The sequence below is a fragment of the Arthrobacter sp. NPDC056727 genome, assembly GCF_042790555.1.
Taxonomy (GTDB): domain Bacteria; phylum Actinomycetota; class Actinomycetes; order Actinomycetales; family Micrococcaceae; genus Arthrobacter.
Genome location: NZ_JBHTZA010000020.1, coordinates 1 through 92,430 on the forward strand (window position 1 = coordinate 1; position 92,430 = coordinate 92,430).

The window sequence follows — 92,430 nt, forward strand, 5'->3', positions numbered from 1 at the left end:
CTGACAGATCCGGGGCGGTCTCGCCCGCGAGGAACCGTTGGACCAAAGCGAGTTTGAACTCGAACGAATACGACGTTGGCGGCTGCGGCATCAAATCTCCTCGACCATGAATCCTCCACCGCAGATAGAGACCCCGAACCGGCGGCAAAGCCACACCCAGCAGCCCGGCCGTCGCCCTGGCTGCGATGCCTTTCTCAAACCACGCTACAGCGGCCTTGCGCTGGACCTCTGACAACGAACTAGACGCACGCATAAAACTGCTCCCCACAAGTCGGAACTGAATATCTAAGTCCAACTTCCGGGGAGCAGTTCAGGAGGTGAGGAAGGGTTTCGATTGGGGCGACGGGAGGTGAGGAAGGGTTTCGATTGGGGCGACGGGAGGTGAGGAAGGGTTTCGATTGGGGCGACGGGAGGTGAGGAAGGGTTTGGAGGGAGGCGACGGGAGGTGAGGAAGGGTTTAGAAGAGGCCTAGGGGGTTGCCGTCCTTGTCGACGTCCATCCGCATGGCTGCCGGCACGGCGGGGAGGCCGGGCATGGTCATCACCGCTCCGGTCAGGGCCACGATGAAGCCGGCGCCGGTCTTGGGGATGAGGTCGCGGACGTGGATGGTGAAACCCTTGGGCGCCCCCAGCTTCGAGGCGTCGTCCGTGAACGAGTACTGCGTCTTCGCCATGCAGACCGGCAGCCCGGACCAGCCGTTCTTCTCGATGTCCGCCAGCCGGCGCAGGGCGGGCACCGAGAAGTCCACGCCGTCGGCGCCGTAGATTTCCTGCACGATGGTGCGGATCTTGTCCTCCACCGGCATGTCCAGCGGATAGAGATGCCGGAACGCTGACGGCCCGTTCACCGCAGCGGCGACCTTGGCAGCCAGGTCGTCGCCGCCGTCGCCGCCCCCGCCCCGTCCCCAGATGTCGGCCACCGCGGCCTGAATGCCCTCGCCGGCGCACCAGCCGAGCAGCCAGTCGAGCTCCTCCCGGGTGTCGGCGGGAAACCTGTTGATGGCCACCACCGGTGTCACCCCGAACCGCTCCACGTTCCGGACGTGCCGGCGCAGGTTGGCCACGCCCGCCGCCAGGGCCTCCACGTTCGGCTCCTTCAGCCGGTCCTTGGCCACCCCGCCCTGCATCTTGAGCGCGCGCACCGTGGCCACCACCACGACGGCGGCAGGCGCCACATCCGCGATCCGCGCCTTGATGTCCATGAACTTTTCCGCACCGAGATCAGCCCCGAACCCCGCCTCCGTGACCACGATGTCGGCCAGCCGGCGCGCTGTCTGGGTGGCGATCAGCGAGTTGCACCCGTGGGCGATGTTCGCGAACGGCCCGCCGTGGACGAGCGCCGGGGTGCCGGCGATGGTCTGGACGAGGTTCGGCTTGATCGCGTCCTTGAGCAGCAGCGTCAGCGCGCCCTGCACGCCCAGGTCCGCCACGGTGACAGGGGCCCGGTCGTAGGAGTAGCCGAACGTGATCCGGCCCAGCCGGTCCCGCAGGTCGGCCACGTCCGTGGCAAGGCAAAACACGGCCATGATTTCGGAAGCGACGGTGATGTCGAAGCCGTCCTGGCGGGGGACGCCCTGGGCTGGTCCGCCGAGACCGATGACGATTTCCCGAAGCGAGCGGTCATTCATGTCCAGGACCCGCTTGAACGTCATCCGGCGGGGGTCGATGTTCAGCTCGTTGCCCTGGTAGATGTGGTTGTCCACGAGGGCCATGAGGGCATTGTTCGCGGACGTCACGGCATGGAAGTCGCCGGTGAAATGCAGGTTGATCTCGTCCATGGGCAGCACCTGGGACAGGCCGCCGCCCGTGGCCCCGCCCTTCATGCCGAGGATGGGGCCGAGTGACGGCTCCCGCAGCGCGACCATGACCTTGTGACCGGCCCTGGCCAGGGAGTCCGCCAGCCCCACGGTCGTGGTCGATTTTCCTTCCCCGGCGGGAGTGGGCGACATCGCCGACACCAGCACCACCTTCCCCGCGGGCGCCGGGGCGGACAGCTTGGCGGGGTCGATCTTGGCTTTGTACCGGCCATAGAGCTCCACTGCCCCGGGATCGATGCCGGCGGCCGCGGCGATATCCTCGATCGGCTGCAGCACTGCCCGGCGGGCAATGTCCAGGTCGCTCAGGGGAGTCACGCTCGGGCCGGTACCGCTCAGGGGAGTGCTGTCAGACATCGTTGTCCTTTCAGTTTGGGCTCAACCGGTGAGCCGTGTTCCGTAGACGGCGGCCATGGGGTGGCTGGAGGCATGTTCGTCGACGGCGGCATGGTAGCTGTCGAGCGTGATGGCGGCTGTGCGCTGCCAGCCGGAGTTCGCGGCATGGATGGCGGCGGCGGTGCCCATGCTCTGGCGGGTTGCGGGGTCGTCGTGCAGGGCTTCGAGGGCGTCGGCCCAGTCGGCGGCGTGGTGTCCGTTGACGAGCAGGCCGGTGCGGCCGTGGCTGACGGCGCGGGTGAGGCCGCCGACCCGGGTGGCGATCACGGGCGTGCCGCAGGCCTGGGCTTCGAGGGCGACGAGGCCGAAGGATTCGCTGAAGGAGGGCATGGCGACGACGTCGGCCGAGCGGAACCAGCCAGCTAGTTCCGGTGCGCTGACAGGCGGGTGGTGGGTCACGACGTCGTCCATTCCTGCCTCGCTGACAAGGGACGTCAGGTTGAAGTCCTTGGCGCCGCTGAGGGCGCCGAGGACCGTCAGTTTCAGGTCGATGTCGGGGCGGCGCTGGCGCAGCAGGGCGGCGGCCTTGATCAGGATCTGCGGACCCTTCAGCCGCTGTATCCGGCCGGCGAACACCAGATGGAAGGTGTCCGGGCTGATGCCGCGGGCGGTGCGGGAGGCGGCGCGGAACGCCGGGGTGAAGACAGACAGGTCGACGCCGGGCGGTGCGACGTCAATGTGGTCGAAATCGGCGCCGTAGTGGGAGACCAGTTCGGCGGCCTCTGCGGTGGTGTTGGCAATCAGGCGGGTGGCGCCGTCGACGATGCGGTGCTCGCCGTCCTCCCGGCGCCGGGGTTCGGGCTGTTCGCCGGAATGCAGGAGGAGGTTTTTGACCTTGGCCATGGTGTGCATGGTGTGCACGAGCGGAACGTTCCAGAGGGCCGAGAGTTCAAGGCCGGCGACACCTGAGACCCAGTAGTGGGAGTGGATGAGGTCGTAGCGGCCGTGGGGCTGCTGCCCGCGGATGCGTTCGACCTCGGCGACCATGCTGTGCAGCAGTTCCGGGAGTTCTTCCTTGGGGAGTTTGCGGGGCGGGCCGGCCATGACGTTGTGGACGCAGACGCCGGGGTCGGGGTGTTCGACGGCGGGCTGGCCGGCAAAGGTGGAGCGGGTGAAGATCTCCACTTCAATGCCGGTTTCGGCCAGGGCGGAGGCGAGGCCCCGGATGTAGACGTTCATCCCGCCGGCGTCCCCGGAACCGGGCTGCTCCATGGGGGAGGTATGCAGGGACAGGAAAGCCACTCGCTTGATCACAGACATGGCCTCCCTCCTCTCCGTGCTGCTGGGACTGCATCGACTAAAACACTACTCCTGAACCGTCCGCGGGACGGCGGGGGGCGGCTGCTGCTCACATGGCGGCTGGCGTGCCAATCAGGAAGCGGTCCGCCCAGGTCCGGCGCTGGATGTAGCACGGGCACGTTAAAACGCGCCGACCGACCGGACGCATCAGCGGCGCCACAGCCCGGCCAGCCCCGGAAACGCGCCTTCGTAGCCCGTGAGCAACGAATCCGCCAACTCAGCGGAGCCGACCAGAGGATGCCCGGCGAAGGCTTCCAGCGCGGCACCGCGGTCGCCGGTTCTTGCCGCACGGACGGTGAGGAGTTCCACATTCTTGATCTTCCGTAAAAGGTCCAGCTGCGGTTCGGCGGGCTGGTCCTGCGGCATCGGGACTGCCCCCTGCGGCGTGACGGTACAGGGAACTTCGACGACGGCGTCCGCCGGCAGTCCGGGAATCGCGGCTTGGGTGCCGCCCGGGCTGAGCGGCGAACGTCCGGTGGAGTTTGGCGTATTGAGGATCAGCTGCGTGCCGGCGCCCGGACCTGCATCGGAGGAGGACCCGCCGGCCACCGCCCGCATTACCGCCAGCGCCACCTGCTCGTAGCCGCCGCCGGCAAGATCCTCGGGGTGCCGCGCCTCGCCGCCGGCCCTGGCTTCGGCCAGGTACCCCTCCTCGCGCGACCGCCGCGCCGCTTCCCACAGGGCGTAGGCTCCACCCCCGGCCGCCGCAAGCCGCGGATACAGCTCCGCCTGCTGGCCGTGGATCGATTCCCCGCGCGTCTGGGCCATGGCCTGCATGCCCGCCGCCGCGCGCGCCGCCTCGTAGTAGTAGAACAGGTACTCATTCGGCAGCAGTCCGAGGTCGCGCAGGAAAGGCTGCGGAAACAGCCTGCCCTCCTCGAAGCCCGCCAGGGCGTCCGCATCCGCCAGCAGGCCCGGAAGGACATCCCGGCCGTCGCTCTCCAGCCGGTAGAGCCAGCCGAGATGGTTCAGCCCAAAGTAGCCCACGCCGTCGAGCCTTCCCGGCGGCAGCGGCACGCCGGCTGCCCGGGCGGCGCGGTGCACCAGGGCGCTCGCGGAATCACAGATGCCGATCACTTTCCGGCCCAGCACCGGAACCAGCGCCTCGGTGACCATACCGGCCGGGTTTGTGAAATTGACCAGCCAGGCATCGGGACAGTGTGTCCGCATGCCGGCGGCCAGCTCCAGCATGGCCGGGATGGAGCGCAGCGCGTAGGAGATGCCGCCGGCGCCGGTGGTTTCCTGCCCCAGCAGCCCGAGGTCCCGGGCCACGCGTTCATCGGCGACGCGGCCGGCCGTTCCGCCCGGGCGGATCGCGGCGAACACCATGTCCGTCCCGCTCAGGGCCTGGGGGAGGGAGGTCGTGGACGTCACGGCGGGCGGACGTCCGGGGAAATGTCCGACGGCGGGACGTCCGTCAGGGGCGCCGCCCACCTCTGAAGACACGGACCTGAGCACGGCCTCGATGGCGGCCAGGCGGCCGCCGTCGACGTCGAACAGGACCACCTCGCTGACCAGGCCGGCATAGGGCCCCGAACACAGGGCACGGTAAACGAGAGGAACCCGGAATCCGCCGCCGCCGGCGATCATGAGCCGCATGGCAGGAGTCTATGCGCCTCAGCCACGAACGGGGCCGGAGTTGCCGCGCGCCAAGCCATGGGCTCCATCGGACCCCCAGATCGCGGGGTGTCAACACAAGGTGGGTGGCGTAATGTGCCGAACATGGAGGCGAATCCCGCACGCCGTTTCGATCCGCTCTCGGCCGTCCGCACCCAGGCGGCCGGAGAGTTCGACCTGCTGCTGGCCGGGACCGTTTTTCAGGACATCATCTTCACCGGCCTGCCGCACGCGCCCGAACCCGGAACCGAAATCTGGAGCGAAGGGATGGGCAGCTGCCCCGGCGGCGTCGCGAACCAGGCGATTGCCGCGGCCCGGCTGGGCCTGCGCACCGGGCTGGCAGCGGCCTTCGGCGATGACGGCTACGGGGACTTCAACTGGAAGATCCTGGCCGGGCAGGAACACGTGGACCTGTCCCTGTCCCGCCGGGTCCCGGGCTGGCACTCGCCGGTGACAGTCTCGCTCAGCGTGGACCACGACCGCTCCATGGTCACGCACGGGCACCCGGCGCCGGTCAGTTCCTCCGAACTGATCGGGGATCCGCCCCGCGCGCTGGCTGCCGTGGCGGATCTGGGCCATGAACTGGAACCGTGGGCGCTCAGGGCGCACAAGGAGGGAGTCAAACTGTTCGGCGACGTCGGCTGGGACCCCACCGGCGAGTGGGCCGACGCGCGGCTTGAAAACCTGCAGTACTTCCACGCGTTCATGCCCAACCAGCGCGAGGCAATGGCCTTCACCGGCAAGGCCGATCCCTGGGCGGCGCTCTACTCCCTGGCGGACCGGGTGCCGGTGGCCGTGGTGACCCTCGGGGCACAGGGTGCCGTGGCCGTGGACTCGGAAACCGGCGAGGAGGAGTGGGTGCCCTCGCTGCCGGTGGCCGCCTTCGACCCGACCGGTGCCGGGGACTGCTTCGGGGCCGCGTTCATCGTCGGGAGCCTGGCGGGGTGGCCCCTCAGCGACCGGTTGCGGTTCGCCAACCTCTGCGCCGCGCTCGCCGTGCAGGAGGTGGGCGGTTCCCTCGCGGCGCCGGGGTGGGGAGACATCGCCGACTGGTGGAAGCGCGCCAACGCCCGGCCGGAGCGCCGCGGCAGCCAGTGGCTGCGCCGCTATTCCTTCCTCGCAGACATCGTCCGGGACGTTCCGCAGGAGGCCCAGCGGCGCGCGTCCGCCACCATCGCGCACCTGTCCGACGCCTGAACCCCGGTCCGCCAGGCACAGCGTTTCCCGGGCAATTATTCGGCCGCAAGCGCCAGCACTAGAATCAGTAGAGTGATTTATCCAGCAGCAACAGGAGACCGCCCCGCAGCCACGGGCCCGCGCGGGACGTTCGAAGGTTCCGCCCGTCCGGCCCATGAACGCTCCGCGGTGATCGACCTCGAGGCCATCCGGCACAACGTACGGCGGCTCGCCGCGGCAGCCGAACCGGCCAAGGTGATGGCGGTGGTGAAGGCAGACGCCTACGGGCACGGCGCCGTGCAGGTGGCCCGCGCCGCCCTTGAGGCTGGCGCCAGTTGGCTGGGCGTGGCACATATCTCCGAGGCGCTGGCGCTGCGCGCCGCAGGCATCGAAGCGCCGCTGCTCGCGTGGCTGCACACCCCGGAAAGCAACTTCGGCGCGGCGGTGGCCGCCGGCGTCGACATCGGGTGTTCCGGCTGGGAGCTGGAGCAGATCGTTGCCGCTGCCCGCGAGCAGGAACGGCCGGCCCGCGTCCACCTCAAGGTGGACACGGGACTTGGCCGCAACGGCGCAACTGTCGAGGTGTGGGACCGGCTGGTGGGCGAAGCCGTGGAGTACCAGGACCAGGGGCTGCTGCGCGTGGTGGGCATCTTCTCCCACCTGGCCGTCGCGGACGAGCCCGAGCGCCCCGAGACCGATGACCAGCTCGCCGCGTTCCGCGAGGTGCTGGCCATCGCCGAGGACGCTGGCGTGGACCCAGAGGTCCGCCACCTGGCCAACACCCCGGCCACGCTGTCCCGGCCGGACACGCACTTCGACCTGGTCCGCACGGGGCTGGGGATCTACGGTCTCTCGCCGTTCGAAGGGCAGACTTCCGCAGAATTGGGCCTCCGCCCCGCGATGACCCTGCGCACCGTGGTCTCCCACTGCAAGGACGTGCACTCCGGCCAGGGCGTTTCCTATGGCTTCAATTACCACACCTCCGGTGAGAGCACGCTGGGCCTCATCCCGCTGGGTTATGCAGACGGCGTGCCCCGCGTGGCCACCGGCGGTCCCGTCCGGGTGGAGGGCGTTACCTACCCCGTGGTGGGGCGGATTGCGATGGACCAGATGGTGATCGACCTCGGCCCGCTGCACGTGAGCCGGGGCGGCCACAGCCTGCTCGGGGCAGAGGCGGTCCTCTTCGGCGACGCCTCCGACGGCGGCCCCACCGCCGATGACTGGGCCCGCGCGGCCGGCACCAACAACTACGAGATCGTCACACGCATCAGCCCCCGCGTTCCCCGGACGTACATCAACGAATCGCCCGTCGGCGAAGCACGGCACGGCGAGGCGCGCGCCACCGGGACGCCGGCGCCATGAGTGTTCCGGAAAACGGCGGCGTTCCCGAAGCCGGCGTCCCGGAGGCCCGGAATGCCCCGCTGTGGGTCCAGACGCTGACGGTTACGACGGCGGACCAGACTCACGCGCTCGGCGCGGCTCTGGCGGAGGTGCTCCGGGCGGGGGACCTCCTGGTGCTCACGGGCGAACTGGGCGCCGGCAAGACAACCTTCACCCAGGGCCTCGGTGAGGGCCTGGGTGTCCGCGAGGGCATCATTTCCCCCACCTTCGTACTGGTGCGGATCCACCCGAACCTGCCCGAGGGGCCGCGCCCGGGCGGGCCGGACCTGGTGCACGTGGACGCCTACCGTCTTGGATCGGCGTCGGAAATTGACGACATCGACCTGGAGAACACACTCGACTCCGCCGTGACCGTGGTGGAGTGGGGCCGGGACCGCGTGGAGCACCTGGCCGAGAGCCGGCTCGAGGTGGAGCTGCACCGCCAGCTGGGCGGAGCCGCTGCTGCCCACCACACCCGGAACGGGGCCCTGGACTTCGAGTCGGAGGACGACGACGAGCCACGCACCATCATCATCCGCGGCTTCGGGCCGCGCTGGGCCGAACAGCCGGTTCTGGCCGCGGAAGGAATCTCCTGATGCTCATTCTCGCTATTGACACCTCGGCCGTGGCCAGCGCGGCACTGGTGTCCGACGACGCGCTGGAAGGCGTGGTGGGCAGCTTCTCCACCGAAGACACGAGAAGCCACGCCGAAGTCCTGGCGCCGGGAATCGAGCGGCTGCTCGCGGACGCCGGGGTGACCGGGGCGGACATCGACGCGATCGTCGTGGGCGTGGGCCCCGGCCCCTTCACCGGCCTCCGGTCCGGCATTGCGACGGCGCGCACGCTGGCGTTTGTCTGGAAGACCCCGCTGCACGGCATGATGAGCCTCGACGCCGTCGCCCTGGAAGTGGCGGAGTCCACCGAGGCGCCGGCCGAGTTCCTCGTGGCCACCGACGCCCGGCGCAAAGAGGTCTACTGGGCGCGCTACACTCTGGCCCCCGGCCAGCTGCCCAAGCTCACGGACGGGCCGCACGTTGGCTTTGCCGCGGACCTTCCCGACCTGCCCGCCTTTGGCGCAGGCGCCGGTCTGTACCCCGAAGTCGTCCGCGCAGACCCGGACTTCAGCACCGAACAGCCGGACGCGCTGTACCTGGGCCAGTTCGCGCTGGCCAGGCTTGAGGCGGACGAGCAGCTCCTGGATTCCACACCGCTCTACCTCCGTGAATCGGACGCCCAGGTCCCCGGCCCCCGGAAGCGTGCCCTGTGAACGTGCTGCCCCGCCAACTGGCCTCGGGCGTGACCATCAGGGACATGCTTCCCGGCGACATCCCCGCCGTCCATGAGCTGGAGGTGCGGCTGTTCCCGGTGGACGCGTGGCCGCTGCAGATGTTCTGGGACGAACTGGTGCAGCCGGAGACCCGCAGGTACCTCGTGGCGGAGGTCCCGGACGGCATCGTCGGCTATGCGGGACTCATGTGCGTCGAGCCGATCGCCGACGTCCAGACCATCGCCGTCGTCCCCGAATATGAGGGCAGGGGCATCGGCACTGCGCTGCTTACCGACCTGATCGCCGAGGGGCGGCGCCGCGGGGCAGCGGACATCCTGCTCGAGGTCCGGGCCGACAATCCGCGCGCCCAGCAGCTGTACGTCCGCTTCGGCTTTGAGCAGATCCACGTGCGGAAGCGGTACTACCGCGACGGCGTCGATGCCCTGATCATGCGGCTCCAGCTGGAAGACGTGCTCACGGTGCACCGGGACATAGTGCACGCCGACACAGTGCACCCAGACACAGAACAGCGGGACACCCCGCACGGCTCCGGTCCCCGGACCGTGCAGGCTGACGAAGCCGGCCGCGCCGGCGAAACCGCTCCGACGGAGGCAGACCAGAAATGAACCGCTCACAGCCGCTGGTACTCGGCATCGAGTCCTCGTGCGACGAAACGGGCGTCGGCATCGTCCGCGGCACCGACCTGCTGACCAACACGGTGTCCTCGTCCATGGAGGAACACGTCCGGTTCGGCGGCGTCATCCCGGAAATCGCCTCGCGCGCGCACCTGGACGCTTTTGTTCCAGCCCTGCAGGCGGCCCTGGCCGAGGCTGACGTGACGCTGGACGAGATCGACGCCATCGCGGTGACATCCGGTCCGGGGCTTGCCGGTGCACTGATGGTCGGCGTGTGTGCGGCCAAGGCGCTCGCCGTCGCCACCGGCAAGCCGCTGTACGCCATCAACCATCTGGTGGCCCACGTGGGAGTCGGCCTGCTGAACCCGCGGCCCGGCGTCGAAAAGGCCGGAGCCGGCGCCGCAAAACCGGCAAAGCCAATCCTCCCCGAAAACCTGGGCGCCCTCCTCGTTTCCGGCGGCCACACCGAGATCCTGCGCATCCGCAGCATCACCGACGACGTCGAGCTGCTCGGTTCCACCATCGACGACGCCGCCGGCGAAGCGTACGACAAGGTGGCAAGGATCTTGGGCCTGGGCTATCCCGGCGGGCCCGCCATCGACCGGCTGGCGCGCGAAGGAAACGCCAAAGCCATCCGGTTCCCGCGGGGACTCACGCAGCCCAAGTACATGGGCACCGCCGAGGAACCGGGACGGCACCGGTACGACTGGTCCTTCAGCGGCCTGAAGACCGCTGTGGCACGGTGCGTGGAGCAGTTCGAAGCCGCGGGCGAACCCGTGCCGGTGGCGGACATCGCCGCCGCATTCCAGGAAGCCGTGGTGGACGTCATCACCTCGAAGGCTGTCCTGGCCTGCCGCGAGCGTGGCATCACGGACGTTCTGCTGGGCGGGGGAGTGGCCGCCAATTCGCGGCTGCGGCAGCTGACCGAACAGCGCTGCTCAGCCGCCGGCATCACGCTGCACGTTCCGCCGCTGGACCTGTGCACGGACAACGGCGCGATGGTGGCGGCGCTCGGCGCGCAGCTGGTGATGGCGGGCATTGAACCCAGCGGGATCAACTTCGCGCCGGACTCGTCCATGCCGGTCACGACGGTGTCGGCACCCGCAACGGACACGGCCCGAGCCAGCGCAAGCGCCTAAGCCCGGCCGGCGCGCGCTCTGAACGCCGGAGCGGATGAGGGGGCCCGGGAGTGGCATCGGGCCTGCCGGAGCGTGACGGCTTGGGTCCAAAGGACCCAAGCCGTCACGCGTAGGGGCGGGGCCCCCTCATCCGCGGAGGCGGGGCAAAGGCGGTGCTCAGGCAGTAGGGCCGTTCCGCATCTGCTTGACGAGATCGAGGACCACGGCCTGGAGGTTGCCGCCGCTTTCGGCGGCCACCCGCCGCTGGCGCTGGTAGCCCGCGCCGCGGCTGATGATCTTTTCGACGTCGGCCAGCTCATCGGAGCAGCGCAGCTTCGCGGCGATCGGCTCGAGCCGGTTCAGCGTCTCCAGAAGGTGGTCGGTGACGAGCTGCTCGTTGCCCTCGGCGTCGAGGATGATGATCGCATCCATGCCGTAGCGTGCGGCCCGCCACTTGTTCTCCTGGACGTGCCACGGCGGCATGGTGGGAATGCTGCCGCCGGCGTCGAGGATGGTGGAGAACTCATCCACCAGGCACTGCGTCAGGGCTGCGACGGCGCCCACTTCCTCGAGCGTGGCCAGGCCGTCGCAGATGCGCATCTCGATGGTTCCCAGGGCGGGCACCGGCCGGATGTCCCAGCGGATTTCGGAGATGGCGTCGATCACGCCGGTGGTGAACATGTCCTGAACGTAGGACTCGTACTCTTCCCAGCTGGGGAACTGGAAGGGGAGTCCCGCCGTCGGCAGCTGCTGGAACATAAGCGCCCGCTGGGAGGCGTAGCCGGTGTCTTCGCCGCCCCAGAACGGGCTTGAGGCGGAGAGCGCCTGGAAATGCGGGAAGTAGTTGACCAGGCCGTCCAGCACGGGGAGGACTTTGCTGCGACGGTCCAGGCCGACGTGGACGTGGACCCCGTAGATCACCATCTGCCGGCCCCACCACTGCGTGCGGTCGATCAGCTTGGCGTAGCGTTCCTTGTCCGTGACCGGCTGCAGCTGCGGCGGGCTGAACGGATGGCTCCCTGCGCAGAACACTTCCACGCCCATCGGGTCCGTGACTTCACGGACGGCAGCCAGGGAGCGGGCGAGGTCTTCCTTCGCTTCAGCGGCGGTCTCACAGATGCCGGTGACCAGCTCCACGGTGTTAAGGAGCAGCTCCTGCTTGATGTGCGGGTGCTCGTCATCCTCGTTCAGTTCGGGATGCCGTGCCACGACCCCGCGCAGGACCTCGTTGGCCACCGACGAAAGTTCCCCGGTCTGCGCGTCCACCAGCGCGAGCTCCCATTCCACACCAAGAGTTGATTGCCTGGATGAAGCGAAATCAATCTTCATGTGTTCCTCACTGTCTGCTGGCCTGGTGACCTCTGGTCCGGGTGCCGTCCGTTCCTGGCGAACGGCTGGCAGGGGAACGGTCACTCAAGTCTAGTGCAGGGGTAGCATCGAAGAGATGGCTTGGCTATACAGGGCGCGTGAGAGTCTTCACAAAACCGGCCGCCCCCAAACCCCCGGAAAAAATTCCCGTACTGCGTCTGCGGCAGCGCTCGCGGCGCTGTTCGCCGTCGCGTCCTGCACGGCCCCGGCGCCCCAGCCGGAACAAAGTACGACGACGGCGCCCGCGGCTTCCGCTTCCGGCTCACCCAGGGCACCGCAGACGGCTTCACCGCAGACAGGCACGCGCAACCCGTCCGCGGCTGCGCCCGCGACGAAGGCGCTGGGCTGGGGCCCGCAGCAACGGGACGCCGACGCCGCCGCAGCGGCGGTGGCAAAAATGACCCTGCAGGAAAAGGCAGGGCAGGTGATCCTGCCCTTCTACACCGGCCTGGACTACGAGGCCCAGGCCGCCACGGTGGAACGCCTTCACCTTGCCGGATCCATGATCATGGCCGACAACGTGCCCGGAACCGCCACCGGACTGGTGGATGTCCCGGCACTGGCCGGCGTAACGCGCCGGATGGACAAGGCGTCCCGGGCCGGCGGACGGACCTGGCCCGGCCTGGTCGGCGTCGACCAGGAAGGCGGGGCGGTGAGCCGCGTGGGCGCCCCGCTCACCCGCTGGCCCACGCCCATGAGCTACGGTGCGGCCGGCAGCGTTCCCCTGGCCGCCGAAGCCGGCGCCGGGCTGGCCGCCGAACTCGCGCCGCTGGGCTTCACCGTGGACTTCGCGCCGGCGGCCGACGTCACGATGGGCCCCGCCGATCCCACCATCGGCGCACGGTCCATGTCCGGCGACCCCCGTGCGGCGGCATCGCTGAGTGCAGGCTTCGCCAAGGGCATGCTGGCCGGCGGCGTGCTGCCCACCGTCAAGCACTTTCCCGGACACGGCTCGGTGACCACCGATTCGCACAAGGGCCTCCCGGTCCAGAACGCCACCCTCGCGCAGCTGAAGGCCCGGGACTGGAAGCCGTTCCAGTCCGCGATCCAGGCGGGGGCTCCCATGGTCATGACCGGGCACATCGCGGCCCGGGCGCTGGAGCCGGGCGTGCCCGCGTCCCTCTCGAAGGCGACCTACTCGGCGCTCCGCGGCCTGGGCTTCAAAGGCGTGGCCGTCACGGACGGACTGAACATGGGGGCGGTGGCCGGCCGCTATCCCCGCGGTGCCGCAGCGCCTGCCGCGCTGGCGGCCGGGGCGGACCTGCTGCTGATGCCCGCGGATGCCGCCGCTGCGCACGCCGCCGTCGTCGGGGCCGTCACCGGGGGAAAGCTCCCGCTGCAGCGACTGGAGGACGCGGCCCGCCGGGTAGTCACCATGATGATCTGGCGCGGACGGACGGCGCAGCCCAAGCCGCCGGCGGCGCCGGGAAGCGGCGAGGCGCTGTCCGCGAAAATTTCGGCCCGGGCCATCACGGTGGTGGCCGGCAAGTGCAAGGGCGCAGCTGTTGCAGGACACGTCCGGGTGGCCGGCGGCACGCCGGTGGACCAGGCCCGTTTCGCCGCTGCGGCGAAGGACGCGGGGATCTCGCTGGGGACGGGGCCGCTGGTCACCCTGATCGGCTACGGCGGCGCGCCCGCGAAAAGCGACATCGCGGTGTCCCTGGATGCGCCGTGGCCATTGGCCCAGTCCGCGGCCCCGACCAGGATCGCGCTCTACGGCCGCAGCCCCGGGGCGTACAAGGCGCTGCTTGCCGTCCTGGCGGGCAAGGCCGCCGCCCCCGGAAAGCTGCCGGCCGCCGTCGGACCTTACCGGGCCGGCACCGGCTGCAGGTAATGACACCGGCTGCAGGTAATAAAGGCGGTACGGCCGTTTAATGGAGGGGTGCCGATTCTGAACAAAGACATGACCCTGTGCATCTCCCTCTCGGCCCGGCCGAGCAACAACGGGACCCGCTTCCACAACCACCTATACGACCAGCTGGGCCTGAACTGGATCTACAAAGCCTTCGCGCCCACCGACCTGGCGCAGGCGATCGCGGGCGTCCGCGGCCTGGGGATCCGGGGCTGCGCCGTCTCCATGCCCTACAAGGAGGACGTGATCGCCCTGGTGGATGCCATGGACCCGTCCGCCAAAGCGATCGATTCCGTCAACACCATCGTCAACGACGGCGGCCGGCTGACTGCCTACAACACCGATTACACGGCAATCGAACAGCTGCTGCAGAGCAACGCCGTGCCCGCCGGGTCATCGGTGCTGCTCAAGGGTGCCGGGGGCATGGCCAAGGCCACGGCCGCGGCGCTGCGCGACGCCGGGTTCAAGGACGTCACCATCATCGCCCGCAATGAGGAAGCCGGCCGGGCGCTCGCCGATCTGTACGGGTTCGCCTGGCGCGGGGAGCTTGGCACCGGCGCAGATGCGGCGGCGGACATGATCATCAACGTCACGCCCGTGGGAATGGCCGGGGGACCGGAAGCGGACGCGCTGTCCTTCCCCGCCGAAACCATCGAGGCCGCCAGGATCGTCTTCGACGTCGTGGCGCTCCCGGCGGAGACGCCGCTCATCAAGGCGGGCCGCGCGGCCGGAAAGCAGGTCATCACCGGCGCGGAGGTGGCCACCATCCAGGCGCTGGAGCAGTTTGTGCTGTACACAGGCATCCGGCCCACCGAGGAGCAGGTCCGGGACGCCGAGGCGTTCGTCCGCGCCCAGTAGTAGCTACACCGGCCCAGTTACACGGGCTCGACGGAGACAGCCACTCTTTCCTCACCGATCCGGGTGAGGACCAGGGTGGCTGTCTTTTTGCCTGCAGCCTTGCCGCCACCTTTGCCGGCGCCTTTGCCCCCGGGCAGCAGCTGCTTGCGCAGCTCCTCCGGGGTGACGGACGTGCCGCGCTTCTTGATGTCGAGCACGCCGATGCCGTTGTCCCGTACCCAGGCCTTGAGGGCCTTGACGTTGAACGGCATGACCTCCAGGACCCGGTAGGCACGCGCAAACGGGGTGTCCACACGCTGCGGGGCACAGATGTAGGCGATGTGCTCATCCACGAGGTGCCCGCCCAGCTCCAGGGCGAGGTCGGCCACGAGCCCGGCACGGATAACGGCGCCGTCCGGCTCGTACAGGAAACCCTCCACCGGGCCCACGGGGGCGGCGGGTCCGGCGTCGAACCCCTCCCCGCTGGTCATTTCCGCGGCACCCTCGGGCCCGATGACCAGGGCGGCCCGGCGGATGCCCGGACGGGCCACGGCGTTGAACCACAGCGTGACTTCCGTGACGTCCCCGCCCACCGAGACCCACTGCGCCTCGCAGCCGGCAGGCACCGACTCGTGCGGCATGCCGGGCCCCATCTTGACGCCGACGGCACGTCCCGCAGCGGCCAGCGATTCCACGAAGGACAGCGGGGGAGAGAAGGCCTCCGGGTCCCAGATCCGTTTGGTGCCCGACGTGGTGGTGGTGCGCCGGGCGGGGTCCAGCCACACGCCGGCCCCATCCTCCAGCGCCACCGACGTCGCGTCCGAATGAACCACCGTGGCGTGCGGAAAGGGGATGAGGTTGATCGTGGCGCAGGCGGCCGTGGTCTCATCGACCTCCACGGCGGTCACGGCGATATCCAGGGACGCCAGGGCCATGGCATCGGCGCCGAGGCCGCAGCCCAGATCGGCAACGTGCCGGACGCCCGCCTGGGCAAAGCGCTGGGCGTGCCGGGCCGCGACGTTGAGCCGGGTAGCCTGCTCCAGCCCGGCCTGTGTGAACAGCATCTGCCGGGCGAACTCGCCGAACTTGGCTTCCGCCTTGGTCCGGAGCCGGGACTGCGTCAGGACGGCGGAGACGAGTTCGGGGGAGTGGCCGGCCTTGCGGAGGCTTGAGCTGAGGGTGAAGGAGTCGTCCTCCCGGTAGGGTCCGAGCGAGGCCAGCAGCTCCCATCCTTCTTCAGTGAGGAGCGGGGCGATCTGGTCCTGCGGTGCTTCAGACATGGGATCAAGCCTAGTGGAGCGGCCGGCCCAGGCTCTTCCCGATAGGGTGGTCTGAATGGAATCAAGCGAAACGCCCACCCCAGGTCAGCCCGACTCAGGTCAGCCCGAAGGCAACAACCCTGCTCCGGTGCAGCACAGCCGCCTGGTCCGGTACGCACGCCCGGCGCTGATCACCGGCGCCGTGGTCGCCGTCGTCTGCCTTGTCCTGCTGGTGATCATCTTCCTGCTGGACTCCTTCAACGCCACCGTCTACTCGGTGGGCGGCAAGAACATCAGCGACGCCACCGAGGAAGCGCGCCAGATCCGTGACCTGTACCTGGGCGCGCGCATTGGCGGCATCGTGGTGCTGATTGTGTCGGTGCTGGCGGCTGCGGCGGCCGCCGTCGTGCTTGTCCGCGACCAGCGGAAAACGGGGGACTCCGACGGCGGCGAGGACCTTGGGTTCGACGACCTCGCCGGGAGCTGAGCGCCGGGGCCGTGCGCTAACCGGCGGGGCCGCGCGGGTTACGGCGGATGAAATTCTGGCACTCGCCTTGACCGAGTGCTAACCCCTTACATAGAGTCATCATTAGCACTCTCCCTAGGAGGGTGCTAACACACGAAGAGCTGCCAGCCTGGCTGCTGCCGGCACCGCGACGACGGTCTGCCGCCACGGCGCAACAGTTTTTACTGTCCATGAATTTTGACGAAAAGGAGAGGTCCGAGTGTCGGTCTCTATTAAGCCTCTTGAGGATCGCATTGTTGTCCGCCCGCTCGAAGCCGAGCAGACCACGGCTTCCGGCCTGGTCATCCCGGACTCCGCCCAGGAGAAGCCGCAGGAAGGCGAAGTTGTTGCAGTAGGCCCCGGCCGCTTCGAAGACGGCAGCCGCGTTCCGGTCGACGTAGCCGTTGGCGACGTCGTCATCTACTCCAAGTACGGCGGAACCGAAGTCAAGACCGGCGGCACCGAGTACCTCGTGCTCTCCGCCCGCGACGTTCTGGCGATCGTCGTTAAGTAACTCTTTGGATCCCCGTGCCGCTGCCCGCGTCTGACATTTGTCCGGCCGGGCGGCTGCACGGGGTTCTGTCTTGAAAGGACAAACCATGGCAAAGCAGCTTGCGTTCAACGACGCTGCCCGCCGGTCGCTTGAAGCCGGCATCGACAAGCTCGCCAACACGGTTAAGGTGACGCTTGGTCCCCGCGGCCGCAATGTCGTGCTGGACAAGAAGTGGGGCGCCCCCACCATCACCAACGACGGCGTGACCATCGCCCGGGAAGTCGAGCTGGACGACCCGTACGAGAACCTTGGCGCCCAGCTGGCCAAGGAAGTCGCCACCAAGACGAACGACGTCGCCGGTGACGGCACCACCACCGCCACCGTGCTCGCCCAGGCACTGGTCAAGGAAGGCCTGCGCAACGTTGCCGCCGGCGCCGCTCCGGGCCAGATCAAGCGCGGCATCGAGGTCTCCGTCGAGGCCGTCGCAGCACGCCTGCTGGAGAACGCCCGTCCGGTCGAGGGCACCCAGGTGGCCAACGTTGCCGCCATCTCCGCCCAGAGCGACGAGGTGGGCGAACTGCTCGCCGAGGCTTTCGGCAAGGTGGGCAAGGATGGTGTGATCACCATCGAGGAATCCTCCACCACGCAGACCGAGCTGGCCCTCACCGAAGGCATGCAGTTCGACAAGGGCTACCTGTCCCCGTACTTCATCACCGACACTGAGCGCCAGGAAGCCGTCCTCGAGGACGCCCTCATCCTGATCAACCAGGGCAAGATCTCCTCGGTGCAGGAATTCCTGCCCCTGCTGGAGAAGGCGCTGCAGAGCTCCAAGCCGCTGTTCATCATCGCCGAGGACGTCGACGGCGAGGCACTGTCCACGCTGATCGTCAACCGTATCCGCGGCACCCTGAACGTGGTTGCCGTCAAGGCTCCGGGCTTCGGCGACCGCCGCAAGGCGATGCTGCAGGACATCGCGACGCTGACCGGCGCCCAGGTTGTGTCCCCCGAGCTGGGCCTGAGCCTGGACACGGTGGGCCTCGAGGTGCTGGGTACCGCCCGCCGCATCACGGTGACCAAGGACAACACCACCATCGTCGACGGTGCAGGTTCGGCCGAGGACGTTTCAGCACGCGTTGCCCAGCTGCGCGCCGAGCTGACCCGCACCGACTCCGACTGGGACCGGGAAAAGCTGCAGGAGCGCCTGGCCAAGCTGGCCGGCGGCATCGGCGTGATCAAGGTCGGCGCAGCCACCGAGGTTGAGCTGAAGGAAAAGAAGCACCGCATCGAAGACGCAGTGTCCTCCACCCGCGCTGCCCTCGAAGAAGGCATCGTGGCCGGTGGCGGTTCCGCCCTGATCCACGCGCTGAAGGCACTCGACGAGGACCCGGCCGTCACGGCACTCGAAGGTGACGCGGCTGCAGCCGTCGGCATCGTCCGCCGTGCACTGGTCCAGCCGCTGCGCTGGATCGCCCAGAACGCCGGCCACGACGGCTACGTCATTACGGCCCGGGTTGCTGAGCAGGACAACAACCACGGCTTCAACGCCAAGTCCGGCGAGTACGAGGACCTGATCGCAGCGGGCGTCATCGACCCCGTCAAGGTCACCCGCGCAGCCCTGCGCAACGCAGCCTCCATCGCTGCGCTGGTGCTCACCACCGAGACCCTGGTGGCTGAAAAGCCCGCCGAGGAAGACGAGCACGCAGGCCACAGCCACTAGGCTGCTGCCCGCGCCCGCGGTATCCCAAGGAGGCCCGGCCCAGCTGACGCTGGCCGGGCCTCCTTGCGCTTTAAAGCACGTTTTCCCAGCCGAGACCCCGGCCACACGCCGCGCGTTTGATTCGTCTGGAATGTCACGAATCGGTAACATGGATACTTTGTGCTGCCGTTTGAGGGGTTATCTGTGCCAGAAGCGAGATCGACGGACCCGAAGAAAAGCATGCCGCGCGAGGAGCCGGCGCCAAACCAAACCCATGGGCCGCGGGCTGCCCGGCTGAAGGCAAAGCCTGGCTACCGGCCCGAGGTGCAGGGCCTCCGCGCCCTGGCCGTGCTCATGGTGGTCACCTACCACGTGTGGCTTGGCCGGGTTTCCGGTGGCGTGGACATCTTCCTGCTGATTTCGGCGTTCCTGCTGACCCTCTCCTTCGTCCGCAAGGTGGAGAAGGGCACGCCGCTGCGGCTGGTGAGCCACTGGCTGCACCTCTTCAAGCGGCTGATTCCGGCCGCCGTCGTCGTTATTCTCGGTGTGCTGGCCGGAACGTGGCTGGTCCTGCCGCAGAGCCGCTGGCCGGACGTGCTCAATGAGGCGTGGGCGTCCCTGCTCTACGGGCAGAACTGGCTGCTGGCCAACACGGCGGTGGACTACTACGCGCAGGACCACTCCGGCGCGAGCCCGCTCCAGCACTTCTGGTCGCTGTCTATCCAGGGCCAGGTCTTCATTCTCTGGCCCCTGATCTTCGCTGGCTCTGCCTTGGTGTGGCGGCTCCTTCAGCGCCGCCGGGACGTCAGCTACCGGACGGTCCTGATGGTGGCCTTCGGCGGTATTTTCGTCTCTTCCCTGGTGTTCTCGATCGACCAGACATCCAGCAACCAGGCCTACGCCTACTTCGACACCCGGACCCGGCTCTGGGAGTTCGCGCTGGGATCGCTGCTGGCACTGGCGCTGCCGTACCTGAAGCCGGGCAAGGCGCTGCGCGTTGTGCTGGGCTGGGCCGGACTGGCCGCCATGATCTCCTGCGGCCTGGTGCTCACCGTGGACCGGTCCTTCCCGGGCTTCATCGCGCTGTGGCCCACGCTGGCTGCCGCTGCCATCATCGTGGCGGGGCAAAGCGGGAGCCGGTTCGGCGTGGACCGGATCCTGTGCTCAAGGCCGCTGGTGGCCCTGGGGGACAACTCCTATGCCCTGTACCTGTGGCACTGGCCTGTCCTGGTCCTGTCATTGGCCGCCACCGGGATCGCCAAGCCCAACCTGGTCCAGGGCCTCGCCATCGTGGGCGGTTCAGTGGTCCTGGCTGTGCTGACCACCCGCTTCGTCGAGAAGCCCCTGCGCGAATGGCACTGGCCGCAACTTCGGGCCTGGCGCACCGCCGTCGTCATTGTTGCCTGCGGCGCGCTGCTGGCCGGACCGGTGGCGCTGTGGCAGACCAAGCTGACCGCCGACGAGGCGGCAGCGGCGGCGCAGCCGCGCGAGCTGACCCCCGGTGCTGCCGCGCTGGCGCCGGAGAACGCCGGCAAGCCGACGCCGGAGGCCACCGTTATTCCCGCCCCGGCCGCCATGAAGAATGAGTGGGCGGACATCGACGGGCTGTGCACCGGCGACAACGTTCCCGGTGACCCGCTGCTCAACGGCTGCCTGCAGAACAGCAAACCGGACAAGGTCACCAAGCGGATCGTGGTGCTCGGCGATTCCCACGCCCAGCAGTACATGGCCGCGCTTGGGCCGATCGCCCGGGACCACGGGTGGGAGGTGGTCACCCTGCTGAAGGGCAACTGCCGGTTCGGTGCCGAATCCCCGGACCGCGACGCCGACTGCAACGCCTTCAACAAGGCCAGCGCGGCGTACGTCATGGAGCACAAGCCTGACGCGGTGTTCACCGTGGCGTCCCTCACGCACAAGGAAGCCCCGTTCGAAACCGAGGTGCCCGGCTACCTGCAGGGCATCAAGCAGTTCACCGACGCCGGGATCGACGTGGTGGGCGTCCGGGACAACCCGCGCTTCGCCATCAACATGCCTGAATGCGTCCAGAAGTACGGCACCGACGCCCCGGAGTGCAACCCGCCGCTGGGCGAGTCCCTTGCCGCCAAGTCGCCGCTGGACGCGTACCGCGGCAAGGTGGCCGGGCTGCACCTGATGGACATGAGTGACTTCATCTGCGCCGGCGGCATCTGCCCGGCCGTGGTGGGCAACGTCTACGTCTACAAGGACGACAACCACCTGACCAAGACCTACGTGCAGTCCATGATTCCGATGTTCGGGAAGCGGCTCCTGGCGGCCACCGGCTGGAAGTAGCTGGCCGGTGATGGGCCCACGCCCGCGAGGGTTCCCTGGCCGAGCTTGCGAGGTTAGGGAGCGGGTGGGGCGTGCCCTTGCTCACAATGCCGGCGTGGAATATGGGGATGGCCGCCAAGGTTCTAGTATTAATTCAATTCCTCCAGAACCACCTCCTGGCTCCGCTTTAACCAGCACAGGGCCAACCCTGCACAGGCCAGTCCCGTAATGACGGGCTGGTCATCGGCTGCAACCCCTACCCGTGAACCTGCAAAACAAGGTAAGAGGCGCACTCATGACCCAGCCCGAGCACGACCCCTTCGGCTTCATCGGCCTGACGTACGACGACGTCCTGCTGCTTCCCGGCCACACCGACGTGATCCCCTCCGAGGCCGACACGTCTTCCCGGATCTCCAAGCGCATCACGGTCCAGACCCCGTTGCTGTCCGCGGCCATGGACACTGTCACCGAATCCCGGATGGCCATCGCCATGGCACGCCAGGGCGGCCTCGGCGTCGTCCACCGCAACCTCGCGATCGACGACCAGGCCGACCAGGTGGACCGCGTCAAGCGCAGCGAGTCGGGCATGATCACCAACCCGCTCACGATCGGTCCCGAGGCCACGCTGCAGGAACTCGACGAGCTCTGCGCCCGCTACCGCGTCTCCGGCCTCCCCGTGGTCGACGACGGCAACCGCCTCCTCGGCATCGTCACCAACCGCGACACCCGCTTCGTTCCGGAATCCGACTTCCCGATCCGGCTGGTCAGCGACGTCATGACCAAGATGCCGCTGGTCACCGGCCACGTCGGCATCAGCCGCGAGGAAGCCTCGCACAAGCTGGCCACGAACAAGATCGAGAAGCTCCCGCTGGTGGACGAGCAGGGGCGCCTGAAGGGCCTCATCACCACCAAGGACTTCACCAAGGCGGAGCAGTACCCGCTGGCCACCAAGGACGACGAGGGCCGGCTGCGTGTCGGTGCCGCCATCGGCTTCTTCGGTGACGGCTGGGAGCGTGCCATGAAGCTGGTGGACGCCGGCGTGGACGCCCTCTTCGTTGACACCGCCAACGGCCACTCGCAGGGTGTGCTGGACATGATCCGCCGCCTCAAGTCCGATCCTGTCGCGGCGCACGTGGACATCATCGGCGGCCAGGCCGCCACCCGCGAAGGCGCCCAGGCGCTGATCGACGCCGGTGCCGACGGCATCAAGGTGGGCGTGGGGCCGGGCTCCATCTGCACCACCCGCGTGGTGGCCGGTGTGGGCGTTCCGCAGATCACCGCCATCTACGAATCGGCCAAGGCCGCCATTCCGGCCGGCGTTCCGCTGATCGCCGACGGCGGCCTCCAGTACTCCGGCGACATCGGCAAGGCGCTGGTTGCCGGTGCCGACACCGTGATGCTCGGTTCCCTGCTGGCCGGCTGTGACGAATCACCGGGTGAGCTCATCTTCGTCAACGGCAAGCAGTTCAAGAGCTACCGTGGCATGGGCTCCCTCGGCGCCATGCAGTCCCGCGGCAAGAACACGTCCTACTCCAAGGACCGCTACTTCCAGGCCGACGTCTCCGGCGATGACAAGCTCATCCCCGAGGGCATCGAAGGCCGCGTGGCCTACCGCGGACCGCTGGCCTCGGTGGCGTACCAGCTGGTGGGCGGCCTCCGCCAGACCATGTTCTACGTCGGGTCCCCAACCATCCCCGAACTGAAGTCCCGCGGCAAGTTTGTCCGGATCACCCCGGCCGGCCTGAAGGAATCGCACCCGCACGACATCCAGATGACCGTCGAGGCGCCGAACTACGGTTCCCGCTAAAAGCAGGTCGCACCGACGGGGCGCCGGGCTTTCTCCCGGTGCCCCGTCGTCGTCTGCGGCGGAGGCGCGCCCAGGGTGCGGGGCTAGGCTGGAGCCATGTCCCAACCACGCCATCCCGCCGAACTGAACCCGAAACGGGAATCCCAGCGGCGGCTGGCACTGAAGCCCTACGCCCGTGCCGTGGCCCAGGTGCTCCGCGTCAGTTTCCGCGCATCGCCCGGTGCCGTGCTCATGAAGGTGGCGGGCTCGCTGATCTCGGCGGTGCTGCCGCTGGTCACCACGTACTTCGCCGGCCTGACCACCACGGCGCTGGCGGCCGCCTACAGCGGGGACGCCGGCGCCGGGCAGCAAGCCATCGTTTACGTCATCATCACCGCCGCGCTGGGCCTCTTCTGGGGAGCGTTCGGCAGCCTGGACCGCTACATCCAGCAGGTCATGAGCTTCCGGGTCGGGGCCATCGTGGGCGATCTGATGTACGAGCGGTTCCTTGCGCTGGATTTCTGGCGGTACGACGACAAGGAGACGGTAGACCTCTACGACCGCGCCAAGCGGTTCTCCGACTCCTACGCCAGGGTTCTGGACCGGATCGCGGCCATCTTCACGCAGCTGGTGTCGGTGCTGCTGGCCATCGGCGCGCTGCTGCTGGTGAGCTGGTGGATCGCCGTGATCGTGCTGGTCGCGATCGTCCCCAGCGTCTACCTGCAGTTCAAGCTCTCCCGCGAGCAGATCGCGCACTGGAACACCCAGGTGGACTCGCGGCGCCAGCGGCGGATGATCGAGACCAACCTGCTCCGCCCGCAGCACATCGCCGAGATGCGCCTGTACGGGATCGTCGGATACCTCATGGATTTCCGGTCCCGGCTCCGGGACGCCGACGAGAAGCGCCGGCTGGATTTCCAGAAACGGTACATCCCCAAGCAGCTGGCCGCCGACGCCCTGCAGTACGCGGCAGAGGTCGTCTCGCTCATCTGGGTGGTCGGCCAGATCATCGCCCGCGCCCAGCCGGTGGGGCAGTTCCTCTACGTCCAGCAGATCGTCAGCCGGGCGCTGTCCACGGCGAACAACCTGGTCTCCTCGCTCAGCTCCATCGACGAGGACCTGGCCAACCTCAAGGACTACGAGCTGTTCATGGCGCTGCCCGTGCATGCCAGCCATGCGCCGCCGCTTCTGGAGGCGCCAAAGACCGTTGAGCTTCGCGATATCCGCTTCACGTACACCGGCAGCGATCTCGAGGTCATCAAGGGCATCTCCCTGACCATCCGCGAGGGCCAGCACATCGCCATCGTGGGGGAGAACGGCGCCGGCAAGTCCACCCTGATCCGGATCCTGGCCGGGCTCTACCGGCCGGATTCCGGCCAGGTGATGCTCGACGGCGTGGACCTCGCCGCCGTCGACGTCACCTCCTGGCACCGCCACCTGGCGGTGCTGAGCCAGGAGTTCCTCAAGTACGAGTTTGCTACCGCAGCCGAAAACATCCTGTTCGGCGACGTCGATTCCCCGCGCGACGACGGACGGATCCGCACTGCCGCCGCCGACGCCGAGGCCCTGGACTTCATCAACAGGCTGCCCAACGGCCTGGACAACCACGTCAGCAACTGGATGGAGGATCCACGCGGCCGCAAGGGGAGCGGACTGAGCGGCGGGCAGTGGCAGCGCCTCGCCATGGCCCGGAACTTCTACCGGAACGCATCGTTCATGGTCATGGATGAGCCCACCTCCGCCATCGACGCGCTGGCCGAGCACCGGATCTTCACCCGGCTGTTCGCGGAGCGCAGCAGCACCATCATCGCCATCAGCCACCGGCTCGCCACGATCGAGAAGGCGGACATCGTGTACATGCTGGAGGACGGCCGGATCGTGGAGCAGGGCACGCACCGGGAACTGGTGGCCCTTCGCGGCCGGTATTTCCGCATGTTCGAATCCCAGCTCAGCGTCGAGGAGGCTGGCGGCATCTGACCGCGGTGCCCTGTCGTCGTGGGCGTGCGTCCCGGTGTCCCGGTCCTGAGGCAGGCGGCCGGCTGGGATAACCTAGAGCAGTGACTTACGAGATTGAGATTGGCCGTGGCAAGCGTGGGCGTCGTGCCTACTCCCTGGATGACATTGCGATCGTCCCCAACCGTCGCACCCGTGACCCCAAGGACGTCTCCGTCTCGTGGCAGATCGATGCCTACAAGTTCGACATGCCCGTCATCGCCGCACCCATGGACTCGGCCATGTCCCCGGCGACCGCCATTGCCCTCGGCAAGCTCGGCGGCCTCGGCGTCCTGGACCTCGAGGGCCTTTGGACCCGGTATGAGGACCCGCAGCCCGTGCTGGACGAGATCGGCGCGCTGGCAGACGAAACCAACAGCCCGGCCGTCACGCGCAGGATGCAGGAGCTGTACCAGGCACCCATCCAGCCCGAACTGATCACCTCGCGCCTGGCCGAAATCCGCGCCGCAGGCATCACCGTGGCCGGGTCCCTGACCCCGCAGCGCACCCAGGAGCACTACAAGACTGTGGTGGCGGCCGGCGTCGACATCTTCGTGATCCGCGGAACCACGGTTTCCGCCGAGCACGTCTCAAAGGATCACGAACCGCTGAACCTCAAGCAGTTCATCTACGAACTCGACGTCCCCGTCATCGTGGGCGGCGCCGCGGGCTACACCCCGGCCCTGCACCTGATGCGCACCGGCGCGGCCGGCGTCCTGGTCGGGTTCGGCGGCGGTGCCACCACCACCACGCGCCGGGCACTGGGCATCCACTCGCCCATGGCCTCCGCCATTTCCGACGTCGCCGCCGCCCGCCGCGACTACATGGACGAGTCCGGCGGACGCTACGTCCACGTGATCGCCGACGGCGGCATGGGCACCTCGGGTGACATCGTCAAGGCCATCGCCATGGGCGCCGACGCCGTCATGCTCGGCACAGCCCTCGCCCGGGCGGAGGAGGCCCCCGGAAAGGGCTGGCACTGGGGCCAGGAGGCACACCACCTGGAATTGCCCCGCGGCGACAGGGTCAACATCGGAACCGTCGGACCGCTGGAAGAGGTGCTCTTCGGGCCGGGCCACCACACCAACGGGACCTCCAACCTGATCGGCGCGCTCCGCCGCTCCATGGCCACCACCGGCTACTCGGACCTCAAGGAGTTCCAGCGGGTCGACGTCGTGGTTTCCCCCTACGAAGGGAACTGATCCACAGCCTTCACCGGCACCCTGCCCATCGGCAGACGCACGAAGTACTCTGGTGAACTACAACGTTCGATGAGGATGGAGGCCTGTCATGACCGGTTACCGTGAACGTCCGGCGGCTGCCCGGGGTGCCCTGGGACCCGAAGCGCGGGAGGCCGCGCTGGCCGCGCTGAAGGCCTCGGCGGAGCCGGGCAAGGAACTGGACATCCTCATCGTCGGCGGCGGCATCGTCGGCACCGGCGTCGCCCTCGACGCCGTGACCCGAGGCCTGAACGTGGGCATCGTGGAAGCCAGCGACTGGGCCGCCGGAACGTCCTCGCGGTCCTCCAAGCTCATCCACGGCGGCCTCCGTTACCTGGAGATGCTCGACTTCGCACTCGTGAAGGAGGCGCTCCAGGAACGGGGGCTGCTGCTTTCGGAGCTGGCGCCGCACCTGGCCCGGCCGGTGCCGTTCCTGTACCCGCTGACCAAACACTTCGTTGAGCGGCCCTACATCGGGGCCGGCATCGCGTTGTACGACGTCATGTCCATCTCCGGCGGCCACAAGCGGGGCGTGCCGTTCCACAAGCACCTGTCGCGCCGGGGCACCCTGCGCGCCGCCCCGAGCCTGAAGGACGACGCCTTCGTCGGTTCGATCCGCTACTACGACGGCCAGGTGGACGACGCCAAGTACGTGGCCAACCTGGTGCGGACCGCCGCCTACTACGGCGCGCACGCCGTCAACCAGACCGCCGTCGTCGACTTCCTGCGCGAAGGGGAGCGCGTGGTGGGCGCCAAAGTGGTCAACCGCGAGGACGGGTCCGGCTTCAACATCCGGGCCAAACAGGTCATCAACGCCACCGGCGTCTGGACCGACGAAACCCAGGCCATGGTCACCGAGCGCGGCCAGCTGAAGGTGCGCGCCTCCAAGGGCATCCACCTGGTGGTGCCGCGGGACCGCTTCCAGTCGACGGTGGGCCTGATCCTGCGGACCGAGAAGTCCGTGCTGTTCGTCATCCCGTGGGGGCGGCACTGGATCATCGGCACCACGGATACCGACTGGCACCTGGACAAGGCCCACCCCGCGGCGTCCAGCAAGGACATCGATTACCTTCTGGAGCACGTCAACAAGGTCCTGAAAAGGCCACTCACCCGGGAGGACGTGGAGGGTGTCTATGCCGGGCTGCGGCCGTTGCTGGCCGGCGAAAGCGACTCCACGGCGAAGCTCTCCCGCGAGCATGTGGTGGCCCACCCCGTGCCCGGCCTGGTAGTGGTGGCAGGGGGCAAATGGACCACGTACCGCGTCATGGCCAAGGACGCCGTGGACGAGGCCGTCCGCAGCATGGACGAACGCGTGGCCCCGAGCTGCACCGAGACCATCCCGCTGCTGGGCGCCAGCGGATTCAAGGCCGCCTGGAACCGCCGCAACCGGACGGCGGAGGAATTCGGGGTGCACGTGGCACGGGTGGAGCACCTGCTGAACCGCTACGGCTCCATGGCGTCTGAGGTGCTGGCCCTCATCCAGGACCGGCCCGAACTGGCCGATCCGCTGCCCGGTGCGGACGACTACCTGCAGGCCGAGGCGGTCTACGCGGCGACCCATGAGGGTGCCCGGCACGTGCACGACGTCCTGACCCGCCGCACCCGGATCTCCATCGAGGCATGGGACCGCGGTGTGTCTGCCGTCCCGGTAGTCGCTAAGCTTATGGGAGAAATTCTTGGCTGGAGCGACGCGCAGCGGGAAAGCGAAATCAAGCATTACCTGGCGCGGGTAGAGGCCGAACGGCTGAGCCAGCAGCAGCCCGACGACGAGTCGGCGGATGCTGCCCGGCTGGGCGCGGAGGACATCGTCCCGCTGCGTTGAGACCGCAACCCGCCCGACAGGCCCCGGCCCCACTGAAGGGACACCACTTGGCGGAACCACTGGACCGTTACGACGCGGAACTCACCACACCGGACCTGGTGATCCTGGAAATGGATGCCGAGGACAAGGTGGATGCTGCCAGCCAGCTGGCGCGCAAACTGTTCGACGCGGGCCGAGTCTCCGACCTCGAGGGCTTCCTGAAGCACGTCAACGCCCGGGAGCACCAGCTGGCCACCGGCCTGCCCGGGGGAGTGGGCCTGCCGCACGCCCGCAGCGAGTTCGTCTCCGAAACCTCCATCGCCGTCGGGATCACCAAGTACGGCAAGGCCCTCGACTTCGGCGCCTCTGACGGCCCGGCCACGGTGGTCCTGCTCATCGCGACGCCGGCGAGTTCTTTCTCCGACCACCTTGAGGTCCTGGCCACCCTGGCCCGTTCCCTGTCCAAGGAATCGTTCCGGGAATCCCTGCGCCGGGCCTACGACGCCGAGGTCATCGCCGAGCTCATCAACTCAAGCCTGGTCTTCTTCGACCACTAGAGATTGGGGCAGGCCCTTTCGTGTCGACTTCGTCGCCACGCAGGGACCCGGCTGCCCCACTCTGGGGGCAGGCCCTTTCGTGTCGACTTCGTCGCCACGCAGGGACCCGGCTGCCCCGCTCTGGGCAGGCGTTTCGTTGTTCTACACGGGGACGAAGTAACGTTAAGGGGTGTGGAAAACAGCCCTCCAGCCCCGGTGGATCGCAGGCCTGGTCTTTGCGATCGCCGTTTCGGGTGTCTTTGTGCTCCTGAGCCAGTGGCAGTTCGGCCGTTCCACGCAGCCGGAAGTGCCGGTCAACCCCACAACGGAGCAGGTCAAGGCACTGACGGAAACCCTGCGGCCCGGTGACTTCTTCCGGGGCTCGGCGGCCGACCAGATGGTGTCCGCATCCGGCAGCTATGATCCGGCCAAGCAGGTCCTCGTGCCGGGCCGCCTCAAAGACGGCAAAACCGGATACTGGGTGGTCACGGGTTTCGCGGTGGCGGACGCCCCCGTGCTCAAAGGCGCGGCAGCCTCGCCGAAAACCTACATACCGGTGGCCCGCGGCTGGATCGCCGCCCCGGCGGACGCCGGCGCCCCGCCGTCGGGCATCATCCAGCTGACCGGACGGCTGCTGCCGTCCGAGGCGCCGGTGCCCAACACCGCCCCTGAGCCCGGCCGGGCGACCGCCGTTTCCGTCGCCGAACTGATCAACGCCTGGAACGTCAGCAGCTACCCTGCCTTCGTTTCCGCCACGGCGGAGAAATCGGGAACGGCCGACGTCGGTGCTGCCGCCGGCAGCGGCCTGGAGCCGCTCAATATCGCCGCACAGCCACCGGCCGCGAAGGTCAACTGGCTGAACCTGTTCTACTCCGTGGAGTGGATCGTTTTCGCCGGCTTCGCCCTGTTCATCTGGTGGCGGCTGGTCAAGGACGACTACCGCAGAAGCCTCGAGGACGCCGAGGACCACGACGGACCAGAACCCACCCAAACCAACGAGATCCAACAAAAGGTACAGCCATGATCGAACCCAAGCCGGCCATCCAGCCCTCCAACCCTGCCGGGGCGGCGAAGAAGCGACGCTTTGGCGGCACGGAGGCGCAGATCCGCTCCGCCCTGAAGTTCTACAAGGTCATGGCATACCTCACGGGTGCCATGCTGCTCCTGCTGTGCGCGGAGCTCGTGGCCCGCTACGGTTTCGGCCAGTACCTCTTTGCGGGCGGAACGGACGCCCTGACCGGCCAGCCGTTCGGCTTCGGCTTCGCCGAGGCGGAACCGAAGGGCGTTCTCGGCGGATTCAACGTGTCGGTCACCGTGCTCATTGTCCACGGCTGGATGTACGTGGTGTACCTGATGTCCAACTTCCGTCTGTGGACGCTGATGCGCTGGCCGTTCGCCAAAATGATCCTGCTGGCACTGGGCGGCGTGGTCCCGTTCCTGTCCTTTATCGTGGAGAAGAAGTTCCACGCCGAGGTGGAGGCCGAACTTGCCGCCAACCCGCAGGCGGCCAGCCGCTACTGATCGGCGTTCCGTACGTCACAGCGGGCCCGCTCAAGGTGCGTCGGGGCAAGGACGCAAAGTAGGCTAGTACGGTGACTACTCCCACTCCATCCCAGACTTCCCAGAAGCCGGTGCTGGTAGTTGACTACGGTGCCCAGTACGCGCAGCTGATTGCCCGCCGCGTCCGGGAAGCAAATGTGTATTCGGAAGTGGTTCCGCATACCTACAGCACTGAGCAGCTCCTGGCCAAGAACCCCGCCGCCATCATCCTCTCCGGCGGCCCCGCCAGCGTTTACGCCGACGGCGCCCCGAGCGTTGGTGCCGACCTCTTCGAGGCCGGCGTCCCCGTCTTCGGCATCTGCTACGGCTTCCAGGCCATGGCCAATGCCCTCGGCGGCAAGGTGGACAAGACCGGCCTGCGGGAGTACGGCTCCACCCAGACCACCATTCTCGGCGAAGGCCGTTCCGTCCTCGAAGGAATGCCGCAGCACCAGAACACCTGGATGAGCCACGGCGACTCCGTCCACGAGGCCCCCGAGGGCTTCGAGGTGCTGGCCACCACGGCGGGCGCTGAGGTTGCCGCGTTCGCCAACGAGGAGAAGTGCCTGTACGGCGTGCAGTGGCACCCCGAGGTGAAGCACTCGGCCTACGGCCAGCAGGTGCTGGAGAACTTCCTGTTCAAGGGCGCCAGGCTGGAACAGAACTGGACCACCGGCAACATCCTCGAGGAGCAGGTGGAGCGCATCCGCCAGCAGATCGGCGATGCCCGGGTCATCTGCGGCCTTTCCGGCGGCGTGGATTCCGCCGTGGCTGCAGCCCTCGTCCAGCGTGCCGTGGGCGACCAGCTGACCTGTGTCTTCGTTGACCACGGGCTGCTGCGCGAAGGCGAGGCCGAGCAGGTGGAGCGCGACTTCGTTGCCGCCACCGGCGTGAACCTCTACGTGGCCAACGAGCAGGAGCGCTTCCAGTCGGCGCTGGCGGGTGTCAGCGACCCCGAGACCAAGCGCAAGATCATTGGCCGCGAATTCATCCGGGCCTTCGAAGAGGCCGAGCGCGCCATCATCGCCGACGCCGCAGCGCACGGCGAAAAGATCAAGTTCCTCGTGCAGGGCACCCTGTACCCGGACGTCGTCGAATCCGGCGGCGGCGAGGGCGCGGCAAACATCAAGAGCCACCACAACGTGGGCGGCCTGCCGGAGGACCTGCAGTTCGAGCTTGTCGAGCCGCTGCGTGCACTGTTCAAGGACGAGGTGCGTGCCGTGGGCGCCCAGCTCGGCCTGCCCCAGGAGATCGTCGGCCGCCAGCCGTTCCCCGGCCCCGGCCTCGGAATCCGCATCGTCGGCGAAGTCACGAAGGAGCGCCTGGACCTGCTGCGCAAGGCCGACGCTATCGCACGTGCGGAACTGACCGCTGCCGGACTCGACAATGACGTCTGGCAGATGCCCGTGGTGCTCCTCGCGGACGTCCGCAGCGTGGGCGTCCAGGGCGACGGCCGCACCTACGGCCACCCGATCGTGCTGCGCCCCGTCTCCTCCGAGGATGCAATGACGGCCGACTGGTCGCGGCTTCCCTACGACCTGCTGGCCCGGATCTCCAACCGGATCACCAACGAGGTCGACGGCGTCAACCGCGTGGTGCTCGACGTCACCAGCAAGCCGCCGGGAACCATCGAGTGGGAATAGCGTTGTAAGAATGGCCGGCCTCCGCAAGGGAGGCCGGCCATTTTGCGTTCCGGCTGCCGCAGGGGGCTTCCGGCTGCGAAATGCGCCGCAACTTAGGCCGCCCAGTGTTGCGGTCTCTCAACCCGCGGCGGTTTCCGGCTACGCTCGAAACTATGCCCGTATGGTCCAAGGCGTCACGTGCAAGCGCAGAAAAGAAGGCAGTAGTGTCAGTAGGTCAGGTCGACTCCGAGGGTTCGGAGGAGCTCAGGAAGTGGCTGTCCGGGCTCAAACCCGTCACAGGGGCAGACACCATGCTGCGCTTCACCAAGACGCCCGAGGGTTCCATCGACCTCACCCACGCGCATCCATCCGGCCTGGCGCAGCTCATGGCGGGACGCCGCACGCGGCTCTCCACGCTGATCCGTGACCAGCAGCAGTACGTGGTGGCCGCCCGGGCCTGCCGGAACCTGCGCTCCAAGATCTTTGAATTGGCCAATGACCGCGGCATCGAGGCGGGGTACTTCTCGGCCGGCACCGTGGTGTGGACCTCCGCCGTCGGGGGCAAGCCGCAGCGTGTTTCGGCGCCGGTGATGCTGACTGCCATGTCGCTGACCATCCGTCCCGGGGAAGACGACTACGAACTGCAGCTCACGGAGCAAGCGCAGATCAATCCGGCACTGATCCGTCACCTGAAGACCATCCACGGGATCGTGTTCGACGTCAACGCCGTAACCAGGATGGCGTACAGCACCGCGCGGTTCGACCCCCTGCCCGTGCTGGACCGGATCAGCACCCTGGTCAAGCCCATCCACGGCGCCGACGTGGAGCACAACCTGCTCGTCTCGACCTTCGCGGACCTGTCCGGAAACCTCGATGATCCGTGGATCAACGGGCAGAACACGCTGGTGTCCTCCCTGGCCAAGGCCGCGTCCGGCGAGGTCGTCGACGTTCCGGCGCTTCAGCCAGGGCGTTTTCCCGGCGTGGATGAGCGGGACCCCGCCGAGGAACTGCTCCTGCTCGACGCCGACACCGACCAGCAGTATGTGATCGACGCCGTGCGCGCAGGGGACTCGCTGGTGGTGAGCAGCCCGCCCGGCACCGGCCAGACGCAGACGGCCATCAACACGATCGGTGCGCTGGTGGACGAAGGCAAGACCGTCCTGGTGGTGGGGGACCGGCGTGCCAGCCTCAACGAGGTGGCCGGACGCCTCGAAAGCCTGGGCCTGGAGTCCATCCTTTTCCAGCTGTCCGGAAACGCCACACCCCAGCAGCTCAAGGGCCAGCTGGTGCGCGCCATCGTTCGCAACGAGAAGGCCCAGGAGCCGCAGCTTGGCAACCTGCACAAGACCCTCACCGAGCACCGCCATGCCCTCCTGGACCACGTGGCGTCTCTGCACAACGTGCGGCAGCGGTGGGGCTGCTCGCCGTACCAGGCGATGCAGTCGCTCGCCGAACTGACCTCCATCCAGCCCGCACCGGCCACCACCGTCCGCCTGAAGCGCAGCGTCCTGGACAATATCCGGGACCGCGAGGAGCTGGCCGGCCGGCTGAAGCGGGCCGCCGAGCTCGGTGCGTTCAGCAGGGCGTCGACCACCAGCCCCTGGCATGGTGCCCGGCTGGTGACGCGCAAGGAAACCGAGGAAGCCCAGGAGCTGGCGCGTTCGGTGGCCAAGAAGCTGCCGCTGCTGCAGGAACGGATGAAGGACGTGGCCAGCCACGCTGAAATCCGCCTGGGCAGCACCTTCGCCGAATGGGGCTCCCAGCTCAAGCTCCTGGTGGCCGTCCGCGAAAGCCTGGACAAGTTCACGCCGGATATTTTTGACCGGCCCGTGACTGACCTGATCTCTGCGACGGCGTCTTCGTCCTGGCGCCGGGAACGCGGCATCGAGATGGCTTCCATGCAGCGATCGCGCCTGCGCCGGGTGGCCAAGGAGTACGTCCGTCCGGGTGTGCACATCGCCGACCTTCACAGTTCGCTGGTGCTGGTGCAGGAACAGCGCGCCCAGTGGGCCGGCTACGCCACCACGCAGCGGCACCCGGCCGTGCCTTCCGGCCTCGCGGAGATCAGCATCATGCACCGCGGCCTGACCCGCGAGATGAAGATGCTGGGCGAGGCACTGCGGCACACGGCGGCCGGCGGGTCGCTCGAAGGCATTCCGTACCCGGAGCTCATGGAGCGCCTGGAACGGCTGGTGGCGGACACCCAGACGCTGCAGACCCTGCCCGAGCGTACCCTGCTCATCGAGAACATGCGCGAGCACGGGCTGGGGGAGCTGCTCGCAGACCTCTCGGAGCGCGAGGTGGGCGCCGGGTCCGTCGCCGCCGAACTGGACCTGGCCTGGTGGCAGTCGGCGCTCGAGGCGATGATCAGCGGTGATGACTATCTGGCCATGTCCGACGGCGACGCGCTGCGGCAGCTTGAGGCCGAGTATCGCCTCGCGGACAACGCCCACATCGCCAGCGGCGCCGGCCGGCTGCGCTGGAAGCTGGCCGGGCGCTGGCGGGCGGGCATCGAGGAACATGCCCGCCAGGCGGACCTGCTCCGGAGCCTGCTCAAGGACGGGCGGGTCACGCTTGCTGCGCTGACCGCGCAGGCGCCCGGGCTGGTTCCCATGCTGGCGCCGGTCTGGTCGGTCAGTCCCTACCTCATGACCGGGCTCCTTCCTGCAGAACAGAAGTTTGACGCCGTGGTGATCCTCGACGCCGAGGCGACGTCGCTGCAGGCCGTCCTCCCGGCCGTTGCCCGCGCCAGGCAGGTGATCGCCTTTGGCGACGACAGGATCGCCAGCCCCCGCACCTTCACGGTTGCGGTGGAGCGGCTCGCCGCCGGTGAGCAGTCGCACCAGAGCGTCGAAAGCGCCTTCACCGCACTTTCTGCGGTCCTGCCGACGGCCCCGTTGCGCTCCGTCTACCGCGCGGTGGACGAGGACCTGGTGCTGCAGCTGAGCAAGAACTTCTACGACGGCGGCCTCCGCCGCCTGCCCGAGGGCCAGTCGGCCACGGGGCTGGACCGTGCCCTGACGGTGGAGTACCTGCCCGACGGCACGGGCCTGCCCAGCGCAGACCACGAGGGCGTCGAATCGGTGGTGGCCGAGGTCAACCGCGTGGTGGACCTCGTGTTCGAACACGCCCGGCTCCGGCCCCGGACGTCGCTGGCAGTGGTGACCGCCAGCCTCAGGCACGCGGCACGCATCGGTGAGTCCATCCGGCTGCAGCTGCCCAACCATCCATCGCTCTCCGGGTTCTTCACGGCAGGCGAAGAATCCTTCAGGGTTGTTGACCTGGAACGGGCCCAGGGGCTGGTCCGGGACCGGGTGATCTTCTCCCCGGGCTACGGGCGGACGCCGCACGGCCGGGCCCTGCACAGCTTCGGTCCGCTGTCCGCTGAGGGCGGCCGGGCCAAGTTCGCCCTGGCCATGACCCGGGCACGGCAGTCGCTGCACGTCCTGACCTGCTTCAAGCCGGAGGACCTTGACCGGACGCGGCTGGCCCACGGCGCGGTCGACCTCTATGAACTTCTGGACCGTGAGATCTCTGGCAACACCAATCTGGGGACCCCCGCGTCCAGGGCGGCGGCCAGTGAACAGGCGCTGGGGGCAGATCCGCTGGTGGCCGACCTCGGCGACCGGCTGCGTGCCCGCGGCGCCCGTGTGTGGCATCAGTACGACGGCGCCATCGATGTGGTGGCCGCCGCCGATCCGCTGAGCACCATGGGCCAGGACGACGCCGACATTCCGCGGCCGGTAGCCATCGAATCGGACGGCACCGAGCAGTACCGGCAGATGACTGTCCGGGAACGCAGCCGGCTGCGCCCGCAGCTGCTGGAGCGGCTTGGCTGGCGGTACATGCCGCTGTGGACCATCGAGGTCTTTACCGATCCCTCGGCCTGCGCCGACAGGATCGGTGGCTATCTTGGACTGGAGAAGCCTGCCCCTTCGCTGCGTTCGCTTGGGACGCCGGGGTTCTTCCTGGATGATGACGTCAGCACGCTGGCTGTGGACGACTTCGAGCAGGAGGCCCAGTCCGGACGCGGTGACCAGTACGGCCAAACCCAGGACGACCGTTTCGCGGACGAACCGGACCGGGACAGAGCGCCGGAGGACCGCGAACCAGGGGAACCGGAACGGGAAATGGAGCCGCGGGATGAGGCCGCGGCCGCCGGTGGCCATGACGCGGCTCACGCCGACCCTGCCGATAGTGGCGCGACTGATGGTGGCGTGGCTGACATTGAATCAGCCAACCGCGCTGCAGGCGGGCGGGAGACAGCCGGCTCCGTCACAGCCGAGGCCGACTCTGCCGAAAGGGCCGCGGAGCGGAAGGAGGGCCTGCGATGACATCCGGCAACACGACGGAGCCGAATGACGAGCAGGCTCCGCCCACAGAAGAGAAACTTGCCAGCGCGGCGGAGAAAAGCGTCGGCGGCAAACCTGCCAAGGCAAAACCGGCAAAACCCGCGAAGCAGCAGCAGGCCGGCGTCGTTCCCAAGAAAGCGGCCGAAGACGATCCCCGCAGTTGGGGCGACTCGGACGCCGACAACGACCACGACGCCTGGCTGAGGGAGCAGAAGCCCCCGCACTGGGGCTGATTGCACCGGGGACTGATTGGGCGGCCGCTGGTTGAACCGGGGCTGCTTGAACTGTGTTTGATGGAATTCGGGCCGTTTGATAGTTTCCGGGCCGGACAGAGTGCGGGCCGTTTCATGGAATTCGGGCCGGACTGGCAGGCTCTGAGCCGGGTCAGCGTGCATGGGGACCTACGAGCACAAAGAACAGCTTTCCCTGGGTTGACGCGCCCGCCAGGGCACCGGCCTGGTCCGGCGTGGCTGCCACTACCAGCAGCCCGTCCGAATCGCCGGCGGCAAGCCACTGGCCGGTCTGGCTCTCCTGGCCCGAAGTCCAGAGCACGGGCACTGACCGGGCGAGCACCTTTGAGGCGGATGCCTGCTCATAGCCGTTGCCGCTGGTCAGAACCACGTTGACGAGCTGTCCCGGGGCGACCAGCTGGATGGAGGAAGGGTCCGCCATCCGCAGCGGAACGGCAGCCGACCCGGGTGGTGCTCCCGTCAGCAGGCCCGGCCCCACCAGCTGCGCATCGGTGAGGAGCTGGCCTTTGCGCAGCGGCGCGGCCAGCTGCTTGCCGTTGATCCCGGAGGTGTCAGCGAAGGCTCCGTCCGGCACCATGGCCGGCGGCACGCTGACGGCGAGGAGGTCGCTGCCGGCCAGGTTGGCGCCGGCCGGAAGGTCACGGGCAGCGGCCAGGACGCTCACGGTCTGGGCAGGGGCGGGAGTCAGCTGGTGGACGGCGATCCCCGCGGCTGCGCACAGCAGGAGCGCCACAGCAAGGCGCCGGTTACGGTTCAGCCAGCCGGCAAGCCGCCGTCCGCGCGGGCGCTGGCGGGCCGCCGAACCGGGCAGGGCGTTGCGGCGCCCCGGACGAACGGCTGGGCGGGACGCCCTTGCGGGGAAGATTCCGGTAGCTGGCATGCCGCCACGCTACGGGCCATCCGCAAGCCCGCGACAGGTCCGGGCGCCCTTATGTGGAAAACAAAAGAGCCCGGCCAGGGAAACCCCGGCCGGGCTATTAAAGTTTGAAGGCGGCTGCAGTTAACGGCGGACGCGCCGCGGGAACGAGGCCTAGCTCGCGGCTGCAGCTGCCGGGGCAGCGGATGAAGCAGAGGGCGAGGAAGCAGCCGGGGCCGCCGGCGCTGACGCGGCGGGGGAGGGCGTGACGGTGCTTCCCTTGGAATCGCGCGAATCAGTCCGGTAGAAGCCGGAGCCCTTGAAGACAACGCCGACGCTGTTGAACTTCTTGCGCAGCGTGCCTTGGCACTCGGGGCAGGACGTCAGAGTGCTGTCGGTGAAAGACTGCACGATGTCGAAGGCTTGGCTGCAATCCTTGCAGGCATAGGCATACGTGGGCACTGTAGATCCTCCTCTTGGACAAACGACAGGTCCCGTGCTGCCTGGCTTCACTTCCCGGTTTCTCCTTGTCGGATCACCGCGGCGGAAATGACTCCATTAGCAGTCGCAGGGCCTGAGTGCCAATTCTAGCACCCCCGCCCCGGTGAGGTCACGCGAAGGCTACCAGCCCGGAGGGCATGAGCACTGCTTCGACCGGGCGATCGAAGTCCTCGGCCGGAATAGTCTCAGCCGGCAGGAGTTCGGAGTCGTAAATGATGGCTGCCTTCGGCAGGTGCAGGCCGCCGGCGTTGGCCGCAGCCAGGAACTTGTCGTAGTAGCCGCCGCCCTGCCCGATTCTGTTTCCGCTGCGGTCCACCGCCGTCGCCGGCATGAACATCCCGGCCGCCGTCCGCACAGTGTCCAGGCCGTGCCGCTCACCGGCCGGTTCCTGGATGGGCGCGTACCTGCTGCGGATGAATTCGCTGTCCGGGGTCCAGAAGACCCAGCTGAGTTCCCGGTCCGGTTCGCAGACCGGGAGCAGGATGCTGTGGCCGGCCTCATGCAGCGCGTGCAGCAGGGGAAGGGTCGGCGGTTCGAAATCGACGCCGAGGTAAGCGGTGAACGTGGCCGGCTTGCCCGCAGCGATGGCTTCGGCCCACGGCAGGCCATGGGAGGCGATGCCTTCCCCGGCGTTTGAGAGGTCCGTTGCTGTCAGTGTGGCCCGGATTTGCCGGTGCCGCGAACGGATCCCGTCCTTCGACTGCGTTGTGCCTGTTGGCATGGGTGCCTTCCTTTGTGGCTGCGGCAGGCGGGCGGGCCGCTGCCGGAAGCATTTACCGTATGAATGTTCCCTCGGATAGATTAGAGCAGTGACTTCCACTAATTGTTCAGTCCGCAAGGCCGTCATCCCCGCTGCGGGGCTCGGCACCAGGTTCCTGCCGGCCACCAAGGCCATGCCCAAGGAGATGCTGCCGGTGGTCGACAAGCCGGCCATCCAGTACGTCGTCGAGGAGGCCGTCAAAGTCGGCCTGAGCGACGTCCTGATGATCACCGGACGCAACAAGCGCGCGCTGGAGGACCACTTCGACCGCGTCCCGGCCCTGGAAGCGACGCTGGAGGCCAAGGGCGATACCGCCAAGCTGGAATCGATCCAGGCCGCAAGCAACCTCGGCGACATCCACTATGTCCGCCAGGGCGACCCCAAGGGCCTTGGCCACGCGGTGCTGCGTGCCCGCCAGCACGTGGGCTACGAACCGTTCGCTGTCCTTCTCGGTGACGACCTCATCGACGCCCGCGACGAACTCCTCAGCACCATGATCGACGTTCAGGCCAAGACCGGCGGTTCCGTGGTGGCCCTCATCGAGGTGGAGCCGTCCCAGATCAGCGCCTACGGCTGCGCGGACATCTCCGAGATTGCTGGTGAAGGCTTCGTCAAGATCAACAAGCTGGTGGAGAAGCCGGACGTCGACGAGGCACCCTCGAACCTGGCCGTCATCGGCCGGTACGTTCTCCACCCCGATGTTTTTGATGTGCTGGAAAAGACCGAGCCCGGCCGGGGCGGCGAAATCCAGCTGACGGACGCCCTGCAGGAGCTGGCCAGCAGGGACGGCGAAGGCGGCGGCGTGTACGGCGTGGTCTTCCGCGGCCGCCGTTACGACACCGGTGACAAGCTCAGCTACCTCAAGGCCTGCGTGGAGCTCGCCATCGACAGCGACGACCTCGGACCCGGGCTGCGTGAGTGGCTTCCGCAGGTTGCCGCCCGCTTGTCCGAATAACCCTCCATGAGGGTCAGCCACATCTGGCCGGTCACGCTGGAGTGCGGGGACATTGTCCTGCGGCCCATCAGGTACCGGGACCGGAAGGAATGGACCGAGGTCCGTTCGCGCAACAGCGACTGGCTGGCGCCCTGGGAAGCCTCCAACCCGATCCCGGGCGGGGCGCTGCCCGATTACCGGCAGATGGTCAGGTCCCTGAACACCCAGGCGGCCCAGGCCACGGCGCTGCCCTTCGTGATCGCGGAGTGGACGCCTGGATACCGTGACCCCGTCATCGTGGGGCAGCTGACCGTCTCCTCCATCGTGTGGGGATCCGCCATGATGGCCACGCTCGGGTACTGGGTTGACCAGGCCCGGGCGGGCCGCGGGATTGCCCCCACAGCGGTTGCCATGGCGACCGACCACTGTTTCCGGACCCTTGGCCTGCACCGGATGGAAATCAACATCCGTCCCGAAAACGGTCCAAGCCTGCGCGTCGTGGAAAAGCTTGGCTTCAGGGACGAGGGTTACCGGCCGCGCTTCCTGCACATCAACGGGGAATGGGCGGACCACCGCTCCTTCGCGCTGACGGCGGAGGAGATTCCCGAAGGCCTCCTCAGCCGCTGGCTGAGGGTCAGGCCCGTCTAACCGCTCAGCAACAGAGCCGCTGGTCAGGGCAGGGTTCTTCGCATAAGTCCACTGATTTGAACCTCGGTCGCGACACACCGAGACGAATGCCACAAGAGCCCGAACATTCCTCATACGGTTTTGTGTGTGGACTTCCCCCTTAGCAGCTCAGTCATCCTTGTGGCTGCTGTTGCGCTCTGGATTGTTTGGGTAGCCCCATACGTGCTCCGCAACGGCCGGCATCAGTTCCAGGCTGCCGGTGACCTGACGCTGGAGGGCGTCGACGCCGAAACTGCAAACCCGCAAGCCGGGACGGTTGTGTATATGGCCGCCCAGCAGGAGAAACGCATGGACACCAGGAAGAGCAGCGAACCAGCAACAGGCCCCACCCCGGCTCCGTCCGGCAGCAGGCCTGCCGGCAATGGGACCGGTGCCTTTCGGATCCGCTACGGACGGACGGCCATCGCGTTCGTTGGACTGCTGTCCTTCGTCACGGCGATTGTGGCCGGGGTCCTGCGGCTCTTCGGGCTCGGCAACCCCTGGGTTCCGGCCGTCGCGTTCCTGACCGGTATTGCCGCCGTCGTGGTTTTGCGGCGTCTCGCCGTTCGTGACCGGCGCAGGAAAGTCAGCGCGGCGTTTAGGGCCGCCATGGGTTCGCCTGCCGGCCGGGAGGCTGTGTCCGAAAGCCCCGCCGAAGCGGTGCACGCTCCGGAGCCCGTGAAACTCCGGGAAAGTGCGCTCTTCGATGCCGAGGCCGAAGCGCCGAAGCCCAAGCCCCTCACGGCGACCGAACTTCGCGAGGCGGCGCTGGCAGTTGCCGTTGCTGCCGGCGACGAAAGCGCCGCAGCCCCTGTCCAGGGCCCGGCGGCCCCGGCTGAATCCAGTTGGGAGCCGGTGGAGGTTCCCAAGCCGACGTACGTCGAAGCGGCCAAGGCCGAGCGTCCGGCACCTGAGCCGCTGGCCCTCCCCGATGCACCGAAGTCCGTGGGCAAGCCTTCACTCAAGCAGGGCCCGGCCGCCGCGCCCCCCGCAGCATCCCCGAATGCGGCGCCCGCCAAACCGCTGACCAAGGCACAGAGCGCGCTGAGCAATCTTGATGATGTCCTGCAGCGCCGCCGCGCCTAACCGGGTCCGGGCAACGTTACGGCGACACGACATGTGGGGCCTGGTTGGCAAACCGGCAAGAAAATTTGTAGCCTAGGGAAACCGGCGCTGGAGTTCCTCCGGGATACGGCGCCACGGGGTTATAGCTCAGTTGGTAGAGCGCTTCGTTCGCATCGAAGAGGTCAGGGGTTCAAATCCCCTTAACTCCACAGTTACACCCCGGTCCTTGGACCGGGGTGTTCCCTTTTGTTGAAGGCCGGTCACGGGTTTGACGGCCCGTGTGATTTGGGCGGCAGATGGCCGCGCCGGGACGCTTCACGGACTACCTGCCGGATGTTGGCGAACAGCACCGCCTTGACTGCGGTCATGTCCGGATTGTGGCCGTGCTTCAGTGCGCTTTCAAGGCTGCCGCAGTAGAACTCCAGCCGCTGCGCGCCGGCCATTCCGGAGCTGACCCGCAGGCTGATGATCGCCTCCAGGGTGGTCTCCGCATCGCCGCGGGTGAGGCCCTTAAAGATCCTGGCCGCCCGCACGGGAAGCATTACGAGATACTCCTCCATGAACTGCTGCGCCACGGCCTCTCCGGCTTCATCCCTGAGGTCCTGCAGCGCACCGTCATCCAGTACCGGAAGGTCCTGGCCCGCGTCCGGGTCCTCCGCCATGCAGTCACCTCATCCAGTTGTCCACGCCGTTCTGCGCTTCTTCGTGCAATGTTCCGGGACACAGCTCAAGAACCTGACACCGTCGTCGCAGGTTCGGATCAAGAGTTGGCTAGCATTTTCGGTGGCCCGGCTGTCCCATGCGTTGCCGGTATTGTCCGCCGGGTCCGGGCTACATGGGGGGAATGCGTTCCGGACCCGGCAGTTCTGAAGCGACGGTTCGCGGCTACCTTTTGCTTCAGGGACAGGAACAGTCTGGGGCCTGCACATTGGAAAACGCCGGAGCTACCTGAGAGCCGGGGTTCGTTTTTACCCCCTGTCTGAGGGGGTGCATGTGCCGTTCCCAAGGTTTCCTCAACCTTGGGAACGGCGCTCCTGTTTATAGACGCGAACGGCGGCCGCGGGCAGGGGCGTTGCCCTGCCCGTGACCGCCGGACGTGTGAAGATGCGGACTACTGGCCGCCGCAGAACCTGCTGTAGGTGCTGCCTGCCTGCTCGTAGCCGGCCTTCAGGTCGGTGAGCTTCGCCTGGTCCGGGCTTTCCTTGGCGGATTCGTCCGTATATTCCAGGATGGCCTGCAGCGCGGGGCGGAGGTCGTCCGAGGACACGGCCTCGATGGGGCGGATCTGGTTGGCAAGGCGGGTCATGCCGGTCTTGCCCACGGAATTCGTGGGGTTCGAGACAACCGTCCGGATCCGGTCGCAGGTCTGCGCTGTGGTGAGCTGCGGCGACGCGCAGGCGGAAGCGGAGAGGACGAACCCGGCGGCAAGCAGGGCGGTGGTGAGTTTCTTCATGATTCCCTCAGTAGTTGATGTCAATCGATTGTAAGCAGACGCTGCCGCTTCAGGACGGCCGGGTTACGGCTGTTGCTAGCAGCCGCCGGACTGCTCATACGCCAACTGCTCGTCCGACTCGATCCGCCGAAGCACGGAAAGCCGCTCTCCGATGCGCGACAGGGTGGCGGCCAGTTCCCCAGGAACGCTGCCCGGCCCAGCCAAAAGACTGCCCAGCGGTTCCGGCGCAATGAGGAACAGAGTGATGTCCCGTTCGTGGAGGACGTCCAGGAGGGCCAGGAACCGCTGCCAGGCAGCCGGGCCGGCGGCGGACCCTGCGGACGGTGAAGGGACGCCGTCCACCACCCAGGCGGGGAACGTCCTGGCGAGGGGCACATAGTCCGCCGCTGAACTGTCCCCGCCGCAGAGCTCGGCAAAACTGGCCCACAGCAGGTCCGGGTCGGCGCCCTTGACCGCCAAAGACCCGGTGGGCAGGGCCAGGACATCCCGCTGGGAGGGGGAGGGCCTGAACAGCCCGTAGGAGCCCAGTTGCCTCTCCGTGCCGGGCGTGATGACCAGGCCCTGCCGAAAACCGGCCACTAGAGCCAGCCCTTCCGCTTGAAGATCAGATACATCAGGGCGGCAGTGGCGCCCATCAGGAGTATCGCCATGGGATAGCCGTAGGCCCAGTGCAGCTCCGGCATGTGGTCAAAGTTCATTCCGTACACGCCGGCCACAAAGGACGGGGCGAAGAAGATGGCAGCCCAGGAGGAGATCTTCTTCACCTGCTCGTTCTGCTGGGCGCTCGCCTCGTTCTGCCGGTTGGCCGTCAGTGTGCCGTCCAGTGTCAGTGCATTCTGCAGGAGGTCGCGGAAGGAGTCTGCCCGCGAGATCACCCGCTTCACATGGTCCTCCACGTCGCGGAGATTGTGCTGCAGTTCGGCGTCGGCGGCGAAGTCGTCGAACCCCTGGTTGAGCTGCTGCATCATTTCCGGCAGCGGATGGATGGCCCGCTGGAACTGGATGACTTCGCGGGCCAGCTCGTAGATGCGGCGGGATACCGCAGGGTCCCCGGAGAACAGCTGGTCCTCGATTTCGTCGATGTCATTTTCCAGCCCGGCCACCACCGGGGCGTAATCGTCCACCACCTGGTCAAGCAGCGCGTACAGCACCGCCGGCGGTCCGTGGCGGAGAAGGTCCGGCCTGGACTCGAGGCGCCGCCGTACCTCTCCGACGCCGGACATCTCCGCGTGCCGGACGGTCACCACGAAGTTCTTGCCCACGAAAATATGGAGCTCGCCGAATTCCACGGTTTCGGTGTCATCGCGGTAGCGGGCCGGCCGGAGAACAGTAAAGAGGCTGTCGCCGTAGCGCTCCTGCTTGGGTCTCTGGTGGGCCGATACAGCGTCTTCGACGGCCAGCTCGTGCAGGCCAAACTCCTCGGCGACGGCGGCCATCTCGGCTTTTGAGGGACGGTACAGCCCGATCCAGGCCATTCCGCCGTGGCTGCCGAGCGTTTCAAACGTCTGTTCCAGGTTCTCGGGCTCCGCAGTGCGGATCCCGTCGACGTAGACGGCGTTATCGATGATGGTCACGGTCTGAAGGTCTCTCCGTCTGTTGGGTCAGGACATTGCATGGCTCAGGACATGGCGGGTCAGGACATCGCGCCGATGATGGCTCCGGCAGCCGTCACCGCAAGGAGATCGTGCCCGGAATCGATGAGCGTCACGGCTGCAGGACGTCCGGCGAAACCGTTGTGGATGACGTGGCCGCCCACCCGGAACACCAGTGCCAGGACGAATGCGAACCATCCGCCGGCCAGCGCGGTTTGGAGTTCGAGTTTGTTGATCAGTATTGCGAGGACGATGGCCGTCAGGGCTGCCGCGGCCATCATCGGACCCCAGATTCCGGCTCCGCCCTCGGAGCTCCTGAGATCCTCCTCAGTCTTGCCTACGGCCTCCATCCAGCGCCTGCCGAGCACGGCGGGCAGATACCAGACGAAGCCGATGGCCATGCTGGCAAGGAAGGCAAGGAGCACCGCAAGCCAGTTGATCCCAAGGAAGTACGAGAGCCAATCCATCCTCGAATCCTATTCCGGCCGGAGCGGCCCTTGGCCGGCGGATGCCTGGCCGGCCGACGGCTGAACGGCCGACGACTGAACCAGCCGGCTGATCAGGGGCTCGGTCCGGTACGGGATGTGCGTGTGGAGGGCCAGCACGGTTTCGGTCCGGATTACGCCCTTGATCCGCAGGATCGAACGCAGCGCACCCTGGAGGTTGTGCGTGTCCGTCGCCACCACCCTGCACCAGACGTCGCCCCTGCCGGAGATTTCGTGCACTTCGAGGACCTGGGGGATCAGCCGCAAAGCGGCGATGACGCCGTCGAGCTCGCGGTGGGTGACTTCAATCGTCACGAAGGCGACGACGTCGTACCCCACCGACTCCAGGTCGATCTCGCGGCCGCCGTCGTGCAGGATGCCCGAACGCAGCATCCTGCGCACGCGCGACTGGGCAGTGTTCCGGGCGATGCCCAGTTTTTCGCTGAGTTCGCCGATCTGGACGCGGGGGTCGCGGATCAGCTCGAGCAGGATCTTCAGATCCGTGGGGTCCAACGTGTTCAAATCGTCACTCCGGTTCATGAATCCGGCCAAAGATTGATGGTTTTGCTCAATTTTCCCACAGAATGCCGCCCTTGGTACGCACTCCTGCCGCATTCTTTAGATACAAGGATTCCATCCGCGGGAACTGCCCCCACAAGGGGCCGGCTCCCCGGACACACAGGCAGGGCACGGGCATGACCGTCTTTAGCGAACTTCGAATGCGTCCGGCTGCGGCCACCCGCTGGGGCTGGGACGCGTCCACCACCGCACGGCTGGCCATGGCCGGCGTCGTCATTTTCACGCTCCTGGTGGGAGCGAACCTGGCGACCCCGCTGTATCCGCTGCTGCAGGCGCGGCTGGGCATCGGTTCCCTGGGCATCACCGTGGCCTTCGCCGCCTACGTCCTGGCGCTCGTGGCCACGCTCATGCTCGCGGGGCACTGGTCCGACCACATCGGGCGGCGAGCGGCACTCCTGCTCGCCGTGCTGACGGGGCTTGCGGGCGGACTCGTCTTTGCCAACGCGGACAGCCTCGCGGGGTTGTGCGGCGGCCGCGCGCTGCAGGGCGTTGCCGTCGCCCTCGCCACGGGCGCCAGCTCTGCGGCGCTGCGCGAACTGCTGCCGGAGCGCCCGGAATGGGCGAGCCGCTTCACCCTTCTGGCGTCGGCCGGGGGAGTGGCGGCAGGCCCGGCGATCGGCGGGATCCTCTCCCTCCTGCCCGGTTCCACCACGACGCCGTACCTCATTCATTCGCTCGTCCTGGCCGCCCTGCTGGTCCCGCTGTACCTGCTTCGCGCCCGCCCCGCCATCAAACCCGCCGCAGGTCCCCGCCCGCTGATGGCGCTGGCACCGCGCCGGCCGACTGTGTCCCGGGAGGCCCGCGGGGCCTTCTGGCTGGCGGCCGCCGTCGGTTTCCTGAGCTTCGCCGTTTTTGGCTTCTGCCTGTCCCTCGCACCGGCTTACTTCGCGAAGATCCTGGGCACCGACTCCCGGCCCCTGATCGGAGTCCTCGCCGGACTTACGCTGGGGGCGTCCGCCCTGAGCCAGCTGATCGGTGTCCGGAGCCGGTTCGCCGTCCCGGCCGGGCTGGCCGTGCTGGGTGGCGCCGTGGCGCTCATCGCGGCCGCCGCCGCTGCCGGCAACCCGTGGCTGCTCGCTGCGGCGAGCGTGGCCGCAGGCGCCGGCCAGGGGGTGGCCTTCCGGACCGTCTTCAACGACGTCGCGGGCAGGGTGGAGGCGTCCCGGCATGCCCAGATCATCAGCACCGTCTACGTGATCACCTACCTGGGGAGCGCCGTCCCGGTAATTGGACTGGGGCTTGCGACGGCGGCCTACGGGCTTGAGGCGGCCGTGGCCGGATTCGTAACAGCCTGTGCTGCCGCGGCGGGGCTGCTGGCGGTGATCACCTGGCGCCGCAGCCTGCGGCGTTAACACCAAAGCTGCAAAGAAAGCGTTGCAAAGGTTTGATTGCAAAATAATCGTTGCAAAGAAATCTTTGCAAGAGTAGCCTTGCGGTATGGCAACCAAGCCGAACACCGAAGCCGCCGCCGAGCAGGAACTTCCCTTTCCCGTCCGGAAAATGGACCCCACATCCCTTAAGGCGCTGGCGCACCCGCTGCGCGTCCAAATCCTGGAAATGCTGTCCCGGTACGGCGCCCAGACGGCGTGCAGCCTGGGTGAGCTGCTGGGTGAGTCCAGCGGTTCCACGAGCTACCACCTGCGCCAGCTGGCCAAGCATGACTTCGTCCGGGAAGTGGAGGGCAAAGGCACTGCGAGGGAGCGGTGGTGGGAACGGCCGCGCGGCGCCATCGAGGTTTCATCACCGGAACTTGCCAGTTCTCCCGCCACGCAGGAAGCGTCCCGGCTGGTCAACCGCGAGTTCGAGCAGCGCCGGCAGGCCGTGCTTGCCGATTTCATGGCCCACGGAGCGGACACGCTGGACCGCGGCTGGCTGGAGGCCGCCACTGTGAGCACCGCCAACGTGCGGATGAACGAGGAGCAGCTGGGCGCCTACACGCGGGCCATGGAGGCCTACTCCTACCGGCTGCTGGAGGAAATCCGGAGCGGGGGCGACCACGAAGGTGCCCGGCCGGTCCAGATCCACTTCAACGCCTTCCCCATCCTCGGCGTCCCTGCATCAGCCGGCGCCCGGGGGCAGCGCAAGACCCAGAGCACCGCGAACGCGGAATCCCGCAACACAAATCCGTCAAAGAGTCCCGAAAGGAAAGAGCCATGAGCGCTCTATCGGTCAACCAGTCCGTCCCCGGCTACCGCCGTGCCTCCCTGCTGGAAGCCATGGCCGTCCACGTCGGCGCCGGCCTGGTGGAATGGGCGGAGCGGCGCCGGGTTGTTCCGGAGGAAGCTGTCCGGCAGCACAGGGATGCCGCGCGGCGCCGGGACGAACTGGACCTGCTTCGCGGGGACATCCTCGGCGCAGCCCACTCGGGCCTGCTGCTTCCCCGCCGCTAGGCAGCCCAGTCGCCAGGCAGCACCCTACTCGGGATCAGTCCTGGTCGGGCAGGGGCCCGTGGTTGCCGGGCATGTGTTCGAACACAAGTGTCGTTTCGGTGTGGCCCACCACGGGATCGGTGGCCAGGTTGTCCAGAACCCAGTCCCGAAGGTCCTCGGTGGTGGCGACAGCGATGTGCAGCAGATAGTCCACAGAGCCCGACGTGTGGAACGTCGACAGCACGGCCGGCAGCTTGGGGACACGGGAGGTAAACCGGTCGATCTGCTCCCGGTCATGGGCCCGGAGCCGGACGGCGATCAGGGCCTGTACCGACCGGCCGATCGCGGAAAGGCTCAGCTTCGCCTCGAACCCCTGGATGATGCCCCGGTCCGAGAGTGCGCGGGTGCGCATGAGCGCGGTGGAGGGGGCGATGCCCACCAGCTCGGCCAACTGCTTGTTGGAGATCCGCGCATCGTCCACCAGGGCTGCCAGCAGCCGCTCATCGATGGCGTCCAGCGGCTCATGCCCCGCCGCCGGGCGAATATTCTTCGCGTTGCTGCTCACGGATCCTCCTGAAGTGTTCTCCGTTCATCTTAGCGGCGGCTAACCTGCCAAGACATTCACGGCGAAGCGGCACTTCCGAACATCTGCCGGCTTTAGCCCGGTTCAGCGGCTAATTATTCAGGGAAGCTGCAGGCTCGCCCTGCTGGCGCCGGCTCCGCTGGTGCGCGGCAGCAGGGTGCACGACGGCGGTGATCACCGCCGTCGTGCATCCGAGGATGATGACGGCGGCCGCCAGCGCCTGCCAGCCGAGGGACTGGAACAGCAGTCCTCCGGCCCAGCCCAGAATGCTGGAACCCAGGTAGTACGCGAGGTTGTACAGTGACGCCGCCTGGGCCCGCCCTGACTCGGCGATGGCGCCGGTCCAGCCCGCGCCGATGCTGTGGGCCGCGAAGAAGCCGCCGGTAAAGACGACGAGACCTGCAAGGATCAGCGCCAGTATCTGGGTGAGGGTGAGGGCCAGGCCGGCCGCCATCACGGCAATGCCGGCCAGCAGGACAGTGCGCCGTCCGAAGCGCTGCGTCAGGGCTCCGGCCCAGCGTGACGTCGCGGTGCCCGACAGGTAGGCCAGGAAGATGAAGCTGATGAGCGTGGCGGGAAGGCTGAAGGGCTCGCCGGAGAGCCGGAAGCCGAGGTAGTTGTAGACGGCCACGAATCCGCCCATCAGCAGGAAGGCCTGCACGTAGAGAGCCAGCAGCCTGGGGTTGGCCACGTGGCCGGACAGGGTCCTGGCCGCGCCGCGGAAGCCAATGCCGGGGGACGGCCTGAAGCCGCGGGCCTTGGGGATAAGGACCAGGAAGAGCACGGCGGCCACGGTGGCGAGAACGGACACTGACAGGGCCGCGGCGCGCCATCCCCACAGTTCCCCCGCCGGCCCGGCCACGAGCCTGCCGGCCAGCCCGCCCAGCGTGGTGCCGGCGACGTAGCTGCCGGCGGCCACGGCGGCGTGTGCCCTGTCGATCTCCTCATTGAGGTAGGCGATGGCGATGGCTGGGATTCCGCCCAACGCCATGCCCTCCAGCATCCGCAGGCCCAGCAGGACGGGGAACGACGGGGCCAGCGGCACCAGCAGTCCCAGCGCCGTGGCCAGGCAGATTCCCCACGTCATGGCCTTCACCCTTCCGATCCGGTCCGCGAGGAAGGACCACGGGATGACGGTGACGGCGAGGCCCACGGTGGCCAGCGAAATGGTCAGCGCCGCCTCCGCGGCAGTGACGCGGAGCTCGGCGGCCATGACCGGCAGGACGGCCTGGGTGGAGTAAAGCTGGGCGAAGGTGGCCACGCCGGCGAACGCCAGTCCGGCCAGGATCCTGCCGTAGGCCCGGGAACCCTTCCGGTGCCCGTTCCACTCGGCGCTCGGCCGGCTTCCGGGGGCATGTTTGTGGGGCGTTGGCATGTTTTCAGCGTAGATCTATGCTGATCTAGTATCCAATGCATGATTCATCAGTTATTCATGCTGAAACGGATGGATTGACGGAGGAAAGCCGTGGATATCGAGCACAGGCAACTGGTGCAGCTGCTGCCGATCCTGCCGCTGCTCGCGGAACTGGGGCGGACGCAGCACATCACCGAAACCGCCGAGCTGCTGGGTGTTCCGCAGTCGACCGTCAGCCGCGCGCTGGCGCGGGCCAGCGCCGTGGTGGGGACCGACCTGCTGGTCCGGGACGGCAGGGGAGTGCGGCTCACACCTGCTGCGACGACGCTGCTCCCGTATGTGGAATCAGCGCTCGCTGAGTTCCGTGCCGGCCTGGACCTTGTCCGGCACGAATCGGAGGTGGTGCGTGGCAGGATCGGCGTCACCTTCCAGCACACGTTCGGTGAGGCGACGCTGCCCCTGCTCATCAGTGCGTTCCGGAGCCGCCATCCGCAGACGGAGTTCGACCTCAGCCAGGGCTCGCGCGACAGCTGCCTGGCGGAACTCTCCTCCGGCGACGCGGACCTCGCCCTGACCGCACCCGTGGCACCCGCCGGCAGGACCATCGCCTCCGCCGCGCTGTACCGGGAACCGCTGCGGCTCGTGGTGCACCACCGGCATCCGCTGGCCGGCCGGAAGTCTGTGGCCATGGCCGAGGTCCGGAAAGACCCTTTTGTCGCGCTCGGATCCGGCTACGGGCTGCGCTCGCTGACGGATGCGCTGTTCCGGGAGGCCGGCTTCAGACCGCGGATAGCCTTCGAAAGCCAGGATTCACACACCGCGCGTGGCCTGGTGTCCGCCGGGTTGGGCGTCAGCATCCTTCCGCCGGAGAGCGGCAGCAGCCCTGACCGCAACGTCACGGCAGACACCGGTGACCTGGGCTGGGTGGAAGTGGCGCTGGAATCGGAACTGGCGTACCGCGAGATCGGCCTGGCCTGGCGGGAGCGCCGCAGCACACGGGACAGTGACCCGGACGCCGTCCGCCTCTTCCGGGAGCTGGTGCTGGAGGAAGGGCCCGCGCTGCTGGCGGGGCTGGTCCGGGCCCGGTCGGGCGCCTAGGCAGGCCTCCTAATCGTCCAGGAGCGCGCCCACCGCGTCGGCCACCGGTCCGGTCCTGGCCGAGCGCCAGCCCATGCCTGCCCAGAGGTTCAGCCGTTCCGGATCACCGGCGGCGGCCGCTGCCGCCCGGATGGGGGCGGTCAGATGGTGGACGGCAGGGTAGCCCTCGGGGGCGTCCCCGTGGTCGCGGACAAAGTCATTGACGAGTGCCCGGGCATAGCGGCCGGTGAAGGCCCGCGTGGGCACGGTGTCGGTGAAGCGGTCATCGCCCAGGGCGTCCTTGTGCAGCTGCCGCGCACCGCTTTCGTCCGTCCGCAGCAGCGCCGTTCCCACCTGCGCGGCAACCGCCCCCGCCGCAATCACCGCCCGGACGGCGGCGGCGTCGGACACCGCTCCGGCGGCGATCAGCGGGAGATCGACGGCGGCCGTCACCTCCCGGATCAGGTCGGCGGTCGACGGGGGCATGCCGCCCTGTTTCGCCGCAGGCAAGAAAGCGCCGGAGTGGGCGCCGGCGCTGCTGTGCTGGACGACGAGCGCATCGACCCCGCGGTCCGCTGCCAGCTCAGCCTCGGCGCGGCTGGTGACCGTGGCCAGGACGGCCGACCCCGCCTTCCGGAGCGCCTGCACGGTGTGGGAATCCGGCAGGCCGAACGCGAAGCTGACCAGTTCAACGGGATCCTGCAGCAGGAGGTCGATCTTCGCCTGCCAGGCATCGTCGTCGTCCAGCACCAGCGGCGGCACGCCCACACCGTAGCGCGCTGCGTCGTGGCCGAGGCTGCTCCGGTACTCCTCCAGCCTGGCCACGGCGTCGGGCGAGGGGTTCAGCTGCGCGGGATCGGGCACGAAAACGTTGACGCCGAACCGGATGCCGGCCTCCCGGCAGGCGCGGATCTCGGCGCCGACCGCGTCCGCACGCTTGTAGCCGGCGGCGAGAAAGCCCAGGCTTCCGGCGCGGTGGACGGCCGTGACGAAGCCCGGCGTCGACGTGCCGCCCGCCATGGGCGCTGCAATGATGCGGGTATCAATCTCGGCGAAGGGCATGGCCGGCTCCTTGGGGCTAATCAGTAATCTGTTCTGGTGACTAACTCTGACAACCTATCCGGTGCGGCCCCACTCGAGTCCACTACTGACCAGCCCGGTTCTGCTCCGGCCGGCACCGACGACGTCGTGATCGGCCTCGACATCGGAGGCACCAAGACCAGGGGCGTCCGCTTCGAAGGCGGGAAGCCGGTGGCTGACGAGAGCGTGGGAAGCGCCAACGTCCAGAATGTCAGCCGGGAGCAGGCTGCCGCGCATCTGGCGGAGCTGTTCGCCAAAATCGGCCGCGGGCCCGTGGCCCGTGTCTACGCCGGCGCCGGCGGGATCGACACCGAGGAGGACGCCGCCGCCCTGGCCGCCCTCATCGAGCCCAACGCCCCCGGGGCCCGGATCACCGTGGTTCACGATTCCCGGCTCCTGCTCGCCGCCGGCGGCGCCAGCACCGGCGTCGCCGTCATCGCGGGCACCGGCTCGGCGGCCTGGGGCACCAACGGCCGCGGCGAAGAGGCGCGGGCCGGCGGCTGGGGCTACCTCCTGGGCGACGAGGGCAGCGGATACTGGCTGGGCCGGGAGGCAGTGCGGCACAGCCTTCGGCGCATGAACCAGGGACAGGAGCCGGACGAGCTGACCCGGGCGCTGCTGGACTCCTGCCACACCGATGACCCCAACAAGCTGATCGCGCTGTTCCACTCTCCGGACACCGGACGCCGCTTCTGGGCGCAGCAGGCCCGCCTGGTGGTGGAGGCGGCCGACGCCGGCCACAGCGTCAGCCGCGGCCTGGTCGACCAGGCAGGCAAGGACCTGGCGGACATGGCCGCCCAGGTTCTCCGGCAGCTCCGGCTGGACGGGCCGGTCATTCTGGGCAGCGGCCTGGGCATGAATGTGGTGCGGCTCCAGGACTCGTTCCGGAAGCACCTGGCCGCGGCAGGGGTCAGCGACGTGCGGATCCTGCAGCAGGACCCCGTCTTCGGTGTCCCGCTGCTGGTCCGCGGGCAGGCCTAGGAGCGGGTCCGCGGCCTGAGCTTCACGCCGGGCAGGGGCGGCGCCGGGATCCTGCCCGCCTCGCGGCCGGCATCCGGCCCGTGGCCGCGGACCCGCCCGAAGCGGGCAGCTTCCGCGGCGGCGTCGGGCAGTTCGGCCTGGGCTTCCCAGTCCGCCCGGGCCTGGGCGACCTCCTCGTGGGTCCTGCCCACGAAGTTCCACCACATCAGCAGCTCCTCCTGGAGCGGCTCGCCGCCGATCAGCACGAACCGGGTCTCCGGCAGCGCTTCCACGGCGAGGACCTCGCGCCCGGCCCCCAGGTAGCCCAGCGGGCCCGGTCCGACCTCTTGCCCGTCCACCGTCAGGCCGCCGTCGAGCACCAAAACGGCGTGCTCGAACGCGGGGTCGAGCGGGAACGCCGCGGCACCCTCGCAGCGGACGTCCGCCCCGACGATCGGGGTGTACATGGTGGCTGGCGAGGACGCGCCGGCGAAGGTTCCCACCATCACCGTGGCGGTGAAGCCTGGACCGTTAACTGTTGGCAGGTCGCGGTGCTGTTCGAAGGCCGGCGGCCTGTTCCGCTCGTCGTCCGGCAACGCGACCCACAGCTGCAGCCCGCGCTGCAGCGGAAGGTGAGTGCCGCCGTCGTCCGCGTTGGAGTCAGTGCCGCCGCCGTCCGTTGCCGGCATCACGGCAAACTCGGAATGCGAAACGCCGTAGCCCGCGGTCATGATGTTCAGCTCACCCGGACGGACGACGACGTCGCTGCCCACGCTGTCCCGGTGCCTGATGTTCCCGGCCAGCGGCCACGTGACGGTCTGCAGGCCGGTGTGCGGGTGCGGCAGCACGGACATCGCCGTCCGGTCGGGGCCGAAGCTGTCCAGGAAGCACCAGGCGCCCACCGTCGGCAGGCCGCGCTGGGGCAGGGTGCGGAGCACCGACATGGCACGGACCCCGCCGAGAGGCACTTCACGTGCCGGCCACAGTTGCAGGCACGGGCCGGTGCCCGTCCCACTGTCCGGGCTGGCGGGCGGGCAGGTTTCCTCCTGCGGGAGAAGCTCCAGATTCGTCACTGTCCCACTTTAGGGCGGCCGCCTGCGCACGGACAGCGCGGGGCTACGCTGGAGCCATGACGGTTCTCTTCGACACCCGGCCCGCCGCCTACGCGGTGATCATCCGCGACAGCGCCATCCTTCTGGCGTATTGGAAGCAGGACGGCAAGGAAGGCTGGACGCTGCCGGGCGGCGGCCTCGACCTGGCCGAGCACCCCGTGGACGGCTGCATCCGCGAGGTCTTCGAGGAGACGGGCTACCACGCCGAGATCGGCCGGATGCTGGGGATCGACGTCGGGCACTGGCCGGCCGGTGCGCGGCAGGACGGGGCGGAGCGCGACTTCCAGGCGCTCCGCCTGGTGTACGAGGCGAGGGTCACGGGCGGGGAGCTCACCCACGAAGAGAACGGCACCACCACGCACGCGGCATGGATCCCGCTGGACGACGTCGGCTCGCTCAACAGGGTGTCCCTGGTGGACGCCGCGCTGCGGCTGTTCCGGGAGCGGCCGGTCAACGGCAAGTTGGACTGAATTTCCCGTTTCCCTAGCCAGCCGGCGCACCGCTGGCTATTCTGGGGGAGTCCGCGGGCATTCTGTTCCCCGGCGGCCGGTATGGCATGAACTTCGTGAGGGGGAGGTGGACTTGATGATTGCAGAATCCGTGCGCGCTCCGCGCCCTGCCGAACACACCCTCATTACTTCCGCCCCCACCGCTGCCCACTCCTAGCCGGCACAGCTCTTAGCACAGTGCCTGCCAGCCGGCGGCGCTTCGGGGCCAACCCGAGGTTCAACAGTGAAAAATTCCTCCGGCACGCGTGCCAACCAGCTTCAAAACCAAATCCCCTCAATAAAACCTGACCACATGCCAGGCCCCCTCGCCTACGGTTTTACGTCGGCGACGGCCCGGCACTTCACAGCCCATCCTGCCGACGGCGGCGAGGCCGCGGCGCGTGTGGTCCGGGTGGACCGCAACCGGATTGTCGCCGCGACGGACGGCGGCCTCGTGCACCTGCCCTATCCGGCCGGTGCCGTTCCGGCCACAGGCGACTGGGTCTGGCTCGGCCGCAACCGGGCCGCGGAACCTGCCGTCGTCGGGGTCCTTCCGCGCACGTCCGAGCTGAGCCGCAAGCGCGCCTTCGACCCGTCCACGCAGGCGCAGGTCCTCGCCGCCAACATCGACATGGTGGGCGTGGTGGTTCCCGTAGACCGCCCGCTGAGCCACTACAGGCTCGAGCGGACCCTGGTGGCGGTCTGGGATTCCGGTGCCACGCCGCTGGTGATCATCACGAAGGCGGACTTGGCGGACATCGCCGATGACGTCGTCGGGAAGGTCATCCTGCAGGCCGCCGGCGTCGACGTGGTGACCACCTCGGCAGAACAGGGGGACGGTATCGATGAACTGCTTTCCCGGGTGCAGCCGGGGTGGACGCTCGCCCTGCTCGGGCCCTCCGGCGCCGGGAAGTCCACGCTGATCAATGCCCTGGCGGGGCACCACGTCCAGTCGACAGGTGGCGTGCGGGCCGCCGACGGCCGGGGGCGCCACACCACCACGTCCCGGGAGCTGGTGCCGCTGCCCAATGGCGCCGTGCTGATGGACACCCCAGGTGTCCGCGGGTTCGGACTGTTCGACGCCGAGGACGGCATGGAGGAGATGTTCGGCGACCTGCAGGTGCTCTTCGAACAGTGCCGCTTCTCCGACTGCGCCCACGACCGGGAACCCGGGTGCGCCGTGCGGGCGGCGCTCGACGACGGGTCCCTGGAGGAGAGGCGATGGGCCAGCTACCTGAAGCTGCAGCGTGAGCTTGCCGCCCTTGAGCGCCGCCACGACGCCGCCGCGCGAAGGGCGTACCAGCGGGAGTGGCACCAGAAGGTGGTGGTGGCCGGCCGGAGCCAGCGGGCCGCCGAACGCTACCGGGGCAGCTGACCGGCACTTCTGGAACGGTGGAGTTTTTGTCCAGATAATGGCCGCTCCGGGCGCTTTTCGAGCCATTATCTGGACAAAAACTCCTCCACCCATCCGGGGAAGGGGGCGGCGCCGAATCAACAGTGTTTGTCTCCGAATGATTACGGTATGTGCGCCTGCGGAGGTTTTGCATCGGGCAGTGGTTACGCTGTGTCAAGACTCGCTTTACAGCCAAAAAACAGCGTGCTTATGATCAATTCGCTTTACCGTCCGATGTTGCCGCCCAACAGTTAGGTAAGCCGGGTATGGCCGAAGCCATGATCGAGTTCCAGAGCGTCACCAAGCAGTACCAGAGTGGCCAACCGGCGGTGGACGAGCTGAGCATGTCCATTGACCGGGGCTCCGTCACGGTGTTCGTTGGACCATCAGGCTGCGGCAAGACCACCTCCCTGCGCATGATCAACCGGATGGTCGAGCCCACCTCCGGGACCATCACCGTGGGCGGACAGGACGTAACCTCGGTGCCGGCGGCCGAGCTCAGGCGCTCCATGGGCTACGTGATGCAGTCGTCCGGGCTCATGCCGCACCGCTCCGTGGTGGACAATATCGCCACCGTGCCCCGGCTGAACGGCGTGCCGAAAGCTGATGCCCGCAAGCGTGCGGAAGAACTGCTCGACGTCGTGGGGCTGGCTCCGTCGCTGGGCAAGCGGTACCCGTCCCAGCTCTCAGGCGGCCAGCAGCAGCGCGTCGGCGTGGCCCGCGCGCTCGCGGCCGATCCGCCTGTCCTGCTGATGGACGAGCCATTCAGCGCGGTGGATCCCGTTGTGCGCGACGAACTGCAGCAGGAGCTTTTGCGACTGCAGCGCGACCTTGCCAAGACCATCGTCTTTGTCACCCATGACATCGACGAGGCCACCGTGCTGGGGGACAAGGTGGCGGTCTTCGCCGTCGGCGGCAAGCTGGCGCAGTACGCCACGCCGGAGGAGATCCTCCGGGCCCCGGCCAACGAGTTCGTGGCTTCCTTTGTGGGCCGGGACCGCGGGTTCCGGCACCTCGCCTTTACCACGGCCGACGGCGTCGCGGTCCATCCCGTGGAAACGGTCACCCTGGGCGGGGCCTCCAGTGCCAACGTGGACGGCTGGCGCCTCGTGGTGGATGAACAGCAGCGCCCGCTGGGCTGGGAAGGCCCCGGCCTGGACTCCCAGCTCGTGCCCGGCGGGTCCCTGTTCCGGCCGGGTGACACCCTCCGGCGCGCGCTGGACGCCGCACTGTCCTCGCCGTCGGGTCTCGGCGTGGCGGTCGACGGCGACGGCAGGGTTGCCGGCGCGGTCAAGGCCGCGGAGGTACTTTCCGTCATCGAGTCCGCCCGCCGGGCCCGGCAGGGCGCATTCTGATGGAGTGGTTCCTGGCGAACAGCCCCACGGTCTTCGAAAGGGCCGGCCAGCACCTGGTTCTGGCCCTGGTCCCGATGATCCTGGGCCTGCTGATCTCCATTCCGCTGGCACAGGTGTCGCGGCGGCACAGCGCACTCCGGCAGCTCGTGGCCACCGTGAGTTCCCTGCTCTACACCATCCCTTCACTGGCGCTGTTCATCATCCTGCCGCCGCTGCTGGGAACCCGGATCCTTGACCCGCTGAATGTGATTGTCGCGCTGACCATCTATGCGGTGGCACTGCTGGTGCGGGCGGCCATGGATGCCTTTGACTCCGTGGACGATGACCTCCGGCAGGCCGCCGTGGCCATGGGGTACAAGCCGGCCGCGCGGTTCCTGCAGATCGACCTGCCGCTGTCCCTGCCCGTGATGTTCGCCGGCCTGCGCGTGGTGTCGGTGAGCAACATTTCGCTGGTGAGCGTCGCCGCCCTGCTGGGCGTGGGAAACCTGGGGATGCTGTTCACTGACGGGCTGCAGCGGAACTTCGTCACCGAAGTGGTGGTGGGGATTGTCGCCATCCTGCTGCTGGCCCTGGTGATGGACGCGCTGCTGGTCATCCTGGAACGGGTCCTCACGCCGTGGACCCGGGCCGGAGCCGTGCGGACCGATGCGCACGCCAGGTCCGGCGCTGAGTTCATCGCCGACGCCAAAGTGCACGCGGGGGCCGGCCCATGAACATCTTCACCGACACCTTCGCGTGGATCGCCGATCCTGCCCACTGGTCCGGACCGGGCGGGATCCTTGTCCGCCTGCTCGAACACCTCCAGTACAGCGCCCTGGTCCTGGTCATCGCCGCTGCCATTGCGGTCCCCGTGGGCCTCTACATTGGGCACACGGGCAGGGGCCGCGTGGTGGCCGTGGCCGTAGCCGGCGCCCTCCGCGCACTGCCTACGCTCGGGCTGCTGGTGCTGTTCGCGCTGGTTGCCGGAAGCGGCCTGATGCCGCCGGTCTGGGCCCTGGTCATCCTCACGGTGCCGCCGCTGCTGGCCGGCACCTACGCCGGCATTTCCAGCGTGGACACCAACGTGGTGGATGCCGCCCGCGCCATGGGCATGAAGGAGTTGCAGGTCCTGTTCGGCGTGGAGGTGCCCAACGGGCTCCTGGTGATGTTCGGCGGGATCCGCACCGCCGTGCTGCAGGTGATCGCCACCGTGTCGGTGGTGGCCTACCTTCCGCTCGGCGGCCTGGGGCGCTACCTGTTCGACGGGCTGGTGCTCCAGGATTTCCCGCGAATGCTCGCAGGCTCGCTGCTCATCGCCGCGCTGGCGATCGTCGTCGACCTTGTCCTGGCGGCCGTGCAGCGGCTGGTCGTCTCACCGGGGCTTTCCGCACGTTCCAAGGGCGGCCGCAAGGCCGCCACCGATCTCTCGGCTGCCGCGCCCGCGGCGGCCGCTGTTCAAGGAGGCACCGCATGAAGTACCCCGTCCGCACGACTCTTACCCGCCGTGGCCTGGGCGGCCTCGCCGCCGGTGTCGGCGTCGCCCTTGCCCTGTCCGCCTGCAGCGGCGGCAATCCGCTGTCTTCCCCCAGCACGAGTGCAACCGGCGGTGGCACCGCCGGCGGTTCCCTCGTCGTCGGCTCCGCAGATTTCCCGGAAAGCCAGATCATCGCCGAGATCTACGCAGGCGCCCTGAACGCGGCCGGGGTCACCGCCACCACCAAGCCGAACATCGGCTCCCGCGAGATTTACTTCAAGGCTGTCCAGGACGGGTCGGTGGACGTTGTTCCGGACTACTCGGGCAACCTCCTGTCCCACGTCGACGCGCAGGCTGCCGAGGTCACGCCGGAGGATGTCTACAAGGCCCTGCCGGGCAAGCTGCCGAAGGGACTCGCCGTGCTTGACCCGTCCAAGGCCGAGGACAAGGACGCCATGGTGGTCACCAAGGCCACCGCCGAAAAGTACCAGCTGAAGTCCATCGAGGACCTGGCTAAGGTCTGCAAGGACCTGACCATGGCCGCGCCCGCCACGTTCGAAACCCGGTCCTACGGGTTTCCGGGGCTGAAGAAGAACTACAACTGCGAACTCAAGGCGCTCAAACCCTTCAGCGACGGCGGCGGCAACCTCACGCTGCAGGCGCTCCTGAGCGACGAGGTCCAGGTGGCAGACATCTTCACCACCACGCCGTCCATCGCGGACAACGACCTTGTTGTGCTGGAGGACCCGAAGAGCAACTTCAAAGCGCAGCAGGTGCTCCCGCTCTACAACGACGCCAAGGTGACGGACAAGGCCAAGGAGGCGCTCAACAACGTCTCCAAGACCCTTACCACCGATGACCTGATCAACCTGAACCGCGCGGTGAGCGGAAGCCAGAAACAGAACGCCAAAGACGCCGCCGCCGCCTGGCTCAAGGACAAGGGCATCGTCAAGTAGCAAGAACCCGACTAGTTCGCAGTTGTTGTCGTTTTGGGGGTTCCCAACGACAACAACTGCGAGTTACTTGGGATGCGCGTGTGAGGCACGTCTCCCCGGAAGTACATCCCGCTTGTGGCATATTTGATGAATGGCAGAATTCAAGCAGTCCACCAAGCTTCATAATGTCCTTTACGACATCCGTGGACCGATTCTTCAGGCCGCCCAGCAGATGGAGGCAGAGGGTCACCGGATCCTCAAACTGAACATCGGCAACCCCGCACCTTTCGGTTTTGAAGCCCCGGACGCGATCCTGGTGGACATGATCCGCCACCTGCCCCACGCCCAGGGATACAGCGATTCCCGCGGCATCTTCTCGGCCCGCACCGCCGTTTCGCAGTACTACCAGACCCGCGGCATCCAGAGCATCCATGTGGACGACATCTACCTGGGCAACGGCGTCAGCGAGCTCATCACGATGTCGCTGATGGCCCTGCTCGAAGAGGGCGACGAGATCCTGATCCCCACCCCGGACTATCCGCTGTGGACCGCCTCCGTGGCACTGGCCGGCGGCCGCCCTGTCCACTACCTCTGTGATGAGGAGTCCGGCTGGCAGCCTGACCTGGAGGACCTCGAGGCCAAGATCACGCCCCGCACCAAGGGGATCGTGGTCATCAACCCCAACAATCCCACCGGCGCCGTGTACCCGGAAAGCACGCTGCGGAAGATCGTGGCCCTGGCCGAAAAGCACGGGCTGGTGATCTTCGCCGATGAGATCTACGAGAAGATCCTCTACGAGGACGCCGTGCACGTGAACCTGGCAGGCCTCACCGGCGATGACGTGCTGTGCCTGACGTTCAGCGGGCTGTCCAAGGCCTACCGCGTCTGCGGTTACCGGGCGGGATGGATGGCCATCTCCGGGCCCAAAAAGGAAGCCGCCGACTACCTCGAAGGCATCAACCTGCTGGCCAACATGAGGCTTTGCGCCAATGTCCCGGCCCAGCACGCCATCCAGACTGCCCTGGGCGGATACCAGAGCATCAACGACCTCATCCTGCCCGGCGGCCGGCTGCTGGAACAGCGGAACAAGGCATACGACATGCTCAACGCCATCCCCGGCGTCAGCACCCAGCAGGCGCGCGGAGCCCTGTACCTGTTCCCCAAGCTGGATCCCGAGGTCTACAACATCCGGGACGACGAAAAGTTTGTGCTGGACCTGCTCAAGGAACAGAAGATCCTGGTTTCCCACGGCCGGGCGTTCAACTGGGTCCGGCCGGACCATTTCCGGATGGTGACCCTGCCGAACGTCAAAGACATCGAAGAGGCAATTGGCCGGATGGGAGACTTCCTCAGCAGGTATCAGGGGAACTAGCCTTTACCCACAGACAACCGTGGAAAGAGGACCCGATGGCCGGCGTTGTGGAATTCACGAAGCTCCCCTCCGAAACCTTGAAGGTTGGCAAGGGATTCCAGCTGGCCGACGTCGACCCTGATGCCACCGTGGGCTATCCGGGGAACAAGGCCGACGGCGAGCTGCTCCTCGAGGAGCTGGACGTGAAGCTCGCGCAGCTCCAGGAGAAGCTGTTCGCCGAGTCCAGGTTTGGCGGCACGAAGCGCGTCCTCCTGATCCTGCAGGGAATGGACACGGCCGGCAAGGGCGGAATCGTGAAGCACGTGCTGGGCGCCATGGATCCGCAGGGCGTCCAGTTCAAGTCCTTCAAGGCCCCCACGCCCGAGGAAAAGGCCTACGACTTTCTGTGGCGCATCGAAAGGGCAGTCCCGGCCGCCGGCATGCTGGGGGTGTTCGACAGGTCCCACTACGAGGATGTCCTGATCCACCGGGTACACCGCTGGGCCGACCCCAAGGAGCTTGAGCGCCGCTACGGGGCGATCAATGAGTTCGAGGCCAGGCAGGCGGCCGTGGGCACCAAGGTGGTGAAGGTCATGCTGCACATCAGCAATGACGAGCAGAAGAAGCGGCTGCTGGCCCGGCTGGACAATCCCGCCAAGCACTGGAAGTACAACGTCGAGGACCTGAAGCAGCGCGCCTTCTGGGACGACTACATGGCCGCGTACCAGGCCGCGTTCGATGCTACCAACACCGAGCACGGGCCCTGGTACGTGGTGCCGGCGAGCAAGAAATGGTACGCGCGCATCGCCGTGCAGCAGCTGCTGCTGGAGGGGCTCGGCGAGCTCGACCTGGAATGGCCCAAGGCCGAGTTCGATGTTGAAGCCGAGCGGCGCCTCGTGGACAGGTCCTGAGCCGGGGCCTGGTGTCCGGCTGAGGCTCCGCTCGCGCTAGCCGTCCTTGCGGGCTGCGGCGAGCCTCTTCCTGGCGCCTTCCAGCCATTCCTCGCAGCGGCGGGCCAGCGCCTCGCCCCGTTCCCACAGGGCCAGGGAGTCCTCGAGGCTGGTCCCGCCGGCCTCAAGCTTTGAAACGACGGCCACCAGTTGTTCCCGGGCTTCCTCATAGCTGAGGGCATCGATGTCCGGAGGCAGTGCGGGGCCGGGCTGGGCTGCGTCGTTCGGCTGGTCTGCGTTGTCTGCGTTTGTGCTCGGGTCTGTCATGTTTCCTGACCTGTCGTGTCGGTGGTGATGTCATCTGGTGCCGGCGCCGTGTTGGCGCGCCCGCGTTATGGTGCGCCGGTGGATTCCGCGCCGAAACGCCCGCCGGCGACGCGGACCGAGAGCGCGGTTCCCGCCGGCGCCTGGGACGGCTGGCGGACGACTGTCCCGCCTGACCCGGAAAGCTGTACGACGGCGTAACCGCGGTCAAGGGTCTGCTGCGGCGACAATGCCCGGACCTGCGCCTGGAGATGGACCAGCTGGTCCGAAGCACGCATCACCGCAGCGCTGATGGCCGCAGTGGACCGGCGGGCCAAACGCTCCACATCGTCCGCACGCGCCGTGATCATGCTCTCCGGAGCGGCGAGGGCCGGGCGGGACCTGATTGCCGCCAGGCGGTCCGTCTCCCGGGCCACCAGCAGCGTGACGGAGCGGCGCAGCTGGGCTTCGGCCTGCCGCACCCGGGCAAGTTCCTCGGAGACTTCCGGCACGATCCGCTTGGCTGCGTCCGTGGGTGTGGAAGCCCGGAGGTCGGCGATGTCGTCCAGGATGGGCCGGTCCGCCTCGTGCCCGATCGCGCTGACCACCGGGGTCTGCGCGGCAGCGACGGCGCGGATGAGTTCCTCGCTGCTGAACGGCAACAGGTCCTCCAGCGCGCCGCCGCCGCGGGCGATGACAATCACGTCGACCTCGGGGCGGGCATCGAGTTCGCGCAGCGCCTTGACCATCTGCGATACGGCGGTGTTGCCCTGCACGGCGACCTCGCGGATCTCGAACTCAACGGCCGGCCAGCGCAGGGCCGCGTTGCGCAGGACGTCCTTCTTGGCATCGGAGTCGCGGCCGGTGATGAGCCCGATCCGGTGGGGGAGCAGCGGCAGGCGCTTTTTCCGGGACTCGGCAAACAGGCCTTCCGCGGCCAGGGCGTGGCGCAGGCGTTCTATCCGGGCCAGAAGATCGCCCAGCCCAACAGGGCGGATGTCCTTCACGGACATGTTCAGGCGCCCGGTCTTCAGCCAGAACTCGGCCTTGAGCAGGGCCACCACGCGGCTTCCGCGCTCCAGGGGCGTCTCCTGCCGGTCGAGCAGTTTGGACCAGATGGAGGCCGGCAGGGAGATCTCTGCGTCCACATCGCGGAGGGTGAGGAACGCACTGCCTCCGCGCCGGTTCAGTTCAATGACCTGGCCTTCAACCCAGGCGGCCGGCGCACGCTCAATGTGGGTCTTGAGCTTCTGGGAGAGCAACTGCAGCGGCCAGGGATTGTCCGGGCTCGTCTCGGCTGCGGTGGCCGGCACCGTGGTGGGGCCGGCCGCAGGGGCGGTGCCGGGTACAGGGACGGTGGCGTTTTCAGCCATGTGCCGCCCCGGTGGCGGCGGATGCCAGGTGCATGGTCGCGGTCCTTGCCTGTGGATGGTGGGCGGGGTTAGATACTGGTGGTGGGTGAGATGCAGTGGATTAGATACTGCAGTGGGTCAATCAACTCTATCCATAGCTGTATCACCGGCCCCCGACATTTCTGATCGCACCCTGGCGCGCCTAGGATGGCAGTGTCCTGCTGACCAGCCAGGCACCCCACCAGCCAGGCACCCCACCAGCCGGGAAACCCGACCAGCTAGGAATCCCTTGCGTTCATTTCTTGCGGCCTTGGCCGTCATCCTTGGTCTTCTCCTCTCCGCCGCCGCCGTTCCGGCCATCTGGGTGGACCGCAACATCGTGCAGGAGGACGGTTTCGTTGCCCTGGCGGCGCCGCTGGGCAAGAATCCGGACTTCCAGAAGCGCCTGGCGACCGCCGCGGTCAACAGCATTGACACCGGCGGCACCCTTCCTGCCCAGGTGGCGGAACTCGTCCGGCCGGTGCTGGAATCGGCGGCAGCCTCACTGACCGGCCTGCCCGAGTACCCGGCAGCCTGGGAACAGACGCTGCGGAAGAGCCACCGCCTTAACTTTGCCGGCCCGGCGTCGCGTCCGCCCGAAGCCGGTTCCAGTACCTCGCTGAGGCTGGATGTAGCCCCGCTCGTCGCACTCGCTGCCAAGCAAATTTCCCGCCAGGTGGGTGTTCCGCTGGAGGCCCCGGGCCAGACCCTGGTGAACATCGGACAGACGAACCAGCGCCAGCTGATTGAACGCGTCTCGGCTTACTCTCCGCTGGGCTACAGCCTGGCCATCGGTGCGGGGGTGGCATTCCTGTTGGCCCTTGTGACCGCCCGCCGGCGCTGGAAAGTCCTGGCCGGCGCAGGGGTGGGCGCGCTCGCGCTGTCCGGCCTGTGGACGCTGGCGTCCCGTTGGGCCGCCGACGCCGTCGTGGGCACCGCGAGCGGCAACGAAATGGCAGATCTCTTCAAGCGCGAGTTCGTTGCGGCTTCCGCTGCCGGGTTTGCGTCCTGGACGCTGGCGGCGGCGATCACCGGTGGCGCCCTGGTGGCGGCAGGCCTGCTGCTGCGGGTGGTTGGCGGCCCGGCCCGCGGGCGTTGAGCTGCATGCAGGCCAGTTGAACTGCCCGCGGGCGGCAGGCCAGCCTGTGGCCTGCCGCCCAGCCGGTAGCATGGAGCAATGACTTCCTCAGCAGTTTCCCTTTCGATGCCAACTGTCCCGCGCCGGCGGCGTTCGCCGGAGGAAGTCCTCGCGGCGGCACCGGTCCCCGGCCCGAAGAAGGTCCTGCTGGCAGCCCCGCGCGGATACTGTGCGGGCGTGGACCGCGCGGTCATCGCCGTCGAAAAGGCACTGCAGCACTACGGGCCGCCCGTGTATGTCCGGAAGCAGATTGTCCACAACGTGCACGTGGTCAGCTCCCTGGAGGAACAGGGCGCCATCTTCGTGGACGAGACGGACGAAGTGCCCGAAGGCGCCCTGGTCATCTTCTCCGCCCACGGCGTATCCCCGGCCGTGGTCCAGTCCGCGGAGGACCGCGGGCTGCGCACGATCGATGCGACCTGCCCCCTGGTGACCAAGGTCCACAAGGAGGCCGTGCGCTTCGCCAAGGATGACTTCGACATCCTCCTGATCGGCCACGACGGCCACGAAGAGGTTGAAGGAACCTCGGGTGAGGCTCCCGAGCACATCCAGATCATCAACGGCCCCCACGAGGTGGACAAGGTGACGGTACGGGATCCGGAAAAGGTCATCTGGCTTTCCCAGACCACGCTCAGCGTGGACGAAACCATGGAGACCGTGCGGCTGCTCAAGGAGCGGTTCCCCACGCTCCAGGATCCGCCAAGCGACGACATCTGCTACGCCACGACCAACCGCCAGGTGGCCATCAAAAAGATCGCACCCCAGGCGGACCTGGTGATCGTGGTCGGTTCGGCAAACTCCTCCAACTCCGTCCGCCTCGTCGAGGTGGCGCTCGAGTACGGCGCCAAGGCGTCCTACCGTGTGGACTTCGCCAACGAGGTGGACGAGTCCTGGTTTGAGGGTGTTGCCACTGTCGGCGTCACCTCGGGCGCCTCTGTTCCCGAGGTTCTGGTCAAGGACGTGCTCCGACTCCTGGCCGACTACGGCTATGACGCCGTCGAGGAGATCGTGACTGCCGAGGAAGACTTGCTCTTCTCCCTGCCCAAGGAGCTCCGCGCCACCCTCAAGGAAGCCGGGGACGTGTCCCGCGCCCTCGGCGGACGCCGCACGCGCTAGCAGCAGCTGGCGAGCCGGCGTCCGCCCGGCGGATGCCTTAGGCGGCGTCCTCTTCTTCCTCCCCGGCCGCCCGCAATTCAGTGCCCGGCAGGTCTGTGCCCTGAAGTTCCGGGGCTGCCAGGGACCGCGGCGTGACCTGCACAGCCGGAGGGGTGACCAGGCTGCTGGTGTCCAGGGAATTGAGTTTCCGTGCGGTGGGAAGGACCCGTGCCTCCAGTGTGCCGAGCATTGCGTTGTAGCGGTCCACCGAGCTTTTCAGCGAGGACCCCAGCTTGCCGATGTTGTCCCCGAGCGTGCCCATCCGTTCGTACAGCTGCCGGGCAAGTTCGAAGAGCTCCCGGGCGCTGTCCGTGAGGACGTCCTGGCGCCACGTGAACGCCACCGACTTGAGGACCGCGAGCAGCGTGCCGGGGGAGGCCAGCACCACGTTCCTGGAGAGCGCGTGGTCCAGGAGCGCGGGGTCGGCGGAGAGCGCGGCGGCGAGGATGGATTCGGCCGGGACGAAACAGATCACCAGTTCCGGCGAGTTCCCCGGGATGTCCCAGTATTTCTTGGTGCTGAGCGCGTCCACGTGGGATTTCAGCGCCTTGGCATGCGCCGCCAGCAGGTTCTGCAGCGCGGCCTGGCTGAGCCCCGGCTTGTCACCGGCTGACTGTCCCAGCTCCTGCGCCTCAAGGTAGGCGGACAGCGGCACCTTGGCGTCGACCACGAGCTGCTTGTCACCCGGCAGCTGGACCACAAGGTCCGGGCGGACGGCGGCCTCGGCACCCGACGTGCCGTGGTGCTGTTCGTGGAAGTCGACGTGCCGCATCATGCCGGCCGCCTCCACGACCCGGCGCAGCTGCACCTCACCCCACTGGCCGCGCGCGCTGTTTGAGCGGAGGGCGGACTCAAGGGCGTGCGTGGACCGCATCAGCTGCTCATCCGTGAGGCGGGCTTCCTGCAGCTGCTGGGCCAGCTGGCCGTACTGTTCAAGCCGGTCCCGTTCCAGCAGGGACACCTGCTGCTGCACAGCGGTCAGCTTTTCAGCCACCGGGGCCAGGGCCCGCAGGACGCTCGCGTCCTGCTCGCGCGACATGCCCAGGTCACGGTTCTGGGCGGAGAGGAGCTTTCGCTCGGCATCAGCGGCAGCAAACTGGGCGGTCACTTCGGAAAGCCGCGCCGAAACGCCGTCGAAATCCGCCTCCAGGGCGGTGCCCCGGCGGCGCAACACCACGTACACCGCGCCCGCGCCGGACACGGCGCCCAGCAACAGCATCAAAAGGGCCAGAATCACTGCAAAAGGTTCCATGCCTTCACTGTTGCACGCGGCTCTGACATTTATTGTGAGGGCAACACCGGGCGGCACCCACGGGCAGCGGCAGGGATGCCATGCTGCCGGCGGGGGACAGCGGCGCGGGACGCGGTGGCCGAACAGGTAGAATCAATGTCCGTGGCTCTTACTATTGGCATCGTCGGACTGCCCAACGTCGGCAAATCAACACTTTTCAACGCACTGACCCGCAACCAGGTCCTGGCCGCGAACTATCCGTTCGCCACCATCGAACCCAATGTCGGCGTCGTGAACCTGCCCGACCCCAGGCTTCAGCAGCTCGCCGGGATCTTCGGCTCGCAGCGCGTGCTGCCCGCGGCTGTCTCCTTCGTCGACATCGCCGGCATCGTCAAGGGCGCCTCCGAAGGGGAAGGCCTGGGCAACCAGTTCCTCGCCAACATCCGTGAAGCGGAAGCCATCGCCGAGGTGGTGCGCGTCTTCGACGACCCCGACGTGATCCACGTTGACGGCAAGGTGGACCCCCGCTCGGACATGGAGACCATTAACACCGAGCTGATCCTCGCCGATCTGCAGACCATCGAGAAGGCCATCCCCCGGATCGAAAAAGAGGTCAAGACCAAGAAGCGGGAGGCCGCGGAGCTCGCTGCCATCAAGGCCGCGCAGGTGGTGCTTGAGCGTGGCGACACCATCTACTCCTCCGTCAAGAGCGACAAGCTGGAAATGGAGCACCTCAAGGAGCTCAGCCTCCTGACGGCCAAGCCTTTCATCTACGTCTTCAACGCGGATGAGGGAATCCTCGGCAGCGAGGAGAAGCAGGCCGAGCTGCGCGCCATGGTTGCGCCGGCTGACTGCATCTTCCTTGACGCCAAGCTCGAGTCCGACCTCGTGGAATTGGACGAGGCCGAGGCACGCGAAATGCTCGAAATGAACGGGCAGGACGAATCCGGACTGGACCAGCTGGCCCGCGTCGGCTTCCACACGCTGGGCCTGCAAACGTACCTGACGGCCGGTCCCAAGGAAGCCCGCGCGTGGACCATCCACCAGGGCGACACCGCCCCGCAGGCGGCCGGCGTGATCCACACGGACTTCCAGCGCGGCTTTATCAAGGCGGAGGTTGTCTCCTTCGAGGACCTCATCGACGCCGGTTCCATGGCCGAGGCAAAATCGCGCGGCAAGGTCCGCATCGAAGGCAAGGAATACGTGATGGCCGACGGCGACGTGGTCGAGTTCCGCTTCAACGTGTAATCGAGTTCGGGTTTAACGTCTGCGGGCAATCACCGCCACCAGGAAACGTCTGAACAGGGCCGGATGTCCGGCAAAAGAGATCAGCCCGTCGCCTCCCGGCGATGGGCTGATCTTTTTTCAATGGGCGGCCGCGCCACTGTCCGACGAGCGCTGCTTCGGGATCCCGGCACCGTTGGACAGGGTGTAGGTCTCGTTCAGAATCGTCATGCGTTCTCTTCTTTCGTCGTAAGGGTGTGCGCGGCCCAGCTCGCGAGCAGTTGCATGGCCTGGGAGGTGGGAGAGTCGGGCTCTACGGTGAAGACGAGCATGACCAGGCCGGGGTCGGCGGAGAGCTCGAAGGACTCGTAGCCGAACTCGAGGTCGCCGACGTCGGGATGGGTCAGCAGCTTGGCCCCGGACCGGTGGCGGAGCACGTCGTGGGAGGCCCACAGGGTACTGAACTCCTCGCTCTGGGTCGTGAGGGTGCCCACGATCTCGATGAGTTCCCGGTCATAGGGGTCCTGCGCCGATGCCGCGCGGAGCAGCGCGACGACGTCGTGCTTAGCAGTGTCGAAGTCCCTATGGAACCCTGGTGCACGGGCGTCCAGGAACAGCCACTTCGCGTAGTTGTACTGGTCCCGCGACCCGTCTGCTGGCAGGGAATGCAACACGCGTCCGATCCGGTTAAAGGCAAGGCGGTCCAGGCGGGCGTTCTGCACCAGCGCCGGAGTGTCGATGGAGTCGAGCACCTTCTGGATCCCGGGCCGGACTGTTGTGCGGTTCGAGCCCTTCTTCCGCGGCGAACGGCGCTGGGTGATCCGCACGAGGTCGAACAGGTGCCGGCGCTCGTCCTCGTCGAGTTGCAAAGCGCGCGCGACGGCTTCGAGGACTTCGCGGGATGCCCCGGCGAGCTTGCCGCGCTCGAGTCGGGCGTAGTAGTCCGCGCTGACACCGGCGAGGTGGGCAACCTCTTCTCGGCGCAGGCCGGGGACCCGGCGCGCCCCGCCGTAGAGGGGCACGCCAGCTTCCTCCGGAGTGAGCTTGGCTCGCCGGGAAGTGAGGAAGCTGCTGATCTCTGACCGGGAATCCATCTCCATCAGGCTACGTCTACAGGCCTCAGTGGGTGGTGTAACCGCCATCGACGGGCAGCGCAGTGCCGAGCACGAAGCTCGCGGCCGGGCTGCACAGCCACAGGACCGCAGCGGCTACCTCATCTGCGCGGCCGAGGCGGCCGATTGGCTGCTGTTGGATAATTTCGGCCATCGCCTCGGGCTGGCCCTCGAGCATGCCGGCGACCATCGGAGTCTCCACGACGCCGGGGCAGACGGCATTGATGCGGATGCCCCGGGGCGCGTATTCGACCGCTGCGCTCTTCGTGAGGCCGATTACCCCGTGCTTTGACGCGTGGTAGGCGGCGCGCTCCGGCAAGCCCACGAGGCCTCCGAGGGAGGAACAGTTCACGATTGCGCCCGAGCCCTGGGCACGCATGTACCGCAGTTCATGTTTCTGCGCAGCCCACACGCCTCGCAGGTTGACCCCGTTGACCCGGTCGAAGTCCGCGGCATCTTCGTCGGCGGCGTCCGACGGTGGGGCCTGCACACCGGCGCAGTTGAAGGCCATGTCGAGTCGTCCGTAGGTCTCCACGGCGCGGTCGACCGCGGCGGCGACCTGCTCCTCGTCGGAGACGTCGCAAACGATGCCGATCGATTGGTGTCCGGCATCCACAAGCGACTGCGCGGCCTGCTCGACGGCGTCGGCGTTGCTGTCGAGGAGCGCAACTGCGGCTCCGTTTTGGGCGAAGCCGCGGGCGGCGGCCAGGCCCATGCCGGAGGCCCCTCCGGTAACGAGTGCAACGTGTCCGGTGAAGTGGTACTGCGGGTTCGTCATTAGGGTTTCCCATCCTTGTCTCGTTCTCTATGTCGTGAAGGACCCGTCTCGTTCCGGCCGAGCCTCTCGTCTTCAACGCTATGCCGGGCACTCGAGTCGAAACAGGACCTGTTGGACCACGGTTCCTCCGGCCCACTCGGGCAAGTTCCGGATCATCGTTGGCGGGGTCAATGAGCATGTCCAGTGGATCAGGGAGGCCAGGGACATGATCATGACGGCGCGTTCGGTGCGCCCGTGCGAACGCCAAGACGTTTTTTCGGCGACGGAACGTGGTCGAATTCCGCTTCAACGTGGGAGTTTCCGCTGAGCTACTCAGTGATTGAGTATTAACGGCAAAAAGCCACGATCCTCTGGATCGGCGCTTTTTCTGTGATTGGTGCCCCTACCCTCCGAGCAACACGGCGTCAAGGAAAAGCAGCGCTGACTTTTCGCCCGGCAACAGCTTGGTTGCATCTCGATAACAACCTTTACTGAGGGACAACTTTCGGACCGCGCATGCGTGGTTCGGGTCTAGGCTACTTGTCATGTGAGACTCGCCACATCTCACTGGGGGGATGTAGCGGGTCTGGCCGGCGCCCACAGCGAAGGTCTATTCCACACTCAAAGAAACATAGGAGGCGGAATGCGATTCAGTCGTATTTCCAAAGCAGTAGGCGTTGCAGCCGCGGCTGCACTGGCGCTCAGCGCCTGCGCGAGCACGAACGGCGGGACAACCCCGTCAAGCAATGCGGCCGGAAAACAGGGGGGAACTGCCACTGTCGTCGAGGTCAACGCGTTCAACACCTTCAACCCCAACACGGCAGACGGCAACACTGACATCAACTCGAAGGTCAGCTACGCCACGCACTCCGGGTTCTACTACATCGACAACCAGCTGAACGTCGTCCACAACGACAAGTTCGGCAAGATGGAAAAGACGTCCGACGATCCGCTGACCGTCAAGTACACCATCAACGAAGGTGTGAAGTGGTCCGACGGCACGCCCGTCACCGCAGCTGACCTGCTCCTCCAATGGGCAGCCTTCTCCGGGTACTACAACGACGCCGACGCCGAGGGTAAAGCGGGAACGTCGTACTTCTCCTACGCGGGCGACCCCACGGGCCTTGCCCTCACCGATTTCCCCGAAATCGGCGACAACAACCGCTCCATGACCATCAAATACTCCAAGCCGTTCGCTGACTGGGAGATCGCGCTGGGCGGACCGGGCATTGACATCCCGGCCCACGTCCTGGCCAAGAAGGCCGGCCTGGCCGATACCCAGGCTTTCATTGACCACCTCAAGGGCCTGCCCCGCGGCGACGCCAAGGCGCCCAAGCCCGCCGATGCCAAGCTCAAGGCCATGTCCGACATGTGGAACACCGGCTTTGACTCCAAGACCCTGCCGAGCGATCCGAGCCTGTTCCTTTCCAACGGCCCGTTCGTGGTCCAGAGCATCAACCAGGACCAGTCCCTGACCATGGTGCGCAACAAGGACTACAACTGGGGCCCGGAGGCCAAGCTGGACGAGATCACCGTCCGCTACATCGGCTCCTCCCCGGCGCAGGTCCAGGCGCTGAAGAACGGCGAAGCTGACATCATCGCTCCGCAGGCGTCCGCGGACACCCTCGACCAGCTCAAGGCACTCCAGAGCCAGGGCGTCACGGTGGACCAGGGCAACCAGCTCTCCTACGACCACATCGACCTGAACTACTCGGGACCCTTCGCCGACAAGAATGTCCGCGAGGCATTCATGAAGACGGTTCCGCGCAAGGACATCGTGGACAAGATCATCAAGAAGCTCGACCCGCAGGCAAAGCCCCTGGACTCGCAGCTGTTCGTTCCCGCGCAGCCGGCCTACCAGGCCTCCTCGGAGGGCAACGGCTCCTCCAACTACCAGGATGCCGATGTTGACGGTGCCAAGAAGCTCCTGAACGGGGCGACGCCCGAGGTCCGCATCATGTACAACAAGGACAACCCGAACCGTGTGGACGCGTTCTCGCTCATCCGCGAGTCCGCAACCAAGGCCGGGTTCAAGATCGTCGACGGCGGCCTTGGCGCCTCTGACTGGGGCAAGGCCCTCGGCAAGGGCGGCTACGACGCCACGATCTTCGGCTGGATCAACCCGGGCGTCGGCGTCTCCGGCGTTCCGCAGATCTTCCGCTCCAACAACGGTTCCAACTTCAACAAGTTCAGCGATCCTGAGGCCGACAAGCTCATGGACGAACTCATAGTGACGACCGACCGCAGCAAGCAGGATGACCTGATCAAGCAGATCGACAAGAAGATCTGGGACTCGGCATACGGCCTGCCGCTCTTCCAGTCCGTTGGTGTTGACGCCTACAGCGACCGCATCACCGGCGTGAAGTTCATGCCGAACCAGACGGGTGTCTGGTGGAACTTCTGGGAGTGGGCCGAGAAGTAAGCCCGTGCCACGAAGTGCAGCACGCTAGTTGAGGCGCCGGGACCATGCACCACGGTCCCGGCGCCTTGCAGCGCCATCTCCTGGCAGCGCCTGTGTTGGCAGCACAAGCAGTAAGGCGCCGCCAAACCTGCGACCGGTCCGGGCAATCCCCGGGCCCGAATCCTGAGGTTCTATCACAATGGTGACCTACATAGTCCGGCGGCTAGTCACCGCCGCACTCATCCTTCTTGGCGCTTCGTTCCTGGTGTATCTGCTGACCGCAGCATCAGGCGACCCGCTCGCCGAGTTCCGCGCCAGCAGTGCGCCGAACAAGCAGCAGCTCATGGACTCGAGATCCGCGCTGCTGGATCTCGGTACGCCCGCTCCCGTGCGGTATTTCAAATGGCTCGGCGGCGCAGCGCAGTGCCTGGTGCCCTTCACCGGTTCCTGCAACCTCGGCAAGAACATTGCCGGCCAGCCCATCACGGACGCTCTCGGCCACGCGCTCATCCAGACACTGACACTTGTCACCGGGGCCACCGTTCTGGCCATTCTTGTTGGCATCACCCTGGGAATCATCACCGCCCTGCGCCAGTACAGCACACTGGACTACGGCGTGACCTTCATGGCCTTCCTGTTCTTCTCCCTGCCGATCTTCTGGGTTGCCGTCCTGCTCAAGGAATTCGGCGCCATCGGCTTCAACAACTTCCTCCGAAACCCGGAGATACCCCTGCCGGTCTCGCTCGGCGTCGGCGTGGTCCTCGGCGGCGTGGCCGTGATCGTGGCCGGCGGCGACGCCAGGCGCAGAGTGATGACCGGCGGCATCGTCTTCGCCGTCGTCGCTGCCGTCCTTATCTACTTCTCCGTGACCCAGTGGTTCAAGACGCCCGGACTGGGACCGGTGGTCATCGCCATCGCCGGCGTGGGCATCGCCTTCGCCGTGACCCTGCTGACCGCCGGCCTGCGGAACCGCAAAGCGCTGCAATCCGCCCTGATTGCCGTGGGCGTGGGAGTGGTCCTCTACTTCGTCATCCAGCCGCTGCTGAGCCAGGCAACGTTCCTGATGATCGTGCTGCTGGCCATCGCGGCGGTCCTGGCCGGCATGGCCATCGGCTACCTGATGGGCGGCTACGACCGCGGACAGTCCATGCGCGCGGCCGCCATCACCTCCTTCCTCGTGGGATTCCTCATCTTCCTGGACCGCTTCATGCAGGCTTGGCCCGCGTACTTCAACAACAGCCGGGTCCGCGGGCGGCCGATTGCCACGATCGGCGCCGGCACACCGAACATCGAGGGCGACTTCTGGATCCTGGGCATCGACTCCTTCACCCACCTCATCCTCCCCACCACCGCTCTCATCCTCATCTCCCTGGCCGGCTACACGAGGTTCACCCGCGCCTCCATGCTGGAGATCATGAACATGGACTACATCCGCACGGCGCGGGCCAAGGGCCTGTCCGAGCGGACCGTGGTCATGCGCCACGCGTTCCGCAACGCCCTGATTCCGGTGGCCACCATCGTTGCGTTCGACATCGGCGGCCTGATCGGCGGCGCGGTCATCACCGAGACGGTCTTCTCCGTCCGGGGCATGGGGTTCCTGTTCCTCGACGGCATCCAGCACGTTGACCCGAACCCCGTCATGGGCGTCTTCATTTGCGTCGCCATCACGGCCATGGCGTTCAACCTCATCGCGGACCTCGCCTACTCCGCACTGGATCCACGAGTAAGGGTGAAAGCATGAGCCAGCCCAGTCAGCAGGATGAAATCATGGCGGAGCAGGCCGCCGTGCGGCAGGAGGCTGCCGGCATCGAGCCTGTCTCCGAAGCCCGGGGCCTGAGCCAGGGCCAGATTGTCCGCAAGCGTTTCCTTGGCCACTCCGGCGCCATCGTGGGCCTCGCCGTGTTCGCCATCATCTTCGTCATGGCCTTCACGTCCGTGGGCTATGCCGGGATCCCCGGCTGGTGGAAGTACACCCACGAAGCCGTCGCGCCGCTGATCAACGACGGCACGCCCACAGCTTCACTGTGGCCCCTCGCCTGGGGTGAGCATCCCTTCGGCCAGGACCGGATCGGGCGGGACCTGTTCGCCATGACCATGCGCGGCGCCCAGCAGTCCATCACGATCATGGTGGTCATCGGCCTGATCGCCGGCCTGATCGGCGTGGTGGTCGGGGCGCTGTCCGGCTACTTCCGGGGCTGGATGGAGGCCGTCCTGATGAGGCTCACCGACGTCATCATCATTGTCCCGGCACTGCTCCTCGCCGCCGTCATGGCCCAGCTGGCAGGTCGGCGCGACGAAGGCAGCTGGTTCGCCGCCTTCGCGAGCAGCAACGGTGTCCTCGCCCTCGGCATCTTCCTGGGGCTGATCAGCTGGGTGGGCCTGGCCCGGCTCATGCGCGGTGAGTTCCTCACCCTGCGGGAGCGCGAGTTCGTCGACGCGGCACGGATTTCCGGGGCAAGCAACGCCCGGATCATCTTCAAGCACATCCTGCCCAACGCGGTGGGCGTGCTGATCGTCAACGTCACCCTGACCATGTCCGCGGCAATCCTCACCGAAACGGCCCTCAGCTACCTGGGCGTCGGCGTCAAGTCCCCGGACACCTCGCTGGGACTGCTGATCTCCCAGAACCAGGAAGCCTTCGCCACCCGGCCCTGGCTGTTCTGGTTCCCCGGCCTGTTCATCGTGCTCATCTGCCTTAGCATCAACTTCATCGGTGACGGCCTGCGGGACGCCTTTGACCCGCGGCAAAAGAAGTTCAACGCCAAGAAGGCAAAAGACACCGGGACAACTGTTCCGGAAGCCACGCCGGTCACAGCCTTGGACAGCAGGGCGGAGGACGGCAGGGCAGATGACGGCCGGACCGCCGGCGGGGACAGGGGAGCCTGACGTGCTGCTGCGACGCCGCGGGCGGACGCAGCGCGCGTCCCGCCTACAGGACCGCCACGCTCCAGTAGCTCAGTCCGAGAAGGAGCAGGGCCGCCGCTGCCTCAAGCCAGCGGAACCTCACGGTGACCGGAGTGGTGTCAGCTGCTCCGGCATCGAGGAGCCCGGATTCGACCAGCTGCTGCCAGCGTCCGCGGACCAGCTGCGCGGCCTGTCCCGAGTCGGTGCTCTTCAGGTCACCGGGGCGCACGGAGTTCCCCGGCCCGTACGTGCTGTCCGGCAGTCCCCGCAGGTCCTCCGGGCGGGCGTTGCGCCCGCCCCAGATGCCGGGAGCGGGAGCCGCCCAGGCACCGTAGCTTCGGCCGGGCGTGACAAGTGTCAGGGCATACCGCGTGTCCACGTGCACCAGCGCTGCCCACGGCACCGTGATGGCGCGGAACGGATTTTCTATGGTGACGCCGGCATCGGTGACCACCACCGCAGGGCGCCAAAACAGCAGCCAGCCCAGGTAGGCGATGAACAGCAACGGCCAGGCGCCGGCCAGGGCGGGGAGACCGCCCGCCGCCACCAGGCCGGCCAGCCCGGCGGCCGCCACGAACCACGAGAATCCCGCAAACCATTTGTTGGTGCGCGCTTTGAAAATTGCGGTTGCGGCATGCGGCACAGTGCTCATGCCCCCAATAATTCAGTATTCCCGGCCGCAGCACTAATCTCAGCTGCTCCGCTGGCCCGGGTGGAAGGAAAACCCCAACATGTCTGACTACATCAGCCCTGACCGCCCGGCTTCGGACCCGCTGGAACCAGGCTCCATCCAGCCCGGCCCCGGACGGCGGAGGGCAGACGGAAAGGGCTCAGTTGTCCTCGAGGTACGCGACCTCAGCGTCGACTTCGGCGTGGAAAAGAAGTGGGTGCCGGCCGCCGTCGGGCTTAACTACGAGGTCCGCGCCGGTGAGGTTCTGGCCATCGTGGGGGAGTCCGGCTCGGGCAAGAGCGCGAGCTCCATGGCGCTGCTCGGCCTGCTGCCCAGCAACAGCAGGGTGTCCGGGAGCGTCAGGCTCTCCGGCAAGGAGCTGCTGGGCGCGGATGCCGCCAACATCCGCAGTGTCCGGGGCAAGGACGTGGCCGTCATCTTCCAGGAGCCCATGACGGCGCTGAACCCGGTCTACACGGTTGGTGCCCAGATCGTCGAGACGGTGCGCCTGCACAACGAAGTCTCTCCTGACCAGGCCAAGGAGCGTGCGCTGCGCATGCTCGAGCTGGTGGAACTGCCGGACCCGGTGAAGGCGTTCAGGTCCTATCCGCACCAGCTCTCCGGCGGCCAGCGCCAACGTGCCATGATCGCCCAATCGCTCTCCTGCGATCCCAAGCTGCTGATTGCCGACGAGCCCACCACGGCCCTGGATGTGACGGTGCAGGCGGAGATCCTGGACCTGATGAGGAACCTGCGCAACAAGCTGGACAGCGCCATCGTCCTGATCACCCACGACATGGGCGTCGTGGCGGACCTCGCCGACCGGATCGCCGTCATGCGCAAGGGCCTGATCGTGGAGACCGGTACCGCCGAACAGATCTTCCACAATCCGCAGCACCCCTACACGCAGGCACTGCTCGCGGCTGTGCCGCACCTCGGGCAGGGCGGAACGGACGCGGCTCCCGACGTCGACGTGACCGCAGCGCTGGCAGCGGCCACCCACGCCGAGCTCGAGTCCGTGGACCATGACGAACTGGTCCGCCGCGAGCGGGAGAACGCGGCCGCACTGGCGGCCGCCGAATCCGCCGGGCCCATGGGGGAGCCCGTCCTGGAGCTGACCGACGTCGCCATCGAGTATCCGAAGCAGGGCCGCGTTCCCGCCTTCCGCGCCGTGGAGGGCGCCAACCTGACCATTCACCCGGGGCAGGTGGTGGGCCTGGTGGGGGAGTCGGGCTCCGGTAAGACCACCATCGGGCGTGCCGCCGTCGGGCTGCTGCCGGTGGCAGCCGGAACGATGCGCGTGGTGGGGCAGGACATCTCCGCCGCGAAGAAGAACGGCAGGCAGCTGCACCATGTGCGGCGCCACATCGGCATGGTCTTCCAGGACCCGTCCTCGTCCCTGAACCCGCGCCTGCCCATCGGCGAAAGCATCGGCGAGCCGATGTACCTCGCCGGCGTGGCGAAGGGCGCCGACCTGCAGAAGCGCATTGAGGCCCTGCTGGACCAGGTGGAACTGCCCCGGAACTACCGGAACAGGTACCCGCACGAGCTCTCCGGCGGGCAGAAGCAGCGCGTCGGCATCGCCCGGGCACTGTCACTGAAGCCGAAGCTGATGGTGGCGGACGAGCCGACGTCAGCGCTGGACGTGTCCGTGCAGGCCAAGGTGCTGGAGCTGTTCCAGAACCTGCAGCGCGAACTCGGGTTCGCCTGCCTCTTCGTCACCCACGACCTCGCCGTCGTGGACGTGCTGGCCGACCGCATCTGCGTCATGCAGCGCGGCCGCATCGTGGAGCAGGGCACCCGCGACCAGATCCTGCGGAACCCGCAGGAGGCGTACACGCAGCGGCTGCTGGCGGCCGTTCCGCTGCCTGATCCGGAAAAGCAGCGCGAACGCCGCGAACTCCGCGCCCAGCTGCTGGCCACCGGAGCGGAATAACCGGCGGAGTTGTGGGAGAGCCCGGGCACCGCCCGGGCGTGAGCGGCATCACAAGCGGGCATGATACCAGCGGGTAACTTATGCCGCGAAATCGTCCGGCGTGCCTCACGCATGTCGGTCACGGTTTAGCAACGGCGTATCACTATCTGGACGTTTGCCGTTAGAGTTCATGCTTGTGTTGCCCACGTCACAGACCACCTCTGTGTCCTGGGCATCGGGGACATACCTGAATCCCCACCAATCTCTCCCACAACTCCTAGGAGGCGGAATGCGTTTTGCGCGCACTTCCAAAGCATTGGGCATGGTGGCCATCGCCGCCCTCGCCCTGTCCGCTTGCGGTGCCGGAGGCGGCACCAGCAACGGTTCCGGCAGCGCTGCCGGAGATCCCAACAAAGTCATCACGGCCTACAGCAACGAGCCGCAGAACGCGCTGCTGCCGGCCAACACCAACGAGGTCTACGGCGGCCGCGTCGTGGAACTCCTCTTCGAAGGCCTTCGGGCCTACGACGCCAACGGCAAGCCGGTCAACGCCCTGGCTGAATCCATCGAGTCCCCGGACGGCCAGAACTACACGATCAAGGTCAAGTCCGGCACCAAGTTCACCAACGGCGAGGAAGTCACCGCCAAGAGCTTCGTCGACGCCTGGAACTTCGCGGCACTGAGCACCAACCTGCAGAACAACGGCACGTTCTTCGAGTCGGTCGAAGGGTACAACGACGTCAGTGCCGTCAAGACCGAAAAGGGTGCTGACGGCCAGGAAAAGGACGTTCCGGCCCCCACCGCCAAGACCATGTCCGGCCTTGTCCTGAAGGACAACTCCACCATCCAGGTCAAGCTCAGCCAGCCCGAGGCCGACTGGCCGCTTCGCCTCGGCTACTCGGCGTTCTACCCGCTGCCGTCAGAGGCGATGAAGGACCCCAAGAAGTTCGGTGAAAACCCCGTCGGCAACGGCCCGTACAAGCTGGCCAAGGAAGGCGCCTGGGTTCACGACCAGTCCATCTCGCTGGTCAAGAACGCTGACTACAGCGGTCCCCGCGCGGCCAAGAACGGCGGCGTGACCTTCAAGTTCTACACCGATCCGGGCCCCGCCTACACGGACATCCAGGCCAACAACCTCGATGTGACGGACGTGCTTCCCACCAACGCGCTGCGGACGTACGAGACCGACTTCCCGGAGAACCACCTGAACAAGGCCTACGCCGGCAACGCCACGCTGAACATCCCGGGCTACAACGCCAACTTCCAGGGTGAGGCAGGCAAGCTGCGCCGCCAGGCACTTTCCATGGCCATCAACCGCGAAGAGATCACGAAGGTGATCTTCAACGGCACGCGCATCCCGGCCAAGGACTTCACCGCCCCGGTCATCGACGGCTACAACGAAAACGTTGCCGGCTCGGAGTTCCTCAAGTTCGACGCCGCCAAGGCCAAGGAGCTGTGGGCCAAGGCCGAAGCCATCAAGGCCTACGACGCCTCCAAGCCGCTCCGGCTCGCCTACAACACCGACGGCGGCAACAAGGAATGGATCGACGCCGTAGCCAACAACATCAAGAACAACCTCGGCATCCAGGCCGAAGGCCAGCCGTTCGCGAAGTTCGCCGAAATCCTGAACCTGCGCAAGGCCAAGACCCTTCCGGGCCTCACCCGCGCAGGCTGGCAGGCAGACTACCCGTCGCTGTACAACTTCCTCGGCCCGCTCCTGAAGACCGGCTCCAGCTCGAACTACGAGGGCTACTCGAACCCTGAGTTCGACAAGCTGCTCACCGAAGGCCTGGGTGCGAAGTCCACGGACGACGCCAACAAGAAGTTCACCCAGGCGCAGGAAGTGCTCTTCAAGGACCTGCCCAACCTGCCCCTCTGGTACCAGGCCCGCCAGGCCGTGTGGAGCCAGAACGTCACCAACGTGGACAGCGGCTGGAACGGCGTGCTCCAGTACTACAACATCACCGCCAAGTAGTCCCTGGAACCACCCCAATCAGTCAGCACATGGGGGTCCGGTCGAAGCTGCCGGGCCCCCATGGCCATGAACCAGCATGAAAGCTGTCCCATGAATCCCCAATTTCCATTCGCCGGGGAGGCATCGCTGTGATCCAGTATGTCCTCCGCCGGCTGCTGCAGGTGATTCCCGTCTTTGTCGGCACCACCCTGCTCGTTTACTACATGGTGTTCGCCCTTCCCGGCGACCCGATCGCCGCCCTCTTCGGCGACAGGCAGCCCAACCCTGCCGTCATCGCTGCCCTGCGGCAGCAGTACCACCTCGACGAACCGTTCTGGGTCCAATACGGACTGTTCCTGAAAAACCTGTTCACCTTCAACCTCGGCAACGACTTCACCGGGCAGCCCATCGCCGCCACCCTGGGGCGGGTGTTCCCCGTGACGGCAATGCTGGCCATCGAGGCCCTCGTGATCCAGGGCGTCTTCGGCGTTGCCGCCGGCCTCTTCGCGGGCCTGCGCAAGGGCAAGCTTTTTGATTCCACCGTGCTCATCGCCTCCCTGGTGGTGATCGCCATCCCGACGTTCGTGCTCGGCTTTGTCCTGCAGCTGGTGGTCGGCGTGCAGCTGGGATGGGCCAAACCCACCGTGGGATCCGACGTCTCCTGGGGCACGCTGCTGCTGCCGGCCTTCGTCCTGGGCCTGGTGTCCTTCGCCTACGTCCTCCGGCTCACCCGGGCGTCCGTGATCGAGAACATGAACGCCGACTACGTCCGCACCGCCACCGCCAAGGGCCTCTCGAGGCCGCGGGTGGTCCTGGCGCACATCCTGCGCAACTCGATGATTCCCGTGGCAACCTACCTCGGCGCCAACCTGGGCGCGCTGATGGGAGGGGCCATCGTCACCGAGGGCATCTTCAATGTTCCGGGCGTCGGGCAGAAGCTGTACCAGGCCATCCTGCGCAGCGAGGGTCCCACGATCGTCGCGATCGTCAGCGTGTTCGTGCTCATCTTCGTGGTGGCGAACCTGCTGGTGGATCTGCTCTACGCCTGGCTCGATCCAAGGATTCGCTATGACAAGTAACTTCCAGGCGGAGCATTTCGTCGCACCCATCGACGAAACCCCGCTGCTCGCCACCGACTCCGTCAAGACGGACCAGGCCCCGTTGAGCCTGTGGTCCGAGGCCTGGCGAAAGCTGCGCCGCCGGCCGCTGTTCATCGTGTCATCGCTGCTGATCGTGCTGCTTTTGGTCATTGCCCTCTTCCCGGGACTCTTCACGCAGGTAGCGCCCAACGACAACTGTGATCTTCAGTTCTCCGACGGCGCGCCGCAGCCCGGCCATCCGTTCGGCTACACGTTCCAGGGCTGTGACGTCTTCTCACGCGTCATCCACGGCACGCAGGCGTCGCTGTCGGTAGGCGTGCTGTCAGTCATTTTCGTGCTGATCATCGGCGTGACGCTCGGCGCGCTGGCCGGCTTCTTTGGCGGCTGGCTCGACGCCGTCATCGCCCGGCTCGGCGATATCTTCTTCGCCCTTCCGCTCGTCCTGGGCGCACTGGTGATCACGCAGCTTCCCTTCTTCAAGGACAACAAGAGCGTCTGGACCGTTGTCATGGTGATCGTGCTGCTGGCCTGGCCGCAGATGGCCCGCATCACCCGCGGCGCCGTCATTGAGGTGCGGAACGCGGACTTCGTGACCGCCGCACGCTCCCTCGGCGTGTCCAGGATGGGATCCCTGCTCCGGCACGTCCTGCCGAACGCCCTCGCCCCCATCATCGTGCTCGCCACTATGGAACTGGGTGTGTTCATCGTGGCCGAGGCCACCCTGTCCTTCCTGGGCATCGGCCTGCCCGGCAGCGTCATGTCCTGGGGCAATGACATCGCCGCTGCCCAGTCCTCGCTGCGGACCAACCCCGCCGTCCTGCTGTATCCCGCAACGGCGCTGTCCATCACCGTGTTGAGCTTCATCATGCTGGGCGACGCCCTCCGCGATGCCCTCGACCCGAAGAGCCGTCAACGATGAAGGAGGCCAACATGTCAACTTCCAGCGTCAGCATCAGCGAAGCGGGTGCCCCGGATGTGAAGCCCCTGCTGGAAATCAGGGACCTCGCCATTTCCTTCGCCACCAGCGGCGGCGAAGTCCAGGCAGTGCGCAACGCGCACCTGACCATCATGCCGGGCGAGACGGTCGCCATCGTGGGCGAGTCGGGTTCCGGAAAATCGACGACGGCGCTCGCCGCCATCGGTCTGCTGCCCGCCAATGGGCGGGTCTCCGGCGGGCAGATCCTGCTCGACGGCGAGGACATCGCCGGGGCGCCGGAGAAGCGCATGATCGAGCTCCGGGGCAACACCATCGGCATGGTTCCACAAGACCCGATGTCCAACCTCAACCCGGTTTGGAAAATCGGCTACCAGGTCCGCGAAACACTGCGGGCGAACGGGCGCCCCGACAGTCCCGACGACGTCGCCAAGGTCCTTGCCGAGGCGGGACTTCCGGATGCGCACCGGCGGGCGAAGCAGTACCCGCACGAGTTCTCCGGCGGGATGCGCCAGCGCGCGCTCATCGCCATCGGCCTGTCCTGCCAGCCGCGGCTGCTCATCGCCGATGAACCGACCTCAGCGCTGGACGTCACCGTCCAGCGGCAGATCCTGGACCACCTGGACAAAATGACCACCGAGCTTGGCACCTCCGTGCTGCTCATCACCCACGATCTGGGCCTGGCCGCCGAGCGTGCCGACAAGGTGGTGGTGATGTACCGCGGCAACGTGGTGGAGGCGGGTCCTTCCCTGGAACTGCTGCGCAACCCGCGCCACCCGTACACGCAACGGCTGGTCGCCTCGGCACCATCCCTCGCGTCGCGCCGGATCCAGGCGGCCAAGGAACTCGGTGTGGAGTCCGAAGACCTCCTTGCCCCGGCCGAGGCGGCATCCGAAGGCACCTTCACCGGGGCTGCGGTGCAGCACAGGGACGGGCCGGAGGACGTGCTGCGGGTCGAGAACCTCAGCAAGGTCTTCAAGCTGCGGTCCGGCCTCGGCCGGTCCACGGACTTTACGGCGGTGGACTCGGTGTCCTTCGGCGTCAAGCGCGGCACCACGACGGCGATCGTGGGCGAGTCCGGTTCCGGAAAATCCACGGTGGCCCAGATGGTGCTGAATCTGCTGGCTCCGACGTCCGGAAGGATCGTGTTCGACGGCGTGGATACCGCCACGCTGAACAGCCGGGAGATCTTCGCCTTCCGCCGGCGGGTGCAGCCGATCTTCCAGGACCCGTACGGTTCCCTCGACCCGATGTACAACATCTTCCGGACCATCGAGGAACCGCTGCGGACCCACAAGGTGGGCACCAGGGCGAGCCGCGAAAAGAAGGTCAGGGAACTGCTGGACCAGGTGGCACTGCCGCAGTCCACCATGCAGCGGTACCCGAACGAGCTCTCCGGTGGACAGCGCCAGCGCGTGGCGATTGCCCGTGCGCTGGCACTCGATCCGGAGGTGATCATTTGCGACGAGGCGGTGTCCGCGCTGGACGTGCTGGTGCAGGCCCAGGTACTGAACCTGCTCGCGGACCTGCAGGCCAACCTGGGGCTGACATACCTCTTCATCACCCACGACCTCGCCGTGGTCCGGCAAATCGCCGACCACGTCTGCGTGATGGAAAAGGGCAGGCTCGTGGAGACCGGCGCGACGGACGATGTTTTTGACGCCCCGCAGCAGGACTACACGAAGGCCCTGCTCAATGCCATTCCCGGGGCCAGCCTTATGCTTCCCCCGGAAGTCGCCACGGCGTAGCCCAGGCCAACAAAGAGCAGGAGCCGGTATTCACCCCGGGTGGATACCGGCTCCTGCTCTTAACGGCAAAGTCCCCAGTGATGGCTAGGACAGGGCCAGCCCAAGCTGCGCCAGCCTGTCACCCAGCAGCGCGCCCAGTGCGCGGTGGCCGTCGCTGTTCATGTGGACGCTGTCCTTGAGCTGCCCCGCCAGCCCGTAGCGGGTGAGCCAGTCGCCGACGCCGACGAACGGAATGCTGTGGTCCGCGGCGACGGTCCCCAGGAGGGCGTCCACCTCGGCACGCCGGGCGCCGCCATGCTCCCGGCCCTTGCCCAGCGTTCCCACCATCGCCAGCTTCGCGCCCGGGTACCGCTGCTTGATCGTCGTAATGAGCCGGTCAGCGTTGGCTTTGATCTGTTCGTTGCTGGCGCCCTGCTTGGCATCGTTTCCGCCGCCCTCGATGAGCACCAGCGGCGGGAAGCCGTAGGGGAGATGCCAGTCGCCGCGCTGCAGGGCATCGACGTAGTTGCCGGTGGTGCCGTTGGAGGCGACGAAGCCGGTGCCGCCCTTGCCGCAGAAGAAGACGTCGTAACCCAGTACGGCGAGGGCCCGCCGCGGCCAGCTTGCCTGCGGCTCCGACTGCGAGTCGCCGATCAGCAGCGCGGTGTGGGCGATGTTGCCCACGATCACCTCGTCCCGCCCGTTGGCCGGGTTGCGGTACAGCGCGCCGGCCGGAAGGCGGGAGGGGTCGACGGCGGCCCCCAGGTCGCTAACGACGGCGGAGCCGGCGGCCACGGCTTCACCCGGGGCGGCCACCGGGGCGGCGGCACGCGGGGCTGCCGGCGCCGCCGATCCGGCACCGGGCGCCGGTTCCATCGCGGCGCCGCAGCCCGTCAAAAATACGCTGGCGGCAATGACCGGACCAATCAGGAGGGCCCGCGTCGAGGCTTGTAACATCCGTGGACTCCTGGCCTGTTCGTAAGTGGTCTAGCAATAGTGGTGGATCACTTACGGAAAATCCAGTGATTTTGCTCACGTGACACCCTGTTGGACTCACGATTTGGTAACGGGGCGGGGGCGGAGGAAGATGCCCGATTTAGGCCAATAAATGGCACAGCGTTTAGACTGGCAGTAGGTGCCCTGTGTTAAGGGTCTGATCCGTCGTGCGTTCCGGTTGGAAATGTCGCGATACAACAGCTGACTTCACCACTGAATCGAGCAATAACGCATGTCTGAAACCACCACCAACACCGCGGTAGCAACTGCAGTTCGCAGTGACCTGCGCAACGTCGCGATTGTGGCCCACGTTGACCACGGCAAGACCACCCTTGTGGACGCCATGCTCAAGCAGACCAACTCCTTTGCCGAGCACAACCACCTCGAAGACCGCGTCATGGACTCCGGTGACCTGGAGCGCGAAAAGGGCATCACCATCCTGGCCAAGAACACCACGGTGGCATACAATGGACCGTCCTCCAACGGCGAAACCATCACCATCAACGTCATCGACACCCCCGGCCACGCCGACTTCGGCGGCGAAGTGGAGCGCGGGCTGTCCATGGTGGACGGCGTCGTTCTCCTCGTGGACGCCTCTGAGGGCCCGCTGCCCCAGACCCGCTTCGTCCTCCGCAAGGCCCTCGCCGCGCACCTGCCGGTGATTCTCCTGGTCAACAAGACCGACCGCCCCGACGCCCGCATCGAAGAGGTTGTCCACGAGTCCATGGACCTGCTCCTGGGCCTGGCCTCCGACCTTGCCGATGAGGTTCCGGACCTTGACCTGGACAAGATCCTCAACGTCCCGGTCGTTTACGCCGCCGCAAAGGTAGGCCGCGCGTCCCTCGAGCAGCCGGCCGACGGCGCCGCCCCGGAGAACGAGGACCTCGAGCCGCTCTTCAGCGCGATCATCGAGCACATCCCCGCTCCGACCTACAACCCCGAAGGTGTCCTGCAGGCCCACGTCACCAACCTGGACGCCTCCCCGTTCCTGGGCCGCCTCGCCCTGCTGCGCATCTACAACGGCACCCTGCGCAAGGGCCAGCAGGTTGCCTGGGCCCGCGCCAACGGTGAGCTCAAGACCGTCAAGATCACCGAACTCCTCGCCACCAAGGCACTCGAGCGCGTTCCGGCCGAATCCGCCGGTCCGGGCGAGATCGTCGCCGTCGCCGGCATCGAGGAAATCACCATCGGTGAGACGCTGACCGACGTCGAGAACCCGCAGCCGCTGCCCCTGATCACCGTTGACGATCCCGCGATCTCGATGACCATCGGTATCAACACCTCGCCGCTGGCCGGCAAGGTCAAGGGCGCCAAGGTCACCGCCCGCCAGGTGAAGGACCGCCTGGACAAGGAACTGATCGGTAACGTCTCCATCAAGGTTCTCCCCACCGAGCGTCCGGATGCCTGGGAAGTCCAGGGCCGCGGCGAGCTCGCGCTGGCCATCCTCGTGGAGCAGATGCGGCGTGAAGGCTTCGAGCTCACCGTCGGCAAGCCCCAGGTGGTCACCAAGACCATCGACGGCAAGGTCAACGAGCCGATGGAGCACATGACCATCGACGTGCCCGAAGAGTACCTGGGCGCCGTCACCCAGCTCATGGCTGCCCGCAAGGGCCGCATGACCAACATGGCCAACCACGGCACCGGCTGGTGCCGCATGGAATTCATCGTTCCCGCCCGTGGCCTGATCGGTTTCCGCACCAAGTTCCTCACGGACACCCGCGGCGCCGGCATCGCAGCTTCCATCGCCGAGGGCTACGAGCCCTGGGCCGGCCCGATCGAATACCGCACCAACGGTTCCATGGTGGCCGACCGCGCCGGTGTGGTGACCCCGTTCGCCATGATCAACCTGCAGGAACGCGGTTCCTTCTTCGTCAAGCCGACCTCCGAGGTCTACGAAGGCATGATCGTGGGCGAAAACTCCCGCGCGGACGACATGGACGTGAACATCACGAAGGAAAAGAAGCTCACCAACATGCGTGCGGCTTCCTCCGACAGCTTCGAGAACCTCACGCCGCCGCGCGAGCTGACCCTCGAAGAGTCCCTCGAATTCGCCCGCGAAGACGAGTGCGTCGAGGTCACGCCGGAGGACATCCGCATCCGCAAGGTCATCCTCGACTCCAACGAGCGTGCCAAGGCCAACCGCGCCCGCGCGAAGGCGTAACGGCACCTCCCGCAGGTAACTGCACATGAACAGAAAAGCTGCCGGCATGGCAGGCGGCCTGGCCGCCGCCGTGCCGGCAGCTCTTTTTGCAGCCCTGGCCGGAACCGCACTGCACCGCCAGGAGCTGGGAGCCGCCGGCCTCGCGGCTACCGGTGCCGCGCTGCCGCTGGGCGCCGTCGCGGCATTGCTGCTCCTGGCGTCGCTCCAGTTGTTCCTCGGGGCGGCGTTCCGGACGCTGGTTCCGACGGCGGTGTGCGGCGGGCTCTGTTACGCCCTGGCCGGCTGGTGGTCCGGGATGGAACCCGGCAAACGGCTGATCGCAGGCGACCTGGCCGGGGGTATCTGGGTCTACGGGATCGTGGTGGTGACCGTCGTGATGCTGGCCTGGTGCCGGCGGTACCGTGCTTAGTCGACGGCGCTGCCGCGCCAGCCGGCGGCGCTCCCGCCGCTAATCCGCCGTCGGGTCCCGGTGGTGGGCGATCATCAGCGAGGTGGCCTCGCCGTCGTCGTCCGGGGGGAGCGCCATATATTCCTCAACGACGGCGCGCAGCTTGCCCAGCATTTCGTCCCGCCGGGCGGCGTTGAACTTGACCCCAAGCCGCCACACCTCAATGTCTTCCGGCGGCAGGTCCCGGGTCTCCTGGAGGAATGTCTCAATGAGGACGGGCGCCACATTGTCCACGGGAGTGCTCAAGGACTTGCGGCTGGCGATGTAGGGCACTTCCGTGGCCCCGCGGCGGCCCTTCCGCCGCTCCTCCGGAAGCAGGAATCCGGTCCGTACCAGCGTCCGGACGTGATGCAGGCTGGACGCGGGATTCAGGCCGAGCAGTTCGGCAATCTCCTTGTTGGTCCGTGACTGGTGCAGGCAAAGCCGCAGAATCCTCAGCCGCAGCGGCGAACTCAGGGCGCGGCCCTTGGCCACGAGGTCTGCATCGCCGCTGCCCTGCGGGAGTTCCATAGACGCAAGTGTAACGAGCAATAAGTGATTGACATATGTCAATCGCCCACCGAAACTAAAGCCGTGACTGCCGAATCGACAGCCGCGGACCCGGCAAAAACGTCGCTGTGGCGGGACCGTAACTTCACCACCTTCTGGGCCGGCCAGGCCCTGGGGCAGTTCGGCGCGCAGCTGGGGCAGCTGGCGTTGCCCGTCCTGGCCGTCACCCTGCTCCACGCCTCCGAGTTCGAGGTGGGCGTGCTGAACGCGGCGGGCCTGGCGGCGTTCCTGGCCGTCGGGCTGCCGGCCGGGGCCTGGGTGGACCGCTGGCTGAAGCGCAGGACCATGACCACCGCCGATCTGCTCCGGATGGCCGCCATGGCCGCAGTGCCGCTCCTGTGGTGGAGCGGCAGCCTGGAAATCTGGCACCTCTATGCCGTTGCGGCGATCGTGGGGACGGCCACGGTGTTCTTCGATGTCGCGTACCAGAGCTACGTTCCGGTGCTGGTGCCGTCCGAGCACGTGCGGGAGGCCAACTCCAAACTTGAGGCCACGGCGCAGATAGCCCGCATCGGGGGACCCGCTGCCGGTGGCGCGCTGCTGGCGGTTGTGTCGGCACCCGTGCTGTTCGTGGGGGAGGCGGCAGGTTACCTGCTCTCCGCGGTGTTCCTCAACCGCACCCGCGACACCGAGGTAAGCGCGCCGGCGGCCGCCCGGCGCCCTCTTCGTGTCGAAATCCGGGAAGGGCTCTCCTTTGTTGTCCGGCACCCGCTCATCAGCCGCATCGCGGCCTGCACCGGCGGAATGAACTTTTCCGGCATGCTGATCTACACAATGATGCCGGTGCTGGTGCTGCGCAACCTCGCTCTGGGGCCGCAGGGCATGGGCCTGATCATGACCTTAGGCGCCGTGGGCGGGCTGCTGGGCGCTGTCCTGGCCCCGCGCGTCGCCGCCCGGATTGGCGAGGGCACGGTGATTCCCGTCTGCGCCGTGGCCAGCTCGGGCTTTGTGCTGCTGGTTCCGCTCGCCGGGGTCGTTTCCGAGCCCGCAGCCTCGCTGGTGCTGCTGGTGGTCTCCGAAATCGGTTTTGGCTTCAGCGTCCTGGTTTACAACATCCTGCAGCTCACCATGCGCCAGCGGGTTTGCCCGCCGCGGCTGCTTGGCCGCATGAACGCGTCCATCAGGTTCGCCGTGTGGGGAGTGATGCCGCTTGCGGCTTTGGCCTCGGGTTACCTGGGGGAGCACATTGGCCTGGTGCCCACCATGCTGATCGGAGCCGCAGGAAGCTTCCTTGCCACCGCGCCGGTTCTGTTTTCGCCCCTGCGGACGATGCGCACGCTTCCGGACCAGGTGCAGGAGGACGGGGTGCCGGAAAGCGAAGTGCTGGATGACGGCCCTGCCGGCGGCAGGGGATAGGTCCGCTCCGGCTCAGCCGGCCGGCGGCGGCGTTCGCCGCTGGCCCCGCCGGGGAGGTGCCGGGGGCACCTGCTTGGCGGCCACCACCCGGTCAAGGGCAATGCCGACGTCGGAGCTCCGGGTCCGCACGGTGCATCCAGTTTCGGTGCACTCCAGGAGGTCTCCCAGCGCGTCCGTAAACCCGCCGTCGATCCTGTAGCGCACCACCACGCGCGTTCCGGCAGGGGCCGTGGCCAGGAACTGCCGGGGCGTCGGTGTTGTCAGACTCACCGGTCCATCGTATGACCTGTCCGGAGTATGACGCGCCCGCTTCGTTGGCGGGACAGGCCTGGGAGATAATAGGCTCTGAAATGGACAGCCCGGCATGCACGCCGGATGCAGCAACCGGCCAGCGGCCGGGAATCAACGTGGAGAGGCAAGGGACGTGACGTACGTAATCGCGCAGCCGTGTGTGGATGTTAAGGACAAGGCATGCATTGAGGAGTGCCCCGTCGATTGCATCTACGAAGGCGAACGCTCCCTCTATATCCATCCCGATGAGTGCGTCGACTGCGGCGCATGCGAGCCCGTCTGCCCGGTGGAAGCCATCTACTACGAGGACGACACCCCCGAGGAATGGGCCGACTACTACAAGGCCAACGTCGAGTTCTTTGATGACCTCGGCTCGCCGGGCGGAGCCGCCAAGGTGGGCAACACCGGCAAGGACCACCCGATGATTGCAGCTCTGCCGCCGCAGAACCAGGACCACTGAGGACCGTTCGTGACTACAGCTGTGCGCGGTTTCGGCCTAAGCCTGCCCGACTACCCGTGGGAAGCGATGGCGCCGTACCTCGCCAAAGCGGCTGAGCACCCCGGCGGTGCGGTCAACCTGTCCATCGGCACGCCCGTGGACCCCACCCCTCCGGTCATCCAGGACGCATTGAAGGCTGCCGCGGACGCGCCGGGTTACCCCACTGTCCACGGCACCCCCGCGCTCCGGGAGGCGATCGCCGGGTGGTTCGCCCGCCGCCGCGGTGTGGAAGGCCTGGATCCCCGCGCCGTCATGCCGACCGTGGGCTCCAAGGAACTCGTTGCGTGGCTGCCGTTCCTGCTGGGCCTCAAGCCCGGCGACGTCGTGGTGCGGCCCACGGTGGCCTACCCCACCTACGACATCGGGGCCACGTTCGCCGGTGCCACCGCCGTGGCCGCTGACGACCTGGACCAACTCGACGCGGCCACCCGGGCCAGGGTCCGGCTGGTGTGGGTCAACTCCCCGGGCAACCCCACCGGCAGCGTCCGGGACGCCGCGTCACTGAAGAAGATCGTGGACCAGGCCCGCGAAATCGGCGCGCTGGTGGCATCGGACGAGTGCTACGCCGAGCTGGGCTGGGGGGAGTGGGACCTGCAGCGCGGAGGGCAGGCTGTTCCGAGCATCCTCGACCCCCGCGTGGCCGGACCGTCCCACGACGGGCTCCTCGCCGTGTACTCGCTGAGCAAGCAGTCCAACCTGGCCGGCTACCGGGCCGCCTTCGTGGCCGGGGACGCCGCCCTCATGGCCAACCTCGTCAACAGCCGCAAGCACGCCGGCATGATCGTGCCGTACCCGGTGCAGGAAGCAATGCGCGTGGCCCTGGGTGACGACGCGCACGTGCTGGCGCAGAAGGACCTGTACCGCGGCCGCCGGGAGCGGCTCCTGCCCGCACTTGAGGCGTTCGGACTGACCCTGCACGAATCAGCGGCCGGCCTGTACCTGTGGTGCACGGCGGGCGAAGCCACCTGGGACACGGTTGCACGCCTCGCGGAGCGGGGGATCGTAGTGGGTCCGGGTGTGTTCTACGGCGACGCGGGGCACGGCTATGTGCGCGTGGCCCTCACCGGAACCGACGAACGGATCGATGCTGCGGTGGCCCGTCTGGCTTAGGCGGGCTTCCGGGCGTCATCTTATGGGCGCAGGACCCCCGAAGCGGCGACTTCTGGCCCTGCGGATGCCGTAACAATGGTGTGACTCGCGCCACAATAGGCCTGTTTTGGGGATAATCCGGCGGCCCCGGATTTAGTGGCAACCTGCAAGTGGCGGTAGTTTTTAACTGACTATCAATGGTGGCTTTCTACAAGAAGGCGGCAAGGCCGTTGGATTTCCCGTCTGTGCGGGACCCCGCGCGGCTCACCCTGATGTTGGATCAAGCTTTCTAGAGAGGCCAGACGCCTCATGAAGGGGACTCCATGACTGAGACCACCAGCGCACCTGAGACCACCAGTGCGATCTTGCGCCACGCAGGCGGCGAGCTCGAGCTCCCGCGCATCAAGGTTGTTGAGGGAAACGAAGGCTACGACGTTTCCAAGCTACTGAAGCAGACCGGCGCCGTTACCTTTGACCCCGGCTTCATGAACACGGCCGCAACAACGTCGGCCATCACCTACATCGACGGCGACGCAGGCATCCTGCGCTACCGCGGTTACCCGATCGAGCAGCTTGCCCAGCACTCCAGCTTCCTGGAGGTCTCGTACCTGCTGATCTACGGCAACCTCCCGACCCCGGCAGAGCTGGACGAATTCGACCAGAAGATCCGCCGCCACACGCTGCTGCACGAGGAGCTCAAGGGCTTCTTCGGTGGCTTCCCCCGCGATGCGCACCCGATGCCCGTGCTGTCCTCGGCCGTATCCGCGCTCTCCACGTTCTACCAGGACTCGCTGGACCCGTTCAACGACGAGCAGGTGGAGGTTTCCACCATCCGCCTGATGGCGAAGCTGCCGGTTATCGCGGCCTACGCGCACAAGAAGTCGATCGGTCAGCCCATGCTGTACCCGGACAACTCCATGAACCTCGTGGAGAACTTCCTGCGCCTGAGCTTCGGCCTGCCGGCCGAGCAGTACGAGGTGGACCCGGTGGTCGCCAAGGCGCTGGACCTGCTCCTCATCCTGCACGCGGACCACGAGCAGAACTGCTCCACCTCCACGGTGCGCCTCGTGGGCTCCTCCAACGCCAACCTCTTCGCCTCCGTGTCCGCGGGCATCAACGCCCTCTTTGGCCCCGCCCACGGCGGCGCCAACGAGGCGGTGCTGAAGATGCTCCGCCAGATCCAGGCCGACGGCACCAAGCCCGAGGACTACATGGAGAAGGTCAAGAACAAGGAAGACGGCGTCCGCCTCATGGGCTTCGGCCACCGGGTCTACAAGAACTACGACCCGCGCGCCAAGATCGTCAAGGCAACTGCGCACGAGATCCTCAGCAAGCTCGGTGGCCATGACGAACTCCTCGAGATTGCTTTGCGGCTCGAAGAGAAAGCCCTGAATGACGACTACTTCATCCAGCGCAAGCTGTACCCGAACGTGGACTTCTATACCGGCCTGATCTACAAGGCCATGGGCTTCCCCGAAAAGATGTTCACGGTACTGTTCGCCATCGGCCGCCTCCCGGGCTGGATTGCCCAGTGGCGCGAAATGATCAACGATCCCAACACCAAGATCGGCCGTCCGCGCCAGCTCTACACAGGAGAGCCCGAGCGGCAGTACCCCGCCCGCTAGTCCCCACCGGCTCCCAAACCTCGCACGCTCGGTTCGGGACCCTCGCCGGTGTGGGCCCACCACCGGCTCAAGGCAGTCAAATGCACGACGGCGGCCGCCCACCTTTTCGG

81 protein-coding genes, 1 tRNA gene and 1 pseudogene are annotated in these 92,430 nt (G+C 67.3%); 56 read left to right on the forward strand and 27 right to left on the reverse strand.

Translation table 11 applies throughout. The features are described from left to right. Window positions 1-457: 457 nt before the first annotated feature. From ACFRAH_RS17995 to ACFRAH_RS18005, 3 genes are all read right to left on the reverse strand, one after another. The gene (locus ACFRAH_RS17995) at window positions 458-2,170 is read right to left on the reverse strand and encodes a formate--tetrahydrofolate ligase (RefSeq protein ID WP_377992269.1); all 1,713 of its coding nucleotides are present in this window, start codon (window positions 2,168-2,170) and stop codon (window positions 458-460) included. 21 nt (window positions 2,171-2,191) lie between these two features. Beyond that, window positions 2,192-3,469 (reverse strand): D-inositol-3-phosphate glycosyltransferase, encoded by a 1,278-nt coding sequence (gene mshA / locus ACFRAH_RS18000; RefSeq protein ID WP_377992270.1) that lies wholly within the window; start codon window positions 3,467-3,469, stop codon window positions 2,192-2,194. A 186-nt stretch (window positions 3,470-3,655) separates the two neighbouring features. Next, complete coding sequence (locus ACFRAH_RS18005) at window positions 3,656-5,107, reverse strand: 6-phospho-beta-glucosidase (protein ID WP_377992271.1); 1,452 nt, start codon at window positions 5,105-5,107, stop codon at window positions 3,656-3,658. Between the two features lie 123 nt (window positions 5,108-5,230). Between ACFRAH_RS18005 and ACFRAH_RS18010 the strand changes: the two genes are divergently transcribed. The 6 genes and pseudogenes from ACFRAH_RS18010 (at window position 5,231) to tsaD (ending at window position 10,722) form a co-directional block, all read left to right on the forward strand. Further along, complete coding sequence (locus tag ACFRAH_RS18010) at window positions 5,231-6,322, forward strand: carbohydrate kinase family protein (protein ID WP_377992272.1); 1,092 nt, start codon at window positions 5,231-5,233, stop codon at window positions 6,320-6,322. A gap of 72 nt (window positions 6,323-6,394) precedes the next feature. Continuing rightward, window positions 6,395-7,663, forward strand: coding sequence for an alanine racemase (gene alr / locus ACFRAH_RS18015; RefSeq protein WP_377992273.1), 1,269 nt, complete (start codon window positions 6,395-6,397; stop codon window positions 7,661-7,663). Then, window positions 7,660-8,277 carry a tRNA (adenosine(37)-N6)-threonylcarbamoyltransferase complex ATPase subunit type 1 TsaE gene (gene tsaE / locus ACFRAH_RS18020; protein ID WP_377992274.1) on the forward strand — a complete coding sequence of 206 codons (618 nt, stop codon included), beginning with the start codon at window positions 7,660-7,662 and terminating at the stop codon, window positions 8,275-8,277. The genes alr and tsaE overlap by 4 nt, the downstream gene beginning before the upstream one ends. Beyond that, the gene (tsaB, locus tag ACFRAH_RS18025) at window positions 8,277-8,948 is read left to right on the forward strand and encodes a tRNA (adenosine(37)-N6)-threonylcarbamoyltransferase complex dimerization subunit type 1 TsaB (protein ID WP_377992275.1); all 672 of its coding nucleotides are present in this window, start codon (window positions 8,277-8,279) and stop codon (window positions 8,946-8,948) included. Before tsaE ends, tsaB begins: the two co-directional genes overlap by 1 nt. A 44-nt stretch (window positions 8,949-8,992) precedes the next feature. Then, window positions 8,993-9,412 (forward strand): annotated as a pseudogene (gene rimI, locus ACFRAH_RS18030) (ribosomal protein S18-alanine N-acetyltransferase); the annotation flags it as partial. Between the two features lie 158 nt (window positions 9,413-9,570). Further along, window positions 9,571-10,722: a tRNA (adenosine(37)-N6)-threonylcarbamoyltransferase complex transferase subunit TsaD gene (gene tsaD, locus ACFRAH_RS18035; protein WP_377992276.1), complete on the forward strand. Its 1,152-nt coding sequence runs from the start codon at window positions 9,571-9,573 to the stop codon at window positions 10,720-10,722. Window positions 10,723-10,878: 156 nt separating this feature from the next. Here tsaD and ACFRAH_RS18040 read toward each other — a convergent pair whose 3' ends face one another. Next, a complete protein-coding gene (locus ACFRAH_RS18040; RefSeq protein WP_377992277.1) occupies window positions 10,879-12,030 on the reverse strand; it encodes a glutamate--cysteine ligase in 1,152 nt (383 codons plus the stop codon). 436 nt (window positions 12,031-12,466) lie between these two features. Here ACFRAH_RS18040 and ACFRAH_RS18045 point away from each other — a divergent pair, with 436 nt between their 5' ends. Continuing rightward, window positions 12,467-13,903 (forward strand): glycoside hydrolase family 3 N-terminal domain-containing protein, encoded by a 1,437-nt coding sequence (locus ACFRAH_RS18045; protein WP_377992345.1) that lies wholly within the window; start codon window positions 12,467-12,469, stop codon window positions 13,901-13,903. Window positions 13,904-13,951: 48 nt separating this feature from the next. Continuing rightward, on the forward strand, window positions 13,952-14,779 hold the full coding sequence (locus ACFRAH_RS18050; protein ID WP_377992278.1) for a shikimate 5-dehydrogenase: 828 nt from the start codon (window positions 13,952-13,954) through the stop codon (window positions 14,777-14,779). A 17-nt stretch (window positions 14,780-14,796) separates the two neighbouring features. Here ACFRAH_RS18050 and ACFRAH_RS18055 read toward each other — a convergent pair whose 3' ends face one another. Beyond that, window positions 14,797-16,038, reverse strand: coding sequence for an SAM-dependent methyltransferase (locus ACFRAH_RS18055; RefSeq protein ID WP_377992279.1), 1,242 nt, complete (start codon window positions 16,036-16,038; stop codon window positions 14,797-14,799). A 55-nt stretch (window positions 16,039-16,093) separates the two neighbouring features. Here ACFRAH_RS18055 and ACFRAH_RS18060 point away from each other — a divergent pair, with 55 nt between their 5' ends. From ACFRAH_RS18060 to ACFRAH_RS18125, 14 genes are all read left to right on the forward strand, one after another. Further along, complete coding sequence (locus ACFRAH_RS18060) at window positions 16,094-16,504, forward strand: hypothetical protein (protein ID WP_377992280.1); 411 nt, start codon at window positions 16,094-16,096, stop codon at window positions 16,502-16,504. A gap of 238 nt (window positions 16,505-16,742) precedes the next feature. Then, complete coding sequence (gene groES / locus ACFRAH_RS18065) at window positions 16,743-17,036, forward strand: co-chaperone GroES (protein WP_377992281.1); 294 nt, start codon at window positions 16,743-16,745, stop codon at window positions 17,034-17,036. A gap of 85 nt (window positions 17,037-17,121) precedes the next feature. After that, complete coding sequence (groL, locus tag ACFRAH_RS18070; protein ID WP_377992282.1) at window positions 17,122-18,732, forward strand: chaperonin GroEL; 1,611 nt, start codon at window positions 17,122-17,124, stop codon at window positions 18,730-18,732. Between the two features lie 219 nt (window positions 18,733-18,951). Beyond that, window positions 18,952-21,021 (forward strand): acyltransferase family protein, encoded by a 2,070-nt coding sequence (locus ACFRAH_RS18075; RefSeq protein WP_377992346.1) that lies wholly within the window; start codon window positions 18,952-18,954, stop codon window positions 21,019-21,021. A 274-nt stretch (window positions 21,022-21,295) separates the two neighbouring features. Next, window positions 21,296-22,807, forward strand: coding sequence for an IMP dehydrogenase (gene guaB, locus ACFRAH_RS18080; protein WP_377992283.1), 1,512 nt, complete (start codon window positions 21,296-21,298; stop codon window positions 22,805-22,807). Between the two features lie 96 nt (window positions 22,808-22,903). Further along, the gene (locus ACFRAH_RS18085) at window positions 22,904-24,763 is read left to right on the forward strand and encodes an ABC transporter ATP-binding protein (RefSeq protein WP_377992284.1); all 1,860 of its coding nucleotides are present in this window, start codon (window positions 22,904-22,906) and stop codon (window positions 24,761-24,763) included. Between the two features lie 80 nt (window positions 24,764-24,843). After that, window positions 24,844-25,980: a GuaB3 family IMP dehydrogenase-related protein gene (locus ACFRAH_RS18090; protein ID WP_377992285.1), complete on the forward strand. Its 1,137-nt coding sequence runs from the start codon at window positions 24,844-24,846 to the stop codon at window positions 25,978-25,980. 88 nt (window positions 25,981-26,068) lie between these two features. Further along, window positions 26,069-27,820, forward strand: coding sequence for a glycerol-3-phosphate dehydrogenase/oxidase (locus tag ACFRAH_RS18095; protein ID WP_377992286.1), 1,752 nt, complete (start codon window positions 26,069-26,071; stop codon window positions 27,818-27,820). Between the two features lie 47 nt (window positions 27,821-27,867). Further along, window positions 27,868-28,356, forward strand: a complete 489-nt coding sequence (locus ACFRAH_RS18100; RefSeq protein WP_377992287.1) for a PTS sugar transporter subunit IIA — start codon at window positions 27,868-27,870, stop codon at window positions 28,354-28,356. Window positions 28,357-28,525: 169 nt separating this feature from the next. Next, complete coding sequence (locus ACFRAH_RS18105; RefSeq protein ID WP_377992288.1) at window positions 28,526-29,359, forward strand: SURF1 family protein; 834 nt, start codon at window positions 28,526-28,528, stop codon at window positions 29,357-29,359. Next, a complete protein-coding gene (locus ACFRAH_RS18110) occupies window positions 29,356-29,856 on the forward strand; it encodes a DUF3817 domain-containing protein (protein ID WP_377992289.1) in 501 nt (166 codons plus the stop codon). The genes ACFRAH_RS18105 and ACFRAH_RS18110 overlap by 4 nt, the downstream gene beginning before the upstream one ends. Before the next feature lie 71 nt (window positions 29,857-29,927). Continuing rightward, entirely contained in the window at window positions 29,928-31,517 is a 1,590-nt protein-coding gene (gene guaA / locus ACFRAH_RS18115; protein WP_377992290.1) for a glutamine-hydrolyzing GMP synthase, read from the forward strand. A gap of 152 nt (window positions 31,518-31,669) precedes the next feature. After that, window positions 31,670-35,830, forward strand: coding sequence for an AAA family ATPase (locus tag ACFRAH_RS18120; RefSeq protein ID WP_377992291.1), 4,161 nt, complete (start codon window positions 31,670-31,672; stop codon window positions 35,828-35,830). After that, entirely contained in the window at window positions 35,827-36,081 is a 255-nt protein-coding gene (locus ACFRAH_RS18125) for a hypothetical protein (RefSeq protein WP_377992292.1), read from the forward strand. The genes ACFRAH_RS18120 and ACFRAH_RS18125 overlap by 4 nt, the downstream gene beginning before the upstream one ends. A gap of 151 nt (window positions 36,082-36,232) precedes the next feature. On the opposite strand, the gene cpaB is transcribed toward ACFRAH_RS18125, so the two are convergent. The 3 genes from cpaB to ACFRAH_RS18140 all read right to left on the reverse strand — a co-directional run bounded on the left by cpaB (window position 36,233) and on the right by ACFRAH_RS18140 (window position 38,177). Next, window positions 36,233-36,979 carry a Flp pilus assembly protein CpaB gene (gene cpaB / locus ACFRAH_RS18130; protein WP_377992293.1) on the reverse strand — a complete coding sequence of 249 codons (747 nt, stop codon included), beginning with the start codon at window positions 36,977-36,979 and terminating at the stop codon, window positions 36,233-36,235. Between the two features lie 150 nt (window positions 36,980-37,129). Continuing rightward, window positions 37,130-37,417, reverse strand: coding sequence for an FmdB family zinc ribbon protein (locus ACFRAH_RS18135; protein WP_377992294.1), 288 nt, complete (start codon window positions 37,415-37,417; stop codon window positions 37,130-37,132). A 148-nt stretch (window positions 37,418-37,565) separates the two neighbouring features. Next, the gene (locus ACFRAH_RS18140) at window positions 37,566-38,177 is read right to left on the reverse strand and encodes a 5-formyltetrahydrofolate cyclo-ligase (RefSeq protein WP_377992295.1); all 612 of its coding nucleotides are present in this window, start codon (window positions 38,175-38,177) and stop codon (window positions 37,566-37,568) included. Between the two features lie 88 nt (window positions 38,178-38,265). On the opposite strand from ACFRAH_RS18140, the gene galU reads away from it, so the two are divergent. The 4 genes from galU (at window position 38,266) to ACFRAH_RS18160 (ending at window position 41,090) form a co-directional block, all read left to right on the forward strand. Next, window positions 38,266-39,171 carry a UTP--glucose-1-phosphate uridylyltransferase GalU gene (gene galU / locus ACFRAH_RS18145; protein WP_377992296.1) on the forward strand — a complete coding sequence of 302 codons (906 nt, stop codon included), beginning with the start codon at window positions 38,266-38,268 and terminating at the stop codon, window positions 39,169-39,171. Between the two features lie 6 nt (window positions 39,172-39,177). Continuing rightward, window positions 39,178-39,798: a GNAT family N-acetyltransferase gene (locus ACFRAH_RS18150; protein ID WP_377992297.1), complete on the forward strand. Its 621-nt coding sequence runs from the start codon at window positions 39,178-39,180 to the stop codon at window positions 39,796-39,798. Window positions 39,799-39,924: 126 nt separating this feature from the next. Next, window positions 39,925-40,902 (forward strand): hypothetical protein, encoded by a 978-nt coding sequence (locus ACFRAH_RS18155; RefSeq protein ID WP_377992298.1) that lies wholly within the window; start codon window positions 39,925-39,927, stop codon window positions 40,900-40,902. A gap of 115 nt (window positions 40,903-41,017) precedes the next feature. Then, a tRNA-Ala gene (locus ACFRAH_RS18160) sits at window positions 41,018-41,090 on the forward strand. A gap of 51 nt (window positions 41,091-41,141) precedes the next feature. On the opposite strand, the gene ACFRAH_RS18165 is transcribed toward ACFRAH_RS18160, so the two are convergent. The 6 genes from ACFRAH_RS18165 to ACFRAH_RS18190 form a co-directional block, all read right to left on the reverse strand. Continuing rightward, a complete protein-coding gene (locus tag ACFRAH_RS18165) occupies window positions 41,142-41,543 on the reverse strand; it encodes a hypothetical protein (protein ID WP_377992299.1) in 402 nt (133 codons plus the stop codon). 449 nt (window positions 41,544-41,992) lie between these two features. Next, a complete protein-coding gene (locus ACFRAH_RS18170) occupies window positions 41,993-42,334 on the reverse strand; it encodes a hypothetical protein (RefSeq protein WP_377992300.1) in 342 nt (113 codons plus the stop codon). Between the two features lie 75 nt (window positions 42,335-42,409). Further along, complete coding sequence (gene zapE / locus ACFRAH_RS18175) at window positions 42,410-42,913, reverse strand: AFG1/ZapE family ATPase (RefSeq protein ID WP_377992301.1); 504 nt, start codon at window positions 42,911-42,913, stop codon at window positions 42,410-42,412. Further along, on the reverse strand, window positions 42,913-43,908 hold the full coding sequence (gene corA / locus ACFRAH_RS18180) for a magnesium/cobalt transporter CorA (protein WP_377992302.1): 996 nt from the start codon (window positions 43,906-43,908) through the stop codon (window positions 42,913-42,915). The genes zapE and corA overlap by 1 nt, the downstream gene beginning before the upstream one ends. Before the next feature lie 59 nt (window positions 43,909-43,967). Beyond that, entirely contained in the window at window positions 43,968-44,393 is a 426-nt protein-coding gene (locus ACFRAH_RS18185; RefSeq protein ID WP_377992303.1) for a DUF1761 domain-containing protein, read from the reverse strand. Window positions 44,394-44,402: 9 nt separating this feature from the next. Then, on the reverse strand, window positions 44,403-44,951 hold the full coding sequence (locus tag ACFRAH_RS18190; protein ID WP_377992304.1) for an Lrp/AsnC family transcriptional regulator: 549 nt from the start codon (window positions 44,949-44,951) through the stop codon (window positions 44,403-44,405). Window positions 44,952-45,106: 155 nt separating this feature from the next. Between ACFRAH_RS18190 and ACFRAH_RS18195 the strand changes: the two genes are divergently transcribed. The 3 genes from ACFRAH_RS18195 to ACFRAH_RS18205 all read left to right on the forward strand — a co-directional run bounded on the left by ACFRAH_RS18195 (window position 45,107) and on the right by ACFRAH_RS18205 (window position 47,380). Beyond that, window positions 45,107-46,342, forward strand: coding sequence for an MFS transporter (locus tag ACFRAH_RS18195; protein WP_377992305.1), 1,236 nt, complete (start codon window positions 45,107-45,109; stop codon window positions 46,340-46,342). A gap of 85 nt (window positions 46,343-46,427) precedes the next feature. Beyond that, window positions 46,428-47,147, forward strand: coding sequence for an ArsR/SmtB family transcription factor (locus ACFRAH_RS18200; protein ID WP_377992306.1), 720 nt, complete (start codon window positions 46,428-46,430; stop codon window positions 47,145-47,147). Further along, window positions 47,144-47,380, forward strand: a complete 237-nt coding sequence (locus ACFRAH_RS18205; protein ID WP_377992307.1) for a 2-nitropropane dioxygenase — start codon at window positions 47,144-47,146, stop codon at window positions 47,378-47,380. The genes ACFRAH_RS18200 and ACFRAH_RS18205 overlap by 4 nt, the downstream gene beginning before the upstream one ends. A gap of 34 nt (window positions 47,381-47,414) precedes the next feature. On the opposite strand, the gene ACFRAH_RS18210 is transcribed toward ACFRAH_RS18205, so the two are convergent. Together ACFRAH_RS18210 and ACFRAH_RS18215 are read right to left on the reverse strand one after the other, a co-directional pair. Beyond that, complete coding sequence (locus ACFRAH_RS18210; protein ID WP_076801434.1) at window positions 47,415-47,924, reverse strand: Lrp/AsnC family transcriptional regulator; 510 nt, start codon at window positions 47,922-47,924, stop codon at window positions 47,415-47,417. Window positions 47,925-48,033: 109 nt separating this feature from the next. Next, window positions 48,034-49,317: an MFS transporter gene (locus ACFRAH_RS18215; protein ID WP_377992308.1), complete on the reverse strand. Its 1,284-nt coding sequence runs from the start codon at window positions 49,315-49,317 to the stop codon at window positions 48,034-48,036. Window positions 49,318-49,407: 90 nt separating this feature from the next. Here ACFRAH_RS18215 and ACFRAH_RS18220 point away from each other — a divergent pair, with 90 nt between their 5' ends. Next, window positions 49,408-50,394 (forward strand): LysR family transcriptional regulator, encoded by a 987-nt coding sequence (locus tag ACFRAH_RS18220; RefSeq protein ID WP_377992309.1) that lies wholly within the window; start codon window positions 49,408-49,410, stop codon window positions 50,392-50,394. Between the two features lie 9 nt (window positions 50,395-50,403). Here ACFRAH_RS18220 and ACFRAH_RS18225 read toward each other — a convergent pair whose 3' ends face one another. Beyond that, entirely contained in the window at window positions 50,404-51,435 is a 1,032-nt protein-coding gene (locus ACFRAH_RS18225) for a nitronate monooxygenase (RefSeq protein ID WP_377992310.1), read from the reverse strand. Window positions 51,436-51,471: 36 nt separating this feature from the next. Between ACFRAH_RS18225 and ACFRAH_RS18230 the strand changes: the two genes are divergently transcribed. Continuing rightward, complete coding sequence (locus ACFRAH_RS18230) at window positions 51,472-52,434, forward strand: N-acetylglucosamine kinase (RefSeq protein ID WP_377992311.1); 963 nt, start codon at window positions 51,472-51,474, stop codon at window positions 52,432-52,434. On the opposite strand, the gene ACFRAH_RS18235 is transcribed toward ACFRAH_RS18230, so the two are convergent. Continuing rightward, window positions 52,431-53,486, reverse strand: coding sequence for a pirin family protein (locus ACFRAH_RS18235; RefSeq protein WP_377992312.1), 1,056 nt, complete (start codon window positions 53,484-53,486; stop codon window positions 52,431-52,433). The genes ACFRAH_RS18230 and ACFRAH_RS18235 overlap by 4 nt on opposite strands. 56 nt (window positions 53,487-53,542) lie before the next feature. On the opposite strand from ACFRAH_RS18235, the gene ACFRAH_RS18240 reads away from it, so the two are divergent. The 8 genes from ACFRAH_RS18240 to ACFRAH_RS18275 all read left to right on the forward strand — a co-directional run bounded on the left by ACFRAH_RS18240 (window position 53,543) and on the right by ACFRAH_RS18275 (window position 61,411). Beyond that, the gene (locus ACFRAH_RS18240; RefSeq protein ID WP_377992313.1) at window positions 53,543-53,995 is read left to right on the forward strand and encodes an NUDIX hydrolase; all 453 of its coding nucleotides are present in this window, start codon (window positions 53,543-53,545) and stop codon (window positions 53,993-53,995) included. Between the two features lie 331 nt (window positions 53,996-54,326). After that, window positions 54,327-55,388, forward strand: a complete 1,062-nt coding sequence (gene rsgA, locus ACFRAH_RS18245; RefSeq protein ID WP_377992314.1) for a ribosome small subunit-dependent GTPase A — start codon at window positions 54,327-54,329, stop codon at window positions 55,386-55,388. A 284-nt stretch (window positions 55,389-55,672) separates the two neighbouring features. After that, on the forward strand, window positions 55,673-56,761 hold the full coding sequence (locus ACFRAH_RS18250) for an ABC transporter ATP-binding protein (protein WP_377992315.1): 1,089 nt from the start codon (window positions 55,673-55,675) through the stop codon (window positions 56,759-56,761). Beyond that, window positions 56,761-57,474, forward strand: coding sequence for an ABC transporter permease (locus ACFRAH_RS18255; RefSeq protein WP_377992316.1), 714 nt, complete (start codon window positions 56,761-56,763; stop codon window positions 57,472-57,474). Before ACFRAH_RS18250 ends, ACFRAH_RS18255 begins: the two co-directional genes overlap by 1 nt. After that, window positions 57,471-58,214, forward strand: coding sequence for an ABC transporter permease (locus ACFRAH_RS18260; RefSeq protein ID WP_377992317.1), 744 nt, complete (start codon window positions 57,471-57,473; stop codon window positions 58,212-58,214). The genes ACFRAH_RS18255 and ACFRAH_RS18260 overlap by 4 nt, the downstream gene beginning before the upstream one ends. After that, window positions 58,211-59,170: an ABC transporter substrate-binding protein gene (locus ACFRAH_RS18265; protein ID WP_377992318.1), complete on the forward strand. Its 960-nt coding sequence runs from the start codon at window positions 58,211-58,213 to the stop codon at window positions 59,168-59,170. The genes ACFRAH_RS18260 and ACFRAH_RS18265 overlap by 4 nt, the downstream gene beginning before the upstream one ends. A 130-nt stretch (window positions 59,171-59,300) precedes the next feature. Continuing rightward, window positions 59,301-60,521 carry a pyridoxal phosphate-dependent aminotransferase gene (locus tag ACFRAH_RS18270; protein ID WP_377992319.1) on the forward strand — a complete coding sequence of 407 codons (1,221 nt, stop codon included), beginning with the start codon at window positions 59,301-59,303 and terminating at the stop codon, window positions 60,519-60,521. Window positions 60,522-60,556: 35 nt separating this feature from the next. Beyond that, window positions 60,557-61,411 (forward strand): PPK2 family polyphosphate kinase, encoded by an 855-nt coding sequence (locus ACFRAH_RS18275; protein ID WP_377992320.1) that lies wholly within the window; start codon window positions 60,557-60,559, stop codon window positions 61,409-61,411. Between the two features lie 36 nt (window positions 61,412-61,447). Here ACFRAH_RS18275 and ACFRAH_RS18280 read toward each other — a convergent pair whose 3' ends face one another. Next, on the reverse strand, window positions 61,448-61,717 hold the full coding sequence (locus ACFRAH_RS18280; protein WP_377992321.1) for an exodeoxyribonuclease VII small subunit: 270 nt from the start codon (window positions 61,715-61,717) through the stop codon (window positions 61,448-61,450). 65 nt (window positions 61,718-61,782) lie between these two features. After that, window positions 61,783-63,066, reverse strand: coding sequence for an exodeoxyribonuclease VII large subunit (gene xseA, locus ACFRAH_RS18285; protein ID WP_377992322.1), 1,284 nt, complete (start codon window positions 63,064-63,066; stop codon window positions 61,783-61,785). A 268-nt stretch (window positions 63,067-63,334) separates the two neighbouring features. Here xseA and ACFRAH_RS18290 point away from each other — a divergent pair, with 268 nt between their 5' ends. Together ACFRAH_RS18290 and ACFRAH_RS18295 are read left to right on the forward strand one after the other, a co-directional pair. Further along, a complete protein-coding gene (locus ACFRAH_RS18290) occupies window positions 63,335-64,183 on the forward strand; it encodes a hypothetical protein (protein WP_377992323.1) in 849 nt (282 codons plus the stop codon). 78 nt (window positions 64,184-64,261) lie between these two features. Further along, window positions 64,262-65,338, forward strand: coding sequence for a 4-hydroxy-3-methylbut-2-enyl diphosphate reductase (locus tag ACFRAH_RS18295; RefSeq protein ID WP_377992324.1), 1,077 nt, complete (start codon window positions 64,262-64,264; stop codon window positions 65,336-65,338). A gap of 37 nt (window positions 65,339-65,375) precedes the next feature. Here ACFRAH_RS18295 and ACFRAH_RS18300 read toward each other — a convergent pair whose 3' ends face one another. Beyond that, complete coding sequence (locus ACFRAH_RS18300; RefSeq protein ID WP_377992325.1) at window positions 65,376-66,629, reverse strand: DNA recombination protein RmuC; 1,254 nt, start codon at window positions 66,627-66,629, stop codon at window positions 65,376-65,378. Between the two features lie 141 nt (window positions 66,630-66,770). On the opposite strand from ACFRAH_RS18300, the gene ychF reads away from it, so the two are divergent. Continuing rightward, on the forward strand, window positions 66,771-67,856 hold the full coding sequence (gene ychF, locus ACFRAH_RS18305) for a redox-regulated ATPase YchF (protein WP_377992326.1): 1,086 nt from the start codon (window positions 66,771-66,773) through the stop codon (window positions 67,854-67,856). Between the two features lie 203 nt (window positions 67,857-68,059). On the opposite strand, the gene ACFRAH_RS18310 is transcribed toward ychF, so the two are convergent. Together ACFRAH_RS18310 and ACFRAH_RS18315 are read right to left on the reverse strand one after the other, a co-directional pair. Further along, a complete protein-coding gene (locus tag ACFRAH_RS18310; protein ID WP_377992327.1) occupies window positions 68,060-68,926 on the reverse strand; it encodes a helix-turn-helix transcriptional regulator in 867 nt (288 codons plus the stop codon). A 25-nt stretch (window positions 68,927-68,951) separates the two neighbouring features. After that, entirely contained in the window at window positions 68,952-69,722 is a 771-nt protein-coding gene (locus tag ACFRAH_RS18315; protein ID WP_377992328.1) for an SDR family NAD(P)-dependent oxidoreductase, read from the reverse strand. A gap of 622 nt (window positions 69,723-70,344) precedes the next feature. Between ACFRAH_RS18315 and ACFRAH_RS18320 the strand changes: the two genes are divergently transcribed. The 3 genes from ACFRAH_RS18320 to ACFRAH_RS18330 all read left to right on the forward strand — a co-directional run bounded on the left by ACFRAH_RS18320 (window position 70,345) and on the right by ACFRAH_RS18330 (window position 74,988). Beyond that, entirely contained in the window at window positions 70,345-72,123 is a 1,779-nt protein-coding gene (locus tag ACFRAH_RS18320; RefSeq protein ID WP_377992329.1) for an ABC transporter family substrate-binding protein, read from the forward strand. A 178-nt stretch (window positions 72,124-72,301) separates the two neighbouring features. Further along, the gene (locus ACFRAH_RS18325) at window positions 72,302-73,843 is read left to right on the forward strand and encodes an ABC transporter permease (protein WP_377992330.1); all 1,542 of its coding nucleotides are present in this window, start codon (window positions 72,302-72,304) and stop codon (window positions 73,841-73,843) included. A 26-nt stretch (window positions 73,844-73,869) separates the two neighbouring features. After that, entirely contained in the window at window positions 73,870-74,988 is a 1,119-nt protein-coding gene (locus ACFRAH_RS18330; RefSeq protein WP_377992347.1) for an ABC transporter permease, read from the forward strand. 43 nt (window positions 74,989-75,031) lie between these two features. On the opposite strand, the gene ACFRAH_RS18335 is transcribed toward ACFRAH_RS18330, so the two are convergent. Next, a complete protein-coding gene (locus ACFRAH_RS18335; RefSeq protein WP_377992331.1) occupies window positions 75,032-75,658 on the reverse strand; it encodes a PH domain-containing protein in 627 nt (208 codons plus the stop codon). A gap of 79 nt (window positions 75,659-75,737) precedes the next feature. On the opposite strand from ACFRAH_RS18335, the gene ACFRAH_RS18340 reads away from it, so the two are divergent. The 5 genes from ACFRAH_RS18340 to ACFRAH_RS18360 all read left to right on the forward strand — a co-directional run bounded on the left by ACFRAH_RS18340 (window position 75,738) and on the right by ACFRAH_RS18360 (window position 83,327). Continuing rightward, window positions 75,738-77,612, forward strand: a complete 1,875-nt coding sequence (locus tag ACFRAH_RS18340) for an ABC transporter ATP-binding protein (RefSeq protein ID WP_377992332.1) — start codon at window positions 75,738-75,740, stop codon at window positions 77,610-77,612. A 268-nt stretch (window positions 77,613-77,880) separates the two neighbouring features. Continuing rightward, on the forward strand, window positions 77,881-79,566 hold the full coding sequence (locus ACFRAH_RS18345) for an ABC transporter substrate-binding protein (RefSeq protein WP_377992333.1): 1,686 nt from the start codon (window positions 77,881-77,883) through the stop codon (window positions 79,564-79,566). A 128-nt stretch (window positions 79,567-79,694) separates the two neighbouring features. Next, on the forward strand, window positions 79,695-80,624 hold the full coding sequence (locus tag ACFRAH_RS18350; protein WP_377992334.1) for an ABC transporter permease: 930 nt from the start codon (window positions 79,695-79,697) through the stop codon (window positions 80,622-80,624). Then, a complete protein-coding gene (locus ACFRAH_RS18355; protein ID WP_377992335.1) occupies window positions 80,614-81,564 on the forward strand; it encodes an ABC transporter permease in 951 nt (316 codons plus the stop codon). Before ACFRAH_RS18350 ends, ACFRAH_RS18355 begins: the two co-directional genes overlap by 11 nt. A gap of 11 nt (window positions 81,565-81,575) precedes the next feature. Then, complete coding sequence (locus ACFRAH_RS18360; protein WP_377992336.1) at window positions 81,576-83,327, forward strand: dipeptide ABC transporter ATP-binding protein; 1,752 nt, start codon at window positions 81,576-81,578, stop codon at window positions 83,325-83,327. A gap of 84 nt (window positions 83,328-83,411) precedes the next feature. Here ACFRAH_RS18360 and ACFRAH_RS18365 read toward each other — a convergent pair whose 3' ends face one another. Beyond that, window positions 83,412-84,263: an SGNH/GDSL hydrolase family protein gene (locus ACFRAH_RS18365; protein ID WP_377992337.1), complete on the reverse strand. Its 852-nt coding sequence runs from the start codon at window positions 84,261-84,263 to the stop codon at window positions 83,412-83,414. A gap of 271 nt (window positions 84,264-84,534) precedes the next feature. Between ACFRAH_RS18365 and typA the strand changes: the two genes are divergently transcribed. Together typA and ACFRAH_RS18375 are read left to right on the forward strand one after the other, a co-directional pair. Beyond that, window positions 84,535-86,463, forward strand: a complete 1,929-nt coding sequence (gene typA, locus ACFRAH_RS18370; protein WP_377992338.1) for a translational GTPase TypA — start codon at window positions 84,535-84,537, stop codon at window positions 86,461-86,463. A 25-nt stretch (window positions 86,464-86,488) separates the two neighbouring features. After that, window positions 86,489-86,872, forward strand: a complete 384-nt coding sequence (locus ACFRAH_RS18375) for a hypothetical protein (protein WP_377992339.1) — start codon at window positions 86,489-86,491, stop codon at window positions 86,870-86,872. A 39-nt stretch (window positions 86,873-86,911) separates the two neighbouring features. Here ACFRAH_RS18375 and ACFRAH_RS18380 read toward each other — a convergent pair whose 3' ends face one another. Further along, window positions 86,912-87,421: a helix-turn-helix domain-containing protein gene (locus ACFRAH_RS18380; RefSeq protein WP_377992340.1), complete on the reverse strand. Its 510-nt coding sequence runs from the start codon at window positions 87,419-87,421 to the stop codon at window positions 86,912-86,914. Window positions 87,422-87,484: 63 nt separating this feature from the next. Between ACFRAH_RS18380 and ACFRAH_RS18385 the strand changes: the two genes are divergently transcribed. After that, window positions 87,485-88,816 carry an MFS transporter gene (locus ACFRAH_RS18385; RefSeq protein ID WP_377992341.1) on the forward strand — a complete coding sequence of 444 codons (1,332 nt, stop codon included), beginning with the start codon at window positions 87,485-87,487 and terminating at the stop codon, window positions 88,814-88,816. 12 nt (window positions 88,817-88,828) lie between these two features. Here ACFRAH_RS18385 and ACFRAH_RS18390 read toward each other — a convergent pair whose 3' ends face one another. After that, window positions 88,829-89,086, reverse strand: coding sequence for a hypothetical protein (locus ACFRAH_RS18390; protein ID WP_377992342.1), 258 nt, complete (start codon window positions 89,084-89,086; stop codon window positions 88,829-88,831). A 154-nt stretch (window positions 89,087-89,240) separates the two neighbouring features. Here ACFRAH_RS18390 and fdxA point away from each other — a divergent pair, with 154 nt between their 5' ends. The 3 genes from fdxA to ACFRAH_RS18405 all read left to right on the forward strand — a co-directional run bounded on the left by fdxA (window position 89,241) and on the right by ACFRAH_RS18405 (window position 92,320). Continuing rightward, entirely contained in the window at window positions 89,241-89,567 is a 327-nt protein-coding gene (fdxA, locus tag ACFRAH_RS18395; RefSeq protein WP_026265673.1) for a ferredoxin, read from the forward strand. Between the two features lie 9 nt (window positions 89,568-89,576). Next, window positions 89,577-90,716 carry a succinyldiaminopimelate transaminase gene (gene dapC / locus ACFRAH_RS18400; RefSeq protein WP_377992343.1) on the forward strand — a complete coding sequence of 380 codons (1,140 nt, stop codon included), beginning with the start codon at window positions 89,577-89,579 and terminating at the stop codon, window positions 90,714-90,716. A 302-nt stretch (window positions 90,717-91,018) separates the two neighbouring features. Next, window positions 91,019-92,320, forward strand: a complete 1,302-nt coding sequence (locus ACFRAH_RS18405) for a citrate synthase (RefSeq protein WP_377992344.1) — start codon at window positions 91,019-91,021, stop codon at window positions 92,318-92,320. Window positions 92,321-92,430 lie beyond the last annotated feature (110 nt).

Coding starts and splice junctions, on each gene's coding strand:
- ACFRAH_RS18190 (WP_377992304.1), bottom strand. CDS start 44,951: ATGAACCGGAGTGACGATTTGAACACGTTGGACCCCACGGATCTGAAG.
- ACFRAH_RS18075 (WP_377992346.1), top strand. CDS start 18,952: ATGCCGCGCGAGGAGCCGGCGCCAAACCAAACCCATGGGCCGCGGGCT.
- ACFRAH_RS18380 (WP_377992340.1), bottom strand. CDS start 87,421: ATGGAACTCCCGCAGGGCAGCGGCGATGCAGACCTCGTGGCCAAGGGC.
- ACFRAH_RS18345 (WP_377992333.1), top strand. CDS start 77,881: ATGCGTTTTGCGCGCACTTCCAAAGCATTGGGCATGGTGGCCATCGCC.
- ACFRAH_RS18270 (WP_377992319.1), top strand. CDS start 59,301: ATGGCAGAATTCAAGCAGTCCACCAAGCTTCATAATGTCCTTTACGAC.
- ACFRAH_RS18365 (WP_377992337.1), bottom strand. CDS start 84,263: ATGTTACAAGCCTCGACGCGGGCCCTCCTGATTGGTCCGGTCATTGCC.
- ACFRAH_RS18295 (WP_377992324.1), top strand. CDS start 64,262: ATGACTTCCTCAGCAGTTTCCCTTTCGATGCCAACTGTCCCGCGCCGG.
- tsaD (WP_377992276.1), top strand. CDS start 9,571: ATGAACCGCTCACAGCCGCTGGTACTCGGCATCGAGTCCTCGTGCGAC.
- ACFRAH_RS18055 (WP_377992279.1), bottom strand. CDS start 16,038: ATGTCTGAAGCACCGCAGGACCAGATCGCCCCGCTCCTCACTGAAGAA.
- ACFRAH_RS18165 (WP_377992299.1), bottom strand. CDS start 41,543: ATGGCGGAGGACCCGGACGCGGGCCAGGACCTTCCGGTACTGGATGAC.
- ACFRAH_RS18195 (WP_377992305.1), top strand. CDS start 45,107: ATGACCGTCTTTAGCGAACTTCGAATGCGTCCGGCTGCGGCCACCCGC.
- ACFRAH_RS18355 (WP_377992335.1), top strand. CDS start 80,614: ATGACAAGTAACTTCCAGGCGGAGCATTTCGTCGCACCCATCGACGAA.
- ACFRAH_RS18040 (WP_377992277.1), bottom strand. CDS start 12,030: ATGAAGATTGATTTCGCTTCATCCAGGCAATCAACTCTTGGTGTGGAA.
- ACFRAH_RS18250 (WP_377992315.1), top strand. CDS start 55,673: ATGGCCGAAGCCATGATCGAGTTCCAGAGCGTCACCAAGCAGTACCAG.
- ACFRAH_RS18325 (WP_377992330.1), top strand. CDS start 72,302: ATGGTGACCTACATAGTCCGGCGGCTAGTCACCGCCGCACTCATCCTT.
- ACFRAH_RS18335 (WP_377992331.1), bottom strand. CDS start 75,658: ATGAGCACTGTGCCGCATGCCGCAACCGCAATTTTCAAAGCGCGCACC.
- tsaE (WP_377992274.1), top strand. CDS start 7,660: ATGAGTGTTCCGGAAAACGGCGGCGTTCCCGAAGCCGGCGTCCCGGAG.
- ACFRAH_RS18300 (WP_377992325.1), bottom strand. CDS start 66,629: ATGGAACCTTTTGCAGTGATTCTGGCCCTTTTGATGCTGTTGCTGGGC.
- mshA (WP_377992270.1), bottom strand. CDS start 3,469: ATGTCTGTGATCAAGCGAGTGGCTTTCCTGTCCCTGCATACCTCCCCC.
- guaB (WP_377992283.1), top strand. CDS start 21,296: ATGACCCAGCCCGAGCACGACCCCTTCGGCTTCATCGGCCTGACGTAC.
- ACFRAH_RS18225 (WP_377992310.1), bottom strand. CDS start 51,435: ATGCCCTTCGCCGAGATTGATACCCGCATCATTGCAGCGCCCATGGCG.
- cpaB (WP_377992293.1), bottom strand. CDS start 36,979: ATGCCAGCTACCGGAATCTTCCCCGCAAGGGCGTCCCGCCCAGCCGTT.
- ACFRAH_RS18340 (WP_377992332.1), top strand. CDS start 75,738: ATGTCTGACTACATCAGCCCTGACCGCCCGGCTTCGGACCCGCTGGAA.
- ACFRAH_RS18405 (WP_377992344.1), top strand. CDS start 91,019: ATGACTGAGACCACCAGCGCACCTGAGACCACCAGTGCGATCTTGCGC.
- ACFRAH_RS18215 (WP_377992308.1), bottom strand. CDS start 49,317: ATGCCAACGCCCCACAAACATGCCCCCGGAAGCCGGCCGAGCGCCGAG.
- ACFRAH_RS17995 (WP_377992269.1), bottom strand. CDS start 2,170: ATGTCTGACAGCACTCCCCTGAGCGGTACCGGCCCGAGCGTGACTCCC.
- ACFRAH_RS18320 (WP_377992329.1), top strand. CDS start 70,345: ATGCGATTCAGTCGTATTTCCAAAGCAGTAGGCGTTGCAGCCGCGGCT.
- ACFRAH_RS18150 (WP_377992297.1), top strand. CDS start 39,178: ATGAGGGTCAGCCACATCTGGCCGGTCACGCTGGAGTGCGGGGACATT.
- ACFRAH_RS18280 (WP_377992321.1), bottom strand. CDS start 61,717: ATGACAGACCCGAGCACAAACGCAGACAACGCAGACCAGCCGAACGAC.
- ACFRAH_RS18045 (WP_377992345.1), top strand. CDS start 12,467: ATGACCCTGCAGGAAAAGGCAGGGCAGGTGATCCTGCCCTTCTACACC.
- ACFRAH_RS18375 (WP_377992339.1), top strand. CDS start 86,489: ATGAACAGAAAAGCTGCCGGCATGGCAGGCGGCCTGGCCGCCGCCGTG.
- ACFRAH_RS18005 (WP_377992271.1), bottom strand. CDS start 5,107: ATGCGGCTCATGATCGCCGGCGGCGGCGGATTCCGGGTTCCTCTCGTT.
- ACFRAH_RS18315 (WP_377992328.1), bottom strand. CDS start 69,722: ATGACGAACCCGCAGTACCACTTCACCGGACACGTTGCACTCGTTACC.
- ACFRAH_RS18120 (WP_377992291.1), top strand. CDS start 31,670: ATGCCCGTATGGTCCAAGGCGTCACGTGCAAGCGCAGAAAAGAAGGCA.
- ACFRAH_RS18310 (WP_377992327.1), bottom strand. CDS start 68,926: ATGGATTCCCGGTCAGAGATCAGCAGCTTCCTCACTTCCCGGCGAGCC.
- xseA (WP_377992322.1), bottom strand. CDS start 63,066: ATGGCTGAAAACGCCACCGTCCCTGTACCCGGCACCGCCCCTGCGGCC.
- tsaB (WP_377992275.1), top strand. CDS start 8,277: ATGCTCATTCTCGCTATTGACACCTCGGCCGTGGCCAGCGCGGCACTG.
- ACFRAH_RS18095 (WP_377992286.1), top strand. CDS start 26,069: ATGACCGGTTACCGTGAACGTCCGGCGGCTGCCCGGGGTGCCCTGGGA.
- ACFRAH_RS18125 (WP_377992292.1), top strand. CDS start 35,827: ATGACATCCGGCAACACGACGGAGCCGAATGACGAGCAGGCTCCGCCC.
- ACFRAH_RS18330 (WP_377992347.1), top strand. CDS start 73,870: ATGGCGGAGCAGGCCGCCGTGCGGCAGGAGGCTGCCGGCATCGAGCCT.
- ACFRAH_RS18255 (WP_377992316.1), top strand. CDS start 56,761: ATGGAGTGGTTCCTGGCGAACAGCCCCACGGTCTTCGAAAGGGCCGGC.
- rsgA (WP_377992314.1), top strand. CDS start 54,327: ATGCCAGGCCCCCTCGCCTACGGTTTTACGTCGGCGACGGCCCGGCAC.
- ACFRAH_RS18265 (WP_377992318.1), top strand. CDS start 58,211: ATGAAGTACCCCGTCCGCACGACTCTTACCCGCCGTGGCCTGGGCGGC.
- ACFRAH_RS18060 (WP_377992280.1), top strand. CDS start 16,094: ATGGAATCAAGCGAAACGCCCACCCCAGGTCAGCCCGACTCAGGTCAG.
- ACFRAH_RS18205 (WP_377992307.1), top strand. CDS start 47,144: ATGAGCGCTCTATCGGTCAACCAGTCCGTCCCCGGCTACCGCCGTGCC.
- ACFRAH_RS18360 (WP_377992336.1), top strand. CDS start 81,576: ATGTCAACTTCCAGCGTCAGCATCAGCGAAGCGGGTGCCCCGGATGTG.
- ACFRAH_RS18260 (WP_377992317.1), top strand. CDS start 57,471: ATGAACATCTTCACCGACACCTTCGCGTGGATCGCCGATCCTGCCCAC.
- ACFRAH_RS18140 (WP_377992295.1), bottom strand. CDS start 38,177: ATGCCAACAGGCACAACGCAGTCGAAGGACGGGATCCGTTCGCGGCAC.
- ACFRAH_RS18110 (WP_377992289.1), top strand. CDS start 29,356: ATGATCGAACCCAAGCCGGCCATCCAGCCCTCCAACCCTGCCGGGGCG.
- ACFRAH_RS18185 (WP_377992303.1), bottom strand. CDS start 44,393: ATGGATTGGCTCTCGTACTTCCTTGGGATCAACTGGCTTGCGGTGCTC.
- ACFRAH_RS18085 (WP_377992284.1), top strand. CDS start 22,904: ATGTCCCAACCACGCCATCCCGCCGAACTGAACCCGAAACGGGAATCC.
- ACFRAH_RS18200 (WP_377992306.1), top strand. CDS start 46,428: ATGGCAACCAAGCCGAACACCGAAGCCGCCGCCGAGCAGGAACTTCCC.
- ACFRAH_RS18170 (WP_377992300.1), bottom strand. CDS start 42,334: ATGAAGAAACTCACCACCGCCCTGCTTGCCGCCGGGTTCGTCCTCTCC.
- typA (WP_377992338.1), top strand. CDS start 84,535: ATGTCTGAAACCACCACCAACACCGCGGTAGCAACTGCAGTTCGCAGT.
- groL (WP_377992282.1), top strand. CDS start 17,122: ATGGCAAAGCAGCTTGCGTTCAACGACGCTGCCCGCCGGTCGCTTGAA.
- ACFRAH_RS18010 (WP_377992272.1), top strand. CDS start 5,231: ATGGAGGCGAATCCCGCACGCCGTTTCGATCCGCTCTCGGCCGTCCGC.
- ACFRAH_RS18275 (WP_377992320.1), top strand. CDS start 60,557: ATGGCCGGCGTTGTGGAATTCACGAAGCTCCCCTCCGAAACCTTGAAG.
- ACFRAH_RS18240 (WP_377992313.1), top strand. CDS start 53,543: ATGACGGTTCTCTTCGACACCCGGCCCGCCGCCTACGCGGTGATCATC.